Source organism: Bacillus cereus group sp. Sample62, assembly GCF_036851315.1.
GTDB classification, from domain to species: domain Bacteria; phylum Bacillota; class Bacilli; order Bacillales; family Bacillaceae_G; genus Bacillus_A; species Bacillus_A wiedmannii.
Map to the genome: position 1 here is coordinate 315001 of NZ_JAFLPK010000001.1, position 115343 is coordinate 430343.

Consider the following 115343-nt stretch of genomic DNA (forward strand, 5'->3'; position numbering starts at 1 on the left):
GGCTTATCTCCCCCAAGAGTCCACATCGACGGGGAGGTTTGGCACCTCGATGTCGGCTCATCGCATCCTGGGGCTGTAGTCGGTCCCAAGGGTTGGGCTGTTCGCCCATTAAAGCGGTACGCGAGCTGGGTTCAGAACGTCGTGAGACAGTTCGGTCCCTATCCGTCGTGGGCGTAGGAAATTTGAGAGGAGCTGTCCTTAGTACGAGAGGACCGGGATGGACGCACCGCTGGTGTACCAGTTGTTCTGCCAAGGGCATAGCTGGGTAGCTATGTGCGGAAGGGATAAGTGCTGAAAGCATCTAAGCATGAAGCCCCCCTCAAGATGAGATTTCCCATAGCGTAAGCTAGTAAGATCCCTGAAAGATGATCAGGTTGATAGGTTCGAGGTGGAAGCATGGTGACATGTGGAGCTGACGAATACTAATAGATCGAGGACTTAACCATATAATATGAAGCAATGTTATCTAGTTTTGAAGGAATATGCCTTCATAGTTTGGTGATGATGGCAGAGAGGTCACACCCGTTCCCATACCGAACACGGAAGTTAAGCTCTCTAGCGCCGATGGTAGTTGGGACCTTGTCCCTGTGAGAGTAGGACGTCGCCAAGCAAAAACCTAAGTCGATTCGACTTAGGTTTTTTTTGTGTTTATTTTTATTTACTAAATGTCATAATCCATAAATTTAATAATCTTAAAGAAGAAAAAAGGATGAAAATGAAGCTATTTAAAGTAATAGCAATGATTTTTTGTTTTCTAGGTTTTCCGAGTGTTCCTAAAATAATCTTTATGATAGGAAACGTTATTTCTACCACAAGTATATATTTTAAAAAGTGGGATGATATAAATAAGTATTCAATCATTATAGCGATGACTGCGATAAAAAGGAATAAATACGAAAAAAGTGTAGTTCGTTTTTTCATTATTGTCTTCCTTATAAATAAAATGAATATAAATGATAAGTATACAAATTGTTATGTGTACAATAGATTTCTAGAAATATATATTCTAATTTCTTATCCTTCTTGCATATAGTTACAATTATTCTTTTGAATATAACTAAAACACGAACGTTATTGGTGAGTAATAAAAAAACATTCGATTATTTATTGACATTGTTTATGAAATATTGTTAATATAGCCATAGAAACAATAATATATAAGACCTCATATAATCGCGGGGATATGGCCTGCAAGTCTCTACCTAACGACCGTTATTCGTTAGACTATGAGGGAAAGTCACTCGGTATTTTTCTATTCACAAGGGATACGTATGCCTGAGTAGAGCACTTTCTCTCATAGTAAAAGAGAAACTGTTCTATTTCAGGCTTTTTTTATTTGAATCGGGGGGATTCTAATATGAAATCACTAGTTGGAGTCATAATGGGAAGCACGTCAGACTGGGAAACAATGAAATATGCTTGTGACATTTTAGATGAATTAAATATACCGTATGAGAAAAAAGTTGTATCTGCTCATCGGACTCCGGATTATATGTTTGAATATGCAGAGACGGCTCGTGAACGTGGGTTGAAAGTTATTATTGCTGGAGCTGGTGGAGCAGCGCATTTACCAGGAATGGTTGCAGCGAAGACGAATCTTCCTGTAATCGGAGTTCCAGTTCAATCAAAAGCGTTAAACGGCTTAGATTCATTATTATCCATCGTCCAAATGCCAGGAGGGGTTCCAGTTGCAACTGTTGCAATTGGTAAGGCTGGTTCAACAAATGCTGGTTTACTTGCTGCACAAATACTTGGATCATTCCATGATGATATACATGATGCATTAGAATTGAGAAGAGAAGCAATTGAAAAAGATGTGCGCGAAGGTAGTGAGCTAGTATGACGAGAATCATTTTACCTGGAAAAACAATCGGCATTATTGGAGGCGGCCAGCTAGGAAGAATGATGGCATTGGCAGCTAAGGAGATGGGATATAAAATTGCTGTTTTAGATCCTACAAAAAATTCACCATGTGCACAAGTTGCTGATATTGAAATTGTTGCACCATATGACGATTTAAAAGCAATTCAGCATTTAGCGGAGATTAGTGATGTTGTCACATATGAATTTGAGAATATTGATTATAGATGTTTACAATGGCTTGAAAAACATGCTTACTTACCGCAAGGCAGTCAGTTGTTAAGTAAAACGCAAAATCGTTTTACAGAAAAGAATGCGATTGAGAAAGCTGGGCTACCAGTAGCAACGTATAGATTAGTTCAAAATCAAGATCAGCTTACTGAAGCAATCACTGAGTTATCATATCCTTCCGTCTTGAAAACGACGACAGGCGGATATGATGGGAAAGGTCAAGTTGTTTTAAGAAGTGAGGCTGACGTTGATAAAGCACGAGAGCTTGCGAATGCAGCAGAGTGTATTTTAGAGAAATGGGTGCCTTTTGAAAAAGAAGTATCAGTTATTGTAATTCGTAGTGTAAGTGGTGAAACGAAAGTATTTCCGGTAGCGGAAAATATTCATGTAAATAACATTTTGCATGAATCTATCGTTCCAGCTCGCATTACAGAAGGACTTTCTCAAAAAGCAATTGCTTATGCAAAAGTGCTCGCGGATGAACTAGAACTTGTGGGAACACTAGCGGTAGAGATGTTTGCTACAGCTGATGGTGAGATTTACATTAATGAATTAGCACCAAGACCTCACAATTCAGGCCACTATACACAGGATGCATGTGAAACGAGTCAATTCGGTCAACATATTCGAGCAATCTGTAATTTACCTCTTGGAGAAACAAATTTGTTAAAACCAGTTGTCATGGTAAACATTTTAGGCGAACATATAGAAGGGGTCCTAAGACAAGTGAATAGATTAACCGGGTGCTATTTACACTTGTATGGAAAAGAAGAAGCAAAAGCGCAGCGAAAAATGGGGCATGTTAATATTTTAAATGATAATATTGAAGTCGCTCTAGAAAAAGCGAAGAGTTTGCATATTTGGGACCATCAAGAACAACTGTTGGAGGGAAAAAGATGATTAGTCGTTATACACGCCCAGAAATGGGTGCAATTTGGACGGAAGAGAACAAATTTAAAGCGTGGTTAGAAGTTGAGATTTTAGCTTGTGAAGCATGGGCTGAGCTTGGCGATATTCCAAAAGAAGATGTTAAAAAAATTCGTGAGCATGCATCATTTGATATTGATCGTATTTATGAAATTGAAAAAGAGACACGACATGACGTAGTTGCATTCACTCGTGCCGTATCAGAAACACCAACATTAGGTGAGGAACGTAAATGGGTTCATTACGGTTTAACATCTACAGACGTAGTAGATACAGCGTTATCTTACATCTTAAAACAAGCGAATGAAATTATATTAAAAGACTTAGAAAACTTTGTAAGTATTTTAGCTAACAAAGCGAAAGAGCATAAATACACGATCATGATGGGAAGAACACACGGTGTTCATGCAGAACCAACAACATTTGGTTTAAAACTTGGTCTTTGGTATGAAGAAATGAAACGTAACGTAGAGCGTTTCAAACAAGCTGCTGATACAGTTCGCGTTGGTAAATTATCTGGTGCGGTTGGTACATACGCAAATATCGATCCATTCGTAGAAAAGTATGTTTGTGAAAACTTAGGATTAGAAGCAGCACCAATTTCAACACAAACATTGCAACGTGATCGCCATGCTCATTACATGTCAACACTTGCACTAATCGCAACATCTATCGAAAAGATGGCAGTGGAGATTCGTGGTTTACAAAAGAGTGAAACACGTGAAGTTGAAGAAGCTTTCGCAAAAGGCCAAAAAGGTTCTTCTGCAATGCCACATAAACGTAATCCAATTGGATCAGAAAATATGACTGGTTTAGCTCGTGTTATCCGCGGTTATATGATGACAGCTTATGAGAATGTTCCATTATGGCATGAGCGTGATATTTCTCACTCTTCGGCAGAACGCGTAATTTTACCAGATGCTACAATCGCATTAAATTACATGCTAAATCGCTTTGGTAATATCGTTAAAAACTTAACTGTATACCCAGAGAATATGAAACGCAATATGACAAGAACATACGGCTTAATTTATTCTCAGCGTGTAATGCTTACATTAATCGACAAAGGTATGGTACGTGAAGAAGCTTATGATATCGTACAGCCTAAAGCGATGGAAGCTTGGGAAACACAAGTACAATTTAAAGAGCTTGTAGAAGCTGATGAGCGTATTACGAGCAAGTTATCACAAGAAGAAATTAATGAATGCTTCAACTATGAGCATCATATGCAACACGTTGATACAATCTTTGAACGCCTTGGGTTAAACGAAGCGTAAAATTTCATATGGCACAGAATAGAGTCATTCTGTGCCATTCTTTATAAAAACATTATTCACATTTTTCAAACTACAGGGGGCTTGCGAAATGCAAAAGCTAGAATTGCTGTATGAAGGTAAGGCAAAAAGAATTTATCGTACAGAATCAGCAGATATGGTTTGGGTAGAGTACAAAGATAGTGCGACTGCTTTCAATGGGGAGAAAAAAGAGACGATTACAGGAAAAGGTCGTTTGAACAATGAGATTACAACTTTATTGTTCAGAAAGTTACAAGAAGTAGGAATAAAAACACATTTTGTAGAGAAGTTATCTGAAACAGAGCAACTTGTTAAAAAAGTGAGTATTATTCCTCTAGAAGTTGTCACAAGAAATGTAATTGCAGGAAGTCTTTCAAAACGATTAGGAATGGAAGAGGGAACTGTACTTGCAGAACCAATCGTAGAATTTTACTTCAAAGATGATGATTTAGGAGATCCGCTTGTAACGGAAGATCATATTCGTGTATTAAACGTTGCATCACCAGAGCAAGTAAGCGTATTACGAGATATGGCTCTACAAATCAATCAAGTGTTGATTGATCATTTCGCAAGCTGTCGTGTAAGATTAGTAGATTTTAAATTAGAGTTTGGTGTAACAGATGAAGGGGAAATCATTTTAGCGGATGAAATTTCACCAGATACTTGCCGTTTATGGGATGAAACGAGCAATGAAAAATTTGATAAAGACGTATTCCGTCGTGACCTTGGAAATTTAACAGAAGCTTATGAAGAGATTTTAAAACGTTTAGGGGGAATTTCACATGTATAAAGTTAAGGTATATGTAACGTTAAGAGAAAGTGTATTAGATCCACAAGGAACAGCAGTAAAAGGGGCACTTCATAGTCTTTCGTTCACAGAAGTACAAGACGTTCGAATCGGAAAATATATGGAATTAACAATTGATAAATCAGTATCTGACCTTGACGCAAAGGTAAAAGAAATGTGTGAAAAACTATTAACAAACGTTGTAATGGAAGACTTCCGTTATGAAGTTGAGGAGGTTGTCGCACAGTGAAATTTGCAGTCATAGTATTCCCAGGTTCGAACTGTGATGTTGATATGTTCCATGCAATTAAAGATGAGCTTGGTGAAGAAGTAGATTACGTTTGGCACGATAGAGAGAATTTAGATGAATATGATGCAATTTTACTACCTGGTGGATTCTCTTACGGTGACTATTTACGTTGTGGTGCTATTTCTCGCTTCGCGAATGCAATGAAGGCAGTGCAAAAAGCTGCTGAGCAAGGAAAGCCGATTTTAGGTGTATGTAATGGATTCCAGATTCTTGTTGAATCAGGATTACTACCAGGAGCGTTAATGAGAAACGAAAACTTAAAATTTATGTGCCGAACAGTTCAACTGCGTGTTGAAAATAATGAAACGATGTTTACATCACAATATGAAAAAGATGAAGTAATCAATATTCCAATCGCGCATGGTGAGGGGAATTACTATTGTGATGAAGAGACTCTTAAACAATTAGAAGAGAATAATCAAATCGCATTCCGTTACGTAGAAAATCCGAATGGAAGCGTTTCAGATATTGCTGGTATTGTAAATGAAAAAGGAAATGTACTTGGTATGATGCCACACCCAGAGCGTGCTGTAGATGAATTACTTGGCGGTGCTGAAGGGTTAAAAGTCTTTCAATCTATCTTAAAACAGTGGAGGGAAACATATGTCGTTAATGCTTGAACCAAATCCAACACAAATTAAAGAAGAGCGCATATATGCGGAAATGGGGCTAACAGACGAAGAGTTTGCCATGGTTGAAAAGATTTTAGGCCGTCTGCCAAATTATACAGAAACAGGATTATTCTCTGTTATGTGGTCTGAACATTGCAGTTATAAAAATTCAAAACCAGTACTTCGAAAATTCCCAACAACAGGTGAGCGCGTTCTGCAAGGACCTGGGGAAGGTGCTGGAATTGTAGATATCGGTGATAATCAAGCGGTTGTATTTAAAATGGAAAGTCATAACCATCCTTCTGCTATTGAACCATATCAAGGAGCAGCAACAGGCGTTGGTGGTATTATCCGTGACGTATTCTCTATGGGAGCACGCCCGGTAGCTCTATTAAACTCACTTCGCTTCGGTGAATTACAGTCACCACGTGTGAAATATTTATTCGAAGAAGTAGTAGCAGGGATTGCAGGATACGGTAACTGTATCGGCATTCCGACTGTTGGTGGCGAAGTACAGTTTGATCCATGTTATGAAGGAAATCCACTTGTAAATGCAATGTGCGTAGGCTTAATTAATCATGAAGATATAAAAAAAGGGCAAGCGCACGGTGCTGGAAATACAGTAATGTACGTAGGAGCATCAACTGGTCGTGACGGTATTCACGGTGCAACATTCGCATCTGAAGAGTTATCTGAAAGCTCAGAAGCGAAACGTCCAGCAGTTCAAGTAGGAGATCCATTTATGGAGAAACTTCTTATTGAAGCTTGCTTAGAACTTATTCAGTCGGATGCACTTGTTGGAATTCAAGATATGGGTGCAGCTGGTTTAACATCATCTTCTGCAGAAATGGCAAGTAAAGCAGGTATGGGTATTGAAATGTACTTAGATGATGTACCACAGCGTGAAACAGGAATGACACCATATGAAATGATGCTATCTGAATCACAAGAACGTATGCTAATCGTTGTGAAAAAGGGTAGAGAGCAAGAAATAGTAGATTTATTTGAGAAGTATGGTCTTGCAGCCGTTACGATGGGGAAAGTAACGGAAGACAAAATGCTTCGCTTATTCCATAAAGGTGAAAAGGTAGCTGAAGTACCAGCAGATGCTCTTGCAGAAGAAGCACCAATTTATCATAAGCCATCAAAAGAAGCAGCATACTTTGCTGAGTTCCAGGCAATGAAAATGGAAACACCAAAAGTAGAAAATTATAAAGAAACGTTATTGGCTCTATTACAACAACCGACGATTGCAAGTAAAGAGTGGGTTTATGATCAATATGATTATCAAGTTCGCACAAGCACAGTTGTTACACCAGGTTCAGATGCAGCAGTTGTACGTGTACGCGGTACAGAAAAAGGATTAGCAATGACAACAGATTGTAACTCTCGCTACATTTATTTAGATCCAGAAGTGGGCGGTAAAATTGCAGTAGCAGAGGCAGCACGTAATATCGTATGTTCTGGGGGAGAGCCACTTGCAATTACAGATTGCTTAAACTTCGGTAATCCAGAAAAACCAGAAATCTTCTGGCAAATTGAGAAATCAGTAGATGGTATGAGTGAAGCTTGTCGCACATTACAAACGCCAGTTATCGGCGGAAACGTATCAATGTATAACGAACGTAGTGGTGAAGCTGTATACCCAACACCGACAGTTGGGATGGTTGGACTTGTACACGATTTAAAACATGTAACAACACAAGAGTTTAAGCAAGCTGGCGATTTAGTTTATATCATCGGAGAGACGAAAGCTGAGTTTGGTGGAAGTGAATTACAGAAAATGATTCACGGCAAAATTTTCGGTCAATCACCAAGCATCGATCTAGATGTAGAATTAAAGCGCCAAAAACAAGTATTAGCAGCAATTCAAGCGGGCCTTATTCAATCTGCTCATGATGTTGCAGAAGGTGGTTTATCAGTTGCAATTACTGAAAGCGCAATTGGTGCAAAAGGTTTAGGTGCTACTGTGAAATTAGATGGAGAAGCAACAGCAGCATTATTCGCTGAATCACAATCGCGCTTCGTTATAACTGTAAAACGTGAAAATAAAGAAGCGTTCGAGAAAGCGGTAGAAGCAATTCAAGTTGGAGAAGTGACAAATACAAATGAAGTAACAATTCATAATGAAGAAAATGAAGTATTACTTACAGCAAATGTAGATGAAATGAGAAAGGCTTGGAAAGGGGCAATCCCATGCTTGCTGAAATAAAGGGGTTAAATGAAGAATGTGGCGTTTTTGGAATTTGGGGGCATGAAAATGCAGCACAAGTTTCGTACTACGGATTGCATAGTTTACAGCACCGTGGACAAGAAGGCGCAGGCATCGTTGTAAATAATGGTGAGAAAATCGTCGGTCACAAGGGGTTAGGTTTAATATCGGAAGTATTTTCAAGAGGTGAACTAGAAGGCTTAAACGGAAAATCAGCAATTGGACACGTACGATATGCCACAGCTGGTGGAAGTGAAGTTGCTAATGTTCAACCATTATTATTCCGTTTTTCTGATCATAGTATGGCGTTAGCTCATAACGGAAATTTAATTAACGCAAAGATGCTTCGTCGTGAATTAGAGGCAGAGGGAAGTATTTTCCAAACAAGTTCAGATACAGAGGTACTTCTACATCTCATTAAACGTAGTACGAAAGATACTTTAATTGAAAGTGTAAAAGAGGCCCTAAATAAAGTGAAAGGTGCGTTTGCATATCTTTTACTAACTGGAAATGAAATGATTGTTGCGCTAGATCCGAATGGATTCCGTCCGCTTTCAATTGGAAAGATGGGAGATGCTTACGTTGTAGCATCAGAAACATGTGCTTTCGATGTAGTAGGTGCAACATACATTCGTGATGTAGAACCAGGTGAATTACTTATCATCAATGATGAAGGAATTCACGTAGATCGTTTTACAAATGAAGTAGATCATGCAATTTGTAGTATGGAGTACATTTACTTTGCACGTCCGGATTCTAATATTGCAGGTATTAACGTCCATGCAGCACGTAAAAACATGGGAAAACGTTTGGCGGCAGAAGCTCCTATTGAAGCTGATGTTGTTACTGGTGTACCAGACTCTAGTATTTCAGCGGCAATTGGTTATGCGGAGGCGACAGGAATTCCGTATGAGTTAGGATTAATTAAAAATCGTTACGTTGGACGTACGTTCATTCAACCTTCTCAAGAACTGCGTGAGCAAGGGGTTAAGATGAAGCTTTCAGCAGTAAGAGGCGTAGTTGAAGGAAAACGAGTTGTGATGATTGACGATTCTATCGTAAGAGGAACGACGAGTAAACGAATTGTTCGTATGCTTCGCGAGGCTGGAGCGACAGAAGTCCATGTAAGAATTGCTTCACCACCTCTTAAGTATCCATGTTTCTATGGCATTGATATTCAAACGAGAAAAGAATTAATCGCAGCAAATAATTCAATAGAAGAAATCCGTCAAATCATCGGAGCAGATTCTTTAACATTTTTAAGTGAAGATGGATTAGTAGATGCAATTGGACGTCCATATGAAGGGAAGTACGGCGGTCTATGTATGGCGTACTTCAATGGAGATTATCCAACAGCTCTTTATGATTATGAGCAAGAGCTTTTAGAAAGTATGAAATAAGAAGAAAAAAGCTTCTACTTCTTTTGATGTAGAAGCTAGCTTCTTTCTTAAAACAGCCCGCCCTGAATAGGGAGAAATTAAAAGACGAGGTGTAGATAACGATGGCGAATGCATATAAGCAAGCAGGAGTAGATATTGAAGCTGGATATGAAGCGGTATCTCGCATGAAAAAACACGTACAAACAACAATGAGAAAAGAAGTACTAGGCGGTCTAGGCGGTTTTGGAGGTATGTTTGATTTATCAAAATTTGCATTAGAAGAACCTGTATTAGTATCTGGAACAGATGGCGTGGGGACAAAATTGATGCTCGCTTTTATGGCAGATAAACATGACACAATTGGTATTGATGCAGTAGCAATGTGTGTAAATGATATTGTTGTCCAAGGAGCAGAGCCGCTTTTCTTCCTTGATTATATTGCTTGTGGTAAAGCTGAACCTAGTAAAATTGAAAACATCGTCAAAGGTATATCAGAGGGCTGTCGCCAAGCTGGTTGTGCATTAATTGGTGGAGAAACAGCTGAAATGCCAGGAATGTATTCTACGGAAGAATACGATTTAGCTGGTTTTACAGTTGGAATTGTTGATAAAAAGAAAATTGTAACAGGTGAAAAAATTGAAGCTGGTCAAGTATTAATTGGCTTAGCATCTAGCGGTATTCATAGTAACGGTTATTCTTTAGTACGAAAAGTATTACTAGAAGATGGAGAACTATCTTTAGATCGCATTTACGGACGCTTAGAACTACCTCTTGGTGAAGAATTATTAAAACCAACGAAAATTTATGTCAAACCTATTTTAGAACTATTGAAGAAATATGAAGTATACGGTATGGCGCATATTACAGGTGGCGGATTCATTGAAAATATTCCACGTATGTTACCAGAAGGAATCGGTGCAGAAATTGAATTAGGTTCTTGGAAAATTCAACCGATCTTCAGTTTACTTCAAGAAGTAGGAAAACTAGAAGAGAAAGAAATGTTCAATATTTTTAACATGGGTATTGGTATGGTAGTAGCAGTGAAGGAAGAAGAGGCAAAAGATATTGTTCGTCTTCTTGAAGAGCAAGGAGAAACAGCTCGTATTATTGGACGTACTGTACAAGGGACTGGCGTTACCTTCAATGGGAGCACAGCACTATGAGTAGATTAGCAGTTTTTGCTTCTGGAAGCGGCTCTAACTTTCAATCTCTCATCAATGCGGTAGAAGAAAATAGATTAGACGCAGATATTAGTTTATTAGTATGTGATAAACCAGAAGCACGTGTTGTTGGACGGGCACATTATCATCATATTCCATGTTTCGCTTTTTCAACGAAAGCATATGGATCAAAAGAAGCGTTTGAAAAAGAAATATTAAAGAAGCTAGAAGAGTATGAAATTGATTATGTTATTTTAGCTGGATATATGCGTTTAATTGGGCCGACATTACTAGAAGCTTACGGCGGAAGGATTATTAATATTCATCCATCACTATTACCGAGTTTTCCAGGGAAAGATGCTGTTGGTCAAGCGTTAGAAGCAGGTGTGAAAGTAACTGGAGTAACGATTCATTATGTAGATGCAGGTATGGATACAGGACCAATTATTGCGCAAGAAGCAGTAGTTGTTTCTGAAGGGGATACGAGAGAAAGCTTACAAAAGAAAATTCAACAAGTTGAACATAAATTATACGTAAATACAGTGAATCAAATTGTTCAATCTGTGAAAGAACCAACTGTTAACTAACATACAACCAGGGGTGAAGGATAAATGAAAAAGCGTGCATTAGTAAGTGTTTCAGATAAAACAGGAGTAGTGGAATTTGTTAAAGGTTTACTAGAACAAGGGATCGAAGTTATCTCAACAGGTGGTACGAAAAAATTACTAGAAGAAAATGGCTTACAAGTAATTGGTATTTCTGAAGTAACTGGGTTCCCGGAAATTATGGATGGCCGCGTAAAAACATTACATCCAAACATTCATGGTGGTCTATTAGCAGTTCGCGATAATGAAACGCATGTAGCGCAAATGAATGAGTTAGGTATGCAGCCAATTGATTTTGTTGTTGTTAACTTATACCCATTCAAAGAAACAATCGCTAAGCCTGATGTAACATTTGCTGATGCAATTGAAAATATTGATATCGGTGGTCCAACAATGATTCGCTCTGCTGCGAAAAATCATAAATTTGTATCGGTAATTGTAGATCCAGTAGATTACGATGTTGTATTAGCAGAACTGAAAGAGAACGGTGAAGTAAAAGAAGAAACGAAACGTAAATTAGCAGCGAAAGTATTCCGTCATACAGCGGCATATGATGCGTTAATCTCTAACTACTTAACAGAGCAAATGGGTGAAGAAAGCCCAGAAACATTAACAGTGACATTTGAGAAAAAACAAGATTTACGCTATGGAGAAAATCCACATCAAAAAGCAACATTCTATAAAGCACCATTCGCTGTAACTTCTTCTGTTGCATACGCAGAACAATTACACGGTAAAGAATTATCTTACAACAATATTAACGATGCAGATGCAGCACTTAGTATTGTAAAAGAATTTACAGAGCCAGCAGTAGTAGCAGTAAAACATATGAATCCATGTGGTGTTGGAGTGGGTACTGATATTCATGAAGCATACACACGCGCTTATGAAGCAGATCCAGTATCAATCTTTGGTGGAATTATTGCAGCAAATCGTGAAATTGATAAAGCTACAGCAGAAAAGTTACACGAAATTTTCTTAGAAATCATTATTGCACCTTCTTTCTCAAAAGAAGCTTTAGAAGTATTGCAAAGTAAGAAAAACTTACGTCTACTAACTGTAAATATTGAAAAAGCGACAAGTGCAAGCAAAAAACTAACTTCTGTACAAGGTGGTCTTCTCGTTCAAGAGGAAGATACGTTATCATTAGATGAAAGTACAATTTCAATTCCGACAAAACGTGAACCATCAGAGCAAGAGTGGAAAGATTTAAAACTAGCTTGGAAAGTTGTAAAACATGTGAAATCAAACGCAATTGTTTTAGCGAATGATAACATGACAGTTGGTGTAGGTGCAGGACAGATGAACCGTGTAGGTTCTGCAAAAATCGCAATTACACAAGCTAGTGAAAAAGCACAAGGTAGCGCACTTGCATCTGATGCTTTCTTCCCAATGCCAGATACAGTAGAAGAAGCAGCAAAAGCAGGGATTACAGCAATCATTCAACCAGGCGGATCAATCCGTGACGAAGATTCTATCAAAGTGGCGGATAAGTATGGGATTACGATGGTGTTCACTGGCGTACGTCATTTCAAACATTAATAGAGGATGTTTAAAAGGTCCGGTCAAGATAACTGTCGCATGTCGTCGTTGTTCTTGCTCCTCCTTTTTAAACCTTTATTGATATGAAAACAAACTAGGAGCAGAGCTTCTAGTTTGTACTTATTTAAGTATTGGGGGATGAAATATGAATGTTTTAGTAATTGGCCGCGGTGGGCGTGAGCATGCTTTAGCTTGGAAGTTTGCGCAATCTGAAAAGGTGGAAAAGGTGTATGTAGCACCGGGTAATGAAGGTATGCGAGATGTTGCAACACCAGTTGATATTGATGAAAATGATTTTGACGCATTAGTTTTATTTGCTAAAGAGAATAAGGTTGAATTAACTTTCGTTGGACCAGAAATTCCGCTTATGAATGGAATTGTTGATCGCTTTAAAGAAGAGGGACTTCGTGTGTTTGGCCCAAATAAAGCGGCTGCTGTTATTGAAGGTAGTAAGGCTTTTACGAAAGAATTGATGAAAAAATATGATATTCCAACTGCGGCATATGAAACTTTTACAGACTATGAAGAAGCAGTACAGTATATTCAAAAAGTTGGTGCACCAATCGTTATTAAAGCTGACGGTCTAGCCGCTGGTAAAGGTGTAACGGTAGCAATGACGCTTGAAGAGGCATTACAAGCTGTGAAAGAAATGCTGCAAGATGTGAAATTCGGTGAAGCAAGCAAGAAGGTCGTTATTGAAGAGTTTCTAGATGGACAAGAATTTTCATTAATGGCATTCGTGAATGGAACAACCGTACATCCGATGGTAATTGCTCAAGATCATAAACGCGCTTTTGATGGGGATAAAGGTCCAAATACAGGCGGAATGGGTGCGTATTCTCCAGTGCCACAAATTCCAGAATCAGCAGTTCAAGAGGCGATAAAAACGGTATTACATCCAACTGCTAAAGCGATGATTGCAGAAAACCGTTCGTTTACAGGTATTTTATACGCAGGTCTTATTTTAACAAATGATGGTCCAAAGGTAATTGAATTTAATGCACGCTTTGGTGATCCTGAAACAGAAGTAGTATTACCTCGCTTAGAAAACGATTTAGTTGATGTATGTAACGCTGTATTAGATGAAAGTGAGCTAACGTTACAATGGTCAGAGGAAGCAGTAATTGGTGTTGTACTTGCTTCGAAAGGATATCCAGAAGCATATAAAAAAGGTGACATTATTAAAGGATTAGATGCACTGCAAGATGCGATTGTTTTCCATTCAGGCACAGCGATGAAGCATGGTGATTTTGTAACAAACGGTGGCCGTGTACTATTTGTTGCTTGCAAGGCGAATAGTTTACAAGAAGCGAAAGACAAAGTATATAAAGAAATCGGTAAAATTGAGAGTGATGGCCTATTTTACCGAAGTGATATAGGATATCGTGCAATTGGTCATGAGATGACGAGAAGTTAGTAATATTAAATTTTTTAGAGGTAAGAAAAGCGGAGAATGATGTAGTTCATTCTCCGTTTTTCATATTATTTTATTTAGGAAATTTTATAAGATCGATAATCTCAGGGCATTGTAATTGATAAGTTATTGCTGTTGATGAAACTTTCTTTGAAATTTTTTGGCAACTACTATTGGAATATTGATTTTTTTTGTTTTCTGTATTTCGGTCGCTTGTTTTTGAGTAATCAACATCATAATACAAAGATGTTGTCTCTCTTCCTTTTTTTACTGTTAAATCTATGATGAGAGGCTCATCTTTTTCGTTAAATCGAGTGATGCGAATGGAGTGACTCTTATTTGAATTATATTTTTTAATGAAGATATCTAATTTTTCAATATTGTAAACTGTGTCATTCTTTTGAATGACATTACCATATTTTTCGGCGGTTTCAAAACTATATTCTTTATTGGATGTATCAATTGTTGGTCGTTTATTTGAGCAAGCGACAAGATTGAATGAGAGTAGTGCAATAAATAATAAACTCGTTTTTTTATAGTAATGTTTTATAGGCAAAGCGAACCACCTCTATTAATAATTATATATTTGTATTTTATAATATAATTACAAAGAAAACATCATCATTGTATTAAAAAATCCCGCTGATTTCTCAGCGGGATTTTTTATGCATCTTTATCTTTTTTCAATTTTCCTTTTTGCTTTGCCATTTCTCGAAGTAAATACTCGATGTGTGCATTGACGCTACGAAACTCATCATTCGCCCATTTTTCGATGACTGCGTGTAATTCAGGATCAATACGTAATGGAAAGCTTTTCTTTTTAGCCATAATGATTTACAACCCTTTAGTATAGGCTTCCTGTATTAATAACTGGTTGCGCACCTTTATCTGAAACGATGGCAACTAATAAGTTGTTCACCATATTTGCTTTACGCTCGTCATCTAATTCAAGTACGCCTTCCTCATCTAGCATATGGATTGAATCTTTCGCCATCTTCACAGCACCTTCAACAATCTCTTTTCTAGCAGCTAATACTGCTTTTGCTTGTTGACGTTGTAGCATTGCATGGGCAATTTCTGTTGCGTAAGCTAAATGTGTTAAACGAGTTTCTAATACTTCTACGCCAGCGATTTCAAGGCGCGCTTCTAACTCACGTTTTAATTCTTCAGAGATTTCTTCAGTATTTCCGCGTAACGTGATGCAAGTTTCATCTTGGAAATTGTCATAAGGATATTTTGTTGCGACGTGGCGGATTGCTGTTTCACTTTGAATTTCTACAAATCGATCGTAATGTTCAACACCGAACATTGCTTTTGCAGAATCAACTACTTTATATACGATAACGGCTGCAATTTCAATTGGATTTCCCTCAATATCGTTTACTTTTAACTTCTTACTATTAAAGTTTTCAACACGTAACGATACAGTTTGACGGAATGCGAATGGAATTGTTAAAAATAAACCGTTTTGACGAATTGTTCCTAAATAATTACCGAAAAACGTAATGACTTTTGCTTGGTTTGGTTGAACAATACCAATACCTGTAGCAAGAACTGCGGCTAAAATAATAGTTAATGCCGCTCCTATGAAAATTTCTTGTACAAGGAAAAATACACCGATAGCGGCTAAAATTAAAATCCCGATAATACCGAGAAAACCATTTACATAAAAAACTTGTTTTTCTTTCATATGATCGCCTCCTGATATAAAAATGATATCACTTTTATATCATTTTATGCAAGGGCTTTACACCTAATTTTCTGAAATTATTAATTAGGTATCTCTTATGTATATTTTGAGGTCTAAAACAAGAATGTATGTTCTGTTTTGTAGTAAAATAAAGAAGACTTAACCGCCCACTGCAGCAGCTAAGTCCCTTTGAGAGCATCTTGCATCGTGACAAATGATTCAAAGCGGTTTTGCCAGGATTATATCTTCAATCGCTGACTCAATCTCTTTGTCAGAAGCGTCAAAACTTCCATTTGACTGTGGTTTGTCGTGATTGAAAGTTTGATTCACTTCTTCTTTAGCATGTCCCTTTTCAGTAAAATTCATGCTAGGCATTCTAAATGCCCCCATATTCATGTATTTTCCGAATTTCCACATTTCAACAACAGGGCAGAAACGAACAATTCCCTCTGCGATTTTCATTGCACCAATCCATAGCAAAATGTTAGACCAAGTGCACCAAGGTTTGCGTACGAGTTTAGTTGCACTACAACCGAAGAGGACAAGTCCGAGTGTAATTCGAATTAGGGCATTTATTGTACCGATATTTTGCTTCATTAGAAAAACACTCCTTTTTATGAAAGTTGAAATAGATAATACTATTTCTTTTATTAGTATCCCGTTTGATTTTTGGGATATGTAATCCAACATTTGACGTGGAAAAAGATGTTGGAATGTGCGTGTGTGTAAGTAGCTTTTTTTGTTATAATGAAAGAATGCATAAAAGGAACTTCAAAATTAAATCCTCTCGTTTAAAAAATATGGAAGAGGTAATTCCAAACTTAATTCTCCGTTTTAAACAAATATTTAAGATGAAGTTAAAACAATAATGATGAAAATAAACTGTTATTTTGAACAGATATATATAACTAGAGAAAAGAAAGGGTGTTTTCATGTACGATATTTCCGGGTGGAAACATGTATTTAAGCTTGATCCAAATAAGGAGTTAAGCGATGAACATTTAGAAATGATTTGTGAGTCTGGAACGGATGCTGTTATTGTAGGCGGAAGTGATGGAGTGACAATTGATAATGTACTACACATGCTAGTTAGCATTCGTAGATATGCGGTTCCTTGTGTGTTAGAGGTTTCTGATGTGGAAGCAATTACGCCAGGATTTGATTTTTATTATATCCCAAGCGTTTTAAATAGCCGAAAAGTAGAATGGGTAACAGGCGTTCATCATGAGGCTTTGAAAGAATTTGGGGATATTATGGATTGGGAAGAAATTTTCATGGAAGGGTACTGTGTTTTAAATCCTGAAGCGAAAGTAGCCCAGCTTACAGATGCGAAATGTGATGTAACAGAAGATGATGTGATTGCATACGCGCGTTTAGCAGACAAGCTATTACGTTTACCGATATTTTACTTAGAATATAGCGGTACGTATGGAGACAGTGATCTTGTTAAAAATGTAAAAGCAGAATTAAAACAAGCGAAGTTATATTATGGCGGCGGTATTTCTAATGCTGAACAAGCGAAGGAAATGGCACAATACGCTGATACAGTAGTTGTTGGAAATATTATTTATGATGATATAAAAGCAGCGTTAAAAACAGTTAAAGCAGTAAAAGGAGAGTAGGTGCAGGCGTATATGAGTAAGACAGATAGGTTATTAAATGGTTTAAATCCGCAGCAACAAAAAGCAGTACAAACAACGAACGGACCACTTCTATTAATGGCAGGTGCAGGTAGTGGTAAAACACGTGTGTTAACACATCGTATTGCGTTTTTACTTGGTGAAAAAGGTGTAGCGCCATGGAATGTACTAGCTATTACCTTTACAAATAAAGCGGCTCGTGAAATGCGCGAGCGTATTGATACACTTGTCGGACCAGAAGCAGAAGATATTTGGATTTCTACGTTCCACTCTATGTGTGTACGTATTTTACGACGTGATATCGATCGTATTGGTATTAATCGTAATTTTACAATCTTAGATTCAGGCGATCAGTTAACTGTAGTCAAAAAAATTATGAAAGAGCGCAATATTGATCCGAAGAAATTTGAGCCGCGCTCTATTTTAGCTGGTATTAGTAATGCGAAAAATGAATTGTTATCTGCAGATAAATATGCGAAAAAAATTACAATCGCTGATCCATATGAAAAATTAACGAGCGATGTATATACAGAATATCAAAAACGTCTTCTGAAAAATAACTCATTAGACTTTGATGATTTAATTATGACAACGATTCAGCTATTTGAACGTGTTCCAGAAGTACTAGAGTTTTATCAGCGTAAGTTCCAATATATTCACGTGGATGAGTATCAAGATACGAACAAAGCGCAGTACCTTCTTGTAAAACATTTAGCAGCACGTTTTAAAAATTTATGCGTTGTAGGTGACTCAGATCAGTCTATTTACCGCTGGCGTGGTGCGGACATTTCTAACATTTTGTCATTCGAAAAAGACTATGAGAATGCGCAAGTTATTCTGTTAGAACAAAACTATCGTTCGTCACAAAATATTTTAAATGCAGCGAATGCTGTTATTGAAAAAAATTCAAACCGTAAACCGAAAAAATTATGGACAGACAATCAAGTTGGAAGCAAAATCTCATATTACCGTGCTGCGACGGAAAAAGACGAAGCATATTTTGTTGCGAAAAAAATTCGTGACGATATTCAAATGGGAAAACGAAAATATACTGATTTTGCAGTGTTATATCGTACAAATGCGCAGTCTCGTATGGTCGAGGAGATTTTCCTGAAATCTAATATTCCTTACAAAATTGTCGGCGGTACGAAGTTCTACGATCGTAAAGAGATTAAAGACATTTTGGCGTATTTACGTTTAATTGGGAATCCAGATGATGAGATTAGTTTCGCACGTATTATTAACATGCCAAAGCGCGGAATTGGTGCGACTTCTATCGATAAAATTATTAATTACGGTGTACAAAATGGAATTTCATTAACTGCTGTATTCGATGAAATTGAGCATGTTGGAGTAAGTGCAAAAATTACAAAGGCAGTAAAAGAATTCGCTGGTTTATTACACAACTGGGTAAATATGCAAGAGTATTTATCTGTTACAGAATTGGTAGAAGAAGTTATTGAAAAAACAGGCTATCGCGATATGTTGAAAAACGAGCGTACTTTAGAAGCAGAAGGTCGTTTAGAGAACTTAGATGAGTTTTTATCTGTTACGCAAACATTTGAATCTCAAAGTGAAGATAAGAGCCTTGTTGCATTCTTAACAGACTTAGCGCTTGTTGCTGATATTGATCGTGTCGATGAAGATCCAACTGCTGGTGAGGAAGTTATTTTAATGACGATGCACTCAGCGAAAGGATTAGAGTTCCCAGTTGTCTTTATTGTTGGGTTAGAGGAAGGAATATTCCCGCATACTCGTTCTCTAATGGAAGAAGATGAAATGCAAGAAGAGCGTCGCCTTGCTTATGTAGGTATTACTCGTGCAGAAGAAGAGTTATATTTATCTAATGCACAAATGCGTACTTTATTTGGTAGAACAAGTATGAACGCTGCCTCTCGATTTATTACAGAAATCCCGGCAGAGCTAGTAGAATCGTTAAATGAAACAGCGCCAAAGCGTGAAACTTCGTTTGGTGCAAAAGGCAGAACAACAAGTACAAGTAAAATGACAACTACAACCACAACACGCTCTCGTTCAGCTTTCGCGCGTCCTGCAGCTAAGACAACAGGTGGCGAGCAAATTGGCTGGGCAGTAGGCGATAAAGCTTCCCACCAAAAATGGGGAGTCGGTACAGTTGTCAGTGTAAAAGGTGAAGGTGATGCAAAAGAATTAGATATTGCGTTTCCAAGCCCAATTGGTGTTAAACGTTTGTTAGCAAAATTTGCACCTGTGACGAAACAATAGGAAAGGAATGAGGATATGTCAAAAGAGATAACAAAACAACGTATAGAAGAACTGCGTGATTTGTTAAATACATTTAACTATCAGTATCACGTATTAGACAATCCTTCTGTTTCTGATGCGGAGTATGACCGTAATATGCAGGAGCTTATAAAATTAGAAGCAGAGAATCCAGAGTTTATGAGTGAAGACTCTCCCTCCATTCGCGTTGGGGGAACTGTTCTTGATATATTTGAAAAAGTAACACATAAGTCACCGATGTTAAGTTTAGGAAATGCATTTAACGAAGGAGATTTACGTGATTTCGACCGACGAGTACGCCAAGGAATTGATGATGCGAATGTAAGATATATATGCGAATTAAAAATTGACGGACTTGCTGTTTCACTTCATTATGAAAAAGGACGCTTCATTCAAGGGGCAACACGTGGTGATGGTGTAACAGGTGAAGATATTACCCAAAATTTAAAAACGATTAAAGCGATCCCGCTTCGTCTAAATGAGGAAGTAACATTAGAAGCACGAGGCGAAGCTTATATGCCGAAGCGTTCATTCGTTAAGTTAAATGAAGAAAAAGAACAAAATGGTGAAGATGTATTTGCGAATCCGCGTAATGCGGCAGCAGGTTCAATACGCCAACTTGATCCAAAAATTGCAGCGAAGCGTAACTTATCTATGTTTGTGTACGGTCTTGCGAATGTAGAAGAAAAAACAATTCCATCACATAGTGAATCGCTTGATTTCTTAGGTGAACTTGGATTCAAAACAAATCCAAATCGACGTACATGTGAGACAATTGAAGAAGTTATAGCTTATGTAGAAGAATGGCAAGAAAAACGTCCGCATCTTGATTATGAGATTGATGGAATCGTTATAAAAGTAGATGATGTTGCTCTTCAAGAAAGTTTAGGAACTACAGCAAAGAGTCCAAGATGGGCGATTGCTTATAAATTCCCGGCTGAAGAAGTTGTAACAAGATTAACAGGCATTGAATTAAGTGTTGGTCGCACAGGGGTTGTAACACCGACAGCAGAGCTAGAGCCAGTGCGAGTGGCTGGTACGATCGTTCGTCGTGCTTCTTTACATAACGAAGATTTAATTCGTGAAAAGGACATTCGAATTGGTGACTATGTTGTTGTGAAGAAGGCCGGAGATATTATTCCTGAAGTTGTGAACGTTATTTTTGATAAGCGTACTGGTGAGGAAGAAGAATATCATATGCCAACGCATTGCCCAGCATGTGAGAGTGAACTAGTTCGTTTAGAAGAAGAGGTAGCACTTCGCTGTATAAATCCAACTTGTCCGGCTCAAATTCGAGAAGGATTAATCCATTTCGTTTCAAGAAATGCAATGAATATTGATGGACTTGGAGAGCGTGTCATTACACAACTCTTTGATGCTGATTATATTCGTACATTCGCTGATTTATATTCGTTGACGAAAGAGCAATTATTGCAGCTAGAACGATTCGGTGAAAAATCAGCAACGAATTTAGTACAAGCAATTGAGAATTCTAAAGAAAACTCATTAGAGCGGTTATTATTTGGTCTTGGTATTCGCCATGTTGGAGCAAAAGCAGCACGTACATTTGCAGAGCATTTCGAAACGATGGATGCGCTTGTGAAAGCAACGGAAGAAGAACTAAAAGCAATTAATGAGATTGGTGAAAAAATGGCTCAATCCGTTGTGACGTATTTTGATAATGAAGATGTATTAGAGTTATTACAACAATTTAAAGAGTATGGCGTGAATATGGCATACAAAGGTATAAAAATGGCTGATTTACAAAATGTTGAATCTTACTTCGCAGGAAAAACTGTCGTTTTAACAGGGAAATTAGAAGTTATGGGACGTAGTGAAGCGAAGAAAAAGATTGAGGCATTAGGTGGAAAAGTAACAGGAAGTGTTAGTAAAAGTACGGATTTAGTTGTTGCAGGTGAAGCAGCAGGTTCGAAATTAGCACAAGCGGAGAAGCATAATGTTGAGGTTTGGAATGAAGAGAGGTTCTTACAAGAGCTAAATAAGTAAGAGGTGCAAACTTACCATGAAAAAAATAGCATTAGCGGTATTAAGCCTGGGCCTACTTGTAAGTGGGTGTAGTGCAGGTGCCGACAAAGATGACAAAGTGGTTGAGAAATCGGGGAAAGCAAAAGGACAAGCAATCGTTCCGAAGTACGCTATTTCGGATGAATATTATAAGGCGACTATTCCATTTGAAGCAGGAGCTGCACGCGGATTAGTTGTACAAGGAGTAAGTAATCGTCTTGATATAGATGAATTTGAAACAGGATTAATGCGTATTGCAAAAGAATCCTTTAGTACGAAAGATCATTTCTTTAAAGGTGGAGATGTTCTGGATACTCAAAATGTGCAGATGCTTGTTAAAAGAAAGCGTACAGATGCTGAACAAAAGGAACTAGAGGACAAATTAAAAAAAGATGCAGTTAAATTTCCAAACATCGGGCTAAACCCAGCGTTAAGTGGAGGATCTGAATCATTAGAGGCAAAAAATAAAAAAAATCCAATATATATTTCAAATATTTTAGAGCATGATTATTATGTGAAAAAAGGCGAAACAGATGAGCGCAAAGGCATAGTAGTTGGTTTAGCGATGAATTCGGTTCATTATTACGAGGAAGAGCATGGTTATCCGCGTGAGGCTAAAATTGAGCAAGAAAAAATGTTAGCGGAAGGGAAAAAAATGGCGCAAGAAGTCTTGAAATTTATGCATCAAAAAAAGCCTGAAACAAAAAATATTCCGATAACATTTGCGATTTATCGTCAGGCTCCGAAGTCTTCGCTCGTACCAGGTAACTTTGTTTCTTATGCGAATGTAGAAAAAGGTAGTGAAACGGTTGAGGATTGGAAACAAGTTAATGAGAAATATTATTTGTTCCCATCTGAACAAGCGAAAACAGATAATAAACGTGAAGATCTTGCGAGAGTATCGAACTTTAAAGCAAAACTAAGCGATTATTTCCAAGGCGACTATACAGCTGTTATCGGTACTGGTATGTATAGAGACGATGAATTAAGAGAAATAAAGCTTGATATTCCTGTCCAGTTTAATGGGAAAGCAGAAATAATTGGTTTTACACAATATGTAGCCGGGCTTGTTATGGAATACTTCCCGAATTATATGAAAGTACAAGTAACGATTAAATCTGTAGAACGCCCAGAAGCGATTATTATACGTGAAGCGAAGCAAGATGAACCATTTGTGAAAATTTTAGATTAAATAGGAGGGCTGTTCCTTTATGGAACGGCTTTTTTTCTTGAGTAATTTTGTTATAATTTAAAATGTTATAAATAATGGGGGTAAGGGGTAAGGCACATGGACGAATTAAGTTTTCAAGTCTTTATTTTATTAATTGCATTCGGCTTTTTAGCAGCTTTTATTGATTCAGTTGTTGGTGGTGGAGGATTAATTTCGCTTCCAGCACTTATGTTTGTTGGTTTACCACCAGCTTCGGCAATTGCAACGAATAAATTAGCCGCAACGATGGGGACGTTTACGAGTGCAATTTATTTTATTCGATCAGGAAAGGTCGATTTTAAAATTGTAGGAAAGTTAATCCCGTTAACTGTTATAGGAGCAGTCGCAGGTGCTTTAGTAGTAAAGTTTATTCCGCCGGATATTTTACGTCCGTTAGTACTTGTAATGTTGGTGTTTATTGCCATTTATATTATTGCGAAAAAGAATTGGGGGAGCGTATCTACCTATAAGAAGATGACGAAAAGAAAAACATTAATATTTTTCTTTGTTATTTTAATGATAGGGTTTTACGATGGATTTTTTGGGCCAGGGACAGGATCCTTTTTAATTTTTGCATTTTTATTAATTGGTTTGGATTTTATTCAAGCGGCAGCATCTGGAAAACTTTTGAATTTTGTTAGTAATATCGTATCTTTAATTACTTTTTTATTTTTAGACGTAATTCATTTTGAATACGGTATTATTATGGGATTGTCGATGATTTTTGGCGCTTATTTTGGATCGAAGTTTGCAGTTCAAAAAGGTGTTGGATATGTAAGAACTTTATTTTTGTTAGTAACTATTTTATTGATTGGAAAAAACATTTTGGAATATACTCATATTTTGTAGAGTTATACGTATGTATAACTCTGTTTTTTTTATTATATTTTAAAAATTTATTAATTTTTAAAATATAAGTCTAGGAATATTTGAATAAATCTAAATTATCGTGTAGAATAATGTTGTAAAATGTAAACGTTTTTCTAAGGGGAGGCTAAAAAGAATGGTAGTAGCATACAAACATGAGCCATTTACAGATTTTTCAGTGGAGGCTAACAAATTAGCGTTTGAAGAAGGTTTAAAGAAAGTAGAATCTTATCTTGGACAAGACTATCCATTAATTATTGGGGGAGAAAAAATTACTACAGAAGACAAAATTGTTTCTGTAAACCCTGCAAATAAAGAGGAACTTGTTGGTCGCGTTTCAAAAGCAAGCCGTGAGTTAGCTGAAAAAGCAATGCAAGTAGCGGATGAAACATTCCAAACTTGGAGAAAATCAAAGCCAGAAATGCGTGCAGACATTTTATTCCGTGCTGCAGCAATCGTTCGTCGCAGAAAGCATGAATTCTCTGCTATTCTTGTAAAAGAAGCAGGTAAACCGTGGAATGAGGCAGATGCTGATACAGCAGAAGCAATCGACTTTATGGAATATTATGGTCGTCAAATGTTAAAATTAAAAGACGGAATTCCAGTAGAAAGCCGTCCAATTGAATATAATCGTTTCTCTTACATTCCATTAGGAGTAGGTGTTATCATTTCTCCTTGGAACTTCCCATTCGCAATTATGGCAGGTATGACAACAGCTGCTTTAGTTTCTGGTAACACAGTATTACTAAAACCAGCTAGTACAACTCCTGTAGTAGCAGCGAAATTCATGGAAGTATTAGAAGAAGCTGGCTTACCAGCTGGCGTAGTAAACTTCGTTCCAGGTAATGGTTCTGAAGTTGGTGACTACTTAGTAGATCACCCTCGTACACGTTTCGTGAGCTTCACTGGATCTCGTGATGTAGGTATCCGTATTTATGAGCGTGCAGCGAAAGTAAACCCAGGCCAAATTTGGTTAAAACGCGTTATCGCTGAAATGGGTGGTAAAGATACAATCGTTGTTGATAAAGAAGCAGATCTTGAATTAGCAGCTAAATCTATCGTTGCATCAGCATTCGGATTCTCAGGACAAAAGTGTTCTGCATGTTCTCGTGCAGTAATCCATGAAGATGTATACGATCACGTATTAAATCGTGCTGTTGAATTAACGAAAGAATTAACAGTTGCTAACCCAGCTGTATTAGGTACAAATATGGGTCCTGTTAATGACCAAGCTGCATTCGATAAAGTAATGAGCTATGTTGCAATTGGTAAAGAAGAAGGTAGAATCTTATCAGGTGGCGAAGGAGACGATTCTAAAGGCTGGTTCATCCAACCAACAATCGTTGCTGACGTTGCAGAAGATGCACGCTTAATGAAAGAAGAAATCTTCGGACCAGTAGTAGCATTCTGTAAAGCAAAAGACTTTGATCATGCACTTGCAATTGCAAACAATACAGAATACGGTTTAACAGGTGCTGTTGTTACTAACAACCGTGACCATATTGAAAAAGCACGTGAAGAATTCCACGTGGGTAACTTATACTTCAACCGTGGATGTACTGGTGCAATCGTAGGTTACCAACCATTCGGTGGCTTTAACATGTCTGGTACAGACTCTAAAGCTGGTGGCCCTGACTACTTAGCACTTCACATGCAAGCAAAAACTACTTCTGAAACTTTATAAGAAATAGTAGAAGAGATTTTCGCAGTCTGCGAAAATCTCTTCTTTTTTTTGAAAAAGTTTCTATATTTGGATCAAGATAGCTATGAGTAGAAAAACTAATAAAGTAATAAGGTTTACTTCAGTAAATAAGGTATACTATATTTGTTGAATAGATTCTCTTTAAAGACAAGAAAAGTAGGTGAACAAAGTGGGGAAATATCAATTGGATTACAAAAGTCAGGTAGCCGTGGCAAAGTTTCATGAAAAGCAGACGCCTGCCAAATTTGATAAAAAGCAGCAAATTGAAAAATTGCGTGCGGAGTATTTGAAAAAGAAGCAAAAATAAACAGATAAATAATATGTTACGTTTTTGATAGGAGAAACCAGTTCTAATTACCATATATTACTATTCGGTACTTAGAACTAGCTAAACCCTATTAATATCGGGATAAACATATAAATAGAAACAAAACAACGAGAAAAGTTGACTTATTAGTCATATTTTTTAGTATTCATTTTAAGGATTTCCTGTATAATACAATTTGAAAGAAAATCTATGGTTTGACAAGAAACACTCTTTTCGGTTTTGCTCACTGAAGGGAGTGTTTTTTTGTAGCCAAAAACTCCTCTGTACTCATTACAGTTGCATATACTCCATTTAAACTAGCCAAAATTGTGTTATGAATATAAACGGCCGGTATAGTAGCATTCTTAAAAGAAAGATCTTTTGTAGCACAAGCATCATGTATAACGGTACATGGAAAGCCGAAATCAAAAGCAGCCCTTACGGTAGCATCAATACACATATGAGTCATCATCCCGCATATGATGACGTGCTCAATGTCTAAACGTTGTAATTGTTCTAGAAGATCAGTTTCGCGAAAACTATTTGGATAATGTTTGAGTATAACGGTTTCTTCTCTAAGTGGACGTACGCTTTCATGAATATGTACACCTTCTGTATTGGGTAGGAAAAAAGTAGCGTCATCTTTTATTGCTACATGTTGGATATGAAAAATAGGTTCGTTTTTCGTTCTAAAGAGTTGTAGCAGCTGACTAGCATATTGGCTTGCTTCTACTGGATTACGCAATTCCATCTTTCCATGTGGAAAATAATCATTTTGAATATCAACGAGTAAAAGAGCTGTTTTCATATATTTATCTTCCTCCGATTTCATATTCAAATAATGGTATTCAATTTATAGAGAGGATTCTCCTTTTAAAAAATATGAAGGAGGAGAATTTAACATAACTTTAAAAATCATTATTGTATGTGATTTTTAATTTGAAAATTTTAATAGAGGGATAATTAATATTTTTCTAAAAAATGTATTGACTCTTATTATTCTGAGTTCTATAATGAGAATTAATTAAACGACAATTAAATCGATACATTCTTATCCAGAGAGGTGGAGGGACTGGCCCTACGATACCTCAGCAACGGGTTTTTTAATACCGTGCTAACTCCAGCAAGCCTATAAAGGCTTGGAAGATGAGAAGATGTGAACGAGTACATATAAGTGCTCTCCTTCTTATCTTTATGGTTGATAAGAAGGAGAGCACTTTTTATTTTACCTCGAAAGCTCTACTTCAAGTTTTTACAGCATATAGGAGGGAAGAAAATGATTTCTTTTAACAACGTAAGTAAAGTATATGAATCAGGTGGGCAATCTGTTCATGCGGTGGAGGATGTAACATTATCAGTTGAGAAGGGCGAAATTTTCGGTATCATCGGTTTTAGTGGTGCTGGAAAGAGTACGTTATTACGCCTAGTAAATATGTTAGAGAGACCAACGGCAGGAACGATTTCAATAGATGATAAAGATATTACATCTTTATCAACGAAAGAATTACGGAAGCTAAGACAAAGAATCGGGATGATTTTTCAAAGTTTTAATTTATTTAATTCAAGAACAGTGTTTGGGAATATTGCTTATCCATTAAGGTTAGCGAAAGTACCAAAGAATGAGATAAAAGAAAGAGTAAACGAACTGCTGAAATTTGTAGGATTAGAAGATAAAGCAAACTATTATCCAGAGCAACTATCAGGCGGTCAAAAACAACGTGTTGGCATTGCAAGAGCACTTGCAACATCGCCAGATATTCTTATATGTGATGAGGCAACATCAGCTTTAGATCCGGAAACAACGACAGAAATTTTGAACTTATTAAAGAAAGTAAATCGAGAATACAATGTAACGATTCTACTCATTACACATGAAATGCATGTTGTGAAAGAAATTTGTCACCGTGTAGCTGTAATGGAGAAGGGAAAGGTTATTGAAGAAGGAAAACTGTTTGACGTTTTCACACAACCAAAAACAAAGACAACTCAAAACTTTGTACGCTCCATTATTAATGATCATTTACCGGAAAGTGTTCTAGGGAAAATTCAAAATGGTGGACAGATTTATCGCTTAACATTTACTGGTGAAGAGACAGGGCAGCCGGTACTATCATATATCGCGAAAAACTATAACGTCGATGTAAACGTACTGTACGGAAATATTATTGAACTTCAAAATGTGCTATTTGGAAATCTACTTGTAGAACTGCAAGGTGAGCAGAAAGAAATTCAAAAAGCATTACAACATCTACGACTACAAGTGCAGCTGAAGGAGGTAGAAGCTCATGCGAGTTGATTGGAGTATATTTTGGCCCCGCATAGTAGATGCGACGGGGGATACCCTCTTAATGGTAATTGTAACCCTTATATTTGCTACAATTCTTGGTATACCTCTAGGTTTACTATTATATGTAACGAGAAAAGGAAACTTTTTAGAAAATAAATGGGTCTTTTCTATTCTTAATATCATTATTAATACAATTCGTCCGGTTCCATTTATCATCTTCTTAGTAGCTTTAAGCCCACTAACAAGAAGTGTTATCGGAACGACGATTGGAACAGCAGCAGCAATCTTTCCAATGACGTTAGTTGCATCAATTGGTATTGCTAGAATGGTTGAAACAAATCTTGTTTCAGTTCCAAAGGGAGTCATTGAAGCAGCTCAAGCGATGGGTGCTTCACCAATTAGAATTGTTTTTGAAATCCTTGTGCCAGAAGCGTTAGCGCCATTGATTTTAGGAGTTACATTTATGACAGTTGGTCTAATTGAATTTTCTGCAGTTGCTGGGCTTGTCGGTGGTGGCGGTCTTGGTGACTTAGCGATGACATATGGTTATCAACGTTTTGATACGTCAGTTATGTTCGTAACGGTCGTTTTACTTATTATTCTAGTACAGGTAGCTCAAAATTTAGGAAACTACTTTGCGAAAGTCTTTTTACGCAGATCATAAAAAGGAAGAGGGGAAAAGGAAATGAAGAAAATTTTAGCATTTGCATTATCAGCGATTGTAGGAATTTCGGCGTTAAGCGGCTGCTCAAGTGGGGACACGGGGGCAGGAGCAAAAGAGAAAGTAGTTCGCATTGGTGTAACTGGAACAGATGGGAACGCTTGGGAAATCGTAAAGGAAAAAGCTGAAAAAGAAGGGATTAAAGTTAAACTGATTGAGTTCTCTGATTACACGACGCCAAATAAAGCGTTAGCTGATGGAGATATTGAACTAAACTCATTCCAGCACGTTGCTTTCTTAGAGCAATTTAAAAAAGAGCATAAGTTAGATATTACAGCTGTTGGTACAACGCAAATTGCACCAATGGGCTTATACTCTGAAAAACATAAGAAAGCAAGTGAAATCCCAGATGGTTCAGAAATTGCGATTCCAAATGATCCAACGAACCAAGCTCGTGCATTAAAACTTCTTGATGCAGCAGGTTTATTAAAGCTTAAGAAAGACTTTGGCCTATTCGGAGATCCAAGTGGCATTGCTGAAAATCCGAAGAAGTTAAAAATTACACCGGTTATCGCACAGCAAACACCTCGTGTATTAAAAGATGTAGCAGCTTCAGTTATTAATAACGGTGTTGCTGGTCAAGCTGGATTAGATCCAGCGAAGGATCCAATTTTCTTAGAAGATCCAAAGAATGAAAATGCGAAGCCATATATTAATATTTTCGCAGCTCGTACGAAAGATAAAGATGATCCAACACTGAAAAAAGTAATTGAACTCTATCATTCAAAAGAGGTAACAGATGCAATTAAGAAAGAAACAAATGATGGTTCCATTTCAGTAGATCTTTCACTTGAGGAGCTTGAAAAAATCGTAAAATAATTATCGGGTTTAACGATTAACAGTAGGAACCCCTCCGCTGTTAGCTCGTTTAACATATAATCTACTTAACAAACAAAACCCTAATTCTGTACCTTCCAATTCTGTATAACGTAGAATCCAATGTTTGTTAAGCAGAGTGATGGACCAGGAGTTTTCCTGGTCTTTTTTTATGAATGAAAGCAGCTAGCAAATAGTAAGGTAATCCAAATTATAACAGGATAAGAAAATAAGCTGAAAATGAGTGTAATTATAAATTGTTTTTTACGAATGAGGTGTTTTTCGGATGAAAAAAAGAAAATAGAAAAGATAACAATGAAAACTGCTGATATTAAGCCAGGATTATAGGAACGATATATGAAAAACAAAATAATATGTTGAACGGAGTTGAAGAATATAGCCCCTTGTATAAAAATAATCCAGTATATAGAAGACAAAAAGTTTAGTTGATATAGAAAGACGATAAGTAAGACGAAGATTGTTAATGCGGAAACGGCAATGAAAAATTGTTGGCTTGTTATAAAATGAATTGAAAATTGATTAGCAAGATATTGTGGCATTTGGAAAGATTCTTCAAGGTTATGAATGAAAAATAACAAGGGAATAATCCAAAGCATAATAGTGGAATGTTTTTTCATCAACTTACATCACTCCAATAAAATATAGAAAGCCTAAAAAAAGGCCCTCTATACAGAGATAGTTATTCAATTATGATACTTTTTAAATTATCCTCATGATGCTCTCGTTCTTTCGGATAAGCAGCTAGCTCCTCTTGCAAAATATTTAGTATTTGCTTAGCTGATTGTTGAATTGGGGTAGGTAACTCTTCTAATATATTCATACCGACTTTTATTTTTGTACGAATTACCTTTCTTAGTAGTTCCTCATGCATGTACTACACCTCCAAACCGAATATTTAGTACATCTTCTTCGAACTTAGCTCCTTGAATAGAAAGGTGTGTTAACGTTTTTGGTAATGTGATGTTCCGTTTCACAGAACCTGAACGAATGATAAGTTCATCACCTTTTTGATTTAATGAAAGTTCACTTTTGTTTGAGAAGGGAATGGAGAGAACGAAAATATACTCATCGCCATCTTTTTTTACATATTGAGTGCGCCCGTTAAATTTCACTTCCGTAGGAGAAGAATCTGATTTAAATAAAGCGTCTCCTACACGCTCTAACATGGACAAACCGACAACTTCTTGTTCAAACATAGGAGCTTCGTAAATAGGAAGCGGCTGAAAACTATCTTGAATTAATGTTTTATATTTCTTTTGAGTATCTTTCCAAGCTTGAAAATAAGGATCGGTGACAGTGTTAGGGATGATGCGGTTAATCATAATGGCATCTACGTTATAATCGTATAAATTTAAATACGTAAAGCTACGCTGAGCTTCTTTAATGACCATTTTTTCGGGATTTACAACGATGCGGATACTTGTTATGTCTCGGTTTGATAAAATATCTCTCATTTCTCCGAGCTGTTCAAGTGTATTCGTTAATTCGTCCATAATATCATCGGTTGGAAGGGGGACACCAAGAAGTGGTTGAGCTACAGGACGAACAACTTTTAAAACTTTTCTTTTAATAGGAAAGAGTTTTTCCATCCACCAGCCAAGCATGTCTGGAAAGCTGAGCATTGCTAATGTTTCTCCTGTTGGAGCACAATCAATGATAATAACATCATATGTGTTTTGTTTATAATAATCGAGTACGCGGAGTAAGCTAATTAAATCTTCCATACCAGGAAACATCGTTAACTCTTCTGTTGTAATATCATCAGCTGCTTTGGAAGTGAAGAGTAGTGTAATATATTTCTGTAATTTTCCCCAGCCTTTTTCCATCTCATAAATTGTATTAATTTCTTGTGCCCACAAATTTTTACGAATTTCTAGTGGCTCAGAAGATAACTTTATACCAAATGAATCTCCTAAACTATGGGCTGGGTCTGTGCTCATTACTAATGTTTTTAATCCCTGTTTTGCGCTTTGAAGTGCTGTTGCTGCTGAAATACTAGTTTTTCCTACGCCGCCTTTACCTGTATACAAAATAATTCTCATCATTCTATCCCCTTTATTTCGAGTATCGGATATTACGAGTTGCGAAATATTTCTTTGAATAAAAACCCTAGTAGGGTTTTTATTCAATCGGAATGTTTTTCATTTTAGGTGTAGAAACCTTTTCTTCTGTTTTTTGCTGTGACGTAGCGATGTGGTTCATAATCTTTTGGAAGATTTGTAGTAAGAATGCTTTTTCTTCTTCTGATAATGCTTCTGTCACTAGGCTAAAGTAATGGGCTGCATTTTGTTTTACTTCTTGAACGAGCATTACGCCGTTTTCTGTTAAACGAATTAATACAATGCGTCGGTCGTTTTCATCACGGTACCTTTCAATATATCCCTTTTTTACGAGGCGATTTACAACACCTGTCGTTGTACTCATTGGTATATCAAGAAGGTCAGCAATTTTTGTCATTGTAATATCTGTATTTCGCTCCATCCAAAGTAAACAAAATACTTCTGTTTTAGAAAGTGTTAAATCTAGGCTTACCCATTCTTCAGGATAAAAAAGTTTCTTGGCGTTATCTAGCAGTAAGTCTAAAAAATGTTCATATTGCAACAATTATTTCCACTCCCGTATATTTCGAGATTCGTAATATTTGTTTTTATTTTATGTAGAATTGAAATAAATGTCAATGGTTTTAACTGTTTTTTCAGATTAGGCAGAAAACTAACTTTAAAATAGTATTTTTTTATGATAGATTTATAAATATAAAACTAGAATTTACATAAAAATCCATCATGGTAAATATACTTATCTATAATGGATGTACAGCTAACGAGGGGGAGAAAGATGAGAAGACGTAATACGCAAGCGTTCACGTTTTTAGCATGGACTTCATTTGTTTGTGCACTTTCAGGTATGCTAATTGGAATTTATACGTTAGATGAAACGCTTAGTGTAAAAGGATATTATTTAATTGGAACATTATTTTTAACGATGTCTTGTTTTGTATTACAAAAAACAATTCGTGATAATGAAGAAGATAACGAGAGATTTCCGAAAAATAAACCGTTAGATAAGGAGTAAATTGTAAAGAAAGGCATTCGCCTTTCTTTTTTTATGTAAAAATGCCGTAAGTGCCGTGTGTTGACTTGCTTGAAGTACTGAAAATTTGGTATCATCAATAGTATTGTAGATTGAACGATATATTATGGAGGTGGCCTAGCCGTGTCAAGAATTTCCGTTGAGAATGTAAAGCACGTAGCACATTTAGCACGTCTTGCAATTACTGATCAAGAAGCAGAAAAATTTCAAAAACAACTGGATGCAATCGTTACATTTGCAGAACAGTTAAATGAATTAGATACAACAGATGTAAAACCAACAACTCATGTATTAACTATGAAAAATGTTATGCGTGAAGATGTACCAGAAAAAGGTTTACCAGTTGAAGAAGTATTAAAAAATGCACCGGATCACAAAGATAATCAAATCCGTGTTCCAGCAGTATTAGAATAGAGGAGGGGAATTTCGATGTCATTATTTGATCATTCCGTATCAGAGTTACATAAGAAATTAAACAACAAAGAAATTTCCGTTACGGATTTAGTAGAAGAATCTTACAAACGTATTGCGGATGTTGAAGATAACGTAAAAGCTTTTCTTACATTAGATGAAGAAAACGCACGCGCGAAAGCGAAAGAATTAGACGCGAAAATTGGTGCTGAAGATAATGGTTTATTATTCGGTATGCCAATTGGTGTAAAAGATAACATTGTAACTAACGGTCTTCGTACAACTTGTGCGAGCAAAATGTTAGCAAACTTTGATCCAATTTATGATGCGACAGTTGTGCAAAAGCTAAAAGCTGCTGACACAGTTACAATCGGTAAATTAAATATGGACGAGTTCGCAATGGGTTCTTCAAATGAAAACTCAGGTTTCTACGCTACGAAAAATCCATGGAACTTAGATTACGTTCCAGGCGGATCTAGTGGTGGTTCTGCAGCAGCTGTAGCGGCAGGAGAAGTATTATTCTCTCTAGGTTCTGATACGGGTGGTTCTATCCGTCAGCCAGCTGCATATTGCGGCGTTGTAGGTTTAAAACCAACTTACGGACGCGTATCTCGTTACGGATTAGTTGCATTCGCATCTTCACTTGACCAAATCGGACCGATTACACGTACAGTAGAAGATAATGCATACTTATTACAAGCTATTTCAGGTATTGACCGTATGGATGCAACTTCTGCAAACGTTGAAGTAGGAAACTACTTAGCTGGTTTAACAGGCGACGTTAAAGGTTTACGCATTGCTGTACCGAAAGAATACTTAGGAGAAGGTGTTGGCGAAGAAGCTCGTGAGTCAGTACTAGCTGCTTTAAAAGTATTAGAAGGTATGGGCGCAACTTGGGAGGAAGTATCTCTTCCACACTCTAAATACGCTCTAGCAACGTATTACTTATTATCTTCTTCGGAAGCATCTGCTAACCTTTCACGCTTTGATGGCGTACGTTACGGTGTTCGTTCTGATAATGTAAATAATTTATTAGATCTTTACAAAAACACACGTAGCGAAGGTTTCGGTGATGAAGTAAAACGTCGTATTATGCTTGGTACATTTGCACTTAGCTCTGGTTACTATGATGCATACTACAAGAAAGCACAACAAGTACGTACATTAATTAAAAACGACTTTGAAAATGTATTTGCTAACTACGATGTTATTATTGGACCAACAACGCCAACTCCGGCATTTAAAGTGGGCGAAAAAGTTGATGATCCAATGACAATGTATGCAAACGACATTTTAACAATCCCAGTAAACTTAGCGGGTGTTCCAGCGATTTCTGTTCCATGTGGATTCGGTGCTAACAACATGCCACTTGGTCTACAAATCATTGGTAAACACTTCGATGAAGCGACAATTTACCGCGTTGCACATGCGTTTGAGCAAGCAACAGACTATCATACAAAAAAAGCAAGTCTGTAAGGAGGCGAGCATAGATGAATTTAGAAACAATTATTGGTTTAGAGGTTCACGTTGAGTTAAAAACAAATTCGAAAATTTTCTCTGCGAGTCCAACAGAATTCGGAGCAGAGCCAAATACACAAACAAGTGTAATTGACTTAGGATACCCAGGGGTACTTCCTACTTTAAATAAAGAAGCAGTTAACTTTGCAATGAAAGCTGCAATGGCATTAAACTGTGAAATCGCAACGGAAACGAAGTTCGACCGTAAAAACTATTTCTACCCAGATAATCCGAAAGCTTACCAAATTTCTCAATTCGATAAGCCAATCGGTGAAAATGGTTGGATTGAAATTGAAGTAGACGGTAAAAAGAAACGTATCGGTATTACACGTCTTCATTTAGAAGAAGATGCTGGTAAATCAACGCATACAGCTGATGGTTCATTAGTAGACTACAACCGTCAAGGTATGCCTTTAATCGAAATCGTATCTGAGCCAGATATGCGTACACCAGAAGAAGCATATGCATACTTAGAGAAGTTAAAATCAATCATTCAATACACTGGCGTATCTGATTGTAAGATGGAAGAAGGTTCCTTGCGTTGTGATGCGAACATTTCCCTTCGTCCAGTTGGACAAGAGAAGTTCGGTACAAAAGCGGAACTGAAAAACTTAAACTCATTCACTTACGTACAAAAAGGTCTTGAGCACGAGCAAGTGCGTCAAGAGAAAGAATTGTTATCTGGTGGTATCATTCAACAAGAAACACGTCGTTATGATGAAGCAACGAAGAAAACAATCTTAATGCGTGTGAAAGAAGGATCTGACGATTACCGTTACTTCCCAGAGCCAGACTTAGTTGAACTTTACATCGATGATGAGTGGAAAGAAGAAATTCGTGCTTCGATTCCAGAACTTCCAGATGCACGTAAAGCTCGCTACGTTGCAGAAATTGGCTTACCAGCTTATGATGCACACGTATTAACATTAACGAAAGAAATGTCTGATTTCTTTGAAGCAACTGTTGCAGACGGTGCTGACGCGAAATTAACATCAAACTGGTTAATGGGTGAAGTGCTTGCATACTTAAACAAACAACAAAAAGAATTAAAAGACGTTGCATTAACGCCTGCTGGTTTATCTAAAATGGTTCAATTAATTGAAAAAGGTACAATTTCTTCTAAAATCGCGAAGAAAGTATTTAACGAATTAATTGAAAAAGGTGGAGACCCAGAGGAAATCGTTAAAGCAAAAGGTCTTGTTCAAATTTCTGACGAAGGTACACTTCGTAAGGTTGTAACAGAAATTCTTGATAATAATGAGCAATCTATCGAAGACTTTAAAAACGGTAAAGACCGTGCAATTGGCTTCTTAGTTGGTCAAATTATGAAAGCTACAAAAGGACAAGCAAATCCGCCGCTTGTTAATAAAATCTTACTTGAAGAGATTAATAAGCGATAAAATAGTAGTAACTTTTAAAGATTAAGCAGAAAAACACCCGTGCATGGGTGTTTTTCTAGGTTAATCAAACGTTTGTTTAAATGAGACAAAATCGTTTAAACAAACGTTTGATTAACTGTCAAAAGTGGAAAAATGTTTGTATAGCAACTATGGTATGATAGTTGCAAAAAGGTGGGAATAATGATAAATCTAGACATAGAGGTTTTTTTCATCTCATGAAATAATAGATAATTATTATTCGTTATATGTAAATTGTTGTGAGGAAATAGATGGACATAATTTTTTTGTCAAATAAAACAAAACCATTGAAATGAATATTTACTTTTGATGGACTACACGAATCGGGTTCTTACTGCCTGTTTGAGCGGGATAAAAGAAGGATAGGAAGATGAGAGGAGGTAGGCATAGGAATACTGAATAGAAGTTCGGTATGTTCTTTTTCGATACATAAAGAAATTTCCTGTGCTAATAAATGATGAAGCGAGCAAGAATTATTTATAATCCTACTTCTGGGCGCGAGCTATTTAAGAAGAGCTTACCGGAAGTATTACAAAAATTAGAACAAGCTGGATATGAAGCGTCTTGTCATGCGACAACTGGTCCTGGAGATGCGACTGTGGCAGCGAGGCAAGCTGCGGATCGTAAATTTGATGTGGTTATTGCAGCTGGTGGTGATGGTACATTAAATGAAGTGGTGAACGGTTTAGTAGGACATGAACATCGTCCGAAGTTTGGAATTATTCCAGTTGGAACGACAAATGATTTTGCGCGTGCGATCGGTGTACCTCGTGCTATTGAAGAGGCTGCGGATATTATTTGTGAAGGGAAAACAGTTCCGTTAGATCTTGGTAGAGCGAATGATACATATTTCATTAATATCGCTGGTGGCGGCCGTATTACAGAATTAACATATGAAGTACCGAGTAAGCTAAAAACGGTATTAGGCCAACTTGCTTACTATTTAAAAGGAATCGAAATGTTACCATCATTACATCCAACATATGTTGAAATTGAGTATGATGGAAAGTTGCTACAAGAAGAAATTACGATGTTTTTAATTACGAATACTCGTTCAGTTGGTGGATTCGAAAAAGTTGCACCATATGCATCGATTAATGATGGTTTATTTGATTTATTAGTACTGAAAAAAGGTTCTATCGCTGACTTAATTAAAGCAGCAACACAAGCGCAGCGTGGTGAACATATTAATAACCCAAAAGTGCTATATACACAAGCAAATCGAATTAAAGTGCATTCACCAGATAAACTAATGATTAACTTAGATGGTGAATACGGTGGAGATGCACCGATGGAATTCGAAAATATATATCATTGTCTTGAACTATTTGTTCCTGAACAACAAGAGGATGCCCTGTAAAGGCATCCTTTTTATTATATAGAGGAATTGTAAATTGGAAGTTAGTTTGATTTTCATGGTATTTTTACAATTCGTTTATTTTATATCCATACTTTATTGATACACTGGAGGAGATAAGAAATGAGAGGTAGGATACTATGGAGAAGGTAAAAGCAATACTATTTGATAAAGACGGGACATTAATGGAGTTTCATTCAATTTGGATAAAAGTAGCTGAAGAACTTGTGGCGGAATGTATAAATCTATATCAACTTCCAAAGTCAATGCAGCAGGATTTATTAAAAGAGATCGGTGTGGATGGGGCATTTGTGAACCCTCGTAGCGCAATAGCGGCAGGAACAAGCCTTGATGTTGCAAAGGGGCTTTGTAAGTATATTACGTCATCTAAGGAAGAGGAGATGCATGAGTGGGTAAGTGAAAAGTTATTTTCTCTTATGTACGAGCATCGTTCCTATATGAGAATGACTGCGGATTTACCAAGAATTTTACAAGGTTTAAAGGATAAAGGATTTATTTTAGGTGTTGTTACAGCTGATGATTTCGCACCGACAGAATTGTTTTTGAAACAATATCAATTAGAGTCTTATTTTGATTATGTTGTAGCTTCAGATACGTTTCCGGCACAAAAACCAGATAAAAGAATTGTAGAATCGTTTTGTGAAAGGTTTCATTTAGAGGCGTGTGAAGTAGCGGTCGTTGGAGATACACCAACTGATTTATATTTAGCGAAAAATGGCGGCGATTGCTATGCGATTGGAGTACTGTCTGGTACAGGAGATCGTCAAACTTTAGAACCACTTGCGGATTTAGTAGTACAATCTGTTGGGGATTTTATTTCTCATTCAGGTGAGTTTATTTGGGAACAAGGAAAGTCTAATGTGTAAGAAAAATAAGTCTATAAGGACTCTTGATGAGTCTTTATAGACTTATTTTTATGTTGAAATAGAAGGCATGTAGGATGAATGCTGGAAAAGAATGTTGGCATACATTTTGCAATGAAAAGAGAAAACAATGTAAAGAAAAGGATGGGGTACGTAATGAACACAAAAAAATTTGCTAAAGTAAATGAACAAATTCCTGGACCGAAAGCAGCGTCTTTATTAGAACGCCGCCAAAATATAGTACCAAAAGGAGTAAGTAACGGCATCCCAACGTTTGTACAATCTGCAAATGGTGCTCTTGTAACAGATGTTGATGGCAATCAGTACATTGATTTCGCGGGGGCAATCGGAACAATTAATGTAGGACATTGTCACCCAGCTGTTAAAGAGGCGCTCCATAAACAAGTAGATCAATACATTCATACTGCTTTTAATGTCATGATGTATGAGCCATATATTGAATTAGCAGAAAAACTTGCGGCATTAGCGCCAGGAAGTTTTGATAAGCAAGTACTATTTTTAAATAGTGGTGCAGAAGCGGTTGAAAACGCGGTAAAAATCGCTCGTAAATATACAAAAAGAACTGGTATTATCGCATTTTCTAAAGGTTTCCACGGGCGTACATTAATGACAATGACGATGACAAGTAAAGTAAAACCATATAAATTTGGATTTGGCCCATTTGCGCCTGAAGTCTATAAAGCACCATTTCCATATGAATATCGCCGCCCAGAAGGATTAACGGAAGAGCAGTACGATGACTTTATGATTGAAGAGTTTAAGAATTTCTTCATATCAGAAGTAGCGCCAGAAACAATTGCAGCCGTTGTAATGGAACCTGTTCAAGGGGAAGGCGGATTTATCGTTCCAAGTAAGAAGTTTGTGCAAGAAGTACGCAATATTTGTTCAGAACACGGTATCTTATTTGTAGCGGATGAAATTCAAACAGGATTTAGTCGTACAGGAAAATATTTTGCTATTGATCATTATGATGTCGTTCCAGATTTAATTACGGTATCTAAATCATTAGGCGCTGGTGTACCGATTAGTGGCGTTATTGGGCGCAAGGAAATTATGAATGAGTCTGCGCCAGGAGAGCTTGGTGGAACGTATGCAGGAAGCCCACTAGGATGTGCAGCAGCATTAGCAGTGCTTGATGTAATAGAAAAAGAGAATTTAAATGATAGAGCGATAGAATTAGGAAAAGTTGTAATGAATCGATTCGAAGAGATGAAAAATAAATATAATTGCATCGGTGATGTGCGTGGTTTAGGAGCAATGTGTGCATTCGAGCTTGTTCAAGATCGGAAGACGAAAGCACCTGATAAAACGTTAACAGCTAATTTGTGCGCAGAGGCAAATAAACGTGGATTACTCCTACTATCAGCAGGGACATACGGTAATGTTATTCGTGTGTTAATGCCATTAGTTATTACAGATGAGCAACTTGAAGAAGGATTAACAATAATTGAAGAATCATTGCAAGTCTGTTATGAGAAAGCAAATACTGCTCGTGTTTAAAAGTTAAATAATAAATCGCAAACATTCTAGCTGACTCTATATAAAAGGCAGAAAATTCACTTTATAATAAAGGTAGTGAAGTGAATCGATGGATTGGAAGATAGGGGTGGCTAGGATGGTTGGAGAAAAGGAACGAGTGTTAATGGATTTACAAGATGTATTTGAATATGCGTTTGACGAAATTTTTGTGACTGACGAAAAGGGAATCGTTGTGCGTGTAAATAGTACATGTGAAAGGCACTATCAACTAGCTGCTAAAGAGTTAGTAGGTAAGCATGTGAAAGAATTGCAGAAGGGTGGTATCTTTTATCCATCGGCAACGTTAGAAGTAATTGAAAAAAAGAGACCGATTGAACTCATTCAAACGACAAAATCAGGAGAGTATTTACACGTTCGTACAAGGCCTGTTTTTGATAATGAGGGAAATTTAAGAAGGGTAATTAGTTATTCTCGTGATCTTACAGAACTCTACCAATTACGTCAAAAGGTAGAGGAAATGGATAATCAGTTAAAAACATATAAAAAAGAATTAAGAGAAACATATGAACATGAAGGACTTATTTTTAAAAGTATCGCTATGCAAAAAATAGTCGAGACAATCAAGAAAGTATCCGTGGTAGATAGTACAGTTCTCGTTTTAGGTGAGACAGGAGTAGGGAAGAGTCGATTAGTACGTCATTTACATGAAGTGAGTAACAGGAAGAATGAAAGTTTCTATGAAATTAATTGTGCGGCATTGCCAACAAATTTAATTGAATCAGAGCTTTTTGGATACTCAGGTGGATCTTTTACAGGTGCGAATCGTGAAGGGAAAAAGGGATTATTAGAATCAGCTCATAAAGGAACTCTTTTCTTAGATGAAATTGGCGAAATGCCACTTGAAATTCAAGCGAAGCTTTTGCAAGTGTTGCAAGAAAAAACGTTTCGTCCTATTGGCGGAAGAGAATTAAAAAAAGTGGATGTTAGAATTGTAGCGGCAACAAATCGAGATTTAAGTATGATGGTGAAACAAGGAACATTCCGGAAAGATTTATATTATCGTCTGAATGTCATTCCAATTTTAATTCCGCCACTCAGGGAAAGAACCGAAGACATTTTGCCGCTCATTTATCATTATTTACAGCACTTTAACGAGAAATATGGCCGGAATGTAAAATTAGCACCTAGCACATTACAAATGTTTGTTGGTTACCCTTGGGAAGGAAATAATAGAGAAATTGAAAATGTGATTGAGCGAATTGTTATAACTGCTGACGATATCGTTACGATAGAAGATTTGCCAATAGCAATGCAAGAATCAACGGTTGAACAGTCCGGTCAAAGTCTCTATAAAATGTTAGAAGAAGTAGAACGGAATATTATTTTGAAAGCATATAAAACGTATGGATCGAGTTATAAAGTAGCGGAGTTTTTAAAGATAAGTCAATCTGCTGCCACTAGGAAAATAAAGAAACTTATAGAGGAGGAAGAAAACATTGGATAAAAAAGCGACGTTTGTAAATGTAGAGAAAAAGGCGATGTATATAAATGGTGAGTGGATTACATTGCAAGAACAAATCGAAGTAAATAATCCAGCAACGAAGGAAATATTTGCGACGGTACCAAAGGGCGGGGTGACAGAGGCAAAGCAAGCTGTTGATGCTGCTCATGAAGCTTTTAAATCATGGTCTAAGTTAACAGCAGCAGACCGTGCAGTAAAGTTAAAAAAATGGTTCACACTTATCGATGAAAATAAAGAAGAGATTGCAGCAATCATGACGAGAGAACAAGGAAAGCCATTTGCAGAAGCACTTGGTGAAGTGAATTATGCAAATAGCTTTGTTGAATGGTATGCGGAAGAAGGAAAACGCGTATACGGTGAAATGATTCCTGCTTCTCATCCGAATAAACGTATTTTAGTTATGAAGCAACCAGTTGGAGTTATGGCAGCTATTACACCTTGGAACTTCCCGGCTGCTATGATTACGAGAAAGGTAGCCCCGGCGCTTGCAGCAGGATGTACAGCAGTTGTAAAACCTGCAAGTCAAACACCGTTAACTGCGTTGAAATTAGCTGAATTAGCTCATGAAGCGGACATTCCAAAAGGCGTAATAAACATTGTAACAGGCAGTGCGAAAGCAATTGCTGATACGTGGATGGAAGATGGACGTGTTCGAAAAGTTTCCTTCACAGGATCAACGGAAATTGGGAAGGAATTAATGGCTAGTGCTGCACAAACGATGAAAAAAGTTTCACTTGAGTTAGGTGGTCACGCGCCGTTTATTGTTATGAATGATGCGGACTTAGATAAAGCGGTAGAGGCGGTAATCGGTTCGAAATTCCGTAACGCAGGACAAACGTGTATATGTACAAACCGAGTATTTGTTCAGGAAGAAGTGTATGAAGTGTTTGTAGAGAAGTTCCAAAAGGCAGTAGGGCAGTTGAAAGTAGGAGACGGTTTCGGTGACGGAACGACTGTAGGACCACTTATTGACGAGAATGCAGTTTCGAAAGTACAGGAACATATCGAAGATGCTATTCAAAAAGGGGGAACAGTTTTATTTGGTGGCCAAAAGGTTACAGAGCTAGATGGACACTTTATGCAACCAACTGTAATTGGATTGGCGAACGATACGATGCTTTGTATGAATGAAGAAACATTCGGTCCAGTTGCACCAGTTGCGAAATTTAAAACGGTTGAAGAAGTAATCGAACGTGCAAATCATACACCATATGGCTTAGCTGCTTATATTTTCACAAAAGATATTAGTCAAGCATTCCAAGTTAGCGAAGCACTAGAGTACGGTATTATCGGATTAAATGATGGACTTCCATCAGTTGCACAAGCACCATTCGGTGGCTTTAAAGAAAGTGGTATTGGCCGTGAAGGAGGCCATTTTGGTATCGAGGAATATTTAGAAATTAAATATATTTCATTAGGACTATAAGTAGTATACTAGAATCTCTATAAGGTAACAGAGAAGGAGATTCTAGTATGGTATATTGGCTATTATTACTCGTAACAATTATTTTTGAAGTAGCTGGAACAATTGCGATGAAACTATCAAATGGTTTAACAAAGCTCGTTCCAAGTGTACTTATTTTCGTATTTTATGGAATTTGTTTCAGCGTATTTGCTATCGTTGTCAAAAAAATTCATTTAAGTATTGCTTATGCGATTTGGTCTGGTGTAGGAACATTACTTATTACAATCATTAGCGTGTATTTCTTCAAAGAGCACATTAACTTATTCCAAGCATTTTGTATTCTTTTTATTGTTTTAGGAGTAATTGGGCTTAAGGTTTCATCGGCATCATAAAAGGCTATCTTCCGGTGTGGAAGATAGCCTTTTATTTTTATTAAAATGCCCAGTTACCTTTACGGAAGATAGGTTCATGTCTTCCGTCATCTGTAATACCATCGATATCAAGCTCAGCTGATCCGATCATGAAGTCGTTATGTGTAATACTAGTGTTTGCTCCATTTTCAGCAAGTTCTTCTTTAGACATTGTTTTTCCGCCAACTAAGTTGAATGCATAAGCACTTCCGATTGCAAGGTGGCAAGATGCGTTTTCATCAAATAGCGTATTATAGAATAAAATATTTGTGTTTGAAATGGGTGAGTCATGAGGTACTAAAGCCACTTCTCCTAAGAAGTGAGAACCTTCATCTGTGTCTACTAAATGTTTTAAAGCCTCTTCACCAGTTTCCGCTTTATAGTCTACAATACGTCCGTTTTCAAATGTTAACGTGAAGTTATCGATAATGTTACCTGCAAATGCTAACGGTTTTGTGCTAGATACTTGGCCGTTTACACCTGTTTTAAGTGGCATTGTAAATACTTCTTCAGTTGGAATATTCGCCATAAATGGTACGTTCTTTTCATTTAAGCTACCAGCACCAGCCCATACATGCTTTTCTGGAAGTTCGATTGTTAAATCTGTTCCAGGAGCTGTATAGTGAAGGGCTTTATAATGCTTTTCGTTTAAGTAATCAACTTTTGTATGTAACGTTTCATCGTGTTCTTTCCATGCTTCCACAGGATTTTCTAAATCCGCACGAGTAGCTTTGAAAATAGCATCCCATAGTTTTGCTTCTTGTTCTTCTGGTGCAACGTCAGGGAATACTTTCGCAGCCCATTCTTTCGTAGGAACGGAAATGACACACCAGCTTACTTTATCAGCTTGTACGTAATCACGGTATACTTTCATTGCTTCACCAGCTACTTTATGAGCTGTTGCGATACGCGTTGATTCTACACCTTTTAATAAATCAGGGTTTTCTGCATAAATAGACATAAATGCAGCGCCTTCTTTTGCTAATTCTTCACGAGCGTTTGCTTTCCAAGATGGGAACTCAGCGAATGCTTCTTCAGGAGCTAGATCGAACTTTAAGCGTGTTAACGTCTCATCATTCCAATCTACATATACGTGTTTTGCACCAGATTTATATGCTTTTTCTGTTACGAGGCGTACAAATTGTACAGCTTCAAGAGGTGCACTAATTGATAATGTTTGTCCTGGTTGAATATTAACACCAACATTGACTGCAAGGGCAGCATATTTCTCTAACGTTTGTTCAAATGACATATGTATAATCTCCTTTAATTTGAAAGATTTCTTACTATATATAATACAAGAAAATTCAAAAAATATATATAAATAAAGCGCAAAAAGAGAGCTCAAAATATATTGAGCTCTCATCATTATTTAATCGAAGAAGCAAATTGTTCTACGGTCGTTGTATTGTGTATGCGAACACGCTTCATTTTTAATAATTCATCGGGTTCACTTTTTGTGAGGAACTTTCCGGATTTTGTTGTCGTCGCAAATTGATAATATTTCTTCGTTTCTGCAACGACTTTATCATCTACATGACCAAATGGGTAAGCAACTGCGATAACAGGCTTACCCGTTATTTTTTCTAGCTTTTCTTTCGATCCCTTTAATTCTTCTTCATAGTTTGTAATCTTCGGTAAGTCTGCATGTGTTGCAGTATGAGATTGCATGGAGAAAATGCCGGAATCAACCATTTCTTTTATGTCAGATGTAGAAAGAGATCCTTCAGCATCAACATTATTAACAATCATATATTCTGTTGCCGTTGGTTTAAACGTATCGTCTTTTAGCTTTTGTAAAATATGAAATGCATTCATATTATTTTTCATACCGTCATCAAATGTAACAAAGATAGGTTTATTCACTTTATTAATATCGCTCCAACGTTCAAAAGTTAGTAATGTATAGCCATTGTCCTTTAAATATTTCATTTGGGCTTCAAAATTAGCAGGTGATACGAATAAATCTTTAATGCCTTGTCCATGATAATCATCGATTGCATGGTACATAAGAACGGGAACCTTTTGCTCGAAAGTAATAGTAGATTTTGTGAGTGGAATGTTTTTCCCATCTTCTTTCATTCCTATTGCTTCAATTTGAAACTCACCGCGTTTTCCTTCAAATTCTTTTATGTTAAAAGGAAGTGTAAACTGTTTCTCCTTTTCTTTAGAAGAAAAAGATTTAGCGTGTTCCTTTCCGTCAGCTGTGCGCCAGATTTTATATTGTACTTCGGTTAAAGCATCTTTTATGCCTGCAATATGAATACTTGTGTTTGTAGATTCGTGTGTAATAGGAGTATAAGAAATTTTACCTTGTTCTTGCATAATCTCTTCTTGTTTCTTAGATTCTTGAACCTTTTTCTCTTTTTTAGGCTCTTGACTTACATCGCTAGTATTACAACCTGCTAGAATGGCAGACGTACATAAAGCGATTGCTGCGTATTTTCTCATAAGATCACCTTCTATTGTGTATTATGTTGCATACGTATTTAAAATCCCCACCGCTGTAAGAGAGGTGGGGACATACCCTTGTTCATCATATCATTTTAGTAATGAGATAGGTTAGTGACTTTTAATAGAGCTATTTCTATCATCTTTTAGTAAAGTTTACTGTATCCCGCTATTTGTGGGCAGTAAGACCCCACCTCAGAATTCAGCAAAAGCAAAGAGGTTAGGTGGGGGGATCAACTGCCCGTAAAAGCCCGATTGGTGAGGGCTAATAATCAGTGGGGGTGAACAAAACCCCCACTGATTAAAGTTTTACTTTATAAGAGATATGAATTTTTCCATTGATGTATTAGGCCCTACAAAGTGCCGTTTAATTAAGTACTGTTCGTTTGGCATCCCTTTTGTAATGTGATTACCGTGATCAGTAGTTACTGCGAACTCATAATGTTTTTTTGTTTCTTCAACAGCTGGGTCATTATAAGAACCTACTGGATAGGCGAGAGCGATGACCTTTTTACCAGTAAGGGCTTCGATTTTTTCTTTCGAACTACGTAATTCCTCATCATAATTGCTTGAATGAGCCATCATCGTATGATTAGCAGTATGTGATTGAATAGAAAAAATGCCTGAATCCATCATTTGTTTTATCTCATCTGTTGATAGACGATTTGGTTTGTCTATCTCATTTGCAGTAAGGAATTCAGTAGCCGTAGGTTGAAATCTATCATCCTTTAATTTTTGTAAAATATGAAGAGCGTTCATATTATTTTTTCGACCATCATCCATCGTTACAAAAACAGGTTTATTTACACGATTTATATCATTCCAACGTTCAAATGTAAGCATCGTATAACCGTTATCTTTTAAATATTGCATATGTTTTTCGAATTGCTCAGGTGGTACGTATAAGCCGTAATCCCCATCACTTGGTCCAGGGTATTTTTCAATCGCATGGTACATTAATACGGGTACATGTTGCTGGAATGTAATTTTAGATGTTACTAGATTTGTTTCAGTATGATCTTCTTTGATTCCTACTGTTTCAATTTGAAATTCGCCACGTTTTAAATGAAATGATTTTAAATGTAGTGGGAGGGCAAAGTCACGTTCTTTTTCTTGTGAAGTAAAAGTTTGTTTGTTTTCAGGACCGTCAGCAGTACGCCAAATATTGTAACGTACTTGTGTGAATGAATCTCTTAAATCCTTTGTATAAAGCGTGGTATTTTGTGCGTTATATTCATACGGATCCCATGTAATAATCCCTTGTGTTAAAGGCAGTTCAACCGCTTTCGCTTTTTTTTGTTCAACTGTTTGTTTCGCCGTTGCTTCTTTTATTTGTTTATCACTAGTGCTACTAGTGTTACAACCTACGAGAATAGCAGAAGAAAGTAAAGCGATATATGTATATTTTTTCATTCTATCATCCTTCTATTGTGTTTTAATTATCATCACTTATGTCTTGAAATTATCATTCGTATAAGTGACACTAACTCAAATTTTCGATTTTAAAAATTTGAATTATACCCTTGTACATCATATCACTATAGAATATAGAGGGGAATACATTTTTGGAATAATTCGGAAAAACACCTTATATTTTTCTGGTGAGGTTTACATAAAAATACAGATAGAAGAAAGTAAAAAAACTCCACCTAAATTTCCTTTTGAAAAAGGAGAAGTAAGGTGGAGTTTTTTATTATATAAACAATCCAGCGATTGTTGCAGATAAGATAGAAGCAAGTGTTGATGCAAATAACATTTTCCAACCGAATCTAGATACGACACTTCCCTGTTTTTCAGAAAGAGCACGGATTGTCCCAACGATCGCACCAATTTGGCTAATACTTGCGAAGCTAATTAAGAATACTGTAACGATTCCGACTGTACGTGGAGATAATGTTGATGCAACACCTTTTAAATCAAGGATTGCTACAAACTCGTTTAATACAATCTTCGTACCCATAATTCCACCAGCTGGGATAATATCTTGAGTTGGAATACCCATTAAGAATGCGAATGGAGCAAGTATATAACCGAAGATTTGTTGTAAAGTAACAGCATATCCCATTGCACCTGAAGCTGCGCTAATTACGTAGTTTACAACTTCCATCACACCGATGAAGGCAATCATTAATGCAGCAACGATACCAGCTACTTTTAAACCATCAAGCGCACCGTTAATCATTGCGCCGATAAAGCTGTCTCCGAATAAAGTTCTATCAAATTTTTGAATCACTTCATCTTCTTTCTTCGTATCAACTGGTGTTAATAGCGAACAAACGATCAAGCTTGAGAATAAGTTTAGCGGAAGAGCGGCTAGTACATATTTCGCATCTAACATCATTACGTATGATGCTGTAACAGAAGCAGAAACGGAACTCATTGCAGAACAACAAATGATAAACATACGGTTTTTGTTAAAATGCTGTAAATCGTTTTTAATAACGATTAACGCTTCACTTGAACCGAAGAATACAGAGTTTACTGCGTGGAATGACTCGACGCGTGGTAAACCAGTAATTTTTGAAATTGCACCGCCGACAACGCGAACGATGAATGGTAAAACACCTAAATAACTAAAGATAGAAAGTAGTGCTGAGAAAAATACGATAATTAATAATACATTTAAGAAAAAGACAAAATCTCTTTGAATTCCATTAAAGAGAAAATCGACACCTGTCGTACCAAGTTTAATTAGTTTGTTGAAAACTTTACTAATGAAGATGATAATTTGTTGACCAATTTTTGTGCCAAACATAAACCAACCGATTAAAATTTGGAAACCAATCATAATAGCAATTGCACGGAAGTTGATTTTACTTCTATTGTTTGACAAAGCAAAGCATAAACCTAAAACGACAAGAATACCGATAATGCTCATTACATATTGCATGTAGTTGCCCCTTTCAGAAGTTCGTATAAAGTTTGTACATAAAACGCTCGTTATATTACTAAAAATAAAACAAAGAGGTTTTATGTCATACGTAAGATGTCTGACCTTTTAGAAAAATAAAAATAAAAAAAGACCCATATGGATTCACTTTCATCTATGAGAGAAAGCTAATCAATATGAGTCCTTTTTTGCACATAGGCTAATATTCATTAGTTTTCCCCATAGTCCAGCAATTTAAGGTTGCCGGGTAGAAACTCTCGATCCATATTATCGAATATATATGAGGTAACATCGTCCGTATTAAATTAGTAGTAGCGTAACATTAACAGAGAACTATCGTCAATAGCTTTTTTTCTTCCGATAGAAATAGACCATATAAGTATGATAAAATGTAACGCAGTGTTATGAAAAAGAGAGGTCGGAAAATGAGTACAAAAATGACGCCACCAGTTGAAAAAAATGATTTTATAGATGTAGTATTTGAAGATTTAACCCATGATGGTGCCGGTGTTGCGAAAGTAAAGGGCTATCCTATTTTCGTTAAAAACGGATTACCAGGTGAAGAAGCACAAATTAAAATTATTAAAGTGAAGAAAAACTTCGCATTCGGTCGTTTAATGCAGCTTCATACAGAGAGCCCATATCGTAAAGATGCAGAATGCCCAGTGTACAATCAGTGCGGCGGTTGTCAACTTCAGCACTTAACATATGAAGGACAATTACAAGCGAAAGAAAAACAAGTACGTGACGTTATGCAGCGCATTGGCGGATTAAGCGATGTTCCTGTTCACCCTGTACTTGGTATGAAGAACCCATGGGTATACCGTAACAAAGCACAAGTACCAATTGGAGAACGTGAAGGTGGACTTGTCGCTGGTTTCTATCGCCAAGGAACACATGACATCATTAATATGGAATCATGTTTAATTCAGGCAGAAGAAAACGATACATTAATACAGGAAGTAAAACGTATTTGTGAAAAACACAGTATTTCGGCATACAACGAAGAGCGTAATAAAGGAACACTTCGCCACGTAATGGCTCGTTACGGACAAGTAACAGGGGAAATTATGCTTGTCTTCATTACTCGTACAGCAGAATTACCAAACAAAAAAGCAATCATTGAAGAAATTGCAGCGAAATTCCCAGAAGTAAAATCGATTGTTCAAAACGTAAACACGAAACGTACAAACGTAATCTTTGGAGACACAACGACAGTACTGTACGGATCAGAATACATTTATGACTTTATCGGTGACATTAAATTTGCAATTTCAGCACGTTCATTCTATCAAGTAAACCCAGAACAAACGAAAGTGTTATACGATAAAACGTTAGAATACGCAAAACTAGATGGCAACGAAACAGTAATTGATGCCTATTGCGGAATTGGATCAATCTCCTTATTCCTAGCGCAAAAAGCGAAAAAAGTGTACGGCGTTGAAATCGTCCCAGAAGCAATCGAAGACGCAAACCGAAACGCAGCACTAAACAACATGACAAACGCTGAGTTTGGCGTAGGAGAAGCAGAAGTAGTTATTCCAAAATGGTACAAAGAAGGCATAATCGCCGACACAATGGTCGTAGATCCACCGCGTAAAGGTTGTGATGATGCACTACTAAACACAATCATCGACATGAAACCAAAACGCGTCGTATACGTATCATGTAACCCAGCAACATTAGCACGTGACTTAAAAGTACTAGAAGAAGGCGGATATAAAACGCAGGAAGTACAACCTGTTGATATGTTCCCACATACGACTCATGTGGAGTGTGTGGCTTGGCTTAAGTTGGTATAATAGGAAAGCAGTTGATATAGAAAAAGTCTATACCATCTGCTTTTTGGTTTATTGAGAGTTCGAAATTGTATTCATATTGAGAGGATTTGAATTTGAAATGATAGATAATTTTTGGCGTGATTTACCACGACCATTTTTCGTACTTGCACCAATGGAAGATGTGACAGACGTTGTTTTCCGTCACGTAGTAAGTGAAGCTGGTAGCCCAGACGTATTCTTCACAGAGTTCACAAACTCGGATAGCTATTGTCATCCAGAAGGTATGAAAAGTGTACGTGGCCGTTTAATTTTTACAGAAGATGAACAACCGATCGTGGCGCATATTTGGGGGGATAATCCTGAATACTTCCGTCAAATGAGTATTGGTATGGCAGAGTTAGGATTTAAAGGTATTGATATTAACATGGGTTGCCCTGTACCGAACGTAGCATCAAGAGGAAAAGGTAGTGGCCTTATTCTACGTCCAGACGTTGCGGCAGAACTTATTCAAGCAGCAAAAGCAGGCGGACTACCTGTCAGCGTAAAAACACGACTGGGCTTTAAAGAGTTAAGCGAATGGGAAGAGTGGTTAACGCATATTTTTAAACAAGATATCGCAAACCTTTCTATTCACTTGCGTACAAGAGAAGAAATGAGCCAAGTCGATGCGCACTGGGAGCTAATTCCGGAGATTAAAAAATTACGTGATCGTATTGCACCAAATACGTTAATAACAATAAACGGAGACATCCTTGATCGTAAAATGGGGCTAGAACTTGCTGAAAAATACGGCATTGATGGCGTAATGATCGGACGAGGTATCTTTAAAAATCCATTTGCTTTCGAAAAAGAGCCAAGAGAGCATAGCAGTAAAGAACATTTAGATCTTTTAAGACTACAACTCGATCTTCAAGATCAATATGCAGAAGTATTACCACGCTCTATCACAGGACTACATCGCTTCTTCAAAATTTATGTAAAAGGCTTCCATGGAGCTGCTGAACTAAGAAATCAATTGATGAGTACGAAATCAACGAATGAAGTACGTGCATTGCTTGATAAGTTTGAGGCGAGTGTTAATGTGGTAGAAGGTAGTGAAACAGTGTAACTTTTGAAAGTTACACTGTTTCATTTTAATTAAGGTAAACCGTATCATAAGTAAGTGAGGTATTCTATGTAAAAAAGGGTAAGAACAGAATACAGGAGAAAAGTGAAAATGGTAGGTTGGTCTTGATTTTCAATGACAGTATCATGTTTATTTTATTATGCCTATAATTGGAGGCCATGTGAATGTTAAGTGATCAGGCGAGATATTCTAGGCTCGCGAATATAACAAAAATAATAAATACAAAATTAGAACTACGTGAAGTATTGCAGCGTGTAACAATGGCGATATCAGAGGAGATTGTTAAGTGCAACGCTGTTGGAATCTATTTACCCCAGGAAGATGGAACATTTAGAGGGTTTGCAGGAAAACCAGAGACAATAAATGGCGTAACGCTCGATACTCAGGTAATTGATCCTGAAATAGACTTACTGGCAAAAGAAGTTATTGAAACTAAAGAAACTATTTATATTCCTGATACATCAAAGGATCATCGGCCGGATCCGAGACCAGTTGCTGCGTTCAAAATTAAGTCCTTATTAGCTCTACCTATCTCATTTGGGCAAGAGTTATTTGGTCTGGTTTTTTTATTTGATTATGGAATTCCAATGAACTTAACAAATTCAGAAATTCAAAGTGTTGAAGCTTATGTAAATATGGCTGCGGTCGCAATTCAAAACGCAAATAATTTAACACAAAAGGAAAACCTTATTGCCGAGAAGCAGCTGTTACTAAATGTTACCCGTGATTTATCAATGTGTTCCTCGATACAGGAGAGTTTTGATAAATGTTTTTTTTACTTAGGACAGATTTTAGAGAGTAAAAACATGGCTGCCCACCTTTTAGACCCGCTAGACAAAACAACGATTAAAACAACGAAGTTAAGCAAGGACTGCGATTGGACAGAAGCGGATTGGGTGGAGAAAAGCTATGAAGTTAAGATCCAAGAGGTTATTCAAACAAAAAATATAGATAGTAAGGATCTACTGATGATTCCATTGGTTTCAATGGGAGAAGTATTAGGGGTAATCGTCGCTGGTAAAGAGGGAAAAGGTCACAACTATGATAATTCCCAAATACAACTGGCAAAATCTATCGTTGATGCCACAGCGCCTACGTTTTCAAACTTGTTATATATGGATCGACTTGAAAGCATGGTGGAAGAGCGAACGAGAGAACTAGCTGTTGCTAATGAAAAAGTTACAAGTGTGATTGAAAGTATTACGGATGGATTCTTTACTTTAAATAATACATGGGAATTTACGTACGTAAATAAGCATCAATATTTTCCAAAAAGAAAAACAGCAAAAGATGTATTAGGCAAGAATATATGGGGGATTTTCCCGAGTAGCGTTGACGAAGTTATGTATAAGGAACTTCATCGTGTAATGTCAGAGCGAACTACAGTGTATTTTGAATTTTTTTCTGCCTCTGATGAATATTGGCACGAAGTTATTGCATACCCGTATGATGATGGTATTTGTTGTATTTTTAAAAACATAACGGAAAAAAAGCAATATGAGCAGGAATTGAAAAGGTTATCCAACATAGATTTAATAGGGCAAATGGCAGCGGGTATCAGCCATGAGATTAGAAATCCAATGACAACAGTACGAGGATTTTTGCAGTTATTAAAAGAAGAGCCCACCTATGAGAAACATAATAAGCATTTTAACTTAATGATTGAAGAACTTGACCGTGCCAATTCTATTATCACTGAATTTCTCTCAATGGGTAATACAAAGAAATCAGATTTGCAGATGTTAGATTTAAATGCAATTATCCACGATATTATTCCTTTAATAAAGATAGATACGCATAATCAAAATAAATATATTCAAGTCGATACAACTGACATCCCGGAACTACTTTTAAATCGTAATGAGATACGGCAATTATTAATGAACCTATACCGTAATGGCTTAGAAGCGATGAGCACAGGGAAAACTCTAACAATTAGCACCTATAAGGAAGGGCGAAATTGTGTGGTGCTTGCAGTACGGGATCAAGGAGAAGGTATCAGGCCTGAAGTATTAGAGAAACTGGGTACTCCATTTTACACGACCAAAGATAATGGAACTGGATTGGGGCTAGGCATATGTTATGCCATTGCTGCCCGTCATAATGCAAAAATAGAAATTCAAACAGGATCGGAAGGCACGACCTTTTTTGTTAAATTTAATTATGAAAATCATGAATAATAACCTCATTTAGATTAGTTACGGTGAACTGTACCACAAATAAAAAGTAAAACTTAAGTAAATATAATCAATATATTTCACCTGAATTTTACGTAACATTCACGTTTGAGTTGCCAATTAAATTAGAGATGCATAAAAAGAAATGGACTAACCTATATCAGGTTAGTCCATTTTTAAGTGTGTTAATTAATAGTAAATCCCCATCCGTAATTTCGCGCGATTATCTCATCCTTTTTTGCTTTCTTAATTTCTAATAAAATAAATTCGTTATTAGAAGTATCTCTTAATAATAAATAAAATCACCCCCACAAGCATTAATCCACCTAAGACTACAAAACCTCCCCCTAAAATGTTAAAGTAGTAACTTAACGACATTAATTTACACATGCTAAAAGCATTACTATAATCAACATTTCAGGAGGCAAAACAATGGCAATGAGCAACAACGATATATTAAAGAGAGTAAGGTACGCTTTAGATATAAGAGATATAGATATGGTAGAAATCTTTAAACTTGGTGGTATGGAAGTAACGAAAGAAGACGTAGTTGATATGCTTACAAAAATAAAGAGGGCGCCTCAGCATGAAGCTGAAAATGATGATGTGGTCGAAGATGAGTACGTATTAACATGCGATATGATGATGTTAGAGGCATTTTTCAATGGATTTGTTACTTTAAAAAGAGGGAAGCAAGATCCGAAACCAGGACAACCGGCACCTGTACAAAGCAAAGAGAGTGCGAATAACCTTCTTCTAAAGAAAATGAAAATTGCACTATCTTTAACGAGTGAGGATGTACTTGATATATTAGATAGCGTAGGCGTTACGGTAACAAAAGGAGAGTTAGGCGCTCTGTTAAGAAAAAAAGGCCATAAAAATTACAAAGAGTGCGGCGATAGATACGCAAGGAATTTCATTAAGGGATTAGGTGTAAAGTATAGAGGGTAATGAGTTTGTTAAAGCAGCAAATGATATAATAGGTAGAGTAGGGCGTTTGTATCCTACTCTTTTTTATTTGTAAAAATAATATGCTAGGTGATGAAATGGTACATACATATTTAGGTGAGACGATTCATTTTCATAGAGGACAGACAATTTTATAGTTTCTCATGATTCTTTGTATCTTTTTACGACTAAAAATTAGGTCCAATCGTTCTCTTGCTTCTCGGCCAGTGGATGATTGTAGGTAGTTATAATATCCAGAATAGGAAACCTCTAAAAGATCACAAAAATACTTAGTCATTCACTTAAATTGATTGTGTTCAATAGTCATATAAATCAACTGATATACTTTATTCGGTTTTAGATTTTCGCTTGCGTTTAGCAGCCTCTTTTCTGTCTCTTCTAGTTTTTTTTATAGTTCCACCTGCCCTTCAAGTAACTTGATCTTTGCCCTCTTGCCTTTTTATTACTTCGGACGGTGTAAGCTTTCGTTTTAATGATCTACCAGACTGAGTTCTACGCGAATCAGTTAATCCGATTAAACCATTATTTTCATAAGTTTTTTTCCATCTGTAGGCGGATTGTTCAATTCGCTTCATTCCTATCACGTTCATACCGAAGCCATTCTCTATAAAAATTTGTCGAGGAAGCTTACCAGCTAAATACTCATCAATAAATCTATTTTTAAAGGATTCAGTATAGGTAATAGCTCGCTCGTTGTATATTTGAATTGTTTTGAAGCCTTTTTATCTCTTTAGTTGACAATATTATTTTACTCATGATGTCTCCTAATCTCCATACCTTGAAATTCAAGTGTCCTAACTATCGGTACCAGTTTAAATTGGAAGAACTCTTTTTTTATTAAAGAAATGGTTGTTAATCTTATGAGGAAGAGAATGTATTAGAAGATCGTATCGTTTTTTGTAGCATAAGAGTCTCTGTATAAGTAAGTTTTTGTATAGAAATTTTCTGGCGAACTTAATTTTAGGATGAGAAGTTAAGTTCTCATAGAAATGAACCCTGTAGATGGGACTTGAAATTTATGTAAGTGAATACTTTGAAATTCTGAGAGTGTAAAGAAATTTGATTAAAATAGGTATTTGATAGAACTGGCAGTTAAATATATAGTTTAAAACCTATTGTAGTTACAGTTTTTATAATTTATTTCTCAATTCAAAACAAAAAAAACAAAAAAAACCGGAAATATCAATTAATTTTAACAATATGAATAATTAGAAAAATGAATTAACATGTAATTAATGGATATTCATATTTTGGACAGAGGAGCTTAATTATGAACACAATGATAATTAATAAGGAGAAAAAATGGTACGAGGAGGGGATGAATAGAATAGATCCTGATTTATATAAAAGGTACATGATTTATTTATATGATTTAGAAAAGTATTCAATTGAGAATCACCCATTTCTAGATGAACTTTCAAAATCATTAAGTTTCACTCCTTTTTCTCCAGAAAAGGCTTTATTTGTTAAAGAAAAACTGGAATTAGGTGAAAATGTTAGGAGGCTAGAGATTGATATTACAGATGTTTGTAATTTTAAATGTCCAGGATGCACCTTTCAATTTAGTCAAATGGATAAACAACTTCCGTTTGAAAAGTTAGATAGCTTTATACAGGAATTAAAGGAAGCAGGGTATACATCTATTACATTAGCGGGTGGAGGAGAACCGAGTATTTATAACTATAACGGGAAGCGGCTCCCTGATGTTACAGAAAGGTTTTTAGAAAATGGAATTGATACGTTTGTTATTACAAATGCCTTTGCTTTAGGAAGTCAAGATGATGTTAGAAGGCTCCTGCTTTCAACAAAAGGGATAAGAATTTCTTATTATAATTTTGTTGCACCGGGAGAACCTGAAAACAAAAATGATATTGTATCTGATAATGTCCGTTTATTATTAAGAACGAAAGAGTTAATGAATATAGATACAGAAATCATCGTTGGGAATTTAGTATCTTGGAATAGCAAAAGGGATTATGAATTTACAATCGAACTAGCTAAAAGATATAGAACTATTATCACACCTCGACCGATGATTTCAATTAATCGAGATGCTAAAAAAGCTGTGAAAGGTGAAAGTCTCAATAAGGTATTAAATAGAGTATTAGAGAATTACATGGGGATAAAGGAACAGATTGATAGTTTGTACAGCCCAGTAGCTGCCAGAGAATTTTTAGAAAGAATTTTGGCTTTTCATTTACCGCTACCAAAGCGATGCATTGTTACAGAGTTAGGGCTAGTTGGAAAAATGAGAGCTAATGGTGATTTATACAGATGTGGTCAACTTTCGGCGAGATCCGGCGAGATTGAAAAAAAATATCCTAATGTAGATAAAACAACTTTTTACAATTCGATAGATGATAGTACTGATTATTTGAAAAGTCATATAGATGGTAAAAAGGGATTGGTGTCTTATAATATGTGCCCTGTTTGTAGGGAAACGATTAATAATATTAGGTTTAGCAAGTTTCATGAAATCCCTAGTGAATTAAGAAATCCAATTTTACAAGAAGTTAATAAAGCTTTTAGTCATAATAAAAATTTAGCTGGTTTTTGGTAGGAGGAAAAAATGATTAAAGATAGTGCTTTAATAAAGGAAACAAAAGAATGGTTAAATACGGCAGCTTTTCAAATAGAAAACACTGAAAATTCAGATTTAATTGCTTTTGTATTTCAAGATGATATGTATGCTGAATTAAATTTAAAGCTATCCAAGTTTATTTATCATTGTCCGGATTTAGGGGGCAAAGTGAATTATGGAATTCATCCAAACTTTAAGAGGGTAGCAAATTATACTGATCAAATTAATATTTACACTTTTTCTAAAACTGAGTGGGAAAGTGGGGAGTTTTTTCTTGAAAATCGGGCTGTAGAAAATGTTTTGTTTTCTAATTTTGAAATAGAAATTACTATCCCATCGAAAGTAACAATAGAAGAAAAATACTTTATTTATAATCAGTATCGTGGATTCTTACATCGATTACCATTTTGTTTTGCCAATGAAATGTATGATCAGGAATTTAGAGGTATATTAAATTCCTTTGAACTAACTAATGCAGATATATCTGTATTAGATAGATATGAAAATATTTTTTTAAACGCAGATAAAGATTTTGACATAGTCTTTAAAAATAATAGTCATTACAAAAAAGTAGACTGGGTTTAATGAGGGGGAAGAAAAGTATTGGATCGTAAAATATTGGATAGCTTTGTTGCGGCATTTAGAGAGAAAGTTATTTATAGGTTACAAAATGAAATTGATTTAGCATTTATTACAGGAAGTTATGTTAGAAAAAAACAGTTTGATGATGAACCTAACATTAATATTTATCTTGTGTCAAAAGAGGATAATTTTTATAGAGCAAATTATTTGTATGGAAAATTACTTTCTGAATTAATCGCTGCGTGGTCAAATGAAACTTTAGAAGTGTTTGTAGATTTGCATCCGTATGCTTTCGGGAAAAGAAATACTACAAATATGGTAAAAAATAGAATTAGTATCACAACTAATATGTTCAATGGAAAAGACAAGGGAAATCGTTTGAACCTAACACAAAATATCGGTAATGGTTGGAATACTAGTTTTAAACTCTTATATGGTAATGAGGAAATTTTAAGAGAGCTGAAGAATGAAGTTACCAAGAGTGAATCATGGTGGCTTGAGCGAAAATATGCATTACATTTATATAAAAGCCAAGTTCAAGCCCTGCCATTCATCTATCCTGTTAAAGAGAGCCCATTAATCTTGTTTAGAGAATCACTTCACTATGCAGAGGAAGGTATTCGTGATGGTGTAAGTATTCAATTAGATTCTGAAAGTTTGGCTACAGGGGGGGATTTGCAAATTATTCATGATTGGAGAAACAAATTGGTTCCATTTTATCGAGAGAATTATAATGAGAAAATTTCTAGTATAGTAAGTAAATTCTCGGAACTTAAGTATTCAAAATTTGAAGAGCAGTGCGATTTAGAAAAAGCTGAAGAGTGCTATAAGTGGACTGTGGAATTATTACAAGAACTAATAAAAGTCTGTGAATCTAAATATAAAAATAGAAAGAAGGTTTACTCAGTTGAATAAGAGATATAATGTAGCAATAATAGGTATGGGTATTTTTGGTAAAAATCACCTTGAAGTATTAAAAAAACTAGAAGCAGTAAATATTGTTGGTGTTTACGATAATAACCCAGCACGAAAAGCTCAAATTTCTATTCTTTATCCTGATATTCACTTTTTTGATCATTTTGAAGAAATTTTGAATCATGCGGATATAAATGTTGTGCACGTTACAACAGACGAAAGAACTCATTTTGAAATTGGTAGGGCTGTTTTAGAAGCAAATAAACATTTGTTTATGGAAAAGCCAATTACAGCCAATTATGAAGAAGCAGTGGCACTATGGGGGTTATCACAGGCACGTTCAAAAAAAATAGGGACAGGTCATTTATTACGACATGAAAAGAAGCATAAAAAATTAAAAGAGAAAATATTAAATGGTGATATAGGAAAAGTAAAAGCTATCACATTAAAGCGTAATTTTAGCCATGAAATGTTAGATCATTATGGAAGAATTAATGCGTATATTACAGCAATGGTACATGATATTGATTTAGTTCAATTTTTCACAGGAAGTTCCATAGAAAAAATTGCGGGGATACAAAGTGATCCTACAAAACAATCATATTCGTTTAACACTGCTTATTTAGAGACTCAAAGTGGGGTGTCAGCTCATATAGAAAATATTTGGTTGCTACCAGATTCTTATCCATACGGTATGGATTATGAGGTAACTATTTACGGTCAAAAAGGAGTTCTTCGAACAAAAATTAACCATGATATAGAGATATATAATGAAAAGACTACTTATGAAGAATTGTTCTTAGATGAAGCTCTAAAAGAGGAATTAGAATTTTTTATCGATACTATTATCAATAATAAAGAAGTGACAGAACCAACTATTGAAGAGGCTATTCATAATATTGAAGTTGCTGAGGAATTAATAAAAGTGGCTAATAGAGGAGTAATTCCAATAAGCAGTAATACAACAAAGGATGAGCCCATTTATGGTTAAAGTTAAATTAATGAATAAATTATCAATTCAAGAATTTTTAGATGAAAATGCTTATGAGTATGAAACAGACATATCTAAATTAGAGATTTATAATTATGATGCTTATGTAACGAAAGGTGATGCAAGGTTTATCATTTTTCCTAGCAGTCAGGAACAGTTTTCAAATCTTGTTCAATATTTAAATAGACATCAAATTCCGTATCTTATTAGAGCTTCAGGGACGAATTATTGCGGATCTGTACAAGCAAGAGAAGAGGATATTATTATCTCTACAATTAAAATACCTTTGCATGTAACTAGTGAAACAGAAAGATTATTTACGGTACCTGCAAGTATCCGTTTAAAAGAAATTAATGAGCGGATTAGCGGGAATCAAAAATTTTATCCTCCAGATCCCTCTTCTCATAATATCTGTACTATGGGTGGAACGATAGCCATGAATGCTGGTGGTGCAAAATGTTACATGTATGGTGTTACTTCAAATTATATTAGAACATTAAAAATGCTCACGCCTAAAATTGGAGAGGTATTATTAGGGTCAAAATACTTATACGCATTGTCAAATCAGGCTCTAAAGCACATGGTAATTGGTTCTGAAGGAACGTTAGGAGCGTTTACTGAATCAGTTATAGAAACTCAAAACCAACTTGAGTATCATAAAGATTTAGTTTTGGATTTTGTAAATTATCAGCAAGCAATTGAATTTGTGTTTTATATTATTGAGAATAAACTATTAACTAATTCTATTGATATGTCTACAAATCCATATATCCCAAATAAGTCAAAAGAAGTAGGGGCAAAATTAATTATTGGAATTGAGCATGATGATGAAGAAACAGTTAATCAAAAAATTACTTACTTAAAAGAGGCTGTTAGTGCGTTTAATGGAAGGGTAACTGCTGAGGGAAACTTGCATGAATTAAGAATAAAAGTTGTTCAAAATAATGTGAAACACATATTAGAAAATACAAATAAAAAGAAGTATTTTTTATTTGATACAGTAGTACCAAGAAGTAGGTTAAAAGAAATTATTGATTATTTCTTTAGTTTATCACTTAGTTTTGATTTTCCTCTATTAAATACGTATCATGCAGGAGATGGAAATATACATCCCACAGTTTTTTATGATCCTGAGTCTGAAGAAGAAATGGAAAAATTGGAGTTGTTTCTATTTCTTATTATAAAAAAGGCGAAAGAATTAGGAGGGGCTATAAGTGGAGAACATGGTATAGGAATTGAGAAAAAACATTTGCAATATATTTTGTCAGCGAAATATCAAAATAAGATGTATGAAATGATAAAAGATTATTTTGATCCTAATCATCTTATGAATAAAGGGAAAATGTTTAGTAACTTTAATGATAGTCAAAAGTATGTACATCGAATTTCACAGTTAAAAGATACATATCACATAACAGAATGTACTAGTTTAGATTATGTTAAATACGAACCAGTTAAAGAGGATGGTTTGAAGGATGTAAGTGTGAAAGAGCCATTTGAAGAAGTTAATGAAAGGCTCAATAAATCAGAATTAACTATTCCATATTACCCCGTTATAAACTTAAAATACTCTTTGGAAGAGTTAGTTAGATTGAATATCCCGAGTTTTATGGATAACTTTTATAATTTGGACTCCTTAATTAGAGCAGTTGAGTTTGAAGATTCTAAAACTATAGGTGCGAAGACATTAAAAAATGTAGAAGGATACAATCTTGTACCTTTATGTGCATTATTTGATGGGATAAAAGAATATACAATTAAAAATGTATTTTTGGAAGAGTTATATACAAGATTTTATTTTTATAAGATAGATGTAAATTTAGAAGAGCCATTTGAAATTCTAGAGAATGAAAAGGTAAAAAAATATTTAATTGATTATTATGTATGTTCTAACGGTACATTAATATTAATGTTTTCAAAAGCTATTGAACACGAGCAATTCCTCTTATTTGATGTTTTTAAGGGTGAGAATTTAGGTGAGTATAATACATTCACTATTATTTCATTAAAAGAACCCATGCCATTTTCAAGTATTAAATTTAAAAATTGGTTATATATGAATAACGAAAGATGTTTAATTGTGTTTGATAAAGACATAGATGAAATAGAGTTAAATAGTTTGAAGCCTTTATCACTTTCTATAAGGAGAATAGAAGATAGAAAAAGCCATTATATCTTTTTGGACGAAAAATTAAGGCAACAAATAAATATACAATCACAAGTTGAAGAGGGGCTTAAAAATGAATTATTTAAACTGTGTTAGGTGCGGTCTATGTTTAAGTAATTGTCCACAGTATATTAATAATAGGGACGAACGTGTGACACCAAGATCAATTATGATTCATCTATCAAATGGAGATAAAGAAGAAGTCAATAATATAGCTCTTACTTGTAAAGACTTTTGTGAAAGTGATTGTGAAGGTTTAGTGATGTGTCCGATGGGAATTGAATTGAAAAAATTTGTTGGTTAGTGAGGAGAGAATAAATGGTAATAGATATTCTAAAGGATATAGTGAAAATTAATACAGCTAATCCTGGTGGGAATACAAAAGACTTAATAAATTATATTATAAAAAAAATAAATAAGTATGATTTTGAATATGAAATATTTAAGACCAGTGAGTCAAAAGTCAATTTAATTATAAAAGTAAGAGGTAAAGTTAATAAAACAGTTGTGTTGAATGGTCATCTTGATACAAAGCCTTATGGAAATATGAATGAATGGAATTACGATCCATATGCTGCTACTGAAGAGAACAAGCGTATCTATGGTTTAGGTGCATGTGATATGAAGGCAGGAGTAGCCTCTATGATTACTCTTTTATGTACAATAGGGGAAGAAAAATTAATTCCAAGGTGGAATTTAGAATTTCATTTTGTAGATGATGAGGAAAATAATAGTACATATGGAATGAAGAGTTTGTTAAATTCGAATATTTTACAGAGAGATTTGTATGATTTAGCAGTTGTGTGTGAACCTACTGAAAATAGTCTAGTATTAGAATCTTTGGGGAATTCTTGGAAGATAATTAAAGTAAAGGGGAAGAAAGCCCATGCTGGCCATTATGAAGAAGGGGTAAACGCTAACGAAGTATTGGCAAATGTATTAATAAAGGCTCAGAAGAAAATCAGCAAAATGAAAGGAGAAAATCTATCTTTTCCAATGTTCCCTAATATTAATATAGGAATTTTCAAAGGTGGAGATCATCCAGGATCTGTAACGGATTATTCTGAAGCTGTTATAGACATTAGGGTAAGTAAAGAGTTTGAAAAAAAGATGATATTGGAAGAAATAGAAAATGTTCTTGAAGAGTATGATGTGCATTATCAAATTAATGATTACCTTCCAGAGATGTATTCATGGGATTATAAAAATTTATCAACTGAATTTTCAAGTGAGTGTTTAAACATATTAATGGATAAATTTAAAGATACTTTTAAGCAAGTTATAGCAAAAAATAAATTTTATGGAGGTTCCGATGCTGGCTATTATGCCGAAAAATTAGGGGTTCCTACTATTATTTTTGGGCCAGGTAGTTTACAGCAGGCTCATCAACCAAATGAATGGGTCAATATTAAAGGTGTTATGGATCATTTTAAGATTTTACAGAAATGGATGATTGATATTGATTGATATTGTTGGAAAGGGAAACATGGCTGCGCATTATCGGGAAATTATATCTGAAGATTCGAAATTGAATAAGTCACCTAATAAGAATATGATTATTGCCATACCATTTTTTTTACACGAGACCTATTTAAGTAGCGCCGAAACTAACAGATTATTAATAGAAAAACCGGCTGTAACTACTAGGAAGGGAATCGAAATTCTAAAAAACAAATGTGTATATGTGGGACATATATTAAGATTTTTTGAGACAACTGAATTTGTAAGGGATTTGTTGAATGAAACTCAGGCGGTTGTTTATGAAATTGATATTAAACGCTATACCAATAAGAAGAAAAAAGATTGGTGGTATAAATGTAATAATTTTTTGTTTTGGTATGAAGTTATTCATAGTATAGATTTAATAGATTATGTATTCCCTATAAAAAATTTTGAGTGGCGAGAGAAAAGGCTAAATATTAATAATGGGTTATTAATAGGAGTGAAAAGTGGTTTTGTAGTAAATGGTGTAAAGGGTAGATTAAATCATTTTATGGAAAGTAGTTATGAAGAAAACAAATTCACATTAAAGACTTCGATAGGGAATATCGAGATTATTAATTATGAAAGAGTGTACGTTAATGGGAAACTAGAAGTGAATTTAAATTTTGAAGAAGAATTTAATAAAGCTTTAAGAGAACAGGTAAAATCTTTTGTATTTAAAACTCCTAAGTTAGAGAGAATAAGTTGGGGAAATCTCGAACATATCTATGAAATAATGCTTGAATTTCAATAAGAGATTTTAAATAAAGGAATTACTCTTAAGGATAAAGTGAATTCTATATAATAAAAAGAATATAGGTGAAGGGTATGAAAATGAAATTTAGATATATAGTATTTGTTTGCATGAGTATAGCATTAGTAGCGGGAACTAGCTTCTCGATGGAATTAAAAGAAAAAAATATAGTAGAAGAACATCCGCCATACAATAGTCCAAGTAAATTATTAGTAGAAGAACATCCGCCATACAATAGTCCAAGTAAATTATTAGTAGAAGAACATCCGCCATACAATAGTCCAAGTAAATTATTAGTAGAAGAACATCCGCCATACAGTAGTCCAAGTAAATTATTAGTAGAAGAACATCCGCCATACAGTAGTCCAAGTAAATTATTAGTAGAAGAGCACCCACCATACAATAGCCCAAGTAAATTATCGAGAGAAAAATATCAATTGTATAATAATCAGAATAATGTATTGATATAAAAAAATATTTTAAGTTCATGGATATAATAAAGAATAAAACACATAAAAAAAGTACTTGTTTTTTACAAAACAAGTACTTTTTTTATGTGAGTTTAAATCCTATTATTTAAGTATTCAGTAAAATGTTTTTCAAAAAAATGGAATTGTGGTAAAATTTCTTGAGGGGGGGGTTCCATGCAAGAGAAAACATTGGAGAATTTAGGATCATTTATTCGTTTTAAAAGAATAAAAAAAGATTTTACTCAAGAGGGGTTAGCTCATGGAATATGCTCAGTTACATATTTAAGTAAAATAGAAAATGAAAAAATAATACCTAATCAAGAAATAATAAAGTTATTACTAAAAAGATTAGGTATTGAAATAAATGATAGTTTGAAAATACATGATATGATAAATCGTGTAAATTCGTTAATAGATGAAGGGATTGAATTATTAGAAGAAAAGAAATTTAAAGAGGTTGAGGCAATATTTAAAGAAATTCAGAAAGATAAAGAGATGATTTTAAATAATCCTAATATTATTTATGACTATTATATTTTTAAATTAAGATACCTTGTTGTAATTGATGATCTTGATCAAGCAAAAGTAGTTATTGAACAATTAAATGGTATAAAAGATTTATTAAAGCCTGAGTTGTACTGTTCATTTCTTCACTATGCGGGTATGTATAAATGTAAAAAAGATAAATATAAAGAAGGATTGCAATTACTACAAGAAGCAGAAATTGTTATGAATCAAATTGGTAAACCTATACCTAGTCTTTTGTACCATATGGCTTTAACTTTTAGTCATTTACAAAATAGCGTATTAGCAATATATTATACAAATGAAAGCTTAAAAGTTTATTCTAATCAAATGAATTATCAGCGGATAATAGATTGCAAGATGATAATCGGTATTAATTATATAAGAGTAAAGAGATGGGAAGAAGCAGAAAAGGAATTTAATAATATAATGAAAGTAGCATCTGCTATAAATAATAAAGTAGTTATGGCGACAGTGTATCATAATTTAGGTTATTTATATTCCAAAAAAGGAAATCATGATGCAGCGATGCGCAATTTTCAATTAAGCTTAGATTTAAAGGGGACAAAAGATTCCTCGTATTTTACTACAATCTTGTATTTTGTAACATATCTTTATGCCATAAAAAGATTAGAAGAGTGCCAAGCTATATTAGAAAAGGTTTTAAAAGAAAAAAATCTTAAATCCTATGCAATGCTTGAAGTTCAATTGAGAAGTATATGGTTTGAAGTTGTTTTCGAAATAGGGAAAAAAGAAATAAGTGATGTGATTTCTTTTTTTGAAGATGTAGCACTACCATATTTCTTGGGGATAAACAATCAAAAGCATTTAGGCACTTGCTATTATAAATTAGGTAAGTATTATTCTAAAAATCGAAAGTACAAAATTGCTAGTGAATATTTTGAAAAAAGTTGTATATTAAAAGAATCATAATAATTAATGCTACTAAATCTAAATTTAGTAGCATTAATTATTATGATTAACGTGATTCGATGTATTCTTGATTATTTAAGTATTTTCTTAATGCTCTGGGTATATAGATGGATCCATCTTCTTGTTGATGAACTTCAAGTAAGGGGATTAATATTCTTGGTGTCGCGATAGCTGTATTATTTAAAGTATGACAGTATTTTATTTCGCCATTATTATCTTTATATCTAATTTTAGATCTTCGAGATTGAAAGTCCAATAAATTGGATGCAGATTGTGTTTCGCCATAACTGTTTCTGCTAGGCATCCAAGTTTCAATATCATATTTTTTAAAAACACCCTGTCCAATATCCCCTGTACAAACAGAAACAACACGATAAGGAAGCTCGAGCAGCTGTAGAATTTCTTCAGCATTTTGAGTGATTTCTTCTAAAATAAGGTTAGACTTTTCAACATTATTTTCACATAGAATAACTTGTTCAACTTTACTAAATTGATGAACTCTATATAATCCTTTTACATCCCTTCCAGCGGCACCTACTTCACTTCTAAAACAATTTGATATTCCAGCTAATTTGATAGGTTTTTCTATATTAACGAATTCATTTGAATAATAGGAGACGATAGGTACCTCAGAAGTTCCTATTAAATATTTATTACTGTTTGCTAGTTTATAGGTTTGGTCTTGTCCAATTGGAAAAAATCCAGTATTAATAAACATTTCTTCATTAACCATTGCAGGAACTTCTAAAAGAGTGAAGCCTTTTTGAATTAAATGATCAATAGCTAGTTGCTGAACTGCTCTATGTAGAGAAGCTCCCATATTTTTTAAGTAATAATTCCTTGTACCAGCTACTTTCACACCTCTTTTTATATCAATGATGTCTAATGAATGTCCAAGTTCAATGTGATCTTTGATACTGAAAGTAAACGTTGGTTTTCTTCCGCATTCTTTGACAACAACATTATCTTTGTCAGAAAGACCGATAGGTGTATCGCTTGAAATAATATTAGGTACTAAAAGCATTAGTGTATTGTATTCATTTAATATAGACTCTAAATTTTGTTGATTAGCTTTTAATGACTTATTAATTTCATCTATCTGTAATTTTATACTTTTTATTAGGTGCTGATTATCGCCTTTTAACACAAAATCTTTCATATCATTAGATAATTTCTTTTTTGTGAATCTAGCTAATTCGATATCATGAATTAGCTTTCTCCTTTCAAAATCTAGTTGAATAATTCTCTCGATTGAAATATTAATCCCCTTTTGTTTAGCAATTAAACTTAGATCTTGTTGGTGATTTCTAATAAAATTAATGTCTAACATAATTAAAAACCTCACTTTTTTTACATTGAATTGATCGAATCATTTTTGATTTAGGCATTTAAAATTAATAAGTAATATTTAATCAAAACTATAGATGAAAGGTTGTATAGTGTAAAGGATTCTTAATGTATATTTTATACTCAAAAATGGCGAAAAAATTGCGATTTAAGTGCCGATTTTATCAATACCCTCTTCTATTATTAATTTGTATTATAGAACTATACATAATTATTAAGGAGGAAATGTTTTGCCAAATAATAAAAATAAAGAGGTTGAAAATACATTAATAGAACAAGATGGAGATACATTTAGTGTATTATCAACGTTTAAGGAGAAGTTATTAACTTTTAAAGGAAAGAATATTATCCTTTATTTTTATCCAAGAAACTTTACGAGTGGTTGCACTAAGTTAGCTTGTAATTTTCGAGATTATAGTTCGGAATTTGTAGATTTAGATACAATTATTATTGGTATTAGCCCTGATTCAGCGGTATCACATCAAGAGTTTATTCAATCTTATAAGCTACCTTATATTTTAATAGAAGATGAAAGTATGAAGATCGCAGATATGTATGGGGCGGTTGTTGAAGCAGATGATCGTAAGAAGATTATAAGAAAAACGATTTTTATCAATCGTGATGGAGAAATAGTACAAGAGTGGATTTATGATGATGTCGATGGACATGTTGAAGAAATTCTTCACTTAATAAAAAATTATAAATAGTATGGACTTTTTAAGAGTTGTAAGGTGAAACAATGGAGGGATTAAAATGAATAGGGAGTATTTAATAAAGAAATTAGAAGAACATGCGAATGTAAATCCTATGAAAATAGCAGTAAAATGTAAAGATAAGGAGTTAACATATCAGCAGTTTAATCAAATGACTAATTATGTTGCAAAGAATTTACTTAGAAAAACCGGTGGAGAAAATGTAATTATTCCATTGCGGACAAGGGATAATTTGAATACTTTAATTAGTATATTTGGAATTCTTAAAGCTGGGGCAGCTTGGTTACCTATGGCGAAGGAGATTACGCATGCTAAGTGTCAGGCTATTTTAAGTGAAATTGAGACATCCTTTTTTATTACAGATTTTGAAACTGAAAATTTTGGGAAGAAAATTATTCAAGCTAGTACTTTAATGTCTCAAAATAATTCTAACCTAGAATATGAAAGAGCCCAAGATAATTATAGGGATCAAAATATTTCATATGTACTATATACTTCTGGTACAACGGGTAAACCAAAAGGGTGTTTACTGGAAGACAAAAGTTTAATTCAAAAACTTATAACCCTTGATAATACGTTCCCTTTTAAAGAAAATGATAATTATTTATTTTCGACAAATTACTCTTTTGATGTATCTATCACAGAAATATTTGGTTGGGTATTTGGGGGAGGGACGATTACTTTATACGATTCTACTATTCCTTCAACTGGATTACCTAAATATATTTTTGAAAAAGAAGTAACCCATGTAGCTTTTTCACCTTCATTTATCAAATTATTCTTTAAAAATCAAGAGCATTATTTCCGTAATATCAAATATATGTTTATTGCAGGGGAAAAATTCCCATCTGATTTAGCTCAGAAGTTTAGTCGGGCGGCTTTAGATATGCAAGTATACAATTTATATGGGCCGACTGAAACGTCTATATATGCAACTTATTTTAATATTAATCAATTATCAGATGAGGATTTAAATGTTCCAATCGGTTATGCTTTAGATGGCGTGGACATTAAAATTTATAAAAATAATCAATTATTATCCGATGGAGGGATTGGTGAAATCTTAATTGGCGGAGAAGGCTTAGCAAGAGAATATTATAAAAGAAGTGAATTAACTGAAGAGAAATTCTTTTTAATTGATAATAATAGGTACTATAAAAGCGGCGATTTAGGGTATATTCAGGATGGGAAAATTTTTTATTTGGGGCGTGAAGATTCACAAATAAAAATTAATGGAATTAGGGTAGAAGCTGAAGAGATTGAAAGTACATTAAAAAAAATAATGCCTATCGAAGATGCTATTGTTCGCTTAGAAGAATATGAAGGGAAAAAATTCTTAACAGCATATATTAAAACAGATTATTACCTGGATTTTATGGCTTATGAACCTAAACTAAAAGAACAAATTGAGTCGTATTTTATCCCTAAAATGTATGTAAGTATAAAGGAATATCCTTTAAATAAAAATAATAAAGTGGATTTTGACAAATTACGTTTTGAATTTATTAATAAATTAGAGGACACTAATATAGAAAGTTTTGAGTTTAGTGATGCAGTACAAAATAGCTTGGCAAATATATGGAAAACAATTTTGAAGAGTGAGATTAATGTTAAAGACAATTTCTTTTCCATTGGTGGAGATTCTTTAGATTCAGTAGCGCTTATGATGGAAATTGAGGAAAAATTTGATGTTATTTTATCAAATGAAGAAATTATTAAGAATTCTACATTTTCAAAGATGGCCGGGGTAATTTCGGATAAAATAAATAAGGTTAATATAGGGGCATTTAAAAGATATTGGGGAAAAGTGGAGTTAGATTTCGAATTTGATATAAAAGAAGAAAATGAAGAAAATCTTTTAATCGTAAATCAAGAAAAAGAGAAATTAGTTTTACAAAAGTATTGTGAAAATCTTGATATAAGTGTGCAACCTGATCGAATTCTTTGCCTAGGGGGTATAAAACAGGAATATAAGTATAAGGAAAACGTAGTTATTCCGGTTTCAGCGCAAGGGACACCAAATGTCTCTACTTTTCCATTATTCAGTAGACAAGAATTTTATTTAAGACGAAATTTTAATTCTATTTTACTTAAGGAATTAGTGGTAATGAGTAAAGACGTTTCAAGAGTACTTGAGACGATTAAACATCTAGTTAATACGCAACTATTGTTAAGGGTAGTAATTGCGGAAAATAAACAATTTGTTGAGAAGAAAACAAATCCAAATATATTTAACGCAATCAATTATTATGATTTGTCAAATTTACCGTATGAGGAATCTATAGAGAGATTAACAGAGATTAAAAAGGATACACTTGAATCTTTGAGTAACCTGGATATCTATAATCACTTTTTATATGAAATTATACTTGTGAGAGAAAATAGTAAAAAACTTAAGGTTATTTTCTTTATGAATCACCATATCGCAGATGCATTTGCGTTAAATGTATTGCAAAGAGAATTTTTTGATTTTTATGATAATGAATCTTTAAATGTAGCAAATCAGTTGTTTGATTATCGTGATTTTACAGAGGATGTATTAGCTTTATGTAATGAAAAAACTATTTTAGATGTACAAAATAGTGAGTATTATAGAGAACTTAAAAACAATTTTGATGAATTAAAACAAAATTTAGTTATAAATTCTGAGGCGCCTATTTATGAAATTGTGGTAAATAATCAACATAAGGATAGAAATCAAAGAGCGGATTTAGTATTTAATAAAATTGCGAGTATTGTTGAAGAAAACTATGGTAGTACAAAACAATGCTATCAAATTTTAAAAAATTTAAACACATATAATGGTAAAAACTATGAAAATCAATTAGGGGATTATCATGTAAGTATTTTTGTACCATTTGATTCTCAAAATGAAGAAAACCTATTTTCTAAGAGTGAATTATTATTGAAAGATATATATATTGATAAGAAGTGGCATTTAGATTACTTATGTTCTTCAGAAAAATACAAAGATAATGAACAAATGCGGATCTTTCCAGAAATAAATTTAAGTATTAATTATCTAGGGGAGTTTACCTTAGAAGACTTAAATGATTGGAGAAATAAACTAGCAGCATCAAGGGAAATGACAGCTAAATTAAATACAAAAATAAGAATTACGTGTTTTAATTACAAGAATCAGTCATACATTTATATTTTAAACAATGCGGCATTGAATACTAATTATGATACGTGTATTTTCAATGCTAAAAAAGTTATTCTAAATTAAATTGTAAGATAATTCTTTCTTCTTCCTATCGATTTTCCTGTCCTTTTAATTTAGGATAGGAAAATCTTATATGAAATAAAAATTTAAAAATAGAATATGCAATTTTAAAGTTAAGGAAGGATATGTATGCAGGAGAAATTATGGTTACATAAAAATTTTTTACTTTTGACATTTGGAAATGTGACATCAAAATTGGGAAGTAAAATTTATGAAGTTATGTTAGCGTGGTGGCTGGTTGAAAAAACAGGCAGTGCTAAATTATTTGGGATGGTAACAGCTGCTGGTTTAATTTCAGTTGTTGTATGCAATATATTTAGTGGTGTTATAGCAGATAGATTTAATAAAAAACATATATTAGTTATATCCGATTTAATTAGTGCGATTGTTTGTATAATTGTAGGGCTGTTCGTAATGAATGATGTTTTGCATGTACCGATACTGGTGTTAGCAGCAATTTTGTTAGGGATAACTAATAGCTTATTTACGCCAACATTAAAAGCGATTTTACCCTCTTTAATTGAAAAAGAAATGATAGTTAGTGCTAATTCTATAACTACTGTAATTAGTCAAGTTGTAACGGTGTCAGCTCCCTTGTTAGCTGGTATGATGATTAAAGGTTTTTCATTTGGGCTAGGAGTTGCATTTCTTGTTAACGGTATAACTTATTTTGTTTCTGCAATAAGTGAATTGTGTATTAAATATTGTCATAAAGTTGAAAAAACATCGAAAAACATAAAATTTCTTACAGACATAAAAGAGGGTTATTCTTATGTGAAAAATCAAAAGTGGTTATTACATTTAATCTATGTATCTGCTGTAGTGAATCTTTTTATTGCAGCTTATAATACAATTTTGCCCATGTATTTTTTGCATAGTTATTCAGACGATGGCTCACTTTATAGTTATGCACTCGGCGCAGAGGCTGTATTTGCAATTGTTGCGGGAATTGTAATATCTAAGAAGAAAAATGATAATCCTACTCCAGCTTCGTTGAAAAAAGAGCTGATCTTTTGTGGAGTACCGATTATTCTACTTCAACTTATTCAAGTAAGTTATATTTCAATCCTACTCGTAGGGTTCTTTGGTTATTATCTTACTAAATTTAATATTTATTTCTTTTCTATTGTTCAAAGAGAAGTCTCTAAGGATAAATTAGGTAGAGTTTTTTCAATTATATTTATGGTTGCTTTATCTATAATGCCATTGGGAAATCTGATTTTTGGATTATTTAGTAATCAAATCATAAGTTTTGTGTTCATTATTACAGGAGCCGGGATAATTATTTCTACATTGTTAATTAAGGTGAATGATTTAGAGGATATTAGTATAGAAAATGATAAGGGCATCTTAGTTGTAAAAGAGTAGATTGTTATATTAATTAAAAAAAGATGCTATGAAAGTTCTTATAAGAACTTTCATAGCATCTTTTATCTTATTTTAAATTAGTAATTAGAGTATGATAATAACTAGATAAATTTTAAGGCTTGTTATTATTGAGTTCACTCTATTTATAGAAAACATTAAAGATTTGAAGAGATACGCTGGTTAAGTTTATATATTTTGCTTTGATTTTTTTATATGTTTAATAATATTTATCAGCTTGTTTTTGTCAGCTTTCTCTATATGCCTCTATAATAGGTAGAGTAGGGTGTTCGTATCCTATTTGTAAAATAATACACTAGGTGATGAAATGGTACATACATATTTAGGTGAGACAATTAATTTTCATATAACTTATAAAAAGAAAAAGTCCGTGCGTCTTTTTGTAGATTCGTACGGAAATGTGGAAGTGCAGGCTCCAAAGGGAACACCTGTTGAATACTTAGTCCAGTTGCTAGAGGAGAAATGGGATTGGATTCAGAAAACACGTAAGGAAATGCAAGAGCGAGCGCTTGGACCACAGGAAAAGGATTATGATCAAGGAGAGGGCTTTCTGTATTTAGGAAGTACGTATCCGATACAGATTTCTCAAGATGCAAGTATTAAGCAAGACAATGCAGTGTTTGAAGGGAATAAGCTACATATTTATGTGAAAGAGCTTAAGGATGAGAAAATACAACAAGCTTTAAAACGATTTTACTATAAGCAGTGTAAGTCATTAGTAGAGAAGAGTATTAAAGCACATCAAAGTAACTTCAAAACAAAACCGCGTTCTATTCGTATTACAGATAGTAGCCGTACGTGGGGAACTTGTGATTCAAATCTACAACTAACGTTCAATTGGAAGCTAGCGATGGCACCACAGCAAGTAATTGATTACGTAGTTGTTCATGAAATGTGTCATATGGTTCATTTAAATCATGATCGTTCTTTTTGGCGTCTTGTCGGGAAAATCATGCCTGATTATAAGGAAATGGAGAATTGGTTAGCGTTATCTAGCTGGAAGATGACGGTTTAGGAAGGGATATCGATTTTTGTCGGTAAATCGATATTTCTTGTCGAATCGTTGATATATTGTAAGTTATGATAGATATATTCGAAAAATCGTTGATATAATTTCATTTACTACAGAATTGTTTAACGGATCGAAAAAAGGAGATGTCACAAGGGACATCTCCTTTTTTCGAGCATATAGATCATCGTCCAAACTTCACAACAAAATCTCCGTCCACTTTTTCCATCTCATACCCACGATACCCCTCTGAAATCAACGCCTGCTGCCCAACAGCATCGCTCATCGGAACGCTCTTAAACTCCGCCCACACTCTCTCCTTGTCCTCACGTAATTCCTTCACAAAAACATACCGCATACTCCCGCCATATTTCTCCTTCAATGCAGCAATCTCCATTCCTTGCGCAAACTTATCTTTTAAACTTGGAATGTTAAAAGGAGCAACGGTGCAACAAACGTAATCGTATTTGCTATCTTCGTTTTGTAATTCGTCCATGATAACTGTCGCTAATATTTTTTGCATCCCATTTCCTCGGCAGTTCGGATGAACATTTGAAATTTCTTGATAAATGACGCGATGTAGTTCGCTTTCTGCTATGCCAATATCAAGTCCTAAATGTTCATCGTCAATAGGAGGGACGAGTAGGGCACGAAATGCGATGAGTTCGTTTTCGATAAAAGCACCGATCATCATGCCGTTTCCTTCTAGAATGTATTGAAACTCTTCTAGCGAGAGTGGTTGTAAGCGACTTTTATCTTCTAGCACCTCAACTACGACGTTTTGTAGTGATAAGATTTGCTCGATGTTCTCTAGTGATAGTAATGTAACGTGAAATGGATCGTTATTTTGTTTTAATGATCCTTTGTATAGCACTGTCATGCGTTAGTCCTCCTTTAGCGTACAACGTCTTGAAAGACGGTTAGTTCTTGTAATGTATCTTGGTTTATTTCAATGCCGAGTCCTGGCTTTTCGTTTAAGCGAATGAATGGTACGTCGTAATGTAAGTTTCCGATGTCTTTAGTGAACTTTAATGGACCTGTTAGCTCAACGCTAGTAATAATTTTTTTTGAGAAAGCGACATGGAATCCTGCGGAAGAAGCAACGGATGATTCGACCATTGAGCCAACTTGGCATTCAATGCCTGCCATTTCAGCTTGATGAGCGAGTTTTACAGCTGGATATATACCGCCGCATTTCATTAGTTTTATATTTACTTTATCAGCTGCGTCTAATTTAATGATTTGGCGCATTTCACGAGAGCCTTTTAATCCTTCATCAATCATAAGCGGAAGGTCTGTTTTAGAACGAATGTGAGCCATTGCGTCAATATCATCCGCTATAACAGGCTGTTCAATCCAGTCGATGTTTAAATGCCCCAATGAACGAAGTGCCGTTAATGTGTTGGCGCTATTTTTCCATCCTTGGTTTACATCAACGCGAATCGCAATATTATTTCCTACACGTTCACGTACCGCTTCAATTCTTTTTACATCTTCTTTTACATTCGTACCGACTTTCATTTTGAAAGATTGGTAACCTTTTTGAATCATGGAAGCAGCTTCTTCAGCCATGTCTTCAGGTTCGGCGATACTTAAGACGTGAGTGACAGGAAACTCTTCATGGTAGCGTCCGCCAATTAATTGATATACAGGTTGATTTAATTTTTTGCCCATTATGTCAAAGCAAGCGATATCAATCGCAGCTTTCGCTGTTGGAACACCGTAAATTGTATTGTCCATCATATCGTGTATTTTTTCGATATTCATTGGATTTTGTCCAATAAGAGTAGGAGCTAGTGTATGTTTTAAAGTATGGAAAGTGCTTTCCCATGATTCACCTGTAACGTGATCATCAGCAACGCCTTCACCGTAGCCGACAATACCTTCATCTGTTTCCATTTTGACGATAATAGAAGGCATATCAGAATAAGAACCATAACTAATAACAAACGGATCGCGAAGTGGTAAACGAATTGCGTAAAGATGAATAGCTGTAATTTTCATTAGGTAGAGACCCCTTCCTGTTTACAATAGTTTTGTACATTTGATATAGTTGACGTTAAATAGTCGTTAATTAATGATAAGGAGTTAAAGAAATGATGATAAAAATTGCAGTTGTCGGTTCAAAGGAGTTTATGGAGAATCTTTTACCTATTGCTCATAAACTAGAAGAAATAGAGATTGATCCATATATTTACCTTCATCCGGCGGAATCTTCTGAACTTTTAAAGCGTTTAAAGCCTTGTGACTTCATCTTTTTCTCAGGTGCTTTACCTTATTATATGGCAAAAGAAATAAGAGAACAATTACGAATTCCAAGTACGTATTTACAGCAAGACGAGACAACTGTCGTATCTTCCATTCTTTCTGTCATGTATCACCAACGTATTCAACCACATAAAATTTCAATTGATTTAGTAGACCGCTCATTTATTACAAATGTGTTCCATGATATCGGTATAAAAGAAAGTCCACAAGTGTTTGATTATGAAAATATGCTGTGGAGTAAAGACGAAATAAATAGAGTTACGGATTTTCATAAAGCTAAATATCAATCAGGAGAAACTCATTTAGCTTTAACTAGTATTCATGCTGTCTATGATGAACTTCAAAAAATAGGTATTCCTTCAGAGCGTATGATAGATCCGAAGCAATCCATTATACATGGGTTAAAAGATGCAAAAATAAAAGCTGAGTTAGCAAAAAGCCATTCAGCTACTGTCGGTGCTTGTATGATTTCTTCTTTAGAATTACGAGAAGGTTTGCTTGAGCAATTAGATGCTATTTCAAAAGCACTACATGGTTCATTTAAAAAAATTGATGAAATGACGTTCATTTTGTATACGACTCGTGGTGATATTGAATCAATTATAAAAACAAATATGATAAATACCCTATTTGCAAGTATAGAAGGAACGATAGCGATTGGATTTGGTTACGGAAAAACTGTGAAAGAAGCGGAGCAAAATGCTAAAATCGCTCAAATTTTCGCGAAGAATAATCCAATAGACCACTGCTTTTATATACTAACAAGTGATAAAGAACTATTTGGTCCGTTCCCGAAAGAACAGAGAGTACAAAGTTTGAAAAATGAAAACCCGGAACTCATGAAAATAGCGAAGGAAACGAAACTTAGTCCAGCAAACTTATCAAAAATTATTCAATTTAGTCAGTCACATTCGTCATTGAAGTTTACAGCAGCAGATCTTTCTGAATACTTACAAGTGACTCGCCGATCAACAGAAAGGTTATTAAAGAAACTAGTTGATTATGGGTATGCTCATATTTGCGGCGAGGAAATGCCCTATCAACAAGGGCGCCCTCGCGCAATATATGAACTGAATTTACCGTTATCTTTAAGCTTCTAATTGAGCTTGTTGTTTTTTTAGTAGTTCTGCTTTTTCAATATCAGATAGTTTTGTAATTGTGAGACCAGTTATGCCGTAAAGGATTGAAATAATAGGTACGATGAAATTCAATATAGCATAAGGAGCATATTCGAATGCGCCAACTCCAAGTGTTGCGAGTATAAATACACCACATGTATTCCAAGGAACGAAGACAGAAGTTAATGTTCCACCATCTTCTAATGCTCTGGATAAATTTTTAGAATGTAGTCCTTTTTCTGTGTATGCATTTGCGTACATTCTTGAAGGAACAACAATTGAGATATATTGTTCAGAGCAAGTAAGATTGGTTGCAAAGCAAGATGCGATAGTAGAAGCGATAAGTCCTTTTGCTGATGTCGCTAATTTTAAAATTTGATTTACAATTGAGCGAAGAATACCAGTATGTTCTAGTACTCCGCCGAAAGTCATAGCGACAATTGTCATAGAAACTGTATTCATCATCGAATCTAAGCCACCGCGGTTAAAGAGTTCGTCTACTAGTTTGTTGCCAGTGTCTATGACAAATCCATTTTGGAGTGCACCGACAGAGGCGGAGACAGAACCACCTTGAATAAAGACTTGTGATAAAAATCCTAAAATAATACCTACGAGAATAGCTGGGATCGCAGGAACCCTTTTAGCGACCAATACCATAACGACTACAGGTATGATTAATAGGAAAGGTGAGATAACAAAGTTTTGTTGCAATACTTGTAACGTTTGATCGATACTTTTTGCATCAATATTGTTAGCGCCGAAGCTTTTTCCTAAGAACGCATAAACGATAAGAGTAATAATTAAACCTGGAATTGTAGTAAATAACATATGACGAATATGTGTGAATAAATCTGTATTTGTTAATCCTGCAGCTAAGTTTGTCGTGTCTGAAAGCGGTGACATTTTATCACCGAAATAAGAACCGGAAATGATAGCACCGGCAACCATTGGAGCTGGGATTCCCATACTTAGGCCAATTCCCATTCCTGCAACACCAATTGTTCCCATTGTAGACCAAGAGCTACCGATAGCTAATGCAACAATAGAACAAATAATTGTAATTGAAACTAAAAATAGTGATGGAGTTAAAAGATTTAAACCGTAATAAATCATTGTTGCGACAATTCCGCCGCCAATCCAAGCACCAATCGTTAAACCTACTAGAATAATGATAACGATAGCGGGTAATGCGAGGCGAATTCCTTTATACATCGCTTCTTCAATGTCGTGCCATTTGTAACCGTAACGCCAAGCGACGATAGAAGCAACGGTTGTACCGATAATAAGTGGGACGTGAGGGCTTTGTTTTAATACAACAATTGTAACCATCATAACTGCAACTGTAATGATAATAGGGATTATTGCTACGCCAAAAGGTATTTCTTTTTTCATAAACTGCCTCCTCATTATATATGTTTATATTTTTAGAATTGTCGCAAAATAGACGTTATTAAATTATAATAACTAAAAAATGATATGAGCGTCAATAAAAAACAGAAAATAAGGAATGTTCTATCGTTATAAAGTGAGTGGAAATGAGTTGTCGATCTCATTTGAAAATAAATAATTGACTTTTTTCTTAAAATTCAATATGTTCATAAAAACATCTGTTTTTCATAAGTATAATTAACCTGAATGGTTTTGGAATTTGGGAAGGAGAATGTAGCTTTGAAAACATTAGAACTACAAGAGCGGTTAACTGAAATTTTTCAGCATTTACATGAAAACCCTGAAGTGAGTTGGAAAGAGTATGAAACGACAGCGTATATTACTAACTTTTTAAAAGAAGAAGGAATTTCATATAAAATATTTGATGATTGCCCAGGCGTGATTGCTGAAATTGGAAGCGGAAATCCAGTTATTGCAATTCGTGCTGATATGGATGCACTTTGGCAAGAAGTGGACGGAGAGTTTAAAGCGAATCATTCATGTGGTCACGATGCTCATATGACAATTGTGATGGGGCTTATTTTACAATTGAAAAATATGAGGTGGGATAGTGGGACGGTTAGGTTTATTTTTCAGCCGGCAGAGGAAAAAGGAAATGGTTCTTTAAAGATGGTAGATAAGGGTGCTGTGGATGATGCTGATTTCTTATTTGGTGTTCATTTAAGGCCGATTGAAGAACTGCCTTTGAAACAAGCTGCCCCATCTATTCGCCACGGAGCAGCAGGATTTTTAGAAGGAACGATTCATGGAGATGATGCACATGGAGCACGCCCGCATCAAGGGATAAATGCAATTGATGTCATTTCTATGATCAATATCGGTTTGAAAAATATATGGCTACCACCGCAAAGTTCATATTCAGTGAAGATGACAAGGTGCCAAGCTGGTGGAGATAATTTAAATATCATTCCAGGTAACGGGCATTTTAGTTTAGATGTAAGAGCAGAAAATAATATATTACTAAATGAATTGAAGCAAAAAATAGAGCGAGTAATTCTATCAGCGGAATCAATGGGATCTAAAGTATCTTATGAGTGGATCGATCTCGCACCAGGAGCTGAAGTGTCAGAAGAAGCTGAGCGCTTTATGCGAAAAGGCATTCTTGAAGTGTACGGAGAAGAGGGATGCACTGGACCACTGTATACGACAGGAAGCGATGATTTCCATTACTACACAGTGAAGAGACCATATTTAAAAGCTGTCATGCTTGGACTAGGTGCCAATCTACAACCTGGATTACACCATCCATATATGAAGTTCGATCATAGTTGTATTATGGATGGAGTAGAAATATTGAAACAAACTGTATTGAAAGTATTAAAGGACAGGGGCTAGATAGCTCCTGTTTTTTTGTAGGAATTTGTCGGTAAGTCGATATTCCTTCCTTGTTGAAACGTCGATATATTGAGAAAATCGTTTATATAATTTCACGTATCAATTAATCCAATAAAAAATGGGTTTCCAGTACATGGTGTATAATAATAAGTACCATTTTCTAATAGGAGAAGACGAATGAACGAACAATATTACGATGCAGTATTACATATAAAAACTGTCGGTGAGCAAAAGGGCTTTAATAAATCTATGCACTATCATCGTTATGAACCGACGCCATATAGCGGATTAGATGAATTATTGAATCAATATGAAATAAGAAGTAGCGACCAAATTGTAGACTTTGGATGCGGAAAAGGACGATTAAATTTTTACATGCACCATAAGTGTGGTGCTTCAGCCGTTGGAATTGAAATGAATGAAGAGTTTTATAAAGAAGCAATGGATAATCTTGAACGCTATGCACGAAAGGTAAGAAACAGTAAAGATAAAATTGGGTTTGAATGCTGTTTAGCGCAGGAATATGAGATTGATCCACGTGATAACCGGTTTTATTTCTTTAATCCATTTTCTGTACAAGTATTTATGAACGTAGTAAATAATATTTTGCTTTCGGTAGAGGAAACAGAGAGAGAAGTGGATATTATTTTATACTATCCTTCTGAAGATTATATTTTCTTCTTAGAGAACCAGACTGCGTTTGAGCTGAAGAGGGAAGTAAGGTTACCTGGAGCTTATGAGAAGAATGGGAATGAGAGGTTTTTAGTTTATACATTAAGATTATAAAAAAGCAGGTGCCTTGGCACCTGCTTTTTTTACTCACGTCTATATAATTAGTTACGGATTAAGTAATCAAATGCACCTAAAGCTGCGTTTGCACCTGAACCCATAGAGATGATGATTTGTTTGTACGGATTATTTGTACAGTCACCTGCAGCAAACACTCCTGGTACGTTTGTAGCGCCGTGTTTGTCTGTTACGATTTCACCGCGAGCGCGTTCAACTGTTTCGCCTAACCAGTCTGTATTTGGCACAAGACCGATTTGTACGAATACACCTTGTAATTCAACGTGATGAACTTCTTCAGTTTCACGATCGATGTAAGAAATACCGTTTACTTTATCAGTACCAGTGATTTCTTTCGTTTGAACGTTTTTCAGAACAGTTACGTTTGGTAAGCTGTTAAGACGCTCTTGTAATACAGCATCAGCTTTTAATTCTGGCATGAATTCAAGAACAGTTACGTGCTTAACAATACCTGCTAAGTCGATAGCTGCTTCAATACCAGAGTTACCTCCGCCAATAACTGCTACATCTTTTCCGATGAATAATGGACCGTCACAGTGTGGGCAGTATGCTACACCTTTATTTTTGAACTCAGCTTCACCTGGTACGCCAACATTACGCCAGCGAGCACCTGTAGAAACGATTACGCTCTTACTTTTCAGAATAGCGCCGTTTTCAAGTTCCACTTCAATAAGTTCTTTTTTCTCTAAACGTTTCGCACGTTGTAGATTCATTACATCGATGTCGTATTCTTTTACGTGCTCTTCAAGGCTTGCTACTAGCTTAGGACCTTCAGTACGTTTTACGCTGATGAAGTTCTCAATACCCATAGTATCCATTACTTGACCACCGAAGCGCTCAGCAACGATACCAGTGCGGATGCCTTTACGTGCTGCATAAATTGCTGCACTTGCACCAGCTGGGCCGCCACCAACAACAAGAACATCGTATGGATCTTTATCAGAAAGCTCTGATGCATCTGGACCGTTACCCATTTTAGCTAAAATTTCTTCAAGTGTCATACGACCGCTTCCGAAAGATTCGCCGTTTAGGAAAACTGTTGGTACTGCCATGATGTCTTTGCTTTCTACTTCCTCTTTGAATGCAGCGCCATCAATCATAGTATGTGTAATACCAGAGTTTAGAACGCTCATTACGTTAAGAGCTTGTACAACATCAGGACAGTTATGACAACTTAGGCTGATATAAGATTCAAAATGATATTCGCCTTGAATGTTTTTAATTTGATCGATTAATTTTTGTTCAACTTTTGGAGCGCGTCCACTTACTTGTAGTAAAGCTAACACTAATGAAGTAAATTCGTGTCCTAATGGAATACCAGCGAATACGACACCAGTGTCTTCACCAGGGCGATTTACGCTAAAGCTTGGTGTTCTCTCTAATTCAACTTTTTCTACTGTAATCTTAGATGACATAGTAGCTAATTCGTCTACTAGAGATAACATATCTTTAGATACGTCGTCGTCTCCAGCGCTTACTTTAAGTAAAATATTGTTCTCCATTAACTGAAGATATTGGGATAGTTGTGTTTTTATATCTGCATCTAATATCATTTTGATCGAACTCCTTAGATTTTGCCTACAAGGTCAAGGCTTGGTTTAAGTGTTGCAGAACCCTCTTGCCATTTAGCTGGACAAACTTCACCTGGGTTGTTACGTACGTATTGAGCTGCTTTAATTTTGTTAACAAGAATGCTTGCGTCACGGCCGATACCGTCAGCATTGATTTCCATAGATTGGATAACGCCGTCTGGATCGATGATGAATGTACCACGAGCAGCAAGACCTTCTTCTTCCATTAAAACGTTGAAGTTTGTAGTGATTGTGCGAGTTGGGTCACCAATCATAATGTATTCGATTTTGCCGATAGTTTCTGAGCTATCATGCCATGCTTTGTGAGTGAAGTGAGTGTCTGTAGATACAGAGTATACTTCAACGCCTAAGTCTTTTAGAGTTGCATATTGGTTTTGTAAGTCTTCAAGTTCAGTTGGACAAACGAATGTGAAGTCAGCTGGGTAGAAACAAACTACACTCCATTTTCCTTTTAAACTTTCGTCAGTAACTTGGATAAATTCTCCATTATGGTAAGCGTTAGCTTTAAACGGTTTTACTTCTGTGCCGATTAATAACATATTAAAATTCCTCCTAAATGTTGGTTTTGAGCATCAAAAAATAGTGTGCTCATAAAATATATTTTTTAATTAACTATAATAATTCTAATTCGATATTAATTATCATATAGAAGTGGTTATTTTGTCAAGAGAATAAACCAACTTTATATCAATTTAATTAATATTTATTCTCAATTAAGGTTGTTAGAGAATGAAAAGGTAGTTTTCATGTAATCGATTTTCAATGAGTATATAAAAGAGTAGTGTGTATGTTAGAGACATGGTGTAAGTATAAATTGTTAGGAAGAGAATACTTCTTAGAAGTTGTGGAGTTGAAAAGGATTGCTTATTTCTATTTTACAAAGAATTGTGTGATAAATAAAATAAAATGAATTAAAATCTTTTTGAACAATTTTTGTCATCTCAAATATATAATTAGGAAGTATATTGCAATGATATAGAAACATTGACTCAAGGTGCTAACAAGATATAATAAAATCTAGATATACCTTTCAAAAAGAAGATATAATATAGGATGAAAAAATTTCACCCTATTATTTTTTTACGACCTTTAGAAAACGCTTACAATTAGTGTGGAGGGGAAACCATGTCTAAGTTCACGAAGTATTTTTTAATGGAAGCTAACGATGTGATTGTGTATGTGAAAGAGAAATTATCTAAGTTTAAGGATGCAAAGGGGTTACAGTGTAAAGAAATAGGCGATGGTAATTTAAATTATGTATTCCGCGTTTGGGATGAACAGAAGAATATTTCTGTCATTGTAAAGCAAGCTGGGCATACAGCACGTATTTCAGATGAATTTAAGTTGTCGACGAATCGTATTCGTATAGAATCAGATGTTTTGCAGTTAGAGGAGGAGTTAGCACCTGGGCTTGTTCCAAAGGTGTATTTGTTTGATAGTGTGATGAATTGTTGCGTAATGGAAGATTTATCGGATCACATTATATTACGTACAGCACTTATCAATCATCAAATATTTCCGAGGCTTGCTGACGATGTAACGACTTTTTTGGTGAACACACTCTTATTAACATCAGATGTTGTAATGAATCATAAAGAAAAGAAGGAACTTGTGAAGAATTATATAAATCCTGAGTTATGTGAAATTACAGAAGATCTCGTCTACGCTGAGCCATTTACAAATCATAATAAGCGTAACGAGTTATTTTCGCTAAATGAGGGATGGATTAGAGAGCATATTTATAGTGATAAAAAGCTTCGTATGGAAGTAGCAAAACTTAAGTTTTCTTTTATGACGAATGCACAGGCATTGCTTCATGGTGATTTGCATACTGGTTCAGTTTTTGTGAAAAATGATTCCACGAAGATTATTGATCCTGAGTTTGCCTTTTATGGACCAATGGGATATGACGTTGGGAATGTAATGGCGAATTTAATGTTTGCTTGGGTGAATGCAGATGCGACGATGCCGCCCGGGGCTGAGAAAGATACGTATATGGGTTGGCTACAATCGACAATGGTAGAGGTAATTGATTTATTTAAGAAGAAGTTTTTAGATGCTTGGAATATTCATGTGACCGAGATTATGGCGAAGGAAGAAGGCTTTAACGAAGTATATTTACAATCTGTATTAGAAGATACGGCTGCAGTGACGGGCCTTGAGTTAATTCGTCGTATTGTTGGATTAGCGAAAGTGAAAGATATTACTTGTATTGAGAATGAGGAAGCACGTGCTAGAGCGGAACGCATTTGTCTTCAAGTAGCGAAGAAGTTTATTTTACGAGCGAATCAATATAAAACGGGCACAAGCTTTGTAGAAACGTTAAAAGAACAGTCAATGCACTACGCGAAGTAAGGGGAGAAAATGATGGAAGAGCAATTACTACCAATTCAATGGAAAGATGATGCTTTAGTTTTATTAGATCAAACATTATTACCGAATGAGGTTGTCTATGAATCTTTCAAGACAGCTGAAAGCGTGTGGGATGCCATTCAAGTAATGAAAGTACGAGGAGCACCAGCGATTGGTGTTTCAGCAGCGTATGGTGTGTATTTAGGAGCTAAGGAAGTTACTCAAAGTACGGTGGAAGAATGTATAGAGGAGATCAAAAAGGTATGTGCATATTTGGCAACATCAAGGCCGACAGCAGTAAACTTATTCTGGGCACTTGAAAGAATGGAAGCGGTAGCGACAGAGAACGCGCATTTATCAATCGTCCAGCTGAAAGATAGATTACTAGAAGAGGCAAAAGAGATTCATAGAGAAGATGAAGAAATTAACCGTCAAATTGGAGAGCATGCATTAACGTTATTCCATGATGGAATGGGAGTATTAACACATTGTAATGCAGGTGCGTTAGCGACGACTAAGTATGGTACCGCAACAGCTCCAATGTACTTAGCGAAAGAAAAAGGATGGAACTTAAAAATCTTTTCGGATGAAACACGTCCTAGATTACAAGGTTCAACGTTAACAGCATTAGAACTACAGCGAGCGGGGATTGATGTTACTGTTATTACGGATAATATGGCAGCTATGGTTATGTCACAAGGAAAGATTGATGCGGTGATCGTCGGATGCGACCGTGTGGCCGCAAATGGTGATGTAGCAAATAAAATTGGGACATTAGGCGTATCTATTTTAGCGAAATACTACAACATTCCGTTTTATGTAGCAGCACCAACACCGACAATCGACTTAAAAACACCGACAGGAAAAGAAATTCCAATCGAGGAAAGAGATGCTTCTGAAGTGATTAATCGCTTCGGACAATATTCTGCTCCGAAAGAAAGTAAAGTATATAATCCAGCCTTTGATGTCACGCCACATGAAAATGTAACAGCGATTATTACGGAAAAAGGGATTGTAAAAGCGCCGTTTACGGAGAACTTAAAAAATCTATTTCAATAAGTAGATAGATTTAAAAAGTCAGTCATCATAAGCTTCATACTTAGGGGGATGTATATGTTATTACAAAAAGAAAGAGAAGAAATTGTAGCGTATGGAAAGAAAATGATTTCTAGCGGTTTAACAAAGGGGACAGGCGGCAATATTAGTATTTTCAATCGCGAGCAAGGTCTTGTTGCAATTAGCCCAAGTGGTTTAGAGTATTATGAAACAAAACCTGAAGATGTAGTTATATTAAACTTAGATGGTGAAGTGGTAGAAGGAGAGAGAAAACCATCAAGTGAATTAGATATGCACCTTATTTATTATAGAAAGCGTGAAGACATAAATGCGCTCGTGCATACACATTCTCCTTATGCGAAGACGATTGCATCATTAGGATGGGAACTTCCTGCAGTGTCATATTTAATTGCTTTTGCAGGCCCGAATGTCCGCTGTGCACCGTATGAAACATTTGGTACGAAGCAATTAGCAGATGCTGCTTTTGAAGGAATGATTGATCGTCGTGCAGTGTTACTTGAGAACCACGGTTTAATTGCAGGTGCAAATAACATAAAAATGGCATTTACTATTGCAGAAGAAATTGAGTTTTGTGCTCAAATTTATTATCAAACGAAAAGCGTCGGGGAGCCGAAGTTATTGCCAGAAGATGAGATGGCAAATTTGGCTAAGAAGTTTGAAGGGTATGGGCAGCAGTAGAATGAAATAAAAACACCCTCAAGAAAAAATCTTGAGGGTGTTTCTATGCTTTCTTAAGCAACAAATACATAAAGTAAGGAGCACCAATTAAAGCAACGACAATACCTGCTGGGATGCCATTAGGATCAACGATGTTTCTTCCGATTGTGTCTGCTAATAGCAATAGCCATCCGCCGATTAAAAGGGCGATAGGCATGAAAATTTGATGTCTTGGACCTACTAAAGATTTCGCGATATGAGGAGCCATTAGTCCGATAAAGCTAATTCCTCCTGTTACGGAAACAGCTGCAGCTGCAAGCGCAACGGCTGCAACTAATAAGTATCTGCGTTCTTTTTCAATTTCAATTCCAACACCGATTGCGACTGGCTCGTTTAATGCTAGAATGTTTAATCGATTTGCTTTATAGAAAACGAACGGAATTAATACGATTAACCATGGGAGCATTGCTAAAACGAAGACCCAGTCATCTCCCCAAATGTTTCCGGCAATCCACTTGGCGATAAAGTCCACTTTCATACGATCAGCGGATGAAATAAGGACAATCATCATTCCAGATAGTGCAAATGAAAAACCAATACCAGTTAATGTTAGTCGGATTGGCTGAAGCCCAGTTGATTTACTATATGAAAATACATAGATTAAAACAGCTGTCAGAAAAGCCCCGATAAATCCAACGACTGGTAGTAAGTAAAGAAATGAACCTACATCTATTGGAAAGTATAAAAAGAAAATAGCAACAGCAACACCGGCCCCAGAGTTGATTCCGAGAATACCAGGTTCAGCTAAATCATTTCGAGTAATTCCTTGGAAGATAGCCCCTGATAAAGCTAGAGCCATACCAGCTAATAATGTAATAACAATTCTAGGTAGTCTTAAAGAGTATAAAACAAACTCCTCTTTAAAAGTCCCTTGTCCCATTAATGTTGGGAGTAGTCGATCATAAGATAAAGATGCTGAACCAAGTCCCATTCCACCTACAATGGTGGTGATGGTCAGTATTAGTAAAGCGAGTATAATAAGACGTTGTTTTCTTAGAATAGATTGCATCATGAGAATGTTTTTCCTCCTTTACGTACAACGAATAGGAAGAATGGTAGCCCTACAATTGCGACAATAGCGGCAACTGGTGTTTCGTACGGAGCGTTAATAGTACGACCGATTGTATCTGCAAGTAGCATAAAGGATGCTCCAGCAATTGCTGACATCGGTATAACAAAACGGTAATCTGGACCGACAATTGGGCGTACCATATGAGGTACCATTAAACCGATAAATGCCATATTTCCGACAAGCGCTACAGACGCACCAGCAAGTAAGATAATAATGATAAATAGAATGGTTTTAATAACAATAATTTTTTGACCTAGTCCAATAGCCACTTCTTCACTGAAACTAAGGACTGTCAATTTTCTTGCAAATAAGATAGCGATAAAGATACTAATTGAAATGACTGGAATAATAATTTTTAATTGGCCCCAAGTTGTTCCAATTACGCCCCCAGCAGTCCAAAGTGATACCTCTTGTGAAATTTTAAAATAAATGCCGACACCTTCTGAAATTGCAAGCAAAAATGCTGAAACTGCAGCCCCTGCTAATACAATTCGAAGAGGAGAAAGTCCACCTTTTTTCACCATGCCAATGCCAAATACCATAATTGCGCCAATTGCAGCACCGATAAAGCAAGCAAATGTTAAGTAAAGATAGCTGATGGAAGGGTTGAAGGCTAGCGTTAACGCAAGTGCAGCATTTGCTCCACCAGATAATCCTAATAATCCAGGATCTGCAAGTGGATTTCGTGTTAATCCTTGCATAATTGCTCCAGAAACAGCAAGGCCCGCCCCTACAAAAATAGCAGCAACTTCACGTGGTAAACGTATTTCGCGAATAATAGATATTTTGTCCCCTTTAGCGGAGGTAGTAAGTGCTAACCATACGTCTTTTATTGAAGTATCTGCAGCACCTAATACCATTGCCACCATAAAAATAAGAAAGAATGCAATTATGCTCAAAATGAGTTTGTATGTAAAAGCTATAGAACGTGGATTGTCGTGATCTTTTGTCATTCGTTTCACATCTTTTCTGTTCATAGAATAAAGGAAGAGGAATTCTTAAATTAAGAATTCCTCATGTTTGTATTATTTACCAAGAAAGCTCTTCTTGAAGAAGTCTAGTTGGAAATCTAAAGTAAGTGGATCATTGAAATAGAATTCCATCATGTTTGCTTCGTATACGCGATTATTTTTTACTGCTGGGATGTTTTTATATGATTCTGTCTCTTGGAATGAGTTATCAGTATCTTTGTTTTTACTTACGATTAAGTAATCACCAGCAAATTCAGGTAATACTTCAGTAGATAATGCGTAGTAACCTTCTTTTAATGCTTTTTCTTTTACTTTTTCAGGCATTTTTAATTTCATTTCTTGGTACAGAATTTCTGTTCCACGGCCCCAGTTTTCGCCGTATACATAAAGCTGTTTGTTGAAGTTTTCTACAACAGAAACTGTTGCATCTTCACCAATTTTTGCTTTAATTTCTTTACCAGCGTCTTGTGCACGTTTCTTGAAGTCATCAACCCAAGTTTTTGCTTCTTTTTCTTTGTTTAATAATTTACCGATTTCTAAATGCTGTGTTAAGTAATCAACTTTTCCGTAAGTGTACGTTACAGTAGGAGCGATCTTCTTTAACTTATCAACATTTTTAATATTTGATAAACCAATGATTAAATCTGGATTTAGTTCAGCGATTTTTTCAACGTTTTCATCTGATACTTCAGCAACATCTTTAAGTTTGCTATCAAAGCGTGGGTTTTGTTTAGACCATGAATCTACCCCAACAAGATTTACATCTAATGACATTACGTTACCAGCGAATGATGATAAAACAACAACGCGTTTTGGATTTGCAGGAACTTCTACTTTACCATTTTCAGATTGGTATGTAATTGTTTCTGATTTACTACCTTTTGCATCGTTCTTTTTGTCTGTAGAGCCATTGCTACAAGCGCTCATAACAAGAACGAAAAGAACTGTTAGTGAAATAAATAACTTTTTCATTGTCTTTCTCCTTTAACATAGATGATATGTGTATATAATAATTTGTTTAACTGCAATCTGTTTGAAAGAGTAGTGGTAATGCAAAATACTTATTAAAAATCTTGAATATGAGATTTTACAATATAGTATTAACCATATTAGTGAAAGAAGATGTAATCTCATATTTGCTAATTATTAACAAAATGATAATGATTATCACTATTGATTCTTTAAATACTATAATTTTATATAGGTGTATTGTCAATAGTGATTTTGATTGTAAAATTTATAAAAACAAGTTATATTTTATTGAGAATGATAATCAATTATTAGTAGCTGAGGAGTGACACGAATGAATCAAGAAGAATTGTTTGATGTAACTGTGATAGGCGGAGGACCTGCAGGGCTTTATTCAGCTTTTTATAGTGGACTAAGAGAGATGAAAACGAAAATAATAGAATTTCAACCACAGTTAGGTGGTAAAATACATGTTTATCCAGAAAAAATGATTTGGGATATCGGCGGATTGTTACCGGTTACTGGTGAGAAATTAATTGAGCAACTTGTACAACAAGGATTAACATTCCAGCCAGAAGTTGTATTGAATACAAAAATAGAATCAATTATTCGTAATCAAGATGGGATTTTCACATTAAAATCAAGCTCTGGGGAAGAACATTTTTCAAAAACAGTGATCGTCGCAACTGGGAGTGGTATATTGAATCCACAAAAGTTGTCAATTGAAGGTGCGGAGAGATTTGAAGTCTCAAATTTAAATTATACAGTTAAATCGTTAAAACGTTTCAAAGATAAAACGGTAATTATTTCAGGTGGAGGGAACTCTGCTGTTGATTGGGCGAATGAATTAGAACCAATCGCGAAAAAAGTGTATGTAACATATAGAAAAGAAGAATTATCTGGTCACGAAGCACAAGTAAAACAACTTATGAATAGTTCAGCAGAATGTTTCTTTAATACATCGATTACAAAACTCATTGCTGGTGATAATCATGAAGCGATCGAATATGTAGAATTAACGAATCATGAAACAAGTGAAATTTCACATTTACCTATTGATGAAGTGATTATTAACCATGGATATGAACGTGACATTACGTTATTAGAAAATAGTGAGTTAGACGTTGCAATTATAGATAATTATTATATTGCAGGGAATGCGAATAGTGAGTCCTCTGTAGATGGATTATATGCTGCGGGAGATATTTTAAAGCATGAAGGGAAATTACACTTAATTGCGGGAGCGTTCCAAGATGCTGGAAATGCTGTAAATAAAGCGAAACAATTTATTCAACCGGATGCAAGCGAGTACGGAATGGTTTCGTCGCATAATGAAGTATTTAAGAAGAGAAATCGTGAATTGATCAAGCAGATGATGAAATAATAAAAAAACAAGTATACCCCCATTTACTTCTCTATTCGAGTGACGAGAGAGGTAAATGGGGGTTTTCCTGTTTACTATATTTTCAATCATTATAATGACACCGGTTTCATCAGTTCATGTGATATGAACGTTTTATTTGTAAATCTTCCTAGCAAACAATGAATCTATGTTTTGCTGACGCAGAACAGTATTACATTATGCTGTCCCTTTAGCTCGTTCGTTAGGAAATGGCATATTTAATATAGACGCAATATACTGTTTTCCATGCATTCGAGCTAATGATTCTAATATTTGACGGACGCGTTTTGTAAGATGTCCTTGTCCCTGTATAGCTTCACAATATGCGTCATAGAAAGCGTATTTAGCCCAAAGGAAATCATCTTGTTGGAATAAAAAATGATTTTTGTACCATTCCCCAATTGTATGGTAACAATTGTTTTCATGTATTACTGAGCTTTGAGAAAGAATACGATCAGATAAAGATGTAGTTAAATGAGAAATTGTGTTTTCTGTTTCAACCTGTAATGTTTTTTCTAACATTGTAATGATGTGACGAGTAGCCATATGTTAACTCTCCTTTGTGTAAATGGGTAATACCATTCTATATTTAAAAAATCCTTACTATATTATTATACAATATATGGAATGCATCCACCTTCTTTTTAAATTGCATTTACAAAATCTTTTTTATTTGTTTACAAAAATAAAGTAAGATACAGTATATATGAAAAAATAATAAAGGAATGAACGCGTTGTATATAACAGTAGAAGAAGCTGCGGAGTATTTGAATTTACCAAAGTCGTATATTGAAGAGCTAATTCAGCAAAAGAAAATTCGTGCACTATTTGATGGAGAGCAATATTTATTAAATAAAGAACAATTCAATACACATTTAGAACAAATCGAGAAATATAAGCAATTAGTGGAAGAAATATTAAATGAACCAATTCCAGAAGATATGGATGTTAAAGACGAAGATTAAACGATGGGAAATCCCGTATGAAGATATGCAGAAATGTATCTTCATACGGGATTTTTTGTTTAAAGATATCAAAAGCCTAAGGAGCGTTTAGCATTTCTTCGAATTTTGATAGGTAGTAGTCTACCATGTTAAAAGCATATTTTTTTCTAGCTAGGACAAACATAGAGAACGTAACCTGTACAGATACATATACTATCAGTGCAAATGCTTATAAATTAATGGAAGGGGTTTTCTCGTGAGTTTATTTCATTGGGATTTTTTGAAAGACTTAATTGGATCTTTTGTGAGAGTAAACAGAGGTGGTCCAGAATCTCAAAAAGGAACAATAATATCAGTATGTCCGGACTACTTCGTATTGCAGAATGAAAAAGGTGAGCTTTATTACTATCAACTTAGTCATCTAAAAAGTATTACAAAAAATGCGAAAGACTGTGGATCAAGTGAGTGCGATTGGGAAGATTGCGCATGTGCAGAAGACTTTGAAGCACTACTTCAAAGCTTCAAATATTGCTGGGTGAAAATTAATCGCGGTGGTCCAGAGAAAGTGGAAGGCATTTTACAGGATGTTTCTTGTGATTTCGTGACATTAATCGTAAAAGAGGAAATTATATTAATTGCAATAAAGCATATTAAAAGTGTTAACTATAACGCATTAGCATGCGGAGAGAGCGATGAGAGCGACGATAGTAGCAGTAAGGAAAGTAGTAGCAATAATTCAGGTCGCGCTCGTGCACAAAGACAATCAAGTAGAGGAAGATAATAAGAAAGGGGGATACGAAATTGGAGAATGTATTATGCTATGACCAAATTAAATGTTTAGTTGGTGAGACTGTAAAAGTAAATCTTCGCGGGCCAGAAAGTCGAGTGGGTGAGCTCGTATCGTTAGGCAAAGATTATCTAACGCTACAATTACCTCATGGTGAATTAGTATATTATCATTTGAAACATGTGAAGAGTCTAGTTAAGAAAGTGAAAGAAAGTAAATGTGGCGATTGCTATAGTTCATGTTTCTGCTCTGATGAGGATACTTTTTTGGATATATTAAAAGACTTGAAGTATAAGTGGGTAAAAATTAATCGTGGCGGTCCAGAATGTGTGGAAGGTTTATTAAGTGAGGTACACCATGGCTGTATTACACTAGTAAATTGCGATGAAGTTATTTATGTAATGAAGTCTCATATTAAGAGTGTGAGTCAAGTAGTGAAATGTAAAAAGAATGAAGAAGAATAATGTTTGATAAATAAGAGGGGCATTATGGTTGAAGGCGAAGTACGATTTCTTATTTCGGATAGTATGAAAAGGAAGTCCTTACTATTAAGACGGAACATTGCCCCTGATTATTTTTTTGAAATGGAGAATAGGAAAGTAGAAATTCATAGGAAGGAGGATATAGATGAATGAGTTAAACAAAAGTATTGGAGAAAATATATATGTTAAATTAATCGGTGAACAAAGATTTAAAGGTGTATTAATAGACGTAGGAAATGATATTGTTGTTCTTTACAATGGACAAGACTACGTATATATATCTTTATACCATGTCCAATATTATAAATTTTTAAGACCACATGATGAAGAAATATCAAAACCTGATGTTGATTCTGTAATTAAGAGGGAATCCCCTTCTATTTCTTTGAGAAAAGTATTAAGTACTTCTAAAGGGATTTTTACAGAAGTTTATGTAGCAGGAAATGCTCCAATACATGGTTATGTTACAAGTGTAATGAATGATTATATTGTTTTTTATAGTCCAGTTTATAAAACAGTATATATATCTTTAAAGCATTTGAAATGGTTAATTCCGTATAAAGAAAATCAAGTCCCGTACGCCCTCAATAAAAATGAACTCCCCGTGAATCCATTAAATATTACGTTAGCTAGAACATTTGAAGAACAGCTTATTAAAATGTCCGGCAAAATCATGGTGTTCGATTTAGGTGAGGAATCTAATAAAATCGGAAAGATGGCAAAGATTGATGAAGGGCATATTGAAATATTAAAAGCACGTGATGCAAAAATGTATGTGAATATTCAACACGTGAAATCTGTCCATTGTCCGTAGACTAGTTGAAAGGGCTGGCTTTTTCTTTTATATGCAGAAGAAAAGGTCGAGCCTATTTGTTTAGCTCGATTTGAATAAGAGAGGGAAAATGAATTGAATACAAATATGTTAGCTTTACCTATGAAGAGCTAATCTTGTGCAAAATTATAAAAAATATGTACGAGCCATTTTTTCATATATTCAATTTGTTTTTTTGAGGGGGAACTGTTCAACTAATATATTAAAGGGGTTTTGTTTGTGGAGCAGTTTCTAAATTCGTTATCGATTACATTACTTGGTAGTGCTGGTGGAGCAGCAAAAGCAGTTTTAGCAATTTTAAATCAAGCGATAGTAAATGAAAAAGACCCGATTTATGAAGCGATAAAGAATGTTACATTTCATTTGGTTGATATAAAACAAAAAGATAGGACTTATTATGATGAGTTGTTTCCAAATTTGAAAGATCAATTGTTTTTATATGAAATCGACCTTCAAGATGTAGTGAAATTCAAGCAACATTTGAAAGAAAAAAGTACGGGTATTGTTATTGATGTTTCGGGGGCAGATACGATTAGAGTCTTAAGTTGTTGTAATGAACTTGGAATTTTTTATATTAATTCAGCTTTGGAAAATGAGGCAGTAGATCAAGACGATAGTTTAATCGGCTTTCAGCTTACGGAAAGATATACGAGGTTTGAGAAGGAGAAAGAGAAATTTACAAATACAAAAGCAATTATAGGCTCAGGTATGAATCCAGGTGTTGTTCAATGGATGGTCGTTGAACTTATGAAGGAACGTCCACAGGAAAAGCCAAGAGCATGCTATATAGTAGAACATGATACGTCATTTTTGAATGATACAGCACTGATAAAGCCTCATACACTTTATGCTTCATGGGCAGTAGAGCGATTTCTAGATGAAGCGATATGGAGTTATCCGATGTATATGAGTCATCATCGTCCCCTTTATTTTTATGAAGATGTATATGCTTCAGAGTATAAAGTAAAGTTAGGAGAGAAAGAGTTTTATGGTTGTTTAATGCCACATGAGGAAGTTTTAATTTTAGGAAAAAAATTCAACATGGAAGTGGGTTTTCTCTACCGAATTAATGAGTATACGACCAATGTAATTAGACAGAACTTAGATCGAGTAGAAGATTTATGGAATTGGAATCGTAAAGTATTTAATCCAGCGGAAGAAGAAATCGCCGGGGAGGATCTGGTTGGTGTAATACTCGTTTATGAAAATAGCGAGACGTATATGTACAATGTAATGAATAGTAGCCAAGTTTTTCATAAATATAAAACGAATGCAACTTACTTTCAAGTAGGGTGCGGGATTTATGCAGGCTTGTGCAGTTTATTATTAGATCACTTTGGACAAGGTGCTTACTATGTCGAGGAATTATTATTAAATACAGAAAGTAAGTACGGCGAATATCTAAATTTATATATGAATAATTTTGTAAAAGGACATAATAATTTTACGGATGGTCTGCTACATGATCGGGTAAGGCGGATATAAATTATAGTGAAAAGGTTGTATATTGCCCTGAAAGCAATTTCATACTTAAAATTTAAGGAGGTAACACGTAGAGTTTTTGTATGAATCATGAGGAGTATTTATATGAACAAATTTAAAAGCTTGATACAGGAAATTCTTTTATATGTTGTACAACTAATGGAAAGTTATGCAGCGCAATATAGAGTGAGATTTCATTTGCAAGTAGCATGGGAATAGGAACGAAAGTAGAAATTTTTTTACCGACAGCATAATGTGCTAGAGAAAAATATTTTTCAGAAAAGTGTTCTTGTTGTGTAAATATAAACATTTTATAAAATGTTTCAAGAAGGGTTTTTTTTATAAAATACTTCGTTTATAATGGAGGAAAATATCGACATGAGATTTGTTATTCATGTAACGGTTCGGTAGTGTTAGAGAAAGAAGGGGTGCACGCGCATCCTTTTTTCTATGCAGATATTATGAAAGAGGTGGTATGATGGAATTAACATTAAATTCGACTGTATGTTTACACACGATTCAATTTCGAAAAGAGCAAAAGAATTATATTGTAAAAGATACAATTACAGGAGAAAAATATGAAATGCCGCCACTTTGGATTGATGCATTGGCAATGATGCGTGACGGTTTTTTATTGGGGGAAATTGAGGAGAAATTAAAAGAAGAGTATCCAGACGAAGAAATAAATATGTTAGCATTTACGAGGCAACTGTTAGAGCTAGAGCTTGTCGGAATGGTAGATGGGGAAGAAATAGCTTGTACAAAGAAGAAAGAGAAAGATTATTTAGCTTGGGTACGTCCTCGTGTCGAACAATTCTTTCTTAATTTAAATAAAAAAAATAGAAGCAAAGGTCAATGATGATCTTTGCTTTTTTGTATAGTTTGTTTAAAAAATCACAGCGAATGCTCTTGCGAAAGCACCGTCGCTATCTTTAATTTTTAAAGGTGCCGCTGAGAAAAAGAAACGTTTCGTGTTAATGGCATCTAAGTTTGTTAAGTTTTCGATTAAATAAATATTATTCCCAAGTAGTATGTGATGAATTGGTGATGTTTCTGTCGTTACTTCATCAGGAGAAATGAAATCTAGACCGACCGATTTTACTTTTAATTGAACTAGTTCTTCGGCTAATTCTTCAGAAAGATAAAAGGCTTCTTTTTCATACGCTTCTGTATTCCATTTAGTAGATAGATTGGAATGGAAAATAACAATATCTCCTTCTTGTATATCAACATTATGCAATACTTCCTTACGTAACTTTCGCTCTTGAATATGAGTTACATCGACAAGAACGGCTTCGCCTACAAATTGATCAAGAGGTAGTTGGTCAATAGTCGTTGCGCCTGAAATGAAATGCGCAGGAGCATCACAATGCGTACCAACATGAACAACAGAATGAAAATCTGTAACTTGATAGCCTGTCTCTTCAACGCTTGTAATGGCTCCTAAATTGATTTTTGGTGTTCCAGGGAATTGGGACATATTGTTTTCAAATGTTTGTGATAGGTCAATTACTTTCATTTTTAATACCTCCAATATATGTTTTGAAATAAAAAAACTCACCTTTCATAATCAAGAAAGATGAGTTTTGCACACAATAGTTACGTTTTATCTTTCAAAATGCAATGCATTTTGCAGGAATTAGCACCTATTCAGTTTGTATAAACTGAGGTTGCTGGGCGTCAAAGGGCCGGTCCCTCTACCTCTCTTGATAAAGACATATTAAGTTTTAATTTCTGAATATTCACCACTTTTAAATTGTAATTCATTTCCTTTTTTCGTGCAATACAAAATAGGTATTCACCCAAATAAAGTTGCTCGCATATTGTAGCTTATGTAAATAGAATGCTGCGAAGGAGTGAGTGCAGTGACAGGGAATGTATTGAATTATTATGCTGGTGGAAATACAGCTAGAGGATTTCATAATTTATACGACGAGAATTTAAAAGGGCTAAACAGGTTATTTATTTTAAAGGGTGGTCCTGGAACCGGGAAATCTTCTTTAATCAAAGCAATAGGTCGTGAATGGGTTGAAAAAGGATATGATATTGAATTTTTACACTGTTCTTCTGATAATAAATCGGTTGATGGTGTAATTATCCCGAAGTTAAAAGTAGGAATTGTTGATGGAACATCACCGCATGTTATTGAGCCGAAAATGCCAGGAGTTGTCGAAGAGTATATTAATTTAGGGGTTGCTTGGGACTCAAATAAATTAAGAAAGCAGAAGGTGGAAATTGAACGATTTGTTTCAGAAGCAAGCAAGGCTTTTCAAACTGCTTACGCATGTTTTAACGAGGCACTAGTTATACATGATGAGTGGGAGAAAATATATATTAATAATATTGATTTTAATAAAGCAAATGAATTAACCAATCAGCTGATTCAGAAGTTATTTACAGATAAAGGCGGGAAACAATCGCTTGTGAAACATCGGTTTTTAGGGGCAGCTACACCGAAAGGGGCAGTTGATTTTGTTCCTAATTTAACAGAGGGATTACCACATCGTTATTTTATAAAAGGACGCCCAGGCTCTGGGAAATCAACAATGCTTAAGAAATTAGCTAAGGCAGCAGAAGAAAAAGGATTTGAAGTTGAAGTATATCATTGTGGATTTGATCCAAATAGTCTTGATATGGTTATCGTAAGAGAATTAGGGTTTGCAATTTTTGATAGTACCGCACCACATGAATATTTTCCGAGCCGCGAAGGTGATGAAATTATAGATATGTATGCCTTGATTGTGACACCAGGGACAGATGAGAAGTATGCGACAGAAATTCGTGACGTGTCGATTCAATATAAAGCAAAAATGAATGAGGCGATGTCTTTCCTATCGAAAGCGAAATCAGTTCGTGATAAATTAGAACGAATATATATTGCTGCTATGGATTTTTCAAAAGTAGATGCATATAAAGAGGAGATTCAAAAAGAGTTTGAACGAATTGCGGTTAGTGTAACAGAAAAGAACAAGTAAAAAATAAAGAATTTTGGTAGGCTGTCGGGAATTTTCTGACAGCTATTTTAGTATGTAGTAAACTTAGCAGTATATTTGTCGAATTTCCAAGGAAATAATCAAAAAAAGGAGAGGGTATGAAATGAGAGAGAAAATTAGAGTGGAGTTAGCAAGAATTGAACAAGAGAATGATGTGAAAATTTTATTTGCAGTGGAATCAGGGAGTCGTGCTTGGGGATTTCCATCGAAAGATAGTGATTATGATGTTAGATTTGTTTATATGCATCCGGTAGAGTGGTATTTATCAATTCATGATAAACGAGATGTAATTGAGTATCCGATTAGTGATGATTTAGATATAAGCGGATGGGATATTAAAAAGGCGTTACAGTTATTCGCAAAGTCAAACCCAGCTTTACTCGAATGGATTCGATCACCGATTTTCTATTCGAAAAACTCTCATTTTCCAGAACAGCTTCAGCAAATGAGTGATAAGCACTTTGATCCAAAAGCAACGATATATCATTACTTACATATGGCTTCAAAAAATTATCGTGAATTTTTGCAAGGTGAGAACGTAAAATTGAAAAAATACTTTTATGTATTGCGTCCTATTTTAGCTTGTAAGTGGCTAGAGGAGAAAACAACTTTACCACCTGTAGAATTCGATCGATTGATTACAGAATTATCGTTAGAACGTAGCGTATTAGATGAAATTGAACAGTTGTTAATAAAGAAAAAGGCAGGTACTGAATTAGATATTGGATTAAAAATTGAGGTGTTGAATCAATTTTTAGAAGAACAAATTCATTACTATCAGCAATATGTAAAAGGAATTGAAAAGGGATCAGGGATCGATATTGAGAGTTTAAATACATTGTTTCGAGATATGTTGTTTGCAGTATATGAAAAAGAGCACAAGTGAGTTTGTGCTCTTTTTTATTTTGTAGGAATAAAAAAACAGATATAGCTGCGATAAGACTGCAAAGGAGAATAAGTAAAAATTCTAGGCTAAGTCATATTGCATTGTCTACTCGATATCAACTCGTTTTAACGGTTGATCTGCTGGACCTTCCATAACATTTCCCTCAATTGAAAAGCGGGAACCATGACAAGGGCAGTCCCAAGTACAATCGCCATTATTCCATTCAACTTCGCAGCCGAGATGTGTACAAGTTGTATCGACAATATGTAATTTTCCATCTTTGTCCTTATAAGCACCTGCTCGTTTCCCATTAACATGTACGACAGATCCTTCACCAACTTCGAGATCTTCTAGCTTACGTAATGCGGTTTCGATCTTTCCTTCAATTAAATGTTTCGCAACATCAATGTTCTGGGAGAGGAATGTTTTTATATCTGGATTTGCATGGAAGCGTGATGGTGCATACAGTTCCTTATAGGGATTGTGGACTTTTAGAATGGAGTCCTTCAGTAAATGAGCAGCAGCAGTTCCAGTTGTCATTCCCCATTTACGATATCCAGTTGCAACAAATATATTTGGATTTCTTTCGTTAATATGTCCGATATAAGGAAGCTTATCTAGCGTGATTAAATCTTGTGCTGACCATCTATAGGGAACTTCATCTACTCCAAACGTTGCTTCCGCAAAAGAATACAGTGCTTCATAATGAAGCATTGTGTTTATTCCTTGTCCTGTTTTATGACTTTCTCCGCCAATTAAAATTAATTTTTCCTCATTGTTTGTTGTATAGCGCAATGAGCGTTTTGGGTCATCAATACTTAAATACATGCCACCTGGATAATCCGTTTTTGCTTTGATTGCAAGAGCATAAGAGCGTTCAGCATACATTCGCGTAAAGAAAAAGCTATTCGCATCATAAAAAGGAAAATGCGAACAAGAGACAACATATTTGCAAGTGATGCGATGCCCGCCTTTTGTAATGACTTGCGGATAATCACCTTTTTCTACATCAATAGCTGTTGTTTGTTCATAAACTTTTCCACCCATCTCCACAAACTTTTCTAAAAGTGTTTTCAAATAAAGGATAGGATGGAATTGTGCTTGGTTTTTCATGACAAGTGCAGATTGTACTGGAATCGGAATTGATAGAGATTGAACATAGTCACAAGGTATATTTAATTTTTGATAGGCTTCATATTCTTTTGATAAATTTCTTAATCCATTATCAGTATTTGTATATAAATATGAATCTTCATTTGAGAAATTACAGTCGATTTTATATGTTTGCACAGTTTTATTTATGAATTGTAGAGCATGATTATTTGATTCATAGTAAAGCCTCGCTTTCTCCACACCGAAATGATTGATTAATTCATCATAAATAAGATCATGTTGTGCTGTTACCTTCGCTGTTGTATGCCCAGTCGTTCCATTTAAAATAAGGCCAGAATCAATTAAAACAACGTTCATACCTTCTTTTGCAAGTAAATAGGCAGTCGTAATGCCTGTAATACCAGCTCCGATAACAGCAACTTCAGTTTTTGTATCTTCAGATAAATGAGGAAAAGCAGGGATTTGAGTAGATTCAATCCAATAGGATAATGGAAATTGTGGAAATGTATCGCTTGTCATTATAGAAACCTCCCGATTTTAGAACAATTTTCCTTTTAATATTTCCATATGATAGGAAATTCATGTGTGCTGTTTTAGAAGGAGTCTATTTTTATTAAAAGAAAGATAAAATTATTTTAGTATAATTATTTAGCGGTATCGGTATGAAGAAGTAGGAGTTGTGTAAAACTAGATTCAGATGAGTTTATTTGTTGTTTACACAGAGAGTTCTTGAATAAGATAGAGTCTATAGTATGTTAGTGTATGTATATGCATAATGGATGAAGCCTTATAAAATCTATGTTTTTTCTTTAGTGAAATAAAGTATGATTATAAAAATATAACCAACTTTTATTACTAGGTCATAAAAGTTATTGACAATATAGAAATTCTATTGATATGATTCATCATGTGGAAAGGTTGATAGAGAGTAAAAAGAGAAATGTTTTTCATTGATAATAAAAGCGAAAAATAAGTGACGATAGAGTGAGTTTATTTTCCTTATAATAAATGCTTTTTTAATCACCTAGTAAAATCAATCTGGAAGCAAGAATTGATATATGTAAGTTGCGCAAGGCGCGGCATAAGAAAGGGGCAAAAGGATGAAGGAGCTTCATACGTTTGGGTGGTATGCAGCACGTGTATCACCACATTTGCCGAAAAAAGCATTTAAACCAGTTCCTACTCGTTTATTTGGTGGACTGGCTTATTTGCTTGTGGCATTGGCGGGGTTAATATCGATTGGTGTATTTGAATTGAATGTGTGGGCGAATCTAGGAATTGCGATTGTTCTTGGATTATGTTTTGCTTCACTTGGATTTTTAGGACATGAAATTTTACATGGAACTGTTGTAAGAAAAGCATGGCTTCGTGATTTTTTAGGCGCGATAGCATTTATGCCATTATCAACTGGACCGAAGCTTTGGAGAAAGTGGCATAATGCAACGCATCATGTTCATACACAACATGAAGAGAATGACCCAGATGCATGGCCTACACTTGAGAAACTGAAAAAGAGTAAGTTTTTAAGCTGGGTATATCGCATGCCTCTTCATGTTCGTTCATTCTTTAGTTTTCTGTCACTAACCATTCAATTTACGTTACATTCAACTCGAATGTTCTTTCATTTTATAAAGGATTTTAAGTCATCCAATCAAAAATCTGTATGGCTTCAACTTCTTTTGCCTTGGACTGTTTGGATTAGTTTATTGTTTATTATGGGACCTGGAAAATGGTTATTTGCATATGTAATTCCATTGTTAATTGCTAACTTTATTGTAATGGCATATATCGCAACAAATCATCGCTTAAATCCAATTGTTCCAGTAAATGATCCGTTAGCGAACTGTTTATCAGTAACAGTGCCGCGCTGGGTAGACGTTTTACATTTCAATTTTTCATATCATACAGAACACCATTTGTTCCCTGCTATGAGCTCTAAATACTATCCGTTAGTAAAAGATAAAATTAAAGAAATGTGGCCGGAACGCTATCATGAGATGCCAATGACAAAAGCTTTGGCAGCGCTATGGAATACACCACGTGTGTATTATCAAGGAAGTGAATTAGTGGATCCGCATAGAGAGCATTTCTATGGTTCTTTAGGAAATGGACTAGATCCTCATAATATTTCATATCGTGAGGAACATATAGAGGAAGAAGAGAGTATTAAAAAAGTAAATCAGTAAAAATTGATATATTTTGCAGTGAAAAAGCAAGCCATCTCAGGCTTGCTTTTTTTTTATAAAGAGACTTCTTTTTTATTCTTTTTGCTAAATTGAACTGAATTTGTTTCTTTTCTTTGTAATCGTTTTTCTAAAAGATTAACAAAATAAGTAAATAGAAGAACAAGTACGAGGTAATATAAACCAACGATTATGTATGTATCTAATTGTTGGAAGTTACTTGCAGCAATTGATAAACCTGATCCCCATAATTCAGACAATCCTACATATGCAACGAGAGAGGAGTCCTTTAATCCAATAATAAACTGATTTCCTAAAGGAGGAAGAGATTGACGAAATGCTTGCGGTAATACAATACGGCGCATTGCTAAAGGATAAGGCATACCTAAAGAACGAGCAGCTTCCAATTGTCCACGGTCGACAGATTGAATGGAACCGCGGAAAATTTCAGTAATATATGCACCGTTATGGATTGCTAAAGCAATTGCTCCTGCCCAAAAAGGGGTGAAGACAATAATCGATGTAATACCGAAATAGAGAATGGCAATTTGAACAATTAAAGGTGTACCACGAATAATGGCGATATATACATGAGCGATACTATTTAAAATCTTATTGTTAGAGATTCGAAAAAAAGCGAATAGTAATCCAATTAGTGAACCGAGTACTAGGGAAGTTAATGTTAATTGTAATGTGACAATAGTAGCCTTTAAGAGTGTGGGATAAGTAGACATAAAAATTTCAAACATATGTGTCACCTCATATTGTATGGATTTTGGTAGGGAATGAAATACCCCACATAAAAAGTGGGGCATAATGTATGAAACATGTGACTAGCTAATTTACTTCGTTTTTTCCTCTTCACCGAGAATATTACGCCCAAACCATTTTTTACTGATCTTTTCATACGTACCATCTTTAATGATTTCATCTAAAGCTTTATTTACTTTCTCAACCATTTCTTTATCATCTTTACGAATAGCAATTCCCATTTCATCAAGATTTAATGGTTTTCCAGCTTCTTTTATATTTGATTTACCTTCTTTGATCATACGTAAACCGACCATTTGATCAGTGATTACTGCATCAATACGTCCAGGCTCTAAGTCCATAAGTGCAGTAATATCGCTATCATATTCTGTAATTTGATTTGTATGTTTTGCAACAAGGTCTTTAAAGGTACTAGCTTTTACAACACCAATTTTCTTACCTTTCAAATCTTCTGGAGAAGAGATAGATGTATTCTTTTTAGCCACAAAAATTTGGGCACCAGAACGATAATAAGGATTTGAGAAACTAACAGCTTTTAAGCGTTCTTCTGTAATTGCCATACTGCCCAATATAGCATCATATTTTTTCGATTGTAGACCTTGAATTAGCGTTTCCCATGGATTTGTAATAGGAGTGGGTTTCATATTCATTTTTTTCGCAAGTGCCTCACCAATTTCCACATCAAAACCGGCAAGCTTTCCGTCATTTTCTTTATAGTTAAAAGGTTTATATAAGCCACTCATTGCATAACGAAATTCTTTTTCACCATTTGAAGAAGTAGTAGCACTTTCCTTACTACAGGCTCCTAGTATGAAGGATGTACATAATGTAATACTCGCAACAATGGTTAATAGTTTTCTTTTCATAAAACCCCTCCTATATATTGATCATACGGATGGTTTTAAGTATGTTACTGAGATATTTTATTTGGACAATTAGTTGTGCACCGTATGAATGTATTTCTTTTCATTTGAAATAGAAGTTACATTATAAAACGTTGCGTAAAAATTGTTTTGCTCGTTCATGTGATGGAGCTGAAAAGAATTGTGCTGGCGGAGCGTCCTCTACAATCTTTCCGTCATCCATAAATATGACGCGATCAGCTACATCTCTTGCGAAATTCATTTCATGAGTAACAATAATCATGGTCATTCCTTCTTCAGCAAGTTCTTTCATAACTTGCAATACTTCTCCAACAAGTTCAGGGTCTAAGGCTGAGGTAGGTTCATCAAATAGCATAATTTTAGGATTCATAGCAAGAGCTCGTGCAATGGCAATGCGCTGTTTTTGACCACCTGACAGGAGGTGAGGAGTTACATCTGCTTTATCTTGTAGGCCGACTTTTTGCAAAAGCTGATTTCCAATATCCTTTGCATTTACTGTTTCTAATTTTTTTACATGGATAGGTGCTTCTATGATGTTTTCTAGTGAGGTCATATGAGGAAAGAGGTTAAAGTGCTGAAAAACCATACCGACATTTTCACGGACTTTGTTTAAATTTGAATGCTTGGGATCAATTCGTTCACCTTGTAAGTGAATTTCACCTTCATCGTACATTTCTAAAAAGTTAAGACAGCGAAGTAATGTACTTTTACCGGAACCACTGGCACCAATTAAAACAACAACTTCTTTTTCTTTTACTTCTAAATCAATTCCTTTTAAAACATCAAGCGAGCCGAATGATTTTACTAGATTTCGAACCTGAATCATACAAAACCCCCAGTCAAAAATATATTTTACAAATGTTTCCCCTTATTTCTGTTATTAGCCACAAATTGTCAGAATCCTTCATTTTTTTCGTGGGATTTGATATTCAAGGAAATATTAAATTTTAAAAATCCCTATATCCTTCTATAATGAAAATATGGATAATAATATATAGGTAGTATTTATATTGCTTATAAAAAGGGGGAAAGAAAAAATGGAAAAAGAAAGGAAGACATTTTCCTTTGGCTTACGTATGCAGCTTATGCTATTCACTACAATTTTAGCTTTTATTACATATTCGACAAGTTTAATTTTTATTTACGTTATATATGATTATTTTCAAGATTATGTAAGTCAAACCGTTTATAATATCATTGTTATGCTATTAGGCGTAGTATGGTCTGGAATATTAGCGTATGGAGCAGCCATATTTCTAATTAAACCGCTTCGAAAGTTAGAGGAGGCGGCAAGGAAAGCGGCTGAGGGTGATATTCGTGAAGATGTTCCATTACCAAAGGCAGATGATGAGATTAAATCTTTAAGTGTTGCATTTAATATGATGCTAGGGAACTTAAGAGGTATGGTAAAAAATATTGATACTACATTTTCGTATACAAATAATCAAGTTCAGCAAATTAGAAGGGAAACAGTGGAAGCGACAAAGCAAGCACGAGGTGTGTCTGAAACTCTTGCAGAGATTTCTTCTGGCGCTGAGCAATCAGCTGCTTCCATTCAGGCGATTGTTTCTGCTGTTGATACAACAACTTCTATTGCGAGTGAAGTAGAAGAAAAAGCAAAACAGTCTGACGAGTTGTCTTTAGAAATGGTTCAAGCTTTAGGGCAAAGTACACGAGTCTTTACTTCTTTAATTCAAGGCATTCAAGCATTGGCAAAAGAAAATGAAAATTCGATGCAAAATGTACAGAAATTAGAAGAACGAATGAAACAAGTAGAACATATTGTTTCCGTTGTGAGTGAGATTGCTAGTCAAACGAATTTATTAGCACTGAATGCTTCTATTGAGGCAGCTCGTGCTGGAGAGCATGGAAGGGGCTTTGCAGTTGTAGCTGAAGAAGTACGTAAACTTGCTGATGAAAGCGATCATTCTGCAAGAAACATATCGCAGTTATTACGAAATATGCAAGAGGAAGTGCAACAAGTCGCATTGAAAATGACAGAGCAAGTGAAAACAGCTAAAGAAGAGGCGAAACGTGGGGAAGCTACCGAATTAATTTTAAAAGAAATGTCATCAAGTATTATGGAAGTTGCCGATGCAACGAAGCAAATTAGTGGCTATATGAATGAGCAAGTGAGTCATATTCATCAAACAGGAGCACAGACGAAGGCTGTAGCAGCAATTGCTGAGGAAACATCAGCTGGTTCGCAAGAAGTAGCACGTGTGACGTTGCAACAATCTCAAAATATGGTAGTAATCGATCAATTGTTAAAGGATTTAGAGAAGCAAGCAGCAGACTTGAAACAAACAATTGAACGATTTTCAATGTAAAAAGGAAGAACAGAATGCTGTTCTTCCTTTTTTACGTATGAAAAGGAGGGATACTTTGTTGAAAACGAAAAACATTGCAAGGGTCATATATGGTTTTCACTTTACGCAATCTTTGAAAGTTAGGACCATAATAACTAGTTTGCCAATTTTTAATGTCGATATCGGGCCAATTGACATAGTCACCTAGTGTATAAGGATCTAAGCTTTCTCGTAAATCTTTAACCCAGCGTATATTACGATTTTCTTCATCATCGCATTTCCAAGAGGTAATGTATTCTTGCGCAATAATTGCTTTACGATGAAAATAAGCTGTTTCAGTAGGAGGAATATTTTCAACAGCACCTACAAGCGATTGGTGCCAAATACTCGCATCCTTATTTGGAGAATGAGAAAGAAAATGTTGCATGATTTGAATTCCTTTAAGGGGAATCGGTTTATATACATAGGAACCGGAGCGCTTGAAGCTTTCAGGGATGTTACCACTATTAAAAAATTCAACAGCCTTTATATAAGGAACTTCATCTATAAAGAGAGAGGGGGTACCAGTTTCAAGAAGAGGAGATAATAAGGAATGGAGTTCAGAGGGAGAGCCAACAAATTCACCTTTTACTTCAATTTTATTTCGTTGCTTTGCGAATAATTCAATTGATGAAGTGAGACGTTTGTCTATATAAGGTGCCCAGTTTTGCCACGCTTGAAATGCAGCGATAAAATCTTTCCATTCCCATGTAATTGAGAAGATTGATACATTTTTTATAGGATGGACTCGAAAAGTTAAAGAAGTAACAATTCCGAAGTTTCCACCACCACCACCGCGGCACGCCCAAAACAAGTTATGGTTTTCATGTTCGTTTGCGCGAATGATTTTTGCTCCAAATTTACCACACGCTTGTACTATTTCAACTTCTACTAATTGATCACATGTTAATCCAAATAAGCGTGAAAGCATACCGATGCCACCGCCAAGTGCTAATCCAACAATTCCAACGCTTGCACTTGTACCAGCCGGTATTGTCACACCAAAATTCCAAAGCTCTTTATAAACAATGCCAAGATTTGCACCAGCTTCAATTGTTGCTGTTAATTTATCTGTATTAACAGTAATACGATGCATTTCACTCACATCAATAATAAGTCCTCTATTTAAAAGAGAAAAATTTTCATAGCTATGACGTCCGCTTCTTAAGCGAAATGGTACATGACGTTCGCGTGCCCATTTTAAGGCGTTACAGACATCATTTTGATTTTGACAAAAAACAATAACGCAAGGGAGTTTTGGAATGCTTAAATTTAAATTCATTCGGGCTACGTCATAGTCCGGGTCTGAAGGAACGACGATACGACCTGTTAATTTTGTTTGTTTCAATTTATCACTCCTTTCTAAAACAAGCAGTGCTTTTTATTAATATATGAAAAGTGTATGTAACGTGCGTGGACAAGAGCAGGTGAGGAATGAGATTTGCTTTTGTGAGAAATAAATAAAGCATAAGAATAAGGAATCTACATAGAGTTCAATGAAAACAGTTGCAAACTATTTATATTTTGTTATGATAGTGTTACGAAAACGTTTGCATAAAATTTCCGATGGGATGCAAAAGGAGAGAATGACTATGAACAAGACATGGTGGAAAGAAGCGGTTGCTTATCAAATTTACCCACGTAGCTTTATGGATTCAAATGGTGATGGTATTGGAGATTTACAAGGTATTATTGCAAAACTGGATTATTTAAAAGATTTAGGTATAGATGTAATTTGGATTTGTCCAATGTATAAGTCACCTAATGATGATAATGGTTATGATATTAGTGATTATCAAGATATCATGGATGAGTTTGGTACGATGGAAGACTTTGATGCTTTACTAGATGAAGTTCATAAGCGTGATATGAAGCTTATTATTGATTTAGTTATTAATCATACGAGTGATGAACATCCATGGTTTATTGAGTCGCGTTCATCTAAAGACAATCCGAAGCGTGATTGGTATATTTGGCATGATGGTAAAGATGGTTCGGAACCAAACAACTGGGAAAGTATTTTTAACGGTTCGGCATGGGAATATGATGAAGTAACAGGACAATATTATTTACACTTATTCTCGCGTAAACAACCAGATTTAAACTGGGAGAATAAAGAAGTTCGCGAAGTGTTATACGATACAGTTAATTGGTGGCTTGATAAAGGAATTGATGGTTTCCGCGTGGATGCGATTAGCCATATTAAAAAAGAAGATGGTTTCAAAGATATGCCAAATCCAAAAGAACTAAAGTATGTACCATCTTTTGATAAACATATGAATGTGGATGGTATTCAACCTTTATTAGAAGAGTTAAAAGAAAATACGTTTTCTAAGTACGATATTATGACTGTTGGTGAAGCGAATGGCGTTAAGATTGAAGATGCTGAGCTTTGGGTTGGAGAAGAGCAAGGCAAGTTCAATATGGTATTCCAATTTGAACATTTAAGTTTATGGGATGCAGAAAAGAAGAAAGATCTTGATGTTGTAGGGTTGAAAAAGGTATTAACGAAATGGCAAAAAGGGTTAGAAAATAAAGGATGGAATGCTTTATATATTGAGAATCACGATAAGCCACGTATCGTTTCAACTTGGGGAGATGATAAACAATATTGGCGTGAAAGTGCAACAGCTCTTGGAGCAATGTACTTCTTTATGCACGGTACACCGTTTATTTATCAAGGACAAGAAATTGGGATGACGAACGTTCAATTATTAAATATTGAAGATTATGATGATGTAGCAACTAAAAATTTATATCGAGAGAAAATTGCAGAGGGTGTATCACATCAAGATATGATGGAAATTATATGGGCTTCTTGCCGCGATAATTCACGTACACCAATGCAGTGGAACGATGAGATGAATGCTGGATTTACAGCAGGTGCGCCTTGGTTTAGTATGAATCCAAACTACAAAGAAATTAATGTTGAAAAGCAAAAGAATGAAGATAACTCTATTTTCAATTTCTATAAAAAAATGATTGCCTTGAAAAAAGAGCACGATGTACTGAATTACGGTACGTACGATTTACTTCTAGAAGATGATCCGCAAATTTATGCATATACTCGTACATTAAACGATGAAAAAATCGTTGTAATTAGCAATATCTCAAAAGAGGAAGCTGTGTATAATGAGGGTTCATTTGCACTGGAACGCAAACGTTTGCTTTTAAATAACTATAAAGTTACGGAAAATGAACAAGTAACTTCAATCACGTTAAAGCCTTATGAAACAAGGGTTTATCGTATTTCATAATAAAAAAGGATGCTCTAAGAGCATCTTTTTTTATGAAAAAAAATAAATTTCTATTGCAAAGTGAAAACGCTTTTATTAAAATAGATTTATGAAAACGGTTGCGTAAAGATAAAAATAAAGTAACATAAGGAATCGTTTTCATAATAGGAACAGAAATTATAATTTAAATCATTATGTTGTTATAAATAAAGGGGAGGAAGAACAGATGAAAATTACGTCTTTTGATTTTTGGCAAAAGTTCGGGAAAGCATTGTTAGTTGTTGTAGCTGTAATGCCAGCAGCTGGTTTAATGATTTCTATCGGTAAGTTAATTGGGATGTCTGCTGGGGATATTAACGCAGTTCATACAATCGCTCGTGTAATGGAAGACATCGGTTGGGCAATTATTACAAATCTACACATCTTATTTGCAGTAGCAATTGGGGGGTCTTGGGCGAAAGATCGCGCAGGTGGTGCATTTGCAGCGCTATTAGCATTCGTCTTAACAAACCGAATTACAGGAGCTATATTTGGCGTAAACGCTGAAATGTTAGCGGATTCAAAAGCGACAGTTTCTTCAGTATTAGCAGGAGATTTAGTTGTAAAAGATTACTTTACTTCTGTACTTGGTGCACCAGCATTAAACATGGGAGTTTTCGTAGGGATTATCACAGGTTTCTTAGGAGCTACTCTATATAACAAATATTATAACTATAATAAACTGCCACAGGCATTAGCATTCTTTAACGGAAAACGATTCGTACCATTCGTTGTAATTGTTTGGTCTACAGTCACTGCAATTGTATTATCACTTTTATGGCCGTTCATCCAAAGTGGATTAAATGAATTCGGTCGCTGGATTGCAGCATCTAAAGATAGTGCACCAGTTGTTGCACCATTTGTATATGGAACGTTAGAGCGTTTACTATTACCATTCGGTTTACATCATATGTTAACGATTCCGATGAACTACACAGAGCTAGGCGGAACATATACGATGTTAACTGGTTCAAAAGTTGGACAAATTGTAGCAGGACAAGATCCTTTATGGCTTGCATGGATTACAGACTTAAATAATTTACTAGCAAATGGAGATACGAAAGCATATAACGATTTATTAAATAACGTTGTACCAGCTCGTTTCAAAGCTGGACAAGTTATTGGCTCAACAGCAGCGTTAATGGGTATTGCTTTCGCGATGTTCCGTAATGTTGATAAAGAAAAACGTGCAAAATATAAACCAATGTTCTTATCGGCTGCATTAGCAGTATTCTTAACAGGTGTAACAGAACCAATTGAATTCATGTTCATGTTTATTGCTCCAGTATTATATGTTGTATATGCAATTACAACAGGACTTGCATTCGCATTAGCAGATTTAATTAACTTACGTGTTCACGCATTTGGATTTATTGAATTAATTACTCGTACACCGATGATGGTTAATGCAGGACTAACAAGAGATTTAATCAATTTCGTTATCGTTTCATTAGTGTTCTTCGGTCTGAACTTTACATTATTCAATTTCTTAATTAAAAAATTCAATTTACCAACACCAGGACGTGCAGGTAACTATATTGATAATGAAGATGAGTCATCAGAAGGAACAGGAAATGTACAGGATGGTTCATTAGCAACAAAAGTTATTGATTTATTAGGTGGTAAAGAAAATATTGCTGACGTAGATGCTTGTATGACGCGTTTACGTGTAACAGTAAAAGATTTAGATGTTGTTGCACCAGAAGCACAGTGGAAACAAAATGGTGCTTTAGGACTTATCGTAAAAGATAAAGGTGTACAAGCAGTATATGGTCCGAAAGCTGACGTATTAAAGTCAGACATTCAAGATATGTTAGGTGCGTAATAAGATGAAATTGCTAACTTTAAACTGTCACTCTTGGCAAGAAGAGAATCAAATGGAAAAGATAAAATATCTTGCTAAAGTCATTCAAGAAGAAGAGTACGATGTCATCGCATTGCAAGAAGTAAGTCAGTCGATACAAGCTGAAAATGTATGCGGTAACAAGAAAGAAGATAATTTTGGACTTTTACTATTAGAAGAGTTAAAAGCGTTACATGTAAAAGATTACAATATTACTTGGGATTTCTCTCATATTGGTTATGATGTGTATGAAGAAGGATTAGCGATTATAACGAAGCATAATGTTGTAAAAGAAGATACGTTCTTTATTTCAGAAAATAAGGATACAACGTATTGGAAAACACGCAAAATTGTAAGTGCGACAATTGCTTATAATGATAAGAACATCACGTTTTACTCTTGCCACCTCGGTTGGTGGAATGATGAAGAAGAATCATTCAAAGATCAAGTTAATCGTTTGATGGGGCGTGTAGATAGTAATGAACTTTCCTTCTTAATGGGTGATTTTAATAATAACGCTCGTTTACAAGGTGAAGGCTATGAATATATGATGCAAAAAGGTTTGTATGACACATATGAACTAGCAATAGAGAAGGATGAAGGAACAACTGTCCAAGGTGAGATTGCTGGTTGGGATGAAAATAAACATAACTTACGAATCGATCTAATATTGTGTAACCAAAGTGAAAAAGTTCGTTCTTCAAAAGTCATTTTTAATGGTACGAACAGAAATGTAATTTCAGATCATTTCGGTGTAGAAGTACAAGTAGATATATAATAGAAGAAATCCTCACAGATGATGAAAAGCTGTGAGGATTTTTTTGAGGAATACAAGTATTTCCAAGAGAAAATACTTGTATTTTTTATGACATTTCCTATATATTTGTTATTATTGAATGTAAAACTAATTTGGTCATTTTGTATGCATACTTTTTTTACTTCGTTATATAATGAAGTAAGTGAAATATTTAATGGGAAAAATAGTATGTTTTCGTTTAATCTACGATGTAGAAAGTGATATAATGGCAAAATGTATGTATCATTTTCTAAAGAAAGAAAAATATATAATTAGGTGATTGCTTATATGAAACAGATTTGGCGTATTTATAAGACAGATTTACGGAATGTAGCTAAACATTGGGCTGCAATTGTTATTGTTTTAGGGTTAATGATTTTACCATCGTTATATGCATGGTTTAACATTAAAGCTTCTTGGGATCCTTATGGAAATACGAAAGGAATCCAGATTGCAGTTTCTAACCAAGATGTTGGATCAAATTTAAGAGGGAAAGATATTAACATCGGGAAAGAAATTGTAGATTCACTTAAGAAGGACAAAAATTTTGGGTGGAAGTTTGTTGATGAAAAGCAAGCGATTTATGGGGTAGAGCGTGGAGATTATTCTGCAAGTATTACTATTCCAAAGGATTTCTCTGAAAAGATTGCAACAGTCTTGGATGAAAATCCACAGAAACCAGAAATTGAGTATTACGTAAATGAAAAGGTAAATGCCATTGCGCCGAAGATTACAGCTAAAGGTGCATCGGGTCTTACAGAAGAGATTAGTAAAAACTTTGTTAAAACAGCAAACGGCGAGATTTTTGAAATCTTCAACGATCTTGGAATCGATTTAGAAACGAACTTGCCGAGTATCGAGAAAGTAAAAGACCTTGTATTTAAGTTAGAAGCGCAGTTCCCGGAAATGAATACATTGATGGATAAGGCGTTAGATGATGCGACTCGAGCAGAGGATATTGTGAAAGTGGCGCAGAAAGATTTACCTGTTGTAGAGAGTGTCATAAATGATGGGCAGGAAGCGTTGGCGAATTTAGATAAGTTCTTTGCAAGACAAGATCAAACATTAAAAAATGCTCCAGGGAAGATAAGAAATGATTTAGTAGTAGCACAAGGTGTTATGGATAGTGCAGCTGCATTTACCGACTTTTTAATGAATCCAGGTGTTGATCTAAACATCCCTGATTTCTCTGGAATGAATGGCCTGCCTGAATTCCCTGCAAGACCAGACCTTTCTAAGTTGAATAGTGATGGTTATAAGGGGATAGCACAAAATATTAATCAAACAGTAAATAATGTTTTAAGCTCATCACGTGCAGGAACAGCTTATGGGAAAAGTGTTGTAAATGGATTGCAAAATGGTCAGTTTGATCCAGAGCAAGCAAAGAAAGATTTAAATGCAGTATCAGATCAACTGCAAGCTCGTACAGAAAATATTTCATATCTTATTAATATGTTTACTGAACTTCAAAACTCAGCCACGACTGATTTTGGAAAAAGCTTCTTCCAAGGGCGAGTGGATCGCTTAACTAAGCTTAAAGGTAGTATGGAAAATGCAAATAACGGCATTAAAGATATTGTAAGTGTTATCGGTACAGGACAAGAAGTAAAGAAAGATGTAACAGATGTAGCAAATCAAAAGTTAGATGCAGCAAACTCATTAATTGATCAAGCGGAAAAAGATTACAATGAAACATTTGTAGCAGATTATAAAAAAGCAGTTAGCACAGTAGATCAAGCTAAAGCAGATGCAAATGAAATATATGATAATGCAAAAGCGGATTATGAGAAAGCAAAGAATAGTCTTGAAAGTACTAAATCTAGTGTCCAAAAAGCATTAGAGGATGTACAAAATAGAGGTGTGAATGGTTTAGAAGGTTCGAAGGAAGCCTTAAAAAGTTTAAATGGTCAATTCCAAGCTGGAATTGGTTTAATCGATGATATGATTCCAGTTCTAGAAAGTACAAATAAGGTTTTAGCAGATGTAAGTAGTGATAAAAACCTTAATAATGGAATTGCAAAATTAAATAAAGCAAAAAGTAGTCTGCAAAAAGGTGTAGATGCAACGAATAAGGGAATTACACTTCTTAACAATGGACAGAAACCTACAAAAGATGTAATTGAAAGTATTAACAACGCTGCGAAGGGCGGATCAGCTCAATTAACAGATGTATTATCGACGTATGATTCAGAAATTGTACCTAATTTCAATACAGCAATTGCTCGTACAAAAGAGATGTCGAAAAATACAACTCAAATTTTAAATGATGCAGACAAAAAGCTCCCAGATGTTAAAAAGTTACTAGAAGATTCATCAAAAGGCTTAGTAGACGGTAGGAAAAAATTAGCGGACATTAAAGCTGAGATGCCGGAGACTGAGAAAAAGATTAAAGACTTAGCAAATAAAATTCGCGATTTTGAATCAGAAGAGGATATAAAAGACATCATACGCTTATTGAAAAATGATGTTGAAAAGCAAAGTGATTACTTCGCGAATCCAGTAAATTTAAAAGAGAATAAGTTATTTGCAATGCCGAACTACGGTTCAGCAATGTCACCATTCTACACAGTGCTTGCATTATGGGTAGGCGCATTATTAATGGTTTCATTATTAACGGTAGAAGTACATGAAGAGGGCGCGAATTATAAGAGCCATGAAATATACTTTGGACGTTTATTAACATTCTTAACGATAGGTCTTTCACAGGCGTTTATCGTATCAATG

At 35.1% G+C, this 115343-nt stretch carries 101 protein-coding genes, 2 rRNA genes, 1 pseudogene and 4 riboswitches (2 of these 108 only partly in view); of the genes and pseudogenes, 74 read left to right on the plus strand and 30 right to left on the minus strand.

The genetic code is table 11. From position 1 onward, the window contains the following. Both J0835_RS01695 and rrf read left to right on the plus strand, forming a co-directional pair. Nucleotides 1–446: ribosomal RNA gene (locus J0835_RS01695) — 23S ribosomal RNA — on the plus strand; it begins 2476 nt to the left of the window's first position. 48 nt (nt 447–494) lie between these two features. After that, nucleotides 495–610: ribosomal RNA gene (gene rrf, locus J0835_RS01700) — 5S ribosomal RNA — on the plus strand. 44 nt (nt 611–654) lie between these two features. Here the strand turns inward: rrf and J0835_RS01705 are convergent. Then, complete coding sequence (locus J0835_RS01705; RefSeq protein WP_087979210.1) at nt 655–921, minus strand: hypothetical protein; 267 nt, start codon at nt 919–921, stop codon at nt 655–657. Between the two features lie 224 nt (nt 922–1145). Further along, nucleotides 1146–1247, plus strand: a riboswitch (purine riboswitch). A 110-nt stretch (nt 1248–1357) separates the two neighbouring features. Here J0835_RS01705 and purE point away from each other — a divergent pair. From purE to purD, 12 genes are all read left to right on the plus strand, one after another. Then, the gene (gene purE, locus J0835_RS01710) at nt 1358–1843 is read left to right on the plus strand and encodes a 5-(carboxyamino)imidazole ribonucleotide mutase (protein ID WP_000839367.1); all 486 of its coding nucleotides are present in this window, start codon (nt 1358–1360) and stop codon (nt 1841–1843) included. Beyond that, the gene (gene purK, locus J0835_RS01715) at nt 1840–2991 is read left to right on the plus strand and encodes a 5-(carboxyamino)imidazole ribonucleotide synthase (protein WP_087979211.1); all 1152 of its coding nucleotides are present in this window, start codon (nt 1840–1842) and stop codon (nt 2989–2991) included. Before purE ends, purK begins: the two co-directional genes overlap by 4 nt. Next, the gene (gene purB / locus J0835_RS01720; protein WP_000625686.1) at nt 2988–4295 is read left to right on the plus strand and encodes an adenylosuccinate lyase; all 1308 of its coding nucleotides are present in this window, start codon (nt 2988–2990) and stop codon (nt 4293–4295) included. The genes purK and purB overlap by 4 nt, the downstream gene beginning before the upstream one ends. A gap of 88 nt (nt 4296–4383) precedes the next feature. Beyond that, on the plus strand, nt 4384–5103 hold the full coding sequence (gene purC, locus J0835_RS01725) for a phosphoribosylaminoimidazolesuccinocarboxamide synthase (protein ID WP_001170543.1): 720 nt from the start codon (nt 4384–4386) through the stop codon (nt 5101–5103). After that, entirely contained in the window at nt 5096–5350 is a 255-nt protein-coding gene (gene purS / locus J0835_RS01730; RefSeq protein WP_000278821.1) for a phosphoribosylformylglycinamidine synthase subunit PurS, read from the plus strand. Before purC ends, purS begins: the two co-directional genes overlap by 8 nt. Then, complete coding sequence (purQ, locus tag J0835_RS01735) at nt 5347–6030, plus strand: phosphoribosylformylglycinamidine synthase subunit PurQ (protein ID WP_000666772.1); 684 nt, start codon at nt 5347–5349, stop codon at nt 6028–6030. The genes purS and purQ overlap by 4 nt, the downstream gene beginning before the upstream one ends. Beyond that, nucleotides 6014–8233, plus strand: coding sequence for a phosphoribosylformylglycinamidine synthase II (purL, locus tag J0835_RS01740; RefSeq protein WP_087979212.1), 2220 nt, complete (start codon nt 6014–6016; stop codon nt 8231–8233). The genes purQ and purL overlap by 17 nt, the downstream gene beginning before the upstream one ends. Further along, entirely contained in the window at nt 8218–9633 is a 1416-nt protein-coding gene (purF, locus tag J0835_RS01745; protein WP_000879036.1) for an amidophosphoribosyltransferase, read from the plus strand. The genes purL and purF overlap by 16 nt, the downstream gene beginning before the upstream one ends. 101 nt (nt 9634–9734) lie before the next feature. Next, nucleotides 9735–10775 carry a phosphoribosylformylglycinamidine cyclo-ligase gene (purM, locus tag J0835_RS01750; protein ID WP_087979213.1) on the plus strand — a complete coding sequence of 347 codons (1041 nt, stop codon included), beginning with the start codon at nt 9735–9737 and terminating at the stop codon, nt 10773–10775. Then, nucleotides 10772–11359, plus strand: a complete 588-nt coding sequence (purN, locus tag J0835_RS01755; protein WP_087979214.1) for a phosphoribosylglycinamide formyltransferase — start codon at nt 10772–10774, stop codon at nt 11357–11359. Before purM ends, purN begins: the two co-directional genes overlap by 4 nt. Nucleotides 11360–11383: 24 nt before the next feature. Further along, nucleotides 11384–12919, plus strand: coding sequence for a bifunctional phosphoribosylaminoimidazolecarboxamide formyltransferase/IMP cyclohydrolase (gene purH, locus J0835_RS01760; RefSeq protein ID WP_000745431.1), 1536 nt, complete (start codon nt 11384–11386; stop codon nt 12917–12919). A 145-nt stretch (nt 12920–13064) separates the two neighbouring features. Continuing rightward, a complete protein-coding gene (gene purD / locus J0835_RS01765) occupies nt 13065–14336 on the plus strand; it encodes a phosphoribosylamine--glycine ligase (RefSeq protein ID WP_087979215.1) in 1272 nt (423 codons plus the stop codon). A 70-nt stretch (nt 14337–14406) separates the two neighbouring features. Here the strand turns inward: purD and J0835_RS01770 are convergent, their stop codons facing one another. The 4 genes from J0835_RS01770 to J0835_RS01785 form a co-directional block, all read right to left on the minus strand. After that, a complete protein-coding gene (locus J0835_RS01770; RefSeq protein WP_087979216.1) occupies nt 14407–14889 on the minus strand; it encodes a DUF4362 domain-containing protein in 483 nt (160 codons plus the stop codon). 107 nt (nt 14890–14996) lie between these two features. Then, the gene (locus J0835_RS01775; protein ID WP_001085171.1) at nt 14997–15161 is read right to left on the minus strand and encodes a toxin-antitoxin system HicB family antitoxin; all 165 of its coding nucleotides are present in this window, start codon (nt 15159–15161) and stop codon (nt 14997–14999) included. Between the two features lie 16 nt (nt 15162–15177). Next, nucleotides 15178–16023, minus strand: a complete 846-nt coding sequence (locus tag J0835_RS01780) for an SPFH domain-containing protein (protein ID WP_000660682.1) — start codon at nt 16021–16023, stop codon at nt 15178–15180. 219 nt (nt 16024–16242) lie between these two features. Continuing rightward, nucleotides 16243–16620, minus strand: a complete 378-nt coding sequence (locus J0835_RS01785) for a YgaP family membrane protein (protein ID WP_087979217.1) — start codon at nt 16618–16620, stop codon at nt 16243–16245. A 335-nt stretch (nt 16621–16955) separates the two neighbouring features. On the opposite strand from J0835_RS01785, the gene J0835_RS01790 reads away from it, so the two are divergent. The 7 genes from J0835_RS01790 to J0835_RS01820 all read left to right on the plus strand — a co-directional run bounded on the left by J0835_RS01790 (nt 16956) and on the right by J0835_RS01820 (nt 26036). Beyond that, entirely contained in the window at nt 16956–17645 is a 690-nt protein-coding gene (locus J0835_RS01790; protein WP_087979218.1) for a heptaprenylglyceryl phosphate synthase, read from the plus strand. Nucleotides 17646–17657: 12 nt separating this feature from the next. Then, a complete protein-coding gene (pcrA, locus tag J0835_RS01795) occupies nt 17658–19907 on the plus strand; it encodes a DNA helicase PcrA (protein WP_140386645.1) in 2250 nt (749 codons plus the stop codon). A gap of 15 nt (nt 19908–19922) precedes the next feature. Beyond that, the gene (gene ligA, locus J0835_RS01800; RefSeq protein ID WP_087979220.1) at nt 19923–21932 is read left to right on the plus strand and encodes an NAD-dependent DNA ligase LigA; all 2010 of its coding nucleotides are present in this window, start codon (nt 19923–19925) and stop codon (nt 21930–21932) included. Between the two features lie 16 nt (nt 21933–21948). Beyond that, nucleotides 21949–23142: a CamS family sex pheromone protein gene (locus tag J0835_RS01805; protein WP_087979221.1), complete on the plus strand. Its 1194-nt coding sequence runs from the start codon at nt 21949–21951 to the stop codon at nt 23140–23142. Between the two features lie 96 nt (nt 23143–23238). Beyond that, a complete protein-coding gene (locus J0835_RS01810) occupies nt 23239–24009 on the plus strand; it encodes a TSUP family transporter (protein WP_087979222.1) in 771 nt (256 codons plus the stop codon). A 154-nt stretch (nt 24010–24163) separates the two neighbouring features. Further along, a complete protein-coding gene (gene pruA, locus J0835_RS01815) occupies nt 24164–25711 on the plus strand; it encodes an L-glutamate gamma-semialdehyde dehydrogenase (RefSeq protein WP_076541974.1) in 1548 nt (515 codons plus the stop codon). A gap of 187 nt (nt 25712–25898) precedes the next feature. Beyond that, on the plus strand, nt 25899–26036 hold the full coding sequence (locus tag J0835_RS01820) for a hypothetical protein (RefSeq protein WP_000521651.1): 138 nt from the start codon (nt 25899–25901) through the stop codon (nt 26034–26036). Nucleotides 26037–26280: 244 nt separating this feature from the next. On the opposite strand, the gene J0835_RS01825 is transcribed toward J0835_RS01820, so the two are convergent. After that, a complete protein-coding gene (locus tag J0835_RS01825; protein ID WP_002096904.1) occupies nt 26281–26844 on the minus strand; it encodes a cysteine hydrolase family protein in 564 nt (187 codons plus the stop codon). A 240-nt stretch (nt 26845–27084) separates the two neighbouring features. Continuing rightward, nucleotides 27085–27189: riboswitch (SAM riboswitch) on the plus strand. 123 nt (nt 27190–27312) lie between these two features. Here J0835_RS01825 and J0835_RS01830 point away from each other — a divergent pair. Genes J0835_RS01830 through J0835_RS01840 form a run of 3 tightly spaced genes read left to right on the plus strand, consistent with a single transcriptional unit; the run spans nt 27313 to nt 29863 of the window. Continuing rightward, on the plus strand, nt 27313–28332 hold the full coding sequence (locus J0835_RS01830) for a methionine ABC transporter ATP-binding protein (RefSeq protein ID WP_046953719.1): 1020 nt from the start codon (nt 27313–27315) through the stop codon (nt 28330–28332). After that, nucleotides 28322–28987: a methionine ABC transporter permease gene (locus J0835_RS01835; RefSeq protein WP_001261881.1), complete on the plus strand. Its 666-nt coding sequence runs from the start codon at nt 28322–28324 to the stop codon at nt 28985–28987. The genes J0835_RS01830 and J0835_RS01835 overlap by 11 nt, the downstream gene beginning before the upstream one ends. 21 nt (nt 28988–29008) lie before the next feature. Further along, complete coding sequence (locus J0835_RS01840; protein ID WP_087979223.1) at nt 29009–29863, plus strand: MetQ/NlpA family ABC transporter substrate-binding protein; 855 nt, start codon at nt 29009–29011, stop codon at nt 29861–29863. 167 nt (nt 29864–30030) lie between these two features. Here the strand turns inward: J0835_RS01840 and J0835_RS01845 are convergent, their stop codons facing one another. The 4 genes from J0835_RS01845 to J0835_RS01860 form a co-directional block, all read right to left on the minus strand. Then, the gene (locus J0835_RS01845) at nt 30031–30501 is read right to left on the minus strand and encodes an HXXEE domain-containing protein (protein WP_087979224.1); all 471 of its coding nucleotides are present in this window, start codon (nt 30499–30501) and stop codon (nt 30031–30033) included. A 59-nt stretch (nt 30502–30560) separates the two neighbouring features. After that, complete coding sequence (locus tag J0835_RS01850) at nt 30561–30752, minus strand: DUF3926 domain-containing protein (protein ID WP_087979225.1); 192 nt, start codon at nt 30750–30752, stop codon at nt 30561–30563. Continuing rightward, nucleotides 30745–31926, minus strand: a complete 1182-nt coding sequence (locus J0835_RS01855; protein ID WP_087979226.1) for an ArsA family ATPase — start codon at nt 31924–31926, stop codon at nt 30745–30747. Before J0835_RS01855 ends, J0835_RS01850 begins: the two co-directional genes overlap by 8 nt. A 76-nt stretch (nt 31927–32002) precedes the next feature. After that, complete coding sequence (locus J0835_RS01860; protein ID WP_000942482.1) at nt 32003–32485, minus strand: MarR family winged helix-turn-helix transcriptional regulator; 483 nt, start codon at nt 32483–32485, stop codon at nt 32003–32005. Between the two features lie 231 nt (nt 32486–32716). On the opposite strand from J0835_RS01860, the gene J0835_RS01865 reads away from it, so the two are divergent. The 10 genes from J0835_RS01865 to J0835_RS01910 all read left to right on the plus strand — a co-directional run bounded on the left by J0835_RS01865 (nt 32717) and on the right by J0835_RS01910 (nt 43378). After that, the gene (locus J0835_RS01865; RefSeq protein WP_001254393.1) at nt 32717–32953 is read left to right on the plus strand and encodes a YiaA/YiaB family inner membrane protein; all 237 of its coding nucleotides are present in this window, start codon (nt 32717–32719) and stop codon (nt 32951–32953) included. Nucleotides 32954–33094: 141 nt separating this feature from the next. Then, nucleotides 33095–33385, plus strand: a complete 291-nt coding sequence (gatC, locus tag J0835_RS01870; protein WP_000086999.1) for an Asp-tRNA(Asn)/Glu-tRNA(Gln) amidotransferase subunit GatC — start codon at nt 33095–33097, stop codon at nt 33383–33385. A gap of 15 nt (nt 33386–33400) precedes the next feature. Further along, nucleotides 33401–34858 (plus strand): Asp-tRNA(Asn)/Glu-tRNA(Gln) amidotransferase subunit GatA, encoded by a 1458-nt coding sequence (gene gatA / locus J0835_RS01875; protein WP_000051449.1) that lies wholly within the window; start codon nt 33401–33403, stop codon nt 34856–34858. A gap of 14 nt (nt 34859–34872) precedes the next feature. Beyond that, nucleotides 34873–36300, plus strand: a complete 1428-nt coding sequence (gene gatB, locus J0835_RS01880) for an Asp-tRNA(Asn)/Glu-tRNA(Gln) amidotransferase subunit GatB (protein ID WP_046958896.1) — start codon at nt 34873–34875, stop codon at nt 36298–36300. A 472-nt stretch (nt 36301–36772) separates the two neighbouring features. Beyond that, entirely contained in the window at nt 36773–37678 is a 906-nt protein-coding gene (locus tag J0835_RS01885) for a diacylglycerol kinase (protein ID WP_000977669.1), read from the plus strand. Nucleotides 37679–37815: 137 nt separating this feature from the next. Then, entirely contained in the window at nt 37816–38562 is a 747-nt protein-coding gene (locus J0835_RS01890; protein WP_087979227.1) for an HAD family hydrolase, read from the plus strand. 153 nt (nt 38563–38715) lie between these two features. Then, the gene (gene gabT, locus J0835_RS01895) at nt 38716–40080 is read left to right on the plus strand and encodes a 4-aminobutyrate--2-oxoglutarate transaminase (RefSeq protein WP_087979228.1); all 1365 of its coding nucleotides are present in this window, start codon (nt 38716–38718) and stop codon (nt 40078–40080) included. A 115-nt stretch (nt 40081–40195) separates the two neighbouring features. Further along, entirely contained in the window at nt 40196–41563 is a 1368-nt protein-coding gene (locus J0835_RS01900; protein ID WP_087979229.1) for a sigma-54 interaction domain-containing protein, read from the plus strand. Continuing rightward, entirely contained in the window at nt 41556–43007 is a 1452-nt protein-coding gene (gene gabD, locus J0835_RS01905; protein ID WP_087979230.1) for an NADP-dependent succinate-semialdehyde dehydrogenase, read from the plus strand. Before J0835_RS01900 ends, gabD begins: the two co-directional genes overlap by 8 nt. Before the next feature lie 47 nt (nt 43008–43054). Then, nucleotides 43055–43378: a DMT family transporter gene (locus J0835_RS01910; RefSeq protein WP_000263259.1), complete on the plus strand. Its 324-nt coding sequence runs from the start codon at nt 43055–43057 to the stop codon at nt 43376–43378. A 40-nt stretch (nt 43379–43418) separates the two neighbouring features. Here the strand turns inward: J0835_RS01910 and J0835_RS01915 are convergent, their stop codons facing one another. The 4 genes from J0835_RS01915 to J0835_RS01930 form a co-directional block, all read right to left on the minus strand. Further along, nucleotides 43419–44648 (minus strand): aminopeptidase, encoded by a 1230-nt coding sequence (locus J0835_RS01915; RefSeq protein ID WP_087979231.1) that lies wholly within the window; start codon nt 44646–44648, stop codon nt 43419–43421. Nucleotides 44649–44764: 116 nt separating this feature from the next. Further along, entirely contained in the window at nt 44765–45847 is a 1083-nt protein-coding gene (locus J0835_RS01920) for a polysaccharide deacetylase family protein (protein ID WP_087979232.1), read from the minus strand. A 309-nt stretch (nt 45848–46156) separates the two neighbouring features. Beyond that, a complete protein-coding gene (locus J0835_RS01925; protein WP_046958889.1) occupies nt 46157–47260 on the minus strand; it encodes a polysaccharide deacetylase family protein in 1104 nt (367 codons plus the stop codon). Between the two features lie 280 nt (nt 47261–47540). Continuing rightward, a complete protein-coding gene (locus tag J0835_RS01930; protein WP_001200511.1) occupies nt 47541–48737 on the minus strand; it encodes a NupC/NupG family nucleoside CNT transporter in 1197 nt (398 codons plus the stop codon). A 202-nt stretch (nt 48738–48939) separates the two neighbouring features. Further along, nucleotides 48940–49041, minus strand: a riboswitch (purine riboswitch). 121 nt (nt 49042–49162) lie between these two features. Between J0835_RS01930 and rlmD the strand changes: the two genes are divergently transcribed. The 14 genes from rlmD (at nt 49163) to J0835_RS02000 (ending at nt 66190) form a co-directional block, all read left to right on the plus strand. Beyond that, nucleotides 49163–50539: a 23S rRNA (uracil(1939)-C(5))-methyltransferase RlmD gene (gene rlmD / locus J0835_RS01935; RefSeq protein WP_087979233.1), complete on the plus strand. Its 1377-nt coding sequence runs from the start codon at nt 49163–49165 to the stop codon at nt 50537–50539. Between the two features lie 97 nt (nt 50540–50636). Further along, a complete protein-coding gene (locus J0835_RS01940) occupies nt 50637–51626 on the plus strand; it encodes a tRNA dihydrouridine synthase (protein WP_087979234.1) in 990 nt (329 codons plus the stop codon). A gap of 182 nt (nt 51627–51808) precedes the next feature. Continuing rightward, nucleotides 51809–53824 carry a GAF domain-containing sensor histidine kinase gene (locus J0835_RS01945; protein WP_087979235.1) on the plus strand — a complete coding sequence of 672 codons (2016 nt, stop codon included), beginning with the start codon at nt 51809–51811 and terminating at the stop codon, nt 53822–53824. Nucleotides 53825–54253: 429 nt separating this feature from the next. Next, nucleotides 54254–54772 (plus strand): DUF1456 family protein, encoded by a 519-nt coding sequence (locus tag J0835_RS01950; protein ID WP_087979236.1) that lies wholly within the window; start codon nt 54254–54256, stop codon nt 54770–54772. A 1288-nt stretch (nt 54773–56060) separates the two neighbouring features. Next, a complete protein-coding gene (locus tag J0835_RS01955; protein ID WP_087979238.1) occupies nt 56061–57350 on the plus strand; it encodes a radical SAM protein in 1290 nt (429 codons plus the stop codon). Between the two features lie 9 nt (nt 57351–57359). Further along, nucleotides 57360–57956 (plus strand): hypothetical protein, encoded by a 597-nt coding sequence (locus tag J0835_RS01960; RefSeq protein WP_087979239.1) that lies wholly within the window; start codon nt 57360–57362, stop codon nt 57954–57956. An 18-nt stretch (nt 57957–57974) separates the two neighbouring features. Next, the gene (locus J0835_RS01965) at nt 57975–58868 is read left to right on the plus strand and encodes a hypothetical protein (protein ID WP_087979240.1); all 894 of its coding nucleotides are present in this window, start codon (nt 57975–57977) and stop codon (nt 58866–58868) included. Continuing rightward, entirely contained in the window at nt 58861–59859 is a 999-nt protein-coding gene (locus J0835_RS01970) for a Gfo/Idh/MocA family protein (RefSeq protein WP_087979241.1), read from the plus strand. Before J0835_RS01965 ends, J0835_RS01970 begins: the two co-directional genes overlap by 8 nt. After that, entirely contained in the window at nt 59852–62122 is a 2271-nt protein-coding gene (locus J0835_RS01975; RefSeq protein WP_087979242.1) for an FAD-binding oxidoreductase, read from the plus strand. The genes J0835_RS01970 and J0835_RS01975 overlap by 8 nt, the downstream gene beginning before the upstream one ends. Continuing rightward, nucleotides 62100–62330, plus strand: a complete 231-nt coding sequence (locus J0835_RS01980; protein ID WP_087979243.1) for a 4Fe-4S dicluster domain-containing protein — start codon at nt 62100–62102, stop codon at nt 62328–62330. Before J0835_RS01975 ends, J0835_RS01980 begins: the two co-directional genes overlap by 23 nt. A 14-nt stretch (nt 62331–62344) precedes the next feature. Next, complete coding sequence (locus J0835_RS01985) at nt 62345–63493, plus strand: M20 family metallopeptidase (RefSeq protein WP_087979244.1); 1149 nt, start codon at nt 62345–62347, stop codon at nt 63491–63493. Next, nucleotides 63486–64262 (plus strand): hypothetical protein, encoded by a 777-nt coding sequence (locus tag J0835_RS01990; protein WP_242250146.1) that lies wholly within the window; start codon nt 63486–63488, stop codon nt 64260–64262. The genes J0835_RS01985 and J0835_RS01990 overlap by 8 nt, the downstream gene beginning before the upstream one ends. A gap of 80 nt (nt 64263–64342) precedes the next feature. Continuing rightward, a complete protein-coding gene (locus tag J0835_RS01995) occupies nt 64343–64732 on the plus strand; it encodes a hypothetical protein (protein ID WP_333728054.1) in 390 nt (129 codons plus the stop codon). A gap of 174 nt (nt 64733–64906) precedes the next feature. Continuing rightward, complete coding sequence (locus tag J0835_RS02000; RefSeq protein WP_087979247.1) at nt 64907–66190, plus strand: tetratricopeptide repeat protein; 1284 nt, start codon at nt 64907–64909, stop codon at nt 66188–66190. Nucleotides 66191–66236: 46 nt separating this feature from the next. Here J0835_RS02000 and serS read toward each other — a convergent pair whose 3' ends face one another. Then, nucleotides 66237–67520, minus strand: a complete 1284-nt coding sequence (gene serS / locus J0835_RS02005; RefSeq protein ID WP_087979248.1) for a serine--tRNA ligase — start codon at nt 67518–67520, stop codon at nt 66237–66239. Between the two features lie 247 nt (nt 67521–67767). Here serS and J0835_RS02010 point away from each other — a divergent pair, with 247 nt between their 5' ends. The 4 genes from J0835_RS02010 to J0835_RS02025 all read left to right on the plus strand — a co-directional run bounded on the left by J0835_RS02010 (nt 67768) and on the right by J0835_RS02025 (nt 73877). Next, entirely contained in the window at nt 67768–68244 is a 477-nt protein-coding gene (locus J0835_RS02010) for a peroxiredoxin (protein WP_087979249.1), read from the plus strand. Nucleotides 68245–68290: 46 nt separating this feature from the next. After that, nucleotides 68291–71479, plus strand: coding sequence for a non-ribosomal peptide synthetase (locus J0835_RS02015; RefSeq protein WP_087979250.1), 3189 nt, complete (start codon nt 68291–68293; stop codon nt 71477–71479). A gap of 126 nt (nt 71480–71605) precedes the next feature. Next, nucleotides 71606–72844: an MFS transporter gene (locus J0835_RS02020; RefSeq protein ID WP_087979251.1), complete on the plus strand. Its 1239-nt coding sequence runs from the start codon at nt 71606–71608 to the stop codon at nt 72842–72844. A gap of 325 nt (nt 72845–73169) precedes the next feature. Continuing rightward, the gene (locus J0835_RS02025) at nt 73170–73877 is read left to right on the plus strand and encodes a M48 family metallopeptidase (RefSeq protein ID WP_087979252.1); all 708 of its coding nucleotides are present in this window, start codon (nt 73170–73172) and stop codon (nt 73875–73877) included. A 178-nt stretch (nt 73878–74055) separates the two neighbouring features. Here the strand turns inward: J0835_RS02025 and J0835_RS02030 are convergent, their stop codons facing one another. Further along, complete coding sequence (locus J0835_RS02030; RefSeq protein WP_087979253.1) at nt 74056–74751, minus strand: N-acetyltransferase; 696 nt, start codon at nt 74749–74751, stop codon at nt 74056–74058. Between the two features lie 14 nt (nt 74752–74765). Further along, nucleotides 74766–75875, minus strand: a complete 1110-nt coding sequence (locus tag J0835_RS02035) for a mandelate racemase/muconate lactonizing enzyme family protein (protein ID WP_087979254.1) — start codon at nt 75873–75875, stop codon at nt 74766–74768. Nucleotides 75876–75967: 92 nt separating this feature from the next. On the opposite strand from J0835_RS02035, the gene J0835_RS02040 reads away from it, so the two are divergent. Next, nucleotides 75968–77239, plus strand: a complete 1272-nt coding sequence (locus tag J0835_RS02040; protein WP_087979255.1) for a transcriptional regulator — start codon at nt 75968–75970, stop codon at nt 77237–77239. Here J0835_RS02040 and nhaC read toward each other — a convergent pair. Then, nucleotides 77228–78649, minus strand: coding sequence for a Na+/H+ antiporter NhaC (gene nhaC, locus J0835_RS02045; protein ID WP_087979256.1), 1422 nt, complete (start codon nt 78647–78649; stop codon nt 77228–77230). The two genes, J0835_RS02040 and nhaC, sit on opposite strands and share 12 nt — an antisense overlap. 276 nt (nt 78650–78925) lie before the next feature. Between nhaC and J0835_RS02050 the strand changes: the two genes are divergently transcribed. Both J0835_RS02050 and J0835_RS02055 read left to right on the plus strand, forming a co-directional pair. Further along, nucleotides 78926–80041, plus strand: a complete 1116-nt coding sequence (locus J0835_RS02050; protein WP_087979257.1) for a M20 peptidase aminoacylase family protein — start codon at nt 78926–78928, stop codon at nt 80039–80041. 177 nt (nt 80042–80218) lie between these two features. Next, nucleotides 80219–80827, plus strand: a complete 609-nt coding sequence (locus J0835_RS02055; RefSeq protein WP_087979258.1) for an SAM-dependent methyltransferase — start codon at nt 80219–80221, stop codon at nt 80825–80827. 47 nt (nt 80828–80874) lie between these two features. On the opposite strand, the gene ahpF is transcribed toward J0835_RS02055, so the two are convergent. Together ahpF and ahpC are read right to left on the minus strand one after the other, a co-directional pair. Continuing rightward, complete coding sequence (gene ahpF, locus J0835_RS02060; RefSeq protein ID WP_087979259.1) at nt 80875–82401, minus strand: alkyl hydroperoxide reductase subunit F; 1527 nt, start codon at nt 82399–82401, stop codon at nt 80875–80877. Between the two features lie 14 nt (nt 82402–82415). After that, nucleotides 82416–82979 carry an alkyl hydroperoxide reductase subunit C gene (gene ahpC, locus J0835_RS02065; protein WP_000924420.1) on the minus strand — a complete coding sequence of 188 codons (564 nt, stop codon included), beginning with the start codon at nt 82977–82979 and terminating at the stop codon, nt 82416–82418. 586 nt (nt 82980–83565) lie between these two features. On the opposite strand from ahpC, the gene mtnK reads away from it, so the two are divergent. From mtnK to J0835_RS02080, 3 genes are read left to right on the plus strand one after another with little or no spacing between them, the layout of a single operon-like run. Continuing rightward, complete coding sequence (gene mtnK / locus J0835_RS02070; RefSeq protein ID WP_087979260.1) at nt 83566–84795, plus strand: S-methyl-5-thioribose kinase; 1230 nt, start codon at nt 83566–83568, stop codon at nt 84793–84795. A gap of 12 nt (nt 84796–84807) precedes the next feature. After that, nucleotides 84808–85851, plus strand: a complete 1044-nt coding sequence (gene mtnA, locus J0835_RS02075) for an S-methyl-5-thioribose-1-phosphate isomerase (RefSeq protein WP_140386648.1) — start codon at nt 84808–84810, stop codon at nt 85849–85851. A gap of 54 nt (nt 85852–85905) precedes the next feature. Next, complete coding sequence (locus tag J0835_RS02080; RefSeq protein WP_087979262.1) at nt 85906–86547, plus strand: L-fuculose-phosphate aldolase; 642 nt, start codon at nt 85906–85908, stop codon at nt 86545–86547. Nucleotides 86548–86590: 43 nt separating this feature from the next. Here J0835_RS02080 and J0835_RS02085 read toward each other — a convergent pair whose 3' ends face one another. From J0835_RS02085 to J0835_RS02095, 3 genes are read right to left on the minus strand one after another with little or no spacing between them, the layout of a single operon-like run. Then, complete coding sequence (locus J0835_RS02085; protein WP_087979263.1) at nt 86591–87598, minus strand: FecCD family ABC transporter permease; 1008 nt, start codon at nt 87596–87598, stop codon at nt 86591–86593. Then, nucleotides 87595–88635, minus strand: coding sequence for a FecCD family ABC transporter permease (locus J0835_RS02090; RefSeq protein ID WP_140386649.1), 1041 nt, complete (start codon nt 88633–88635; stop codon nt 87595–87597). The genes J0835_RS02085 and J0835_RS02090 overlap by 4 nt, the downstream gene beginning before the upstream one ends. A 48-nt stretch (nt 88636–88683) precedes the next feature. Beyond that, complete coding sequence (locus J0835_RS02095; RefSeq protein WP_000732569.1) at nt 88684–89601, minus strand: iron-hydroxamate ABC transporter substrate-binding protein; 918 nt, start codon at nt 89599–89601, stop codon at nt 88684–88686. 331 nt (nt 89602–89932) lie between these two features. On the opposite strand from J0835_RS02095, the gene J0835_RS02100 reads away from it, so the two are divergent. Further along, nucleotides 89933–90982, plus strand: a complete 1050-nt coding sequence (locus J0835_RS02100; RefSeq protein ID WP_087979265.1) for an NAD(P)/FAD-dependent oxidoreductase — start codon at nt 89933–89935, stop codon at nt 90980–90982. Nucleotides 90983–91177: 195 nt separating this feature from the next. Here J0835_RS02100 and J0835_RS02105 read toward each other — a convergent pair whose 3' ends face one another. Continuing rightward, nucleotides 91178–91546, minus strand: a complete 369-nt coding sequence (locus tag J0835_RS02105) for a hypothetical protein (RefSeq protein ID WP_087979266.1) — start codon at nt 91544–91546, stop codon at nt 91178–91180. 179 nt (nt 91547–91725) lie between these two features. Here J0835_RS02105 and J0835_RS02110 point away from each other — a divergent pair, with 179 nt between their 5' ends. From J0835_RS02110 to J0835_RS02135, 6 genes are all read left to right on the plus strand, one after another. Further along, the gene (locus J0835_RS02110) at nt 91726–91965 is read left to right on the plus strand and encodes a helix-turn-helix domain-containing protein (protein WP_087979267.1); all 240 of its coding nucleotides are present in this window, start codon (nt 91726–91728) and stop codon (nt 91963–91965) included. A gap of 235 nt (nt 91966–92200) precedes the next feature. Continuing rightward, entirely contained in the window at nt 92201–92725 is a 525-nt protein-coding gene (locus tag J0835_RS02115; protein WP_087979268.1) for a spore coat protein, read from the plus strand. Nucleotides 92726–92745: 20 nt separating this feature from the next. Next, nucleotides 92746–93195: a spore coat protein gene (locus tag J0835_RS02120; RefSeq protein ID WP_087979269.1), complete on the plus strand. Its 450-nt coding sequence runs from the start codon at nt 92746–92748 to the stop codon at nt 93193–93195. 163 nt (nt 93196–93358) lie between these two features. Continuing rightward, nucleotides 93359–94027: a hypothetical protein gene (locus tag J0835_RS02125; RefSeq protein WP_048560139.1), complete on the plus strand. Its 669-nt coding sequence runs from the start codon at nt 93359–93361 to the stop codon at nt 94025–94027. Nucleotides 94028–94264: 237 nt separating this feature from the next. Next, the gene (locus J0835_RS02130) at nt 94265–95530 is read left to right on the plus strand and encodes an S-adenosylmethionine decarboxylase related protein (protein WP_087979270.1); all 1266 of its coding nucleotides are present in this window, start codon (nt 94265–94267) and stop codon (nt 95528–95530) included. Between the two features lie 475 nt (nt 95531–96005). Next, nucleotides 96006–96386 carry a hypothetical protein gene (locus J0835_RS02135; RefSeq protein WP_087979271.1) on the plus strand — a complete coding sequence of 127 codons (381 nt, stop codon included), beginning with the start codon at nt 96006–96008 and terminating at the stop codon, nt 96384–96386. Between the two features lie 27 nt (nt 96387–96413). On the opposite strand, the gene J0835_RS02140 is transcribed toward J0835_RS02135, so the two are convergent. Next, complete coding sequence (locus tag J0835_RS02140) at nt 96414–97046, minus strand: cyclase family protein (protein WP_087979272.1); 633 nt, start codon at nt 97044–97046, stop codon at nt 96414–96416. Nucleotides 97047–97130: 84 nt separating this feature from the next. Further along, a riboswitch (SAM riboswitch) is annotated at nt 97131–97243 on the minus strand. Between the two features lie 149 nt (nt 97244–97392). Between J0835_RS02140 and J0835_RS02145 the strand changes: the two genes are divergently transcribed. Further along, nucleotides 97393–98502, plus strand: a complete 1110-nt coding sequence (locus tag J0835_RS02145; protein ID WP_087979273.1) for a PRK06851 family protein — start codon at nt 97393–97395, stop codon at nt 98500–98502. 121 nt (nt 98503–98623) lie between these two features. Continuing rightward, nucleotides 98624–99406 carry a nucleotidyltransferase domain-containing protein gene (locus J0835_RS02150; protein ID WP_087979274.1) on the plus strand — a complete coding sequence of 261 codons (783 nt, stop codon included), beginning with the start codon at nt 98624–98626 and terminating at the stop codon, nt 99404–99406. 105 nt (nt 99407–99511) lie between these two features. On the opposite strand, the gene J0835_RS02155 is transcribed toward J0835_RS02150, so the two are convergent. Further along, a complete protein-coding gene (locus tag J0835_RS02155) occupies nt 99512–101038 on the minus strand; it encodes an FAD-dependent oxidoreductase (protein ID WP_087979275.1) in 1527 nt (508 codons plus the stop codon). A 581-nt stretch (nt 101039–101619) separates the two neighbouring features. Between J0835_RS02155 and J0835_RS02160 the strand changes: the two genes are divergently transcribed. Further along, complete coding sequence (locus tag J0835_RS02160) at nt 101620–102705, plus strand: fatty acid desaturase family protein (protein ID WP_048560132.1); 1086 nt, start codon at nt 101620–101622, stop codon at nt 102703–102705. Between the two features lie 53 nt (nt 102706–102758). Here the strand turns inward: J0835_RS02160 and J0835_RS02165 are convergent, their stop codons facing one another. The 3 genes from J0835_RS02165 to J0835_RS02175 all read right to left on the minus strand — a co-directional run bounded on the left by J0835_RS02165 (nt 102759) and on the right by J0835_RS02175 (nt 105183). Next, on the minus strand, nt 102759–103451 hold the full coding sequence (locus J0835_RS02165) for an amino acid ABC transporter permease (protein ID WP_087979276.1): 693 nt from the start codon (nt 103449–103451) through the stop codon (nt 102759–102761). Between the two features lie 93 nt (nt 103452–103544). After that, nucleotides 103545–104339: an ABC transporter substrate-binding protein gene (locus J0835_RS02170; RefSeq protein ID WP_087979277.1), complete on the minus strand. Its 795-nt coding sequence runs from the start codon at nt 104337–104339 to the stop codon at nt 103545–103547. A 121-nt stretch (nt 104340–104460) separates the two neighbouring features. Further along, nucleotides 104461–105183 carry an amino acid ABC transporter ATP-binding protein gene (locus J0835_RS02175; protein ID WP_087979278.1) on the minus strand — a complete coding sequence of 241 codons (723 nt, stop codon included), beginning with the start codon at nt 105181–105183 and terminating at the stop codon, nt 104461–104463. 376 nt (nt 105184–105559) lie between these two features. Between J0835_RS02175 and J0835_RS29130 the strand changes: the two are divergent. Then, nucleotides 105560–105745, plus strand: a pseudogene (locus tag J0835_RS29130) (HAMP domain-containing protein); the annotation flags it as partial. A gap of 15 nt (nt 105746–105760) precedes the next feature. Next, nucleotides 105761–106687, plus strand: a complete 927-nt coding sequence (locus J0835_RS02180; RefSeq protein ID WP_442893514.1) for a methyl-accepting chemotaxis protein — start codon at nt 105761–105763, stop codon at nt 106685–106687. A 31-nt stretch (nt 106688–106718) separates the two neighbouring features. Here the strand turns inward: J0835_RS02180 and J0835_RS02185 are convergent, their stop codons facing one another. Further along, entirely contained in the window at nt 106719–108053 is a 1335-nt protein-coding gene (locus tag J0835_RS02185) for an FAD-binding oxidoreductase (RefSeq protein WP_087979280.1), read from the minus strand. A 244-nt stretch (nt 108054–108297) separates the two neighbouring features. On the opposite strand from J0835_RS02185, the gene J0835_RS02190 reads away from it, so the two are divergent. The 4 genes from J0835_RS02190 to J0835_RS02205 form a co-directional block, all read left to right on the plus strand. Beyond that, nucleotides 108298–109962 (plus strand): glycoside hydrolase family 13 protein, encoded by a 1665-nt coding sequence (locus J0835_RS02190; RefSeq protein ID WP_087979281.1) that lies wholly within the window; start codon nt 108298–108300, stop codon nt 109960–109962. Nucleotides 109963–110167: 205 nt separating this feature from the next. Continuing rightward, nucleotides 110168–111805, plus strand: coding sequence for a PTS transporter subunit IIBC (locus J0835_RS02195; protein WP_000705549.1), 1638 nt, complete (start codon nt 110168–110170; stop codon nt 111803–111805). A gap of 4 nt (nt 111806–111809) precedes the next feature. Continuing rightward, nucleotides 111810–112601 carry an endonuclease/exonuclease/phosphatase family protein gene (locus J0835_RS02200; RefSeq protein WP_075311954.1) on the plus strand — a complete coding sequence of 264 codons (792 nt, stop codon included), beginning with the start codon at nt 111810–111812 and terminating at the stop codon, nt 112599–112601. A gap of 306 nt (nt 112602–112907) precedes the next feature. Beyond that, on the plus strand, nt 112908–115343 hold the 5' portion of the coding sequence (locus J0835_RS02205) for a YhgE/Pip domain-containing protein (protein WP_087979283.1). 426 nt of this gene lie beyond the right edge of the window; the window shows 2436 of its 2862 coding nt (coding positions 1–2436); it begins with the start codon at nt 112908–112910; the stop codon falls past the right edge of the window.

Excerpts from the sequence above, each read along its gene's own strand:
- J0835_RS01865 (WP_001254393.1), top strand. The coding sequence starts at position 32,717 with ATGAGAAGACGTAATACGCAAGCGTTCACGTTTTTAGCATGGACTTCA.
- purM (WP_087979213.1), top strand. The coding sequence starts at position 9,735 with ATGGCGAATGCATATAAGCAAGCAGGAGTAGATATTGAAGCTGGATAT.
- J0835_RS02125 (WP_048560139.1), top strand. The coding sequence starts at position 93,359 with ATGAATGAGTTAAACAAAAGTATTGGAGAAAATATATATGTTAAATTA.
- purN (WP_087979214.1), top strand. The coding sequence starts at position 10,772 with ATGAGTAGATTAGCAGTTTTTGCTTCTGGAAGCGGCTCTAACTTTCAA.
- J0835_RS01825 (WP_002096904.1), bottom strand. The coding sequence starts at position 26,844 with ATGAAAACAGCTCTTTTACTCGTTGATATTCAAAATGATTATTTTCCA.
- J0835_RS01945 (WP_087979235.1), top strand. The coding sequence starts at position 51,809 with ATGTTAAGTGATCAGGCGAGATATTCTAGGCTCGCGAATATAACAAAA.
- J0835_RS02040 (WP_087979255.1), top strand. The coding sequence starts at position 75,968 with ATGATGATAAAAATTGCAGTTGTCGGTTCAAAGGAGTTTATGGAGAAT.
- J0835_RS01780 (WP_000660682.1), bottom strand. The coding sequence starts at position 16,023 with ATGAAAGAAAAACAAGTTTTTTATGTAAATGGTTTTCTCGGTATTATC.
- J0835_RS01900 (WP_087979229.1), top strand. The coding sequence starts at position 40,196 with ATGGTTGGAGAAAAGGAACGAGTGTTAATGGATTTACAAGATGTATTT.
- nhaC (WP_087979256.1), bottom strand. The coding sequence starts at position 78,649 with ATGAAAAAAGAAATACCTTTTGGCGTAGCAATAATCCCTATTATCATT.
- J0835_RS01975 (WP_087979242.1), top strand. The coding sequence starts at position 59,852 with ATGGTTAAAGTTAAATTAATGAATAAATTATCAATTCAAGAATTTTTA.
- J0835_RS01950 (WP_087979236.1), top strand. The coding sequence starts at position 54,254 with ATGGCAATGAGCAACAACGATATATTAAAGAGAGTAAGGTACGCTTTA.
- ahpF (WP_087979259.1), bottom strand. The coding sequence starts at position 82,401 with ATGATATTAGATGCAGATATAAAAACACAACTATCCCAATATCTTCAG.
- J0835_RS02160 (WP_048560132.1), top strand. The coding sequence starts at position 101,620 with ATGAAGGAGCTTCATACGTTTGGGTGGTATGCAGCACGTGTATCACCA.
- ahpC (WP_000924420.1), bottom strand. The coding sequence starts at position 82,979 with ATGTTATTAATCGGCACAGAAGTAAAACCGTTTAAAGCTAACGCTTAC.
- J0835_RS02055 (WP_087979258.1), top strand. The coding sequence starts at position 80,219 with ATGAACGAACAATATTACGATGCAGTATTACATATAAAAACTGTCGGT.
- J0835_RS02090 (WP_140386649.1), bottom strand. The coding sequence starts at position 88,635 with ATGAACAGAAAAGATGTGAAACGAATGACAAAAGATCACGACAATCCA.
- J0835_RS02030 (WP_087979253.1), bottom strand. The coding sequence starts at position 74,751 with ATGACAGTGCTATACAAAGGATCATTAAAACAAAATAACGATCCATTT.
- J0835_RS01785 (WP_087979217.1), bottom strand. The coding sequence starts at position 16,620 with ATGAAGCAAAATATCGGTACAATAAATGCCCTAATTCGAATTACACTC.
- J0835_RS01885 (WP_000977669.1), top strand. The coding sequence starts at position 36,773 with ATGATGAAGCGAGCAAGAATTATTTATAATCCTACTTCTGGGCGCGAG.
- ligA (WP_087979220.1), top strand. The coding sequence starts at position 19,923 with ATGTCAAAAGAGATAACAAAACAACGTATAGAAGAACTGCGTGATTTG.
- rlmD (WP_087979233.1), top strand. The coding sequence starts at position 49,163 with ATGAGTACAAAAATGACGCCACCAGTTGAAAAAAATGATTTTATAGAT.
- J0835_RS01705 (WP_087979210.1), bottom strand. The coding sequence starts at position 921 with ATGAAAAAACGAACTACACTTTTTTCGTATTTATTCCTTTTTATCGCA.
- J0835_RS02135 (WP_087979271.1), top strand. The coding sequence starts at position 96,006 with ATGGAATTAACATTAAATTCGACTGTATGTTTACACACGATTCAATTT.
- J0835_RS01940 (WP_087979234.1), top strand. The coding sequence starts at position 50,637 with ATGATAGATAATTTTTGGCGTGATTTACCACGACCATTTTTCGTACTT.
- serS (WP_087979248.1), bottom strand. The coding sequence starts at position 67,520 with ATGTTAGACATTAATTTTATTAGAAATCACCAACAAGATCTAAGTTTA.
- J0835_RS01855 (WP_087979226.1), bottom strand. The coding sequence starts at position 31,926 with ATGATGAGAATTATTTTGTATACAGGTAAAGGCGGCGTAGGAAAAACT.
- J0835_RS02150 (WP_087979274.1), top strand. The coding sequence starts at position 98,624 with ATGAGAGAGAAAATTAGAGTGGAGTTAGCAAGAATTGAACAAGAGAAT.
- J0835_RS01985 (WP_087979244.1), top strand. The coding sequence starts at position 62,345 with ATGGTAATAGATATTCTAAAGGATATAGTGAAAATTAATACAGCTAAT.
- J0835_RS01995 (WP_333728054.1), top strand. The coding sequence starts at position 64,343 with ATGAAATTTAGATATATAGTATTTGTTTGCATGAGTATAGCATTAGTA.
- purK (WP_087979211.1), top strand. The coding sequence starts at position 1,840 with ATGACGAGAATCATTTTACCTGGAAAAACAATCGGCATTATTGGAGGC.
- purC (WP_001170543.1), top strand. The coding sequence starts at position 4,384 with ATGCAAAAGCTAGAATTGCTGTATGAAGGTAAGGCAAAAAGAATTTAT.
- J0835_RS02195 (WP_000705549.1), top strand. The coding sequence starts at position 110,168 with ATGAAAATTACGTCTTTTGATTTTTGGCAAAAGTTCGGGAAAGCATTG.
- gatA (WP_000051449.1), top strand. The coding sequence starts at position 33,401 with ATGTCATTATTTGATCATTCCGTATCAGAGTTACATAAGAAATTAAAC.
- J0835_RS02165 (WP_087979276.1), bottom strand. The coding sequence starts at position 103,451 with ATGTTTGAAATTTTTATGTCTACTTATCCCACACTCTTAAAGGCTACT.
- purL (WP_087979212.1), top strand. The coding sequence starts at position 6,014 with ATGTCGTTAATGCTTGAACCAAATCCAACACAAATTAAAGAAGAGCGC.
- purH (WP_000745431.1), top strand. The coding sequence starts at position 11,384 with ATGAAAAAGCGTGCATTAGTAAGTGTTTCAGATAAAACAGGAGTAGTG.
- J0835_RS01955 (WP_087979238.1), top strand. The coding sequence starts at position 56,061 with ATGAACACAATGATAATTAATAAGGAGAAAAAATGGTACGAGGAGGGG.
- J0835_RS02110 (WP_087979267.1), top strand. The coding sequence starts at position 91,726 with ATGAACGCGTTGTATATAACAGTAGAAGAAGCTGCGGAGTATTTGAAT.
- pcrA (WP_140386645.1), top strand. The coding sequence starts at position 17,658 with ATGAGTAAGACAGATAGGTTATTAAATGGTTTAAATCCGCAGCAACAA.
- gatB (WP_046958896.1), top strand. The coding sequence starts at position 34,873 with ATGAATTTAGAAACAATTATTGGTTTAGAGGTTCACGTTGAGTTAAAA.
- J0835_RS01980 (WP_087979243.1), top strand. The coding sequence starts at position 62,100 with ATGAATTATTTAAACTGTGTTAGGTGCGGTCTATGTTTAAGTAATTGT.
- J0835_RS01890 (WP_087979227.1), top strand. The coding sequence starts at position 37,816 with ATGGAGAAGGTAAAAGCAATACTATTTGATAAAGACGGGACATTAATG.
- J0835_RS01805 (WP_087979221.1), top strand. The coding sequence starts at position 21,949 with ATGAAAAAAATAGCATTAGCGGTATTAAGCCTGGGCCTACTTGTAAGT.
- purS (WP_000278821.1), top strand. The coding sequence starts at position 5,096 with ATGTATAAAGTTAAGGTATATGTAACGTTAAGAGAAAGTGTATTAGAT.
- J0835_RS01960 (WP_087979239.1), top strand. The coding sequence starts at position 57,360 with ATGATTAAAGATAGTGCTTTAATAAAGGAAACAAAAGAATGGTTAAAT.
- J0835_RS02100 (WP_087979265.1), top strand. The coding sequence starts at position 89,933 with ATGAATCAAGAAGAATTGTTTGATGTAACTGTGATAGGCGGAGGACCT.
- J0835_RS01835 (WP_001261881.1), top strand. The coding sequence starts at position 28,322 with ATGCGAGTTGATTGGAGTATATTTTGGCCCCGCATAGTAGATGCGACG.
- J0835_RS02020 (WP_087979251.1), top strand. The coding sequence starts at position 71,606 with ATGCAGGAGAAATTATGGTTACATAAAAATTTTTTACTTTTGACATTT.
- J0835_RS01910 (WP_000263259.1), top strand. The coding sequence starts at position 43,055 with ATGGTATATTGGCTATTATTACTCGTAACAATTATTTTTGAAGTAGCT.
- J0835_RS01775 (WP_001085171.1), bottom strand. The coding sequence starts at position 15,161 with ATGGCTAAAAAGAAAAGCTTTCCATTACGTATTGATCCTGAATTACAC.
- J0835_RS02025 (WP_087979252.1), top strand. The coding sequence starts at position 73,170 with ATGGTACATACATATTTAGGTGAGACAATTAATTTTCATATAACTTAT.
- J0835_RS02140 (WP_087979272.1), bottom strand. The coding sequence starts at position 97,046 with ATGAAAGTAATTGACCTATCACAAACATTTGAAAACAATATGTCCCAA.
- purF (WP_000879036.1), top strand. The coding sequence starts at position 8,218 with ATGCTTGCTGAAATAAAGGGGTTAAATGAAGAATGTGGCGTTTTTGGA.
- J0835_RS02190 (WP_087979281.1), top strand. The coding sequence starts at position 108,298 with ATGAACAAGACATGGTGGAAAGAAGCGGTTGCTTATCAAATTTACCCA.
- purE (WP_000839367.1), top strand. The coding sequence starts at position 1,358 with ATGAAATCACTAGTTGGAGTCATAATGGGAAGCACGTCAGACTGGGAA.
- J0835_RS02000 (WP_087979247.1), top strand. The coding sequence starts at position 64,907 with ATGCAAGAGAAAACATTGGAGAATTTAGGATCATTTATTCGTTTTAAA.
- J0835_RS01850 (WP_087979225.1), bottom strand. The coding sequence starts at position 30,752 with ATGCATGAGGAACTACTAAGAAAGGTAATTCGTACAAAAATAAAAGTC.
- mtnA (WP_140386648.1), top strand. The coding sequence starts at position 84,808 with ATGGAAGAGCAATTACTACCAATTCAATGGAAAGATGATGCTTTAGTT.
- pruA (WP_076541974.1), top strand. The coding sequence starts at position 24,164 with ATGGTAGTAGCATACAAACATGAGCCATTTACAGATTTTTCAGTGGAG.
- J0835_RS02085 (WP_087979263.1), bottom strand. The coding sequence starts at position 87,598 with ATGATGCAATCTATTCTAAGAAAACAACGTCTTATTATACTCGCTTTA.
- J0835_RS02015 (WP_087979250.1), top strand. The coding sequence starts at position 68,291 with ATGAATAGGGAGTATTTAATAAAGAAATTAGAAGAACATGCGAATGTA.
- J0835_RS02035 (WP_087979254.1), bottom strand. The coding sequence starts at position 75,875 with ATGAAAATTACAGCTATTCATCTTTACGCAATTCGTTTACCACTTCGC.
- J0835_RS01930 (WP_001200511.1), bottom strand. The coding sequence starts at position 48,737 with ATGCAATATGTAATGAGCATTATCGGTATTCTTGTCGTTTTAGGTTTA.
- J0835_RS02155 (WP_087979275.1), bottom strand. The coding sequence starts at position 101,038 with ATGACAAGCGATACATTTCCACAATTTCCATTATCCTATTGGATTGAA.
- mtnK (WP_087979260.1), top strand. The coding sequence starts at position 83,566 with ATGTCTAAGTTCACGAAGTATTTTTTAATGGAAGCTAACGATGTGATT.
- J0835_RS01790 (WP_087979218.1), top strand. The coding sequence starts at position 16,956 with ATGTACGATATTTCCGGGTGGAAACATGTATTTAAGCTTGATCCAAAT.
- J0835_RS02095 (WP_000732569.1), bottom strand. The coding sequence starts at position 89,601 with ATGAAAAAGTTATTTATTTCACTAACAGTTCTTTTCGTTCTTGTTATG.
- J0835_RS02200 (WP_075311954.1), top strand. The coding sequence starts at position 111,810 with ATGAAATTGCTAACTTTAAACTGTCACTCTTGGCAAGAAGAGAATCAA.
- J0835_RS01830 (WP_046953719.1), top strand. The coding sequence starts at position 27,313 with ATGATTTCTTTTAACAACGTAAGTAAAGTATATGAATCAGGTGGGCAA.
- gabT (WP_087979228.1), top strand. The coding sequence starts at position 38,716 with ATGAACACAAAAAAATTTGCTAAAGTAAATGAACAAATTCCTGGACCG.
- J0835_RS02080 (WP_087979262.1), top strand. The coding sequence starts at position 85,906 with ATGTTATTACAAAAAGAAAGAGAAGAAATTGTAGCGTATGGAAAGAAA.
- J0835_RS01810 (WP_087979222.1), top strand. The coding sequence starts at position 23,239 with ATGGACGAATTAAGTTTTCAAGTCTTTATTTTATTAATTGCATTCGGC.
- purD (WP_087979215.1), top strand. The coding sequence starts at position 13,065 with ATGAATGTTTTAGTAATTGGCCGCGGTGGGCGTGAGCATGCTTTAGCT.
- J0835_RS01920 (WP_087979232.1), bottom strand. The coding sequence starts at position 45,847 with ATGAGAAAATACGCAGCAATCGCTTTATGTACGTCTGCCATTCTAGCA.
- J0835_RS02105 (WP_087979266.1), bottom strand. The coding sequence starts at position 91,546 with ATGGCTACTCGTCACATCATTACAATGTTAGAAAAAACATTACAGGTT.
- J0835_RS02180 (WP_442893514.1), top strand. The coding sequence starts at position 105,761 with ATGGTAAAAAATATTGATACTACATTTTCGTATACAAATAATCAAGTT.
- J0835_RS01840 (WP_087979223.1), top strand. The coding sequence starts at position 29,009 with ATGAAGAAAATTTTAGCATTTGCATTATCAGCGATTGTAGGAATTTCG.
- J0835_RS02170 (WP_087979277.1), bottom strand. The coding sequence starts at position 104,339 with ATGAAAAGAAAACTATTAACCATTGTTGCGAGTATTACATTATGTACA.
- J0835_RS02175 (WP_087979278.1), bottom strand. The coding sequence starts at position 105,183 with ATGATTCAGGTTCGAAATCTAGTAAAATCATTCGGCTCGCTTGATGTT.
- J0835_RS01925 (WP_046958889.1), bottom strand. The coding sequence starts at position 47,260 with ATGAAAAAATATACATATATCGCTTTACTTTCTTCTGCTATTCTCGTA.
- J0835_RS01915 (WP_087979231.1), bottom strand. The coding sequence starts at position 44,648 with ATGTCATTTGAACAAACGTTAGAGAAATATGCTGCCCTTGCAGTCAAT.
- purB (WP_000625686.1), top strand. The coding sequence starts at position 2,988 with ATGATTAGTCGTTATACACGCCCAGAAATGGGTGCAATTTGGACGGAA.